At 65.5% G+C, this 94,440-nt stretch carries 87 protein-coding genes, 3 tRNA genes and 2 pseudogenes (1 of these 92 running past the window's edge); 53 read left to right on the forward strand and 39 right to left on the reverse strand.

The window, feature by feature from the left end:
- The 15 genes from MF610_RS07815 to MF610_RS07885 all read left to right on the forward strand — a co-directional run.
- On the forward strand, positions 1-454 hold the 3' portion of the coding sequence (locus MF610_RS07815; protein ID WP_242194593.1) for an EF-hand domain-containing protein. 11 nt of this gene lie to the left of the window's left edge; the window shows 454 of its 465 coding nt (coding positions 12-465); the start codon falls outside the window, past its left edge; the stop codon is at positions 452-454.
- A 71-nt stretch (positions 455-525) separates the two neighbouring features.
- Complete coding sequence (locus tag MF610_RS07820) at positions 526-1,245, forward strand: response regulator (protein WP_242194595.1); 720 nt, start codon at positions 526-528, stop codon at positions 1,243-1,245.
- Positions 1,242-2,600 (forward strand): sensor histidine kinase, encoded by a 1,359-nt coding sequence (locus tag MF610_RS07825; protein WP_242194597.1) that lies wholly within the window; start codon positions 1,242-1,244, stop codon positions 2,598-2,600. The genes MF610_RS07820 and MF610_RS07825 overlap by 4 nt, the downstream gene beginning before the upstream one ends.
- 54 nt (positions 2,601-2,654) lie before the next feature.
- Positions 2,655-3,350 (forward strand): endonuclease/exonuclease/phosphatase family protein, encoded by a 696-nt coding sequence (locus MF610_RS07830; RefSeq protein WP_242194599.1) that lies wholly within the window; start codon positions 2,655-2,657, stop codon positions 3,348-3,350.
- Complete coding sequence (locus tag MF610_RS07835) at positions 3,347-5,638, forward strand: patatin-like protein (RefSeq protein WP_242194600.1); 2,292 nt, start codon at positions 3,347-3,349, stop codon at positions 5,636-5,638. Before MF610_RS07830 ends, MF610_RS07835 begins: the two co-directional genes overlap by 4 nt.
- 72 nt (positions 5,639-5,710) lie before the next feature.
- On the forward strand, positions 5,711-6,034 hold the full coding sequence (locus MF610_RS07840) for a LapA family protein (protein WP_242194602.1): 324 nt from the start codon (positions 5,711-5,713) through the stop codon (positions 6,032-6,034).
- The gene (gene pyrF, locus MF610_RS07845) at positions 6,031-6,708 is read left to right on the forward strand and encodes an orotidine-5'-phosphate decarboxylase (RefSeq protein ID WP_242194604.1); all 678 of its coding nucleotides are present in this window, start codon (positions 6,031-6,033) and stop codon (positions 6,706-6,708) included. Before MF610_RS07840 ends, pyrF begins: the two co-directional genes overlap by 4 nt.
- Positions 6,709-7,230: 522 nt before the next feature.
- The gene (locus MF610_RS07850; RefSeq protein WP_242194606.1) at positions 7,231-7,998 is read left to right on the forward strand and encodes an SDR family oxidoreductase; all 768 of its coding nucleotides are present in this window, start codon (positions 7,231-7,233) and stop codon (positions 7,996-7,998) included.
- Positions 7,995-8,951 (forward strand): glycoside hydrolase family protein, encoded by a 957-nt coding sequence (locus tag MF610_RS07855; RefSeq protein WP_242194609.1) that lies wholly within the window; start codon positions 7,995-7,997, stop codon positions 8,949-8,951. Before MF610_RS07850 ends, MF610_RS07855 begins: the two co-directional genes overlap by 4 nt.
- A 158-nt stretch (positions 8,952-9,109) precedes the next feature.
- A complete protein-coding gene (locus MF610_RS07860) occupies positions 9,110-9,745 on the forward strand; it encodes a phosphoribosylanthranilate isomerase (protein ID WP_242194611.1) in 636 nt (211 codons plus the stop codon).
- A gap of 41 nt (positions 9,746-9,786) precedes the next feature.
- Positions 9,787-11,016: a tryptophan synthase subunit beta gene (trpB, locus tag MF610_RS07865; protein WP_242194612.1), complete on the forward strand. Its 1,230-nt coding sequence runs from the start codon at positions 9,787-9,789 to the stop codon at positions 11,014-11,016.
- Positions 11,017-11,079: 63 nt separating this feature from the next.
- Positions 11,080-11,445: an endonuclease domain-containing protein gene (locus tag MF610_RS07870; RefSeq protein WP_242194615.1), complete on the forward strand. Its 366-nt coding sequence runs from the start codon at positions 11,080-11,082 to the stop codon at positions 11,443-11,445.
- Positions 11,442-12,242, forward strand: a complete 801-nt coding sequence (trpA, locus tag MF610_RS07875) for a tryptophan synthase subunit alpha (protein WP_242194617.1) — start codon at positions 11,442-11,444, stop codon at positions 12,240-12,242. The genes MF610_RS07870 and trpA overlap by 4 nt, the downstream gene beginning before the upstream one ends.
- Positions 12,239-13,090 (forward strand): acetyl-CoA carboxylase, carboxyltransferase subunit beta, encoded by an 852-nt coding sequence (gene accD, locus MF610_RS07880; protein ID WP_242194619.1) that lies wholly within the window; start codon positions 12,239-12,241, stop codon positions 13,088-13,090. Before trpA ends, accD begins: the two co-directional genes overlap by 4 nt.
- Positions 13,091-13,236: 146 nt before the next feature.
- The gene (locus MF610_RS07885; protein WP_242194621.1) at positions 13,237-14,541 is read left to right on the forward strand and encodes a bifunctional folylpolyglutamate synthase/dihydrofolate synthase; all 1,305 of its coding nucleotides are present in this window, start codon (positions 13,237-13,239) and stop codon (positions 14,539-14,541) included.
- 181 nt (positions 14,542-14,722) lie between these two features.
- Here MF610_RS07885 and MF610_RS07890 read toward each other — a convergent pair whose 3' ends face one another.
- Positions 14,723-16,366, reverse strand: a complete 1,644-nt coding sequence (locus tag MF610_RS07890) for an AmpG family muropeptide MFS transporter (protein WP_242194623.1) — start codon at positions 16,364-16,366, stop codon at positions 14,723-14,725.
- 363 nt (positions 16,367-16,729) lie between these two features.
- Positions 16,730-17,164, reverse strand: a complete 435-nt coding sequence (locus MF610_RS07895; protein WP_242194625.1) for a response regulator — start codon at positions 17,162-17,164, stop codon at positions 16,730-16,732.
- A 185-nt stretch (positions 17,165-17,349) separates the two neighbouring features.
- On the opposite strand from MF610_RS07895, the gene MF610_RS07900 reads away from it, so the two are divergent.
- The 3 genes from MF610_RS07900 to MF610_RS07910 are packed head-to-tail and all read left to right on the forward strand — an operon-like array spanning position 17,350 to position 20,640.
- On the forward strand, positions 17,350-18,843 hold the full coding sequence (locus MF610_RS07900) for a pseudouridine synthase (protein WP_242194626.1): 1,494 nt from the start codon (positions 17,350-17,352) through the stop codon (positions 18,841-18,843).
- Complete coding sequence (rsmD, locus tag MF610_RS07905; protein ID WP_242194627.1) at positions 18,843-19,397, forward strand: 16S rRNA (guanine(966)-N(2))-methyltransferase RsmD; 555 nt, start codon at positions 18,843-18,845, stop codon at positions 19,395-19,397. The genes MF610_RS07900 and rsmD overlap by 1 nt, the downstream gene beginning before the upstream one ends.
- Positions 19,398-19,455: 58 nt before the next feature.
- The gene (locus MF610_RS07910; RefSeq protein ID WP_242194628.1) at positions 19,456-20,640 is read left to right on the forward strand and encodes a GGDEF domain-containing protein; all 1,185 of its coding nucleotides are present in this window, start codon (positions 19,456-19,458) and stop codon (positions 20,638-20,640) included.
- Here the strand turns inward: MF610_RS07910 and MF610_RS07915 are convergent, their stop codons facing one another.
- The gene (locus MF610_RS07915; protein ID WP_242194629.1) at positions 20,641-21,888 is read right to left on the reverse strand and encodes an MFS transporter; all 1,248 of its coding nucleotides are present in this window, start codon (positions 21,886-21,888) and stop codon (positions 20,641-20,643) included. It abuts the gene before it with no gap.
- 210 nt (positions 21,889-22,098) lie between these two features.
- Entirely contained in the window at positions 22,099-22,401 is a 303-nt protein-coding gene (locus MF610_RS07920) for a UrcA family protein (RefSeq protein WP_242194631.1), read from the reverse strand.
- A gap of 186 nt (positions 22,402-22,587) precedes the next feature.
- On the opposite strand from MF610_RS07920, the gene MF610_RS07925 reads away from it, so the two are divergent.
- The 6 genes from MF610_RS07925 to MF610_RS07950 all read left to right on the forward strand — a co-directional run bounded on the left by MF610_RS07925 (position 22,588) and on the right by MF610_RS07950 (position 29,947).
- Positions 22,588-24,876 carry an ATP-dependent helicase gene (locus tag MF610_RS07925; protein WP_242194633.1) on the forward strand — a complete coding sequence of 763 codons (2,289 nt, stop codon included), beginning with the start codon at positions 22,588-22,590 and terminating at the stop codon, positions 24,874-24,876.
- A gap of 101 nt (positions 24,877-24,977) precedes the next feature.
- On the forward strand, positions 24,978-25,166 hold the full coding sequence (locus MF610_RS07930; protein WP_242194635.1) for a hypothetical protein: 189 nt from the start codon (positions 24,978-24,980) through the stop codon (positions 25,164-25,166).
- A gap of 75 nt (positions 25,167-25,241) precedes the next feature.
- Complete coding sequence (locus MF610_RS07935) at positions 25,242-26,066, forward strand: alpha/beta fold hydrolase (protein ID WP_242194636.1); 825 nt, start codon at positions 25,242-25,244, stop codon at positions 26,064-26,066.
- A gap of 191 nt (positions 26,067-26,257) precedes the next feature.
- Positions 26,258-27,586, forward strand: a complete 1,329-nt coding sequence (locus MF610_RS07940) for an MFS transporter (protein WP_242194639.1) — start codon at positions 26,258-26,260, stop codon at positions 27,584-27,586.
- Positions 27,583-28,503 (forward strand): cysteine synthase A, encoded by a 921-nt coding sequence (gene cysK / locus MF610_RS07945; RefSeq protein ID WP_242194642.1) that lies wholly within the window; start codon positions 27,583-27,585, stop codon positions 28,501-28,503. Before MF610_RS07940 ends, cysK begins: the two co-directional genes overlap by 4 nt.
- Positions 28,504-28,651: 148 nt before the next feature.
- A complete protein-coding gene (locus MF610_RS07950) occupies positions 28,652-29,947 on the forward strand; it encodes a cell wall hydrolase (protein ID WP_242194645.1) in 1,296 nt (431 codons plus the stop codon).
- Here the strand turns inward: MF610_RS07950 and MF610_RS07955 are convergent.
- Together MF610_RS07955 and MF610_RS07960 are read right to left on the reverse strand one after the other, a co-directional pair.
- Positions 29,930-31,363 (reverse strand): PH domain-containing protein, encoded by a 1,434-nt coding sequence (locus MF610_RS07955; RefSeq protein WP_242194647.1) that lies wholly within the window; start codon positions 31,361-31,363, stop codon positions 29,930-29,932. The two genes, MF610_RS07950 and MF610_RS07955, sit on opposite strands and share 18 nt — an antisense overlap.
- Entirely contained in the window at positions 31,357-31,833 is a 477-nt protein-coding gene (locus MF610_RS07960) for a PH domain-containing protein (RefSeq protein ID WP_242194649.1), read from the reverse strand. Before MF610_RS07960 ends, MF610_RS07955 begins: the two co-directional genes overlap by 7 nt.
- Before the next feature lie 119 nt (positions 31,834-31,952).
- Between MF610_RS07960 and purS the strand changes: the two genes are divergently transcribed.
- On the forward strand, positions 31,953-32,183 hold the full coding sequence (gene purS, locus MF610_RS07965; protein WP_242194651.1) for a phosphoribosylformylglycinamidine synthase subunit PurS: 231 nt from the start codon (positions 31,953-31,955) through the stop codon (positions 32,181-32,183).
- Positions 32,180-32,848 (forward strand): phosphoribosylformylglycinamidine synthase subunit PurQ, encoded by a 669-nt coding sequence (purQ, locus tag MF610_RS07970; protein ID WP_242194653.1) that lies wholly within the window; start codon positions 32,180-32,182, stop codon positions 32,846-32,848. Before purS ends, purQ begins: the two co-directional genes overlap by 4 nt.
- Before the next feature lies 1 nt (position 32,849).
- Here purQ and MF610_RS07975 read toward each other — a convergent pair whose 3' ends face one another.
- On the reverse strand, positions 32,850-33,599 hold the full coding sequence (locus tag MF610_RS07975; RefSeq protein ID WP_242194655.1) for a queuosine precursor transporter: 750 nt from the start codon (positions 33,597-33,599) through the stop codon (positions 32,850-32,852).
- Positions 33,600-33,655: 56 nt separating this feature from the next.
- Between MF610_RS07975 and MF610_RS07980 the strand changes: the two genes are divergently transcribed.
- Positions 33,656-33,732: transfer RNA gene (locus MF610_RS07980), tRNA-Arg, on the forward strand.
- A 282-nt stretch (positions 33,733-34,014) separates the two neighbouring features.
- Here MF610_RS07980 and MF610_RS07985 read toward each other — a convergent pair.
- The 3 genes from MF610_RS07985 to MF610_RS07995 form a co-directional block, all read right to left on the reverse strand.
- Entirely contained in the window at positions 34,015-34,659 is a 645-nt protein-coding gene (locus MF610_RS07985) for a glutathione S-transferase family protein (RefSeq protein WP_242194657.1), read from the reverse strand.
- A gap of 229 nt (positions 34,660-34,888) precedes the next feature.
- Positions 34,889-35,983, reverse strand: a complete 1,095-nt coding sequence (recA, locus tag MF610_RS07990; protein ID WP_277923941.1) for a recombinase RecA — start codon at positions 35,981-35,983, stop codon at positions 34,889-34,891.
- Between the two features lie 106 nt (positions 35,984-36,089).
- Positions 36,090-37,229: a tetratricopeptide repeat protein gene (locus MF610_RS07995; protein WP_242194659.1), complete on the reverse strand. Its 1,140-nt coding sequence runs from the start codon at positions 37,227-37,229 to the stop codon at positions 36,090-36,092.
- A gap of 332 nt (positions 37,230-37,561) precedes the next feature.
- On the opposite strand from MF610_RS07995, the gene MF610_RS08000 reads away from it, so the two are divergent.
- Complete coding sequence (locus MF610_RS08000; protein ID WP_242194661.1) at positions 37,562-38,071, forward strand: hypothetical protein; 510 nt, start codon at positions 37,562-37,564, stop codon at positions 38,069-38,071.
- 16 nt (positions 38,072-38,087) lie between these two features.
- On the opposite strand, the gene MF610_RS08005 is transcribed toward MF610_RS08000, so the two are convergent.
- From MF610_RS08005 to dapA, 7 genes are all read right to left on the reverse strand, one after another.
- Complete coding sequence (locus tag MF610_RS08005; protein WP_242194663.1) at positions 38,088-38,441, reverse strand: response regulator; 354 nt, start codon at positions 38,439-38,441, stop codon at positions 38,088-38,090.
- A 57-nt stretch (positions 38,442-38,498) separates the two neighbouring features.
- Positions 38,499-40,886, reverse strand: a complete 2,388-nt coding sequence (locus MF610_RS08010; protein ID WP_242194666.1) for a hybrid sensor histidine kinase/response regulator — start codon at positions 40,884-40,886, stop codon at positions 38,499-38,501.
- Between the two features lie 401 nt (positions 40,887-41,287).
- On the reverse strand, positions 41,288-43,357 hold the full coding sequence (locus MF610_RS08015) for a M13 family metallopeptidase (protein WP_242194668.1): 2,070 nt from the start codon (positions 43,355-43,357) through the stop codon (positions 41,288-41,290).
- A gap of 248 nt (positions 43,358-43,605) precedes the next feature.
- The gene (locus MF610_RS08020; protein ID WP_242195324.1) at positions 43,606-44,103 is read right to left on the reverse strand and encodes a DUF2062 domain-containing protein; all 498 of its coding nucleotides are present in this window, start codon (positions 44,101-44,103) and stop codon (positions 43,606-43,608) included.
- 76 nt (positions 44,104-44,179) lie between these two features.
- Entirely contained in the window at positions 44,180-44,662 is a 483-nt protein-coding gene (gene smpB / locus MF610_RS08025; protein WP_055759935.1) for an SsrA-binding protein SmpB, read from the reverse strand.
- A 183-nt stretch (positions 44,663-44,845) separates the two neighbouring features.
- Entirely contained in the window at positions 44,846-47,458 is a 2,613-nt protein-coding gene (locus MF610_RS08030) for an ATP-binding protein (protein WP_242194671.1), read from the reverse strand.
- Positions 47,459-47,513: 55 nt separating this feature from the next.
- On the reverse strand, positions 47,514-48,398 hold the full coding sequence (gene dapA / locus MF610_RS08035) for a 4-hydroxy-tetrahydrodipicolinate synthase (protein WP_242194673.1): 885 nt from the start codon (positions 48,396-48,398) through the stop codon (positions 47,514-47,516).
- Positions 48,399-48,476: 78 nt separating this feature from the next.
- Here dapA and MF610_RS08040 point away from each other — a divergent pair, with 78 nt between their 5' ends.
- The 6 genes from MF610_RS08040 to MF610_RS08065 all read left to right on the forward strand — a co-directional run bounded on the left by MF610_RS08040 (position 48,477) and on the right by MF610_RS08065 (position 54,396).
- A complete protein-coding gene (locus MF610_RS08040) occupies positions 48,477-50,516 on the forward strand; it encodes a lytic transglycosylase domain-containing protein (protein WP_380870967.1) in 2,040 nt (679 codons plus the stop codon).
- Positions 50,513-50,995 carry a transcription elongation factor GreB gene (gene greB / locus MF610_RS08045; RefSeq protein ID WP_242194676.1) on the forward strand — a complete coding sequence of 161 codons (483 nt, stop codon included), beginning with the start codon at positions 50,513-50,515 and terminating at the stop codon, positions 50,993-50,995. The genes MF610_RS08040 and greB overlap by 4 nt, the downstream gene beginning before the upstream one ends.
- Positions 50,996-51,015: 20 nt before the next feature.
- Positions 51,016-51,363: a hypothetical protein gene (locus MF610_RS08050; protein WP_242194678.1), complete on the forward strand. Its 348-nt coding sequence runs from the start codon at positions 51,016-51,018 to the stop codon at positions 51,361-51,363.
- Positions 51,364-51,467: 104 nt separating this feature from the next.
- On the forward strand, positions 51,468-53,114 hold the full coding sequence (locus MF610_RS08055) for a cation:proton antiporter domain-containing protein (RefSeq protein ID WP_242194680.1): 1,647 nt from the start codon (positions 51,468-51,470) through the stop codon (positions 53,112-53,114).
- Positions 53,115-53,200: 86 nt separating this feature from the next.
- A complete protein-coding gene (locus tag MF610_RS08060; protein ID WP_242194682.1) occupies positions 53,201-53,581 on the forward strand; it encodes a DoxX family protein in 381 nt (126 codons plus the stop codon).
- Positions 53,582-53,625: 44 nt separating this feature from the next.
- Positions 53,626-54,396, forward strand: coding sequence for an NYN domain-containing protein (locus tag MF610_RS08065; RefSeq protein ID WP_242194684.1), 771 nt, complete (start codon positions 53,626-53,628; stop codon positions 54,394-54,396).
- Between the two features lie 428 nt (positions 54,397-54,824).
- On the opposite strand, the gene MF610_RS08070 is transcribed toward MF610_RS08065, so the two are convergent.
- The 3 genes from MF610_RS08070 to MF610_RS08080 all read right to left on the reverse strand — a co-directional run bounded on the left by MF610_RS08070 (position 54,825) and on the right by MF610_RS08080 (position 58,129).
- A complete protein-coding gene (locus MF610_RS08070) occupies positions 54,825-56,006 on the reverse strand; it encodes a sensor histidine kinase (RefSeq protein ID WP_242194685.1) in 1,182 nt (393 codons plus the stop codon).
- 4 nt (positions 56,007-56,010) lie between these two features.
- Positions 56,011-57,690 (reverse strand): energy-dependent translational throttle protein EttA, encoded by a 1,680-nt coding sequence (gene ettA, locus MF610_RS08075; RefSeq protein WP_242194687.1) that lies wholly within the window; start codon positions 57,688-57,690, stop codon positions 56,011-56,013.
- Positions 57,691-57,871: 181 nt separating this feature from the next.
- A complete protein-coding gene (locus MF610_RS08080) occupies positions 57,872-58,129 on the reverse strand; it encodes a hypothetical protein (RefSeq protein ID WP_242194689.1) in 258 nt (85 codons plus the stop codon).
- Here MF610_RS08080 and MF610_RS08085 point away from each other — a divergent pair.
- From MF610_RS08085 to MF610_RS08105, 6 genes are all read left to right on the forward strand, one after another.
- Positions 58,116-58,361 (forward strand): putative periplasmic lipoprotein, encoded by a 246-nt coding sequence (locus tag MF610_RS08085; RefSeq protein WP_242194691.1) that lies wholly within the window; start codon positions 58,116-58,118, stop codon positions 58,359-58,361. The genes MF610_RS08080 and MF610_RS08085 overlap by 14 nt on opposite strands.
- Before the next feature lie 563 nt (positions 58,362-58,924).
- Positions 58,925-59,050 carry a hypothetical protein gene (locus MF610_RS19055; RefSeq protein ID WP_277923942.1) on the forward strand — a complete coding sequence of 42 codons (126 nt, stop codon included), beginning with the start codon at positions 58,925-58,927 and terminating at the stop codon, positions 59,048-59,050.
- Positions 59,051-59,109: 59 nt separating this feature from the next.
- Entirely contained in the window at positions 59,110-60,234 is a 1,125-nt protein-coding gene (locus MF610_RS08090; RefSeq protein ID WP_242194693.1) for a metallophosphoesterase, read from the forward strand.
- A gap of 57 nt (positions 60,235-60,291) precedes the next feature.
- Positions 60,292-61,464 carry a winged helix-turn-helix domain-containing protein gene (locus tag MF610_RS08095; protein WP_242194694.1) on the forward strand — a complete coding sequence of 391 codons (1,173 nt, stop codon included), beginning with the start codon at positions 60,292-60,294 and terminating at the stop codon, positions 61,462-61,464.
- 231 nt (positions 61,465-61,695) lie between these two features.
- Entirely contained in the window at positions 61,696-63,456 is a 1,761-nt protein-coding gene (locus MF610_RS08100) for a site-specific integrase (protein WP_242194696.1), read from the forward strand.
- A gap of 486 nt (positions 63,457-63,942) precedes the next feature.
- Positions 63,943-65,280: a hypothetical protein gene (locus MF610_RS08105; protein WP_242194698.1), complete on the forward strand. Its 1,338-nt coding sequence runs from the start codon at positions 63,943-63,945 to the stop codon at positions 65,278-65,280.
- Positions 65,281-65,411: 131 nt separating this feature from the next.
- Here MF610_RS08105 and MF610_RS08110 read toward each other — a convergent pair whose 3' ends face one another.
- The 3 genes from MF610_RS08110 to MF610_RS08120 all read right to left on the reverse strand — a co-directional run bounded on the left by MF610_RS08110 (position 65,412) and on the right by MF610_RS08120 (position 67,248).
- Positions 65,412-65,957: a thermonuclease family protein gene (locus tag MF610_RS08110; protein WP_242194700.1), complete on the reverse strand. Its 546-nt coding sequence runs from the start codon at positions 65,955-65,957 to the stop codon at positions 65,412-65,414.
- Between the two features lie 68 nt (positions 65,958-66,025).
- On the reverse strand, positions 66,026-66,445 hold the full coding sequence (locus MF610_RS08115) for a hypothetical protein (RefSeq protein WP_242194702.1): 420 nt from the start codon (positions 66,443-66,445) through the stop codon (positions 66,026-66,028).
- 614 nt (positions 66,446-67,059) lie between these two features.
- Complete coding sequence (locus tag MF610_RS08120; protein WP_242194704.1) at positions 67,060-67,248, reverse strand: DUF6771 family protein; 189 nt, start codon at positions 67,246-67,248, stop codon at positions 67,060-67,062.
- Between the two features lie 125 nt (positions 67,249-67,373).
- Between MF610_RS08120 and MF610_RS08125 the strand changes: the two genes are divergently transcribed.
- On the forward strand, positions 67,374-67,820 hold the full coding sequence (locus MF610_RS08125) for a hypothetical protein (protein ID WP_242194706.1): 447 nt from the start codon (positions 67,374-67,376) through the stop codon (positions 67,818-67,820).
- A 66-nt stretch (positions 67,821-67,886) separates the two neighbouring features.
- On the opposite strand, the gene MF610_RS08130 is transcribed toward MF610_RS08125, so the two are convergent.
- The 7 genes from MF610_RS08130 to MF610_RS08160 all read right to left on the reverse strand — a co-directional run bounded on the left by MF610_RS08130 (position 67,887) and on the right by MF610_RS08160 (position 73,511).
- The gene (locus MF610_RS08130) at positions 67,887-68,300 is read right to left on the reverse strand and encodes a hypothetical protein (protein WP_242194708.1); all 414 of its coding nucleotides are present in this window, start codon (positions 68,298-68,300) and stop codon (positions 67,887-67,889) included.
- A 5-nt stretch (positions 68,301-68,305) separates the two neighbouring features.
- Positions 68,306-68,815 carry a T6SS effector amidase Tae4 family protein gene (locus MF610_RS08135; RefSeq protein WP_242194710.1) on the reverse strand — a complete coding sequence of 170 codons (510 nt, stop codon included), beginning with the start codon at positions 68,813-68,815 and terminating at the stop codon, positions 68,306-68,308.
- Between the two features lie 157 nt (positions 68,816-68,972).
- Positions 68,973-69,572 carry an SOS response-associated peptidase gene (locus tag MF610_RS08140; RefSeq protein WP_242194712.1) on the reverse strand — a complete coding sequence of 200 codons (600 nt, stop codon included), beginning with the start codon at positions 69,570-69,572 and terminating at the stop codon, positions 68,973-68,975.
- A gap of 435 nt (positions 69,573-70,007) precedes the next feature.
- Positions 70,008-70,550, reverse strand: coding sequence for a recombinase family protein (locus MF610_RS08145; protein ID WP_242194714.1), 543 nt, complete (start codon positions 70,548-70,550; stop codon positions 70,008-70,010).
- A gap of 173 nt (positions 70,551-70,723) precedes the next feature.
- The gene (locus MF610_RS08150) at positions 70,724-72,517 is read right to left on the reverse strand and encodes an AAA family ATPase (RefSeq protein WP_242194716.1); all 1,794 of its coding nucleotides are present in this window, start codon (positions 72,515-72,517) and stop codon (positions 70,724-70,726) included.
- A complete protein-coding gene (locus tag MF610_RS08155; protein ID WP_242194719.1) occupies positions 72,517-73,275 on the reverse strand; it encodes an HNH endonuclease in 759 nt (252 codons plus the stop codon). Before MF610_RS08155 ends, MF610_RS08150 begins: the two co-directional genes overlap by 1 nt.
- A 159-nt stretch (positions 73,276-73,434) precedes the next feature.
- Positions 73,435-73,511: transfer RNA gene (locus tag MF610_RS08160), tRNA-Pro, on the reverse strand.
- 291 nt (positions 73,512-73,802) lie between these two features.
- Here MF610_RS08160 and MF610_RS08165 point away from each other — a divergent pair.
- Positions 73,803-74,075, forward strand: a complete 273-nt coding sequence (locus tag MF610_RS08165; protein ID WP_242194721.1) for a hypothetical protein — start codon at positions 73,803-73,805, stop codon at positions 74,073-74,075.
- Between the two features lie 82 nt (positions 74,076-74,157).
- Here MF610_RS08165 and MF610_RS08170 read toward each other — a convergent pair.
- Together MF610_RS08170 and MF610_RS08175 are read right to left on the reverse strand one after the other, a co-directional pair.
- Positions 74,158-74,233 (reverse strand) — tRNA-Ile (locus tag MF610_RS08170).
- An 80-nt stretch (positions 74,234-74,313) separates the two neighbouring features.
- A complete protein-coding gene (locus tag MF610_RS08175) occupies positions 74,314-75,342 on the reverse strand; it encodes a LacI family DNA-binding transcriptional regulator (RefSeq protein WP_242194724.1) in 1,029 nt (342 codons plus the stop codon).
- Between the two features lie 168 nt (positions 75,343-75,510).
- On the opposite strand from MF610_RS08175, the gene MF610_RS08180 reads away from it, so the two are divergent.
- Positions 75,511-76,392, forward strand: a complete 882-nt coding sequence (locus MF610_RS08180; RefSeq protein WP_242194727.1) for an ROK family protein — start codon at positions 75,511-75,513, stop codon at positions 76,390-76,392.
- A gap of 41 nt (positions 76,393-76,433) precedes the next feature.
- Entirely contained in the window at positions 76,434-77,225 is a 792-nt protein-coding gene (locus MF610_RS08185; protein ID WP_242194730.1) for an IclR family transcriptional regulator, read from the forward strand.
- Here MF610_RS08185 and MF610_RS08190 read toward each other — a convergent pair.
- On the reverse strand, positions 77,189-77,428 hold the full coding sequence (locus MF610_RS08190; RefSeq protein WP_242194732.1) for a hypothetical protein: 240 nt from the start codon (positions 77,426-77,428) through the stop codon (positions 77,189-77,191). The two genes, MF610_RS08185 and MF610_RS08190, sit on opposite strands and share 37 nt — an antisense overlap.
- A gap of 181 nt (positions 77,429-77,609) precedes the next feature.
- On the reverse strand, positions 77,610-79,895 hold the full coding sequence (locus MF610_RS08195; RefSeq protein ID WP_242194734.1) for a glycoside hydrolase family 3 N-terminal domain-containing protein: 2,286 nt from the start codon (positions 79,893-79,895) through the stop codon (positions 77,610-77,612).
- 171 nt (positions 79,896-80,066) lie between these two features.
- Here MF610_RS08195 and MF610_RS08200 point away from each other — a divergent pair, with 171 nt between their 5' ends.
- The 9 genes from MF610_RS08200 (at position 80,067) to aat (ending at position 92,181) form a co-directional block, all read left to right on the forward strand.
- On the forward strand, positions 80,067-81,095 hold the full coding sequence (locus tag MF610_RS08200) for a LacI family DNA-binding transcriptional regulator (protein WP_242194735.1): 1,029 nt from the start codon (positions 80,067-80,069) through the stop codon (positions 81,093-81,095).
- The gene (locus tag MF610_RS08205; protein WP_242194737.1) at positions 81,092-84,160 is read left to right on the forward strand and encodes a TonB-dependent receptor domain-containing protein; all 3,069 of its coding nucleotides are present in this window, start codon (positions 81,092-81,094) and stop codon (positions 84,158-84,160) included. Before MF610_RS08200 ends, MF610_RS08205 begins: the two co-directional genes overlap by 4 nt.
- Positions 84,161-84,236: 76 nt before the next feature.
- Positions 84,237-85,646 (forward strand): glucoamylase family protein, encoded by a 1,410-nt coding sequence (locus MF610_RS08210; RefSeq protein ID WP_242194739.1) that lies wholly within the window; start codon positions 84,237-84,239, stop codon positions 85,644-85,646.
- Positions 85,647-85,752: 106 nt separating this feature from the next.
- A complete protein-coding gene (coxB, locus tag MF610_RS08215) occupies positions 85,753-86,727 on the forward strand; it encodes a cytochrome c oxidase subunit II (protein ID WP_242194741.1) in 975 nt (324 codons plus the stop codon).
- Positions 86,724-89,249: a cbb3-type cytochrome c oxidase subunit I gene (locus tag MF610_RS08220; protein WP_242194743.1), complete on the forward strand. Its 2,526-nt coding sequence runs from the start codon at positions 86,724-86,726 to the stop codon at positions 89,247-89,249. Before coxB ends, MF610_RS08220 begins: the two co-directional genes overlap by 4 nt.
- On the forward strand, positions 89,246-89,626 hold the full coding sequence (locus MF610_RS08225; RefSeq protein ID WP_242194745.1) for a hypothetical protein: 381 nt from the start codon (positions 89,246-89,248) through the stop codon (positions 89,624-89,626). The genes MF610_RS08220 and MF610_RS08225 overlap by 4 nt, the downstream gene beginning before the upstream one ends.
- A complete protein-coding gene (locus MF610_RS08230; RefSeq protein WP_242194746.1) occupies positions 89,623-90,216 on the forward strand; it encodes a cytochrome c oxidase assembly protein in 594 nt (197 codons plus the stop codon). The genes MF610_RS08225 and MF610_RS08230 overlap by 4 nt, the downstream gene beginning before the upstream one ends.
- Positions 90,213-91,262, forward strand: coding sequence for a c-type cytochrome (locus tag MF610_RS08235; protein ID WP_242194749.1), 1,050 nt, complete (start codon positions 90,213-90,215; stop codon positions 91,260-91,262). Before MF610_RS08230 ends, MF610_RS08235 begins: the two co-directional genes overlap by 4 nt.
- A gap of 172 nt (positions 91,263-91,434) precedes the next feature.
- A complete protein-coding gene (aat, locus tag MF610_RS08240) occupies positions 91,435-92,181 on the forward strand; it encodes a leucyl/phenylalanyl-tRNA--protein transferase (RefSeq protein ID WP_380870897.1) in 747 nt (248 codons plus the stop codon).
- A 35-nt stretch (positions 92,182-92,216) separates the two neighbouring features.
- On the opposite strand, the pseudogene MF610_RS08245 reads toward aat, so the two are convergent.
- From MF610_RS08245 to MF610_RS08265, 5 genes and pseudogenes are all read right to left on the reverse strand, one after another.
- Positions 92,217-92,450 (reverse strand): annotated as a pseudogene (locus MF610_RS08245) (DUF2155 domain-containing protein); the annotation flags it as partial.
- A 215-nt stretch (positions 92,451-92,665) separates the two neighbouring features.
- Positions 92,666-93,058: an NADH:ubiquinone oxidoreductase subunit NDUFA12 gene (locus MF610_RS08250; RefSeq protein ID WP_242194755.1), complete on the reverse strand. Its 393-nt coding sequence runs from the start codon at positions 93,056-93,058 to the stop codon at positions 92,666-92,668.
- Between the two features lie 45 nt (positions 93,059-93,103).
- Positions 93,104-93,595: a DUF192 domain-containing protein gene (locus tag MF610_RS08255; protein WP_242194756.1), complete on the reverse strand. Its 492-nt coding sequence runs from the start codon at positions 93,593-93,595 to the stop codon at positions 93,104-93,106.
- Between the two features lie 4 nt (positions 93,596-93,599).
- Positions 93,600-94,148: a cold-shock protein gene (locus tag MF610_RS08260; protein WP_242194758.1), complete on the reverse strand. Its 549-nt coding sequence runs from the start codon at positions 94,146-94,148 to the stop codon at positions 93,600-93,602.
- 103 nt (positions 94,149-94,251) lie between these two features.
- Positions 94,252-94,440 (reverse strand): annotated as a pseudogene (locus tag MF610_RS08265) (hypothetical protein); the annotation flags it as partial.

Consider the following 94,440-nt stretch of genomic DNA (forward strand, 5'->3'; position numbering starts at 1 on the left):
GATCGCCGCCGCCTCGCTTGCCGGTATCGCCCTGCCCGGCGTCGTTTCCGCTCAGACCCAGGCGCCTGCGCCCAAGCCGATGGCCGACGGCGTGCTGACCCGCGAAGAGGCGCTGGCCCGCGCCGACAAGCGCTTCGACAAGCTTGACACCGATCGCGACGGCAAGATCAGCGCGGCCGAGCGCAGCGCGATGACCGCGCGTCCGCCGCAGGGTGACGACGACGCGATGCCCGGCCGGGGTGGTCGCGGTGGCCGTGGTGGCGGCGGCGGGCGGATGCTGGAGCGTGCCGATACGAACAGGGACGGCGTCGTCACCCGCGATGAGTATCGCGCGGTCGCGAGCGCCATGTTCGACCGGCAGGACGCGAACAAGGACGGCCGGATCGACGCCGCCGAACGCCAGCAGTGGCGCGAGCAGCGCATGAACCGTCGCGGTCAGCAACAGGCCGACTGACCGCTTGGCGGAGGGTGTCCGCCACCCTCCGGCATTGCCCTTATCCCATGGGTCCGCCTAGCATGTCCGACATGGCCGATATCCCCCATTTGCTGCTGGTCGACGACGAACGATCGATCCGCGAACCGCTTGCCCAATATCTGACCCGTCAGGGGTTCCGCGTGACGCAGGCGGGCGATGCGGAAGGGGCGCGGGCGCGGCTGAACGCCTATGCGATCGACCTTGCCATCCTCGACATCATGATGCCGGGCGAGGACGGGCTGTCGCTGTGCCGCCATATCCGCGAGACGAGCGAGACGCCGGTCATCCTGCTGACCGCGCGGACCGAGGAAACCGATCGCATCGTCGGGCTGGAGATGGGTGCCGACGATTACGTCGTGAAGCCGTTCTCACCGCGCGAACTGGCGGCGCGGGTCAAGGTCGTGCTGCGCCGAACCGCGGGCGGCGCGGTACGGCAGCATGCGCCCGAGGCCGGGTCGTTCGCCTTTTCCGGATGGGTGCTCAGGACCGGCGAGCGCGCGCTGGTCGACCGCGAGGGCGTATCGGTGCCGCTGTCGACCGGCGAATACAACCTGCTCCACGCGCTGGTGACGCGGCCGCGACAGGTGCTGACGCGCGACCAGTTGCTCGACCTGACGCAGGGGCGCGAGGCGGCGGCATTCGACCGGGCGATCGACAATCAGGTCAGCCGGCTGCGCAAGAAGATCGAGACCGACGTGCGCAACCCGGAGATCATCAAGACGGTGTGGGGCGGCGGCTATACGCTGGCGACGGAAGTCACCCGCCTGTGAGGCGGCTATGGCCGACCAGCCTGCCGGGACAGATCGCGCTGCTGGTGGCGGTGGCGCTGTTCGTGGCGCAGGCGCTGAATTTCGGGCTGCTGCTGCGCGAGCGTCGCGCGTTCCGCTTCGCCGAGATCACCTTGCCCGCAGTCACCCGGCTGATCGATGCCGCCGAGCGCCGGGTCCCGCGCGCCGGGCAACCGGGCGTGCCCCTACGCGATCGGATGCGTGGCGTCCGGCTGGTGACCGACCGCGTGCCGACGATGCGCGGTGACCCCGAAACCGATGTCGAGAGCGCGATCCGATCTGGCTTTGCCGAGGCGGGCATCCCGGTCGGGCGGATCGCGGCGCATATCCGGCCGATCGACGAAGAGGAAATCCGCGCGCGCGGAGTCGGTGGGCGGCGGGCCGAACGACTGCGGCGGATGGGCGCGGTGCTGGACAGCGCGGTCGAGCTGCCGGGGCGCGGCTGGCTGGTGTCGCACACGCCGTGGCCGATGGCCGAACGCGGGCTGTTGTGGCAGTCGCTGGCGCAGACCTTCATCCTCTATGTCATCGTGCTGCTGCCGGTGCTGTGGATCGGGCGGCGGATCGCCAAGCCGCTAAGGCGGCTGGCCGGCGCGGCACGGGCATTCCACCCGGCGCGCCCCCTGCCCGCGATCGAGCCGCAGGGGCCACAGGACGTACGGCTGCTGATCGCCGCGTTCACCGACCTGGGGCAGCGGGTGAATGCGATGGTCGATGAGAAGGACCGGATGCTGGGCGCGATCGGCCACGACCTGCGCACGCCGCTGGCGGCGCTCCGCGTGCGGATCGAGTCGGTCGAGGACGATACCGACCGCGCGCGCATGGCCGAGACGATCGACGAGATGAACGCGACGCTGGACGATATTTTGTCGCTGGCACGACTGGGGCGGCCGAGCGAGCCGGCGACCGATGTCGACGTGGCGGCGCTGGTCGATGCGGTGGTCGAGGATTTCCGCGACCTCGGCCATGACGTCGATTTCGTCGAGGCGGCCCGGGTGCCGTTGCACCTGCGGCAGAATTTGATGCGACGGGCGGTGCGCAACCTGATCGAGAATGCGATCAAATATGGCGGCGGCAGCGCCGAAGTACGGATCGAGACGGGGCTGCAGGCGGTGGCGATCACCGTCGCCGATCGCGGCCCCGGCATTCCGCCCGACCGGATGGAATTGGTATTCGATCCGTTCACCCGGCTGGAAACGTCGCGGAACCGGGGTACCGGGGGGATCGGGCTGGGCCTCGCGCTGGCGCGCGCGATCGTGCGCGATGCCGGGGGCGAAATCCTGCTGGCGAACCGCGACGGCGGCGGGCTGAACGCGACGATCCGGTTGTTGCGTTGACGCCGGAGCCGCCAGCGAAACGAAACCGCGCTGCCCGGCGTTGAGCGACGAGCGATGATCAAGGTAGCCAGCTACAATATGCGCAAAGCGATCGGGACCGATCGCCGCCGCATGCCCGAACGCACGCTGGAGGTGCTGCGCGAGGTCGATGCCGATATCGTCGCGTTGCAGGAATGCGACCGCCGGCTGGGTGAGCGCGCGGGGGTGATTCCGCTGCACATGCTGGACGAACACAGCCCGTGGATGGCGGTGCCGGTCGCGATCCGGGCGCAGTCGATGGGGTGGCATGGCAACGCACTGCTGGTGCGCAAGGACGCGGTGGTCAGCGCCGAACGGCGGATCGAGATACCCGCGCTGGAGCCGCGCGGCGCGGTGCGTGCCGATATCGCGGTGAAGGGCGTGACGCTGCGGGTGGTCGGCATGCACCTTGACCTGTCCGGGCTGTGGCGGCGCAAGCAGGCGCATGCGATCCTGCACGAGGTCGATGGCTGTACCCCCGCGCTGCCGAGCGTGTTGATGGGCGATCTGAACGAATGGACGCCGCGGTCGGGATGCCTGCGCGACTTCGCACGGACGCACAGCTTTGCCGAGACGGGGCCGAGCTTCCATGCGCGGCATCCGGTCGGGCGGCTCGACCGGATCATGGTGTCTGGCGGGCTGCGCATCGTCGATGCCGGCACCCACCACAGCGCGGCGGCGCGCAAGGCGTCGGACCACCTGCCGATCTGGGCGACGATCGAGCCGGCATGAGCGAGACGCCGCTGCACGAACGCGAACTGCGCCTCGCCCTTGTCTGCTACGGCGGGATCAGCCTCGCGGTCTATATGCACGGGCTGGTCAAGGAAGTGTGGCACATCGCCCGCGCCAGCCGGGCGGTGCAGGACGAAGGGCGGCCGTTGACGGGCAGCGCCGGCGTGTATCAGGCGATGCTGGCCGATCTGTCCGACCTGACCGGTATCCGGTTGCGCGTGCTGGTCGATATCGTCGCGGGGGCGAGCGCGGGCGGGATCAACGGCGTGTTCCTGGGCCATGCCGTCGCGACCGGCCAGTCGCTGGACCCGCTGACCGAATTGTGGCTGAAGGGCGCGGATATCGAGGCGCTGATCGATCCGGCACAGGCGCCGGCCAGCGCGCTGTCGCGCCCCTGGGCGCGGCCGATCGCGTGGATGGCGCTGGGCCGCGAGGGCGAGGATGCGTCGAGCGTCGATATCGCCGCGCGTGACGAGCTGCGCGCCAAGCTCGACCGGTTCGTGCGGGCGCGGTGGTTCGAGCCGCCGTTCGGCGGGCGGGCGATGGTCGACATGCTGCTGAACGCGTTCGAGGCGATGGCGGCGGGGCCGGTAGGGCCGCGGCTGTTGCCGCCGGGACAGCCGCTCGACCTGTTCGTCACCGTTACCGACTTTGCCGGCCATCCCGAGCTGCTGCGGCTCAATTCGCCCAAGGAGGTGGTCGAGACCGAACATCGCATCGTCATCGGCTTTTCCGACCATGGCGACGGGCCGCTGGCCGATCCGGCCGAACTGGTATTCGCAGCGCGGGCGACCTCGAGCTTTCCCGGCGCGTTTCCGCCGTTCCGCGTGGGCGAGCTGGATGCGGCGCTAAAGGATCGCGGGACCGAGTGGCCGGGGCGCGAGGCGTTCCTGCGGCGGGTGCTGCCGCGACAGGCGGCGGTGGGGATGGTGGAGCAAGCGGCGCTGATCGACGGATCGGTGCTGGCCAACGCCCCGTTCCGCCCGGCGATCGATGCGCTCCGCGAACGCCCGGCGCGGCGGCAGATCGACCGGCGCTTCGTCTATCTCGATCCCGCGCCCAACCATAAATTCGGCATCGGCACCGCCGCCGACGGGCCACCGAGCTTTTTCCAGACGATCCTCGGCGCGCTGTCCGAACTGCCGCGCAAGCAGCCGATCCGCGACAATCTCGACGCGATCCAGCGGCGATCGGAGCGAATCGAGCGGATGCTGGCGATCGTCGAGAAGCTGCGCGCCGGGGTGGAGGCCGAGGTCGAGCAGCTGTTCGGCTATACGCTGTTCCTCGACTGGCCCACGCCCGCGCGACTGGCCGGGTGGCGGCGGCGGGCGCAGGTGCAGGCGGCGAAGCGCGCGGGCTATGGCCACGCCGCGTACGGGCTGCTGAAGGTCGATCAGGTGCTCGATCGGCTGGCGGAGCGGGTCGCGTCGTTGGCCGATGACCCCTCCCCCGACCGGCGGCGGCGGTTGCGTGCGGGGTTCGCGGCAATCGTGGTCGAACGGGGCGCCGACCGGTTCGACGGCGACGGCGCGTCGGACGCGGCGATCGACTTCCTGCGCACCCACGATCTCACCTTTCGCATCCGGCGGCTGCGGTTGCTGGTGCGGACGGTGTCGGCGATGGAGCCCGAACAGGATGCGGCGACGCTGGCCCCGGTGCGCGAGGCGATCTTCGCCAGCCTGACCCCCTATCTGGCGTGTGAGCGGGCCGACCGGTTCGGCGCGGTGCGGGTGCTGGCGGACGACAAGCGCGCCGATCCGGACGCACTGCTGGCAGCGATGGGGCAGGCGATGGACCTGACGCGGCTGGATGGCGAGACCGACGAGCGGCTGTCGGCGGCGCTGGCGGCGGCCCCGCGCGACGTCCGGCGGCCGGTGCTGCTCGCCTATCTCGGCTTTCCGTTCTTCGACATCGCAACGCTGCCGCTGCTGGGCGGCGAAGGGCTGGACGAGTTCGATCCGGTGCGGGTCGACCGGATCGCGCCCGACGACGCGCCGTCGATCCGGTCGGGGGGTGCCGAGGCGACGTTGAAGGGCATCCGCTTCAACAATTTCGGGGCGTTCTTCAGCCGGTCGTACCGCGAGAATGACTATCTGTGGGGGCGACTGCACGGGGCGGAGCGGATGATCGACATCGCGGTGTCGACGCTGCCCCCGGAGGTGCGCCTGCCGCCCGGATGGATCACCAGGCACAAGCGGGCGGCGTTCCGCGCGATCCTCGATGAGGAGCAGGACCGGCTGACGACGATCCAGCCGTTGTTCGCGGAGTTGCGTGGCGAGATCGGGTAGGTCGCCGCTATTGGAAATTTCCAACCGACCGGCGTAAGGATGGGCTGAGAACCACGACGAAGGCGCGACCCCATGCAGTTCCTGAAAACCCTGTTCTGGGCCTTGCTGGTCGGGGTCATGGTCGCCTTCGCGCTGAACAACATGACGATGGTGCCGCTGAAGCTGTGGGGGTCGCTCTATGCCGATGTGAACCTGCCGCTGCTGCTGGTCGTCACCTTCCTTGCCGGATTCCTGCCGACGTTCGTCGCGCTGCACCTGACGCGCTGGCGGTTGCGGCAGCGGATCGCGGCGACCGACCGGACATTGGCCGACCTGCACCGCGCCGACCCGCCGATCAGCCTGCCCGCCGACCCCGCGCCGATCCCGGCGCAGGCGGTACCGGGAGCGGTGCTATGAGCCGGTCGCCGATCTATGTTGCGATCGATACCCCCGATCTGGAGCGGGCCAAGGCGCTGGCGCAGGCGGTGCGCGGGCATGTCGGCGGACTGAAGCTGGGCCTTGAGTTCTTCATGGCCAATGGCCGGGCGGGCGTTCGGACGATGGCCGATCTGGGGCTGCCGATCTTCCTCGACCTGAAATTCCACGACATCCCCAATACGGTGGCGAAGGCGATCCAGGCGCTGGGTCCGCTCGATCCCGCGATCCTGACGGTCCATGCCGCCGGGGGCCGGGCGATGCTGGAGGATGCCAAGGCGGCGGCACCGGTGGGGACGAAAGTCGTTGCGGTGACGATGCTGACGAGCCTCGACGCGCACGACCTGTCGTCGATCGGCCTGACCCCCGACCCGCACGAACAGGTGGTGCGACTGACCGAACTGGCCAAGAGCGCCGGGATCGACGGCGTGGTGTGTTCGGGCGCAGAGGTCGCGGCGGCCAAGAAGGCGTGGCCGCAGGGGTATTTCGTGGTGCCCGGCGTGCGGCCGGCGGACGGGGTGGCGGGCGACCAGAAGCGGGTGGTGACGCCGCGCGCCGCGCTGGATGCCGGGGCGTCGGTGCTGGTGATCGGGCGGCCGATCACGCAGGCGGAGGATCCGGATCAGGCGGCTAGGGCGATTGAGGCTACTTTATAGAAGCGCCGGGGACGCGCCGGGCAAGGTCGAGCGAAGCTCGACCGAGCCGCACTAGGCGCGTCCGGCCGGCGGCGCGCAAAGCGCCGACCGACGACGCGGGCTTTGCCCGTGGCGGGGCCTGCTCGCGAGGCATAACTATCCTGCTCGCCTGAGTAGCCGCTGAGCTTGTCGAAGCGGCGTATCGAAGGACCGCCAAGGGTCCTTCGATACGAGCCTTCGACAAGCTCAGTGTCTACTCGGCACGAAAGGTTTGGTTTTGGTCAGGATCGCCCGTTATAACCAAACTATTGTAATAAAGTGGTCTTTTGCCGCGCCACGTTCAAAGTTCACTAAGTTCACACTCGCCACGTTTTCGCGCACACGCCGCAGCGCTCCTGCCCGCAACCCTGTCAAAGACCCTGCCGCCCGGACGCACGACCATCGCGGCCACCCTGCCCGAACGTCCGTTTGTAGGAAAGTCGTTCCACCCCTGAACCAACGCTTCCGCCCGACGTTGCTGGAACGATCAGCCATGGAGGGATGATGGACAGGCGGACAGTGTTCGTGACCGGCGGTGAATCGGGCATCGGTGCGGCGTGCGCGGCGGCGTTCGGGGCGATCGGCGACCGGGTGGCGATCGGCCATCATTCGGATACGGCGGCGGCCGACGCCAGCGCGGCGGCGGTGCGTAGCGCCGGTGGCGAGGCGATGACGGTGCAAGCCGATGTCGCCGACGAAGCGTCGGTCGAGGCCGCCTTTGCCGCGGTCGAACAGGCATGGGGACCGGCGAGCGTGCTGGTCAATTCGGCGGGGCTGAACATGTCGGGCGTGAGCGTGCGCGACATGACGCTGGACCAGTGGCGGCGGCTGATCGACACCGACCTGACCGGCGCGTTCCTGACGTCGCGGCGGTTCCTGACCGGGCGCGGCACGGCGGCGGCCGACGCGGCGATCCTGCATATCTCGTCGATCCACGCCTATGCCGTGCGCGCGGGCGGTGCCGATTATTGCGCGGCGAAGGGCGGGCTGTCGAATCTGGTCGAGACGCTGGCGATCGAGGAAGCGCCGCGCCGGATTCGGGTGAATGCGATCGAACCCGGCATGATCCTGACGCCGATGAATGCGAAGGCGAGCGCCGATCCGACCTATCGCGCCACGCTGGAGCGCAATATTCCGCTGGGGCGTGCGGGCGAGGCGGCGGAGGTCGCCGACCTCGCGGTGTTCCTCGCGTCGGACAAGGCGCGGTATATCACCGGGGCGCGGATCGTGATCGATGGCGGGCTGTCGCTGATGCAGGCGCTGGGCGCATGATCGACGCTGCATCGCCGATCGCCGATCCGCATCGCAAGGACGCGGTGGCCGACAACCCGATCGCGCTGGATTTCAACGTCAAGCGGATCGAGCGGGTGACGATCGAGGGGCCGCCTGCCCTCATGGCCCGCGACCTGATGAGTCCGTATGTGTGGCGGGAGCCGGACGGACGGTACGCGATAATGGTGCGCGCGGTCTTGCCGCCGGGGCAGGAACTGACCGATACCGGCGTGATCTGGGCCGGGTGGAGCGACGACGGACGGCATTTCCGGATGCTGGATGCGCCGTCGATCGTGCCGGGGCCGGGCGATCACGATGCGGGCGGAGTCGAGGACCCGACGGTGGTCCGGACCGACGAGGGCTATGTCGTCTATTATTCGGGCGTGCTGGCGGATCATTCGCATGGCGAGCTGTCCTATGCGTCCGGGCCGTCGCTCGACCGGCTGGAGAAGAGCGGGGTCGCGCTGGCGTCGTCCAAGTCGGAGGGCAATACCAAGGAGGCGACGGTCGATCGCACTCCCGATGGCGGGTGGCGGCTGTTCTACGAATATGCCGCCGACGAGGCGTCGCGGATCGGGCTGGCGGTCGGAGCGGACGTGGCGGGGCCATGGCACGAGCAGCCGACGCCGCTCGCCCCGCGCGAGGACAGCTGGGACGACTGGCATCTGTCGACCGGGCCGCTGCTGACCGACGATCCGGCGCGGCCGGTGATGTTCTACAACGGCGCGACGCGCGATGCGCGGTGGCGGATCGGGTGGGTCGCGTTCGATGCCGATTATACCCGGGTCGTCGCGCGTGGGATCGAACCGCTGGTGACGCCGCCGCCGGTCGATGACCGGAGTGCTACCGATATTGCGTTTGCGGCGTCGGTGGTCGTCGTCGATGGGGCGATCTGGTTGTACTATTCGCTGGAGGACCGGCGGTTGGCGCGGGCGTTGATCCGGCGGAGTTGACGTTCCCTTCGTCACTCCCGCGCAGGCGGGAGTCCATATACGCCGGTGTAGCGGATCGAGCCGTGACGTTGGCGTGTATGGATTCCCGCCTGCGCGGGAATGACGAATGTGGCGAGCGTCCGGTTCTCATCACACCCGCAACCCTCTACAGCCCGCCCATGACCCTCATCAAGATTTGTGGCCTGTCGACCCCCGAAACGCTCGCGGCCGCGCTGGCGGCGGGGGCGAGTCATGTCGGGTTCGTGTTCTTTGCCCCCTCCCCGCGCAACGTCGGGTTCGATGTCGCGGCGGGGCTGGCGCAGATGGTGCCGGACGGCCGGGCGAAGGTCGGGGTGTTCGTCGATCCCGACGATGCGCTGCTGGATGCGGCGATGGCGGCGGCGCGGCTGGACGTGGTGCAGTTGCACAAGACCGCGCCCGAACGGGTGGCGGCGATCCGCGCGCGGACGGGGCGGGAGACGTGGGGCGCGGTCGCGGTGAAGACGCGGGCCGACCTCGATGGCGCACGGGCATTGGCGGGCGCGGCGGACCGGGTGCTGTACGATGCGAAGACCCCATCGGGGGCGGCGCTGCCCGGGGGCATGGGGCTGCGGTTCGACTGGGGGCTGCTCGACGGGTTTCGCCATCCCCTCCCCTGGGCGCTGTCGGGCGGGCTGGATGCGGGGAACGTCGCGGAGGCGATACGGGTGACGCGCGCGCCACTGGTCGACATATCTTCGGGGGTCGAGAGCACGCCGGGTGTGAAGGACGTCGCGAAGATCGCCGCCTTCTGTGCGGCGGTACGGAGCGCCTGACGCCTCGACACGGGCGCGCGTGCGCCGTAACGAGCGACCCTATGAACGCCCCCAACAGCTATCGCGCCCAGCCCGACGACCGCGGGCATTTCGGCGATTTCGGCGGCCGCTATGTCGCGGAAACGCTGATGCCGCTGATCCTCGACCTCGACCGCGAATATAAGGCGGCGAAGGCCGACCCGGCGTTCGCGGCGCAGTTCGACGATCTGATGACGCATTATGTCGGACGGCCGAGCCCGCTCTATCATGCCGAGCGGCTGTCGGAGATGCTGCGCGCGTCGGCCGAACCCGGCATGGGCGCGCAGGTATGGTTCAAGCGCGACGAACTGAACCATACCGGGGCGCACAAGATCAACAACTGCATCGGCCAGATCCTGCTGGCGATCCGCATGGGCAAGACGCGGATCATCGCCGAGACGGGCGCGGGGCAGCATGGCGTGGCGACGGCCGCGGTGTGCGCGCGCTTCGGCCTGCCCTGCGTCATCTATATGGGTGCCAAGGACGTCGAGCGGCAGCAGCCCAACGTGTTTCGCATGAAGCTGCTGGGTGCCGAAGTGCGGCCGGTGACGAGCGGCGCGGCGACGCTGTCGGACGCGATGAACGAGGGGCTGCGCGACTGGGTCGCGAACGTGCACGACACCTTCTACATCATCGGTACGGCGGCAGGCCCGCATCCGTACCCGGAGCTGGTGCGCGATTTCCAGAGCATCATCGGCCGCGAGGCGCGCGCGCAGATGCTGGAGCGCACCGGCCGCCTGCCCGACCTGCTGGTCGCGGCGATCGGCGGGGGATCGAACGCGATCGGGCTGTTCCACCCGTTCCTCGACGATGCGGACGTCGCGATGCTGGGCGTCGAGGCGGCCGGGCACGGGCTGGACAAGGACCATGCCGCGTCGCTGGCGGGTGGCTTCCCCGGTATCCTGCACGGCAACAAGACGTACCTGCTGCAGGACGAGGACGGGCAGATCGCCGAAGGGCATTCGATCTCGGCCGGGCTGGACTATCCGGGGATCGGGCCGGAACATGCGTGGCTGCGCGATATCGGGCGGGTCGAATATGACAGCGCGACCGATACCGATGCGCTGGATGCGTTCCAGCTGTTGTGCCGGAGCGAGGGGATTATCCCCGCGCTGGAGCCGGCGCATGCGATTGCCGCCGTGGCGCGGCGGGCGAAGACGATGCGGTCCGATCAGATCATTCTGGCGAACCTTTGCGGGCGTGGGGACAAGGATATCTTCACCGTGGCCAGCGCGCTGGGGGTTTCGATTTAAGGCCAAAAAGTCCTCTCCCCTTCAGGGGAGGGAGTTGGGAGAGGGGCAGTGCGAGACGCTGGTTTGACCGAGCGAGCCAAGGCAGCGCGCAAGGCACCTACTCCGGCGGAACAGCGGCTGTGGCTCGCGCTCCGGGCCGAGCGGTTCGCTGGCGTGAAGTTTCGGCGGCAGAAGGTGATCGGGCGCTATATGGCGGACGTTGCGTCGAATGCGCCGAAGCTGGTGATCGAAGTGGATGGGCATCTGCACGGGACTACCGCCGAGTATGATGCCGCACGCACCGCCTATTTGACCATGCAGGGCTATCGGGTAGTGCGGTTCACGAACGCTGACGTAATGCATAATTTGGAAGGCGTGTTGCGCTTGTTGGACGGTTTTGTGACTCATCCCCTCTCCCAACCCTCTCCCCTGAAGGGGAGAGGGCTTTGACTCGGCTTGCTGCTGCGTTCGGCAAGGGCCGCCCCGCGCTCGTTTGTTTCGTGACGGCCGGTGATCCGACCCCTGACGCTACGCCCGCCATTCTCGACGCGCTGGTCGCGGGCGGGGCGGATGTGATCGAACTGGGGATGCCGTTCACCGATCCGATGGCGGACGGCCCGGCGATACAGTCGGCGAATATCCGTTCGCTCGCCGCCGGGACGCGTACCGCCGATGTGCTGCGCATCGCCACCGAGTTTCGCGCGCGCCACCCGAACGTGCCGCTGGTGCTGATGGGCTATGCCAACCCGATGGTGCGGCGCGGAGCCGAATGGTTCGCGCAAGGCTGTGCGGCGGCCGGGGTCGACGGCGTGATCTGCGTCGACATTCCGCCCGAGGAGGACGACGCGCTCGGCGTGCAGCTGCGCGAACAGGGGATCGCCGCGATCCGGCTGGCGACGCCGACGACCGATGCGGCGCGTCTGCCGACCGTGCTCGAAGGGGCCGGCGGGTTCCTCTACTACGTCTCGGTCGCGGGAATCACCGGCAAGCAGCAGGCGGTGCAGGCGTCGATCGACGAGGCCGTCGCGCGGTTGAAGGCGGCGACCGCCCTGCCGATCGCGGTCGGTTTCGGCGTACGCACGCCCGAGCAGGCGGCGAACATCGCCCGCGTGGCGGACGGCGTCGTCGTGGGCTCTGCGATCGTCGAGATCGTCGCGCAGTATGGCGCGGCTGCGGCCGAACCGGTCAGAACCTATATCGAAAGCCTTGCCGCAGCGATCGCCGCGGCGCCAAAGGAACCCGCATGAGCTGGCTCAACCGCGTCCGTAACGCCCTCCCCTTCGTCGCGCGCAAGGAAACGCCCGACCATCTCTGGCACAAGTGCAAGGGGTGCGGGCAGATGATCTTCACCAGGGAATGGGAAGAGAACCTCCACGTCTGCCCGAAATGCGACCATCACGGGCGCATCGGGCCGAAGGAGCGGTTCCAGCAGCTGTTCGACGCGGGCAGCGTCGACATCCTGCCCAACCCGAAGGTCGCCGAAGACCCGCTGAAATTCCGCGACAGCAAGAAATATGTCGACCGGTTGAAGGCGGCGCGGACCGATACCGGTGAGCAGGACGCGTATCAGAACGCCTATGGCACGATCGACGGGCGCGGCTGCGTCGTCGGCGTGCAGAATTTCGCGTTCATGGGCGGGTCGATGGGCCAGTTCGTGGGCGAGGCGTTCATCGCAGGCGTCGAGGCGGCGATCGCGCGCGGCGTGCCGTACATCGTCTTCACCGCCAGCGGCGGCGCGCGTATGCAAGAGGGTATCCTCAGCCTGATGCAGATGCCGCGCACCACCGTCGCGATCGAGATGCTGCACGATGCCGGGCTACCCTATCTGGTGGTGCTGACCGACCCGACGTCGGGCGGGGTGATGGCGGCCTATGCGATGCTGGGCGACGTGCAGATCGCCGAGCCGAAGGCGACGCTGGCGTTTACCGGGCGGCGCGTGATCGAGAGCACGATCCGTGAGAAGCTGCCCGACGATTTCCAGACGTCGGAATATTACCGCGACCACGGGTTGATCGACCGCGTGACGCATCGCCGCGATCTGCCGGGTGAGCTGGCGCAGCTGATCGAGTTTCTGGGGCGCAAGGAAGCGGCTTGAGCGCCTAGGTCCTCCCTATATCATGGGGGACGGGGACCAGCCGCAGGCTGGTGGAGGGGGATCGCCGCAAGCGGAGCGTCTGGGGCATCGCCCCTCCACCACCGCTTCGCGACGGTCCCCCTCCCCATGCAATGGGGAGGATTTGCGTGCCTGATTTCGCTGTTTCGACCGATCCTGCCGTGCAGGCGCAACTCGACCGGCTGGTGACGTTGTCGCCCGGCGCCGACGTGCTGGGACTCGACCGGATCACGCGGCTGCTGTCGCGGCTGGGCGATCCGCAGCTGCGCCTGCCACCGGTGTTCCATGTCGCGGGCACCAACGGCAAGGGGTCGACCTGTGCCTATCTGCGCGCGGCGCTGGAGACGGCGGGCCTGCGGGTGCATGTCTATGCCAGCCCGCATCTGGTGCGGTTCAACGAACGTATCCGGCTGGCGGGAACACTGATCGACGATACCGCGCTTGCCGGTCTGCTGGCCGAAGTGCTGGACGTCGCCGAGGGGATCGGGGCGAGCTTTTTCGAGATCACGACGGCGGCGGCGTTCCTGGCGTTCGCGCGGACGCCGGCCGATGCGTGCGTGGTCGAGGTGGGACTTGGCGGGCGGCTGGATGCGACCAACGTGTTGCCGGCGCCGGTAGCGTGCGGGATCGCGGCGCTGGGGTTCGATCACGAGGCGTTTCTGGGGTCGTCGCTGATCGGGATCGCCGCCGAGAAAGCGGGAATCGCCAAGCCGGGCGTGCCGATCGCCACCCTCGCCTACCCGTCCGAAATTGCCGACCGGGTAGCGGAAACGGTGGCGGCGGCGGGCGGTGTGGCGGTTGCGCGCGGGGCAGCTTGGGAGATGGTCGACGGGCAATACCGCGATGCGCGGGGGGCCATCGACCTGCCCGCACCGGCGCTTGCGGGTGAGCATCAGCGCGACAATCTGGCGTTGGCCACCGCGATGCTGCGGCACCAGTCGGCGGTGACGGTGCCCGACGCGGCGATCGTCGCCGGGGCGCGGACGGCGCAGTGGCCGGCGCGGATGCAGCGGCTGCGCAGCGGCGGGCCGCTGACCGGGCGGGTCGATCCGCGCCACGGGGTGTGGCTGGACGGTGCGCATAACGAGTCGGCAGCGATCGAGGTCGCGAAGGGCTGGCCGCCGATCAGCCGGGGCGAACGATCGGCGCTGGTGCTGGGGATGCTGGCGAACAAGGATGCCGGCGCGGTGCTGTCGCATCTGGCGCAGGTGGTCGACCATCTCGTCGCGGTGCCGGTGCCGGGGCATGCGCATCATGCGCCGGGGGAACTGGCGAGGGTGGCGCGGGGGTTGGGGTTGACCGCCGATGTGGCGACCGATCCGGCGGCGGCGCTCGACCTGCTGGCACGGTCGGAGCCGGAAGCGGTGTTGATTGCTGGGTCGTTGTATCTCGCCGGGACGGTGCTGGCGGCGAATGAAGAGGTGCCGGTTTAGTTTTGATTCACGCAAAGACGCGGAGATGTTGTGGAGCGGGCAAGCGCCACTTGTCCGGCGAAGCCTTTTCTTCGGGTCGGCCGCGATAGGAGGGCCGCTATCGCGGCAAGCGCACCATCTCTGCGCCTCCGCGTCTCTGTGCGAACCAATTCCTTCCTTTTCCTTCGCGCCTTCGCGTGAATCAATCTTCCTTCACCGCCCGCGCCAGTTCGCGCTTCCACCGCACCCATTCGAGCAACACGAACACCACCGCGACCAAGCCCAACGCCGCGGTGAAGCGGAATACCGGGGCATAGCCCATCTGCTCCACCGCTTCGCCAAGCCCGGCGCGGCCGAGCGAGCCGACGAGCAGCGTCAGCGACGACAGCAGGGCATATTGGACCGCGCTATATTCCTTGCTGGCGATCGAGGAGAGATAGGCGACGAACGCCGCGCCGGCCAAGCCGCCGGCGATGTTCTCGCCCGAGATCGCGACCATCAGCCGCACCATCCGTGCATCGACGCCCAGACCGTGCAGCCCGAGCGTGCCCGCCACCGCGTCGATCACCGGCGCCCCGGCGGCCAGGTCGGCGTAGAGCAGGTTGCTGGCCGCAGCGACGATCGCACCGATCAGCAGCGTCGGCATCCGCCCGAGTGTCGCGAACGAGATGCCGCCGAGCGACACGCCGAGGATCGTCATGCCGACGCCGAAGATCTTCGACGCGAATGCGACCTCGTCATTGGTGTACTTCAGTTCTTCGAGATAAAAGGGATAGGCGAACGGCCCCCAGATCGAATCGCACAGGCGGTAGCTGAGGATCAGCCCCAGCACGATCACCACGCCAAACCCCAGCCGCCCGACCAGTTCGGCCATCGGCAGGATCAGCGCGCGATAGCCATGTTCGATGAAGCCCGGCGCACGGTCGGCTTCGGGCGCGTCCCAGCCATAATATTGTGCGTCGAGCGTGCGGCGATTGAGCCATGCCGCGACCAGTGCGGGCACGACGACGGTCGCAATTACGATCCACGGGCCGGTCAGCCGGGTGAAGTCGCCGACGCTGGGCGGCGTCTCGCCCACCGGCGTGCCCAGCACCCGCGCCATGAACGCGGCGATGGTCAGGATCGCCCAGCCCCAGCACAGCCCGACGATGATCAGGCCGGTGCGCTTGTCGCGGGTGCTGGGTCCGGGGATGGCGACGTCGCTTTGCTGGACGGCGGGGCGCGGCGTATCGGGGGCGAGCAGCGTGACCAGCAGCAGCAGCGCCATCGCGGCGCCCATGATCGCATAGACCGTCTGCCACCCGATCCGCGCCGCCAACACCAGCGCCAGCGCGCCGCCGATCAGCGTCGCGATGCGATAGCCCAGCTGATAGATCGACGAGAGGATGCCGAGGGTCGCGCGATCGTCGGCGACGTCGATCCGCCACGCGTCGATCACCACGTCCTGCGTCGCGGCGGCGAACGCGCCGATGACGGCGACCAGCGCGAACCAGCCGATCGCGACCGCCGGGTCGCTGATCGCCAGCAGCAGGAACGTGGCAGCCAGCACCGCTTGGCACAGCAGCAGCCACGACCGGCGGCGGCCGAAGCGTTCGAGCAGCGGCAGGCGCATGCGGTCGACCAAGGGCGACCACAGGAACTTGAAGGCATAGACCAAGCCGATCCACGACAGCAGGCCGATGGTGGCAAGGTTGATCTTCGCTTCGCCGAGCCACGCGTTCAGCGTGCCGAGCAGCAAGGTGAAGGGCAGCCCCGCCGCCAGACCGAAGGCGAGCATCGCGCCGGTCTTGCGATTGTTCAGCCCCATGCGGATCAGCGCCAGCCCCTTGGGCGCGGCTTCGGTCATTCAAGTCCTCCCGGAAGGGGCGCGACCGTAGAAGGGGTTGGCGGTGGCGGCAAGGTGGGGTCGGTTTTGGCCTCACGGCCCTCCCCGTTGGGTTCGAGCAGCTTCGAGCCTGTCGAGAAGCGTCCGTCGAGAACGTTGGGTCGTTGGAAGGAGGAAGATTCGTTCTCACGCGGAGGCGCGACGGACGAGGGTTTATTCGTGCAGAGGCGCAAAGGCCGCAAAGAGGTTGCGCGCCGGGCCGGCGTTACCTGTCCGGCGTGAAAACGACTCTTCTTTCCCACCACAGACGGCGCGTTCTCGACGGGCGCTTCTCGACAGGCTCGAAGCTGCTCGAACCAACGGGTGGGTTAGGAGGGTTGACCCTTACGCCGCCGTGCGGAACAGGTTGAAGCCGCTCGGCAACCTGCGCGGCAGTTTCGCGCCGCCGATCACCGCGCCGATCGCGTCGATCGCGCTTAGCAGGTCCTTTTGCGGATAGGGCTTGGTCAGGCACCCGGCGGCAAAGATCTGCGCGTCCTGCGGACAGCTGCCGGTGACCAGCAGCACCGGCACGCCGCGTTCGTGTGCGCAGCGGGCGACGTCGAGGCCACTGCCGTCCGACAGGTTGATGTCGACCAGCACGAGGTCGAGCTCCATGCCGCCCTCCAGCGTCGCGCAGGCCCCGGCGACGGTGTCGACGGTCGCCGCGATCTCGAACCCGGCGGTGCCGAGGAAATGTTCGGTGTCGAACGCGACCAGCGGCTCGTCCTCGACGACCAGGATTCGGTTGATGTGTCGCTTCTTGCGCCCGAACAACATGACCCCACTCGCTTTCCACCGGGATGCAACCAGCTTATACGAAGCCTCAAACTCGCGAAGGCGATGAAGGAACCGCTTCGGCTGAAACTTTAATCGCGTCGCCGCAAACGGATACGCACATCATCGTTACTCCTCCCGAATCACCCGACGAATCCCCCCGCGAAGGCCAGCGCATCGCCAAGCTGATGGCGCGCGCCGGGGTAGCGTCGCGCCGCGATGTCGAACGCATGATCACCGCCGGCCGGGTCGCGCTGAACGGTGTCGTCCTCGAAACGCCCGCGACGATCCTGCCGAACCTGAAGGGCGTGACCGTCGACGGCGCGCCCGTCGCCGCGCCCGAACCGACGCGCTTGTTCCGGTTCCACAAGCCGGCCGGCACGCTGACCGCCGAGCGCGACGGCGCCGGGCGGCCGACGATCTACGACCGGTTGCCCACGGATCTGCCGCGGCTGATTCCGGTCGGGCGGCTCGACCTGAATACCGAGGGGTTGTTGCTGATGACCACCGACGGCGAGTTCAAGCGCCGTCTGGAACTGCCCGCGACCGGGGTCGAGCGGACCTATCGCGCGCGTGCTTACGGCGAGATCAGCCAGCAACAGCTCGAAGACCTGATGCTGGGCATCGAGATCGAGGGCGTGCGCTATGGCCCAATCAATGCCAACCTCGAACGGCGCACGGGAACCAATACCTGGATCGAGATGACGTTGACCGAAGGCAAGAACCGCGAGGTTCGCCGGGTACTCGAACATCTGGGGCTGAAGGTCTCGCGCCTGATCCGCACGCGCTATGGCCCGTTCAACCTGCTCGACCTGCCCGAGGGCGAGGTGGAGGAAATCCGGCAGCACGAACTGGTCGCGTTCCGCAAGACGCTGACCAACAAGCCGACCAGCAAGGCGGCGCCCGAGGGGGCCGATCCGGCGGCGCTGAAGGCGTGGCGGCGCGCGACGCCGCTGCCGCGGCCCGAACCGGTGGCGAACGAAGGCCGCTTCGGCGACGAACGCCGCCCGCGGACCGAGCGGGACGGCCAGCGTTCGGGGTTCAGCGGACGCCGCCCCGATCGCGACGCGCCGCAGGGTGGCGAACATCGTAGCTTCGGTGCGCGACCGCAGGGTGCGACGGAGCGCGGCGGCTTCGGTGCGCGGCCGCAGGGGTCGGGCGAACGCAGCGGGTTCGGCGCGCGACCACAGGGCGATGCGCGCCGCGTCGGACCGCGCACCCATGCGACCGAGCGGCCGGTCGAACGGCGCGAGGGGTTCGATCCGCTGGTGCAGGCGGGGCAGACGCCGGCCGAACGTCGCCAGCCCGGGCTGGGCGACCGCCGCGCCTATGGCGATCGTCCGGCGACCGGCGACAATCCGCGTGCGCGCCGGGCAGCGGCGCATGCCGAGCGGCCGGGCTATGACGGCGTCGCGCGCGTGCCCCGCAAGCCACGCGAGGCTGCACCACAGGACGGCCGTCCCGACGGACGCCGCCCCCGCACCGCCGAACCGCAACCGGCCCGGCCGCCACGCGGGCCGGTCGATCGCCGCATGACGCAGGAGGAGGCCGCCGACGCCGACCGGGCGAGCTTCGTCGAACGGCCCAAGCGCAAGCCCGCCGGCTGGGCAAAGGCCGCCCCCTCCCCCCGTCCGACCAAGGGCAAGCCCAAGGGCGGACGTCCGGGCGGAGGCAAGCGCTGATGCGGGTGATTTCGGGCCAGTGGCGCGGACGGCCGATCGTCGCGCCGAAGGGTGATGCGACCCGCCCCACCGCCGATCGCACGCGCGAGGCGCTGTTTTCGATGCTGGCCAGCCGGGTCGGCAGCTTCGACGGACTGGCCGTCGCCGATCTGTTCGCCGGATCGGGTGCGCTGGGGATCCAGGCATTGTCGCGCGGCGCGGCGACATGCCTGTTCGTCGAGCAGGATCGCGCCGCGCTGGACGCATTGCGTGCCAATCTGGCCAAGCTCAACGCGGCGGGCGGCGACGTGCGCGCGACGTCGGTACTGGCATTGGGCCCAGCGCCGAAGCCGCTCGACCTGGTGATGATGGACCCGCCTTATGGCAGCGGCGCCGGGGCAGTCGCGGCGGACAAGCTGGCGCGGCTGGGCTGGATCGGTCCGGCGACGTGGGTCAGCATCGAAACCGCGAAGGCGGAGGCACTCGACCTGCCGCAGTTCACGGTCGATGCCGAGCGCGTCTATGGCAAGGCGAAGGTCACGTTGCTGCGACTGGCCGAATCTGCCGACCGTTAACGGTTTTCCGCGCAAAGGCTGCTACGACGATCGCAGAACTGCGTAGCGGAACCCGAGGATGGATAGCGCGGTATATGCCCTGATCGTCAACGCCTGCGTCGCCGGGCTGTTCGCGGTCACGTTCGCGATCATTCGCCTGTCCTATCCGGGCCAGGGCGCGGCGACGTGTCTGGCCACCGCCTATCTGGTCGGTGCGATCACGCCGCTCAGCGAACTGGGCATCCTGCTGACCCCGTTCACCACGGCGTGCATGATCCTGAGCTATGCGTCGTTGCTGACGTGCATCGCCTTGCTGGCGCTGGGACTGCGGCCCCTGTCCGGATTGCCGCGACCGTGGCGGCCGGTGATCGCGCTGCTCGTGGCCGGCGCGGTGTTGCGCGCCGCGATCTGGTACGGACCGCGCAACGCGCTGTGGTACGAACTGCTCTATCAGCTGCCGTTCGTCGCCGGGTCGGCGATGGCGACGTTCTTCGCGATCGACGCGGTGCGGCGGCGGCGTGGCCCGTTGTGGCTGGCGTTGGCGGTCGCGCTGGGGCTGACGACGGCGCATTTCGTGGTGAAGCCGTTCTTCGCCGCGACCTTCGGATCGGGCAGTTCGGCGCAGACCTATGCCGCCAGCAGCTATGCGCTGTTTTCGCAGGCGACCGGCGGCGTGCTGATGGTGATGACCGGGTTGCTGATCCTGTTGCTGGTCGTGCAGTCGGCGATGGGCCGCACGATCGCCGAATCCGAAACCGATCCGCTGACCCGCGTCGCCAACCGTCGCGGGTTCGAACGTCGGGCAATGCCGATGGTGCGACAGGCGTTCACCGAACGCGAGCCGCTGGCCGCGATCCTGTTCGACCTCGACCATTTCAAGCGGGTCAACGACAATTACGGCCATGCGACCGGCGATGCGGTGCTGCGCGCCTTTGCGATGCTGCTGGTCGACCGGTTGCCACCATCGGCCGTGATCGCAAGGCTGGGCGGCGAGGAGTTCGTGGCGCTGCTCGACCGCACCACGTTGCGGGGCGCATGGCTGGCGGCGCAATCGGTACGGGCGACCTTGCCGACGATGGGCAGCCACCTGCCGCCGATCACGGTCAGCGCCGGGCTGGCCGCGCTGGTGCCGGGCGACACGCTGATCGACCTGATCGACCGGGCCGACCAGTGCGCCTATGACGCCAAGCGGCAAGGGCGCAACCGCATCTGCCCGGTGCCCGACCCGCTGATGGCCGACCAGCCGCTCGTCCGCGCGGGGTGATCAGTCGCGCCGCGGCACCAGCAGCAGTCCGACGATGCTCGCAACCCCCGCCGCGCCCAGCACGCCGCCGACCGCGGCAAGGCCATGCGACACCGACAATGCCTGCGCGATGCTGGGGGTCAGCCCGCCACCGATCACGCCGCCGATGTTGAACCCCATCGACGCGCCGGTATAGCGCACCCGCGCGGGGAACAGCGCGGGCAACCATGCGCCGAGCGGTCCGTAGACGAACCCCATCATCAGCAGCGCGAACGACAGCCACGCACCAATCACGAACAGGCTGCCCGCCCCGACCATCGGCCCGAGCAGCACACCGGCCAGCACGACGCCGACGCACCCGCCGGACAGCACCCGTGCCGGGGTCGAGCGGTCCGACAGCCAGCCGGCGAGCGCGATGCCCAGCGCCATGAACAGGATCGCCACCAGCTGCGTCTGGAGGAACGCGCTGCGACTATAGCCGAGCGTGGTGGTGCCGTAGCCGAGGACGAAGGTGGTCGCGATATAATAGAGCGCGAAACAGGCGACGACGCCGAACGTCCCCGCCAGCGTTGCGCGCAAATGACCGCGCGCGAGTTCGGCCAGCGGCACCGCCGCCGGTGCCTCACGCTCCAGCGCCGCGGCAAACGCCGGCGTCTCGTGCAGCTTTACCCGCACCCAGAGGCCCAAACCGACTAGCACCACGCTGAACAGGAACGGCAGGCGCCAGCCCCATGCGACGAAGTCCGCTTCGGACAGCGTCAGGCCGAGCAGCAGGAACAGCCCGTTGGCGGCGATGAAGCCGACCGGCGCGCCCAGCTGCGGCACCATGCCGAACCGTCCACGCCAGCCCGGCGGGGCATTCTCGACCGCCAGCAACGCCGCCCCGCCCCATTCGCCGCCCAGCCCCAGCCCCTGCGCGAACCGCAGCACGCACAGCAGCAGCGGCGCGAACCAGCCGATCTGGGCATAGGTCGGCAGGAATGCGATCAGCAACGTCGATCCGCCCATCAGCATCAGCGAGGCGACCAGCGTCGACTTGCGCCCCAGCCGGTCGCCGAAATGCCCGAACACTGCCGCGCCCAGCGGCCGGGCGATGAAGGCGAGACCGATCGAGAGATAGCTCGCCATCAGCTGCGCCGATGCGCTGCCCGACGGAAAGAACAGCGGCCCGAAGACGAGGGTCGCGGCAGTTGCATAGATATAGAAGTCGTAGAATTCGACCGACGTGCCGATCAGACTGGCGATCAGGATACGGCGATGCGCGCGCATGGGATGGGGGGTGTGCATATTGCCCCGACTAGCGTCGTGACGGTCTGGGGCAAGAAGCTTTCACGCTGAGCGGGCGTGGCGCAACTATTGCGTGGACAGCCGCCATCGTCATTCCCGCGGAGGCGGGAATCCATATGCGCTGACGTCTCGATTGATCCGCAGCGTCGGCGCATATGGACTCCCGCCTTCGCGGGAGTGATGAAGCTTGGTTCAACGCGCGCTGGCGACCGCCACCGGGGTCAGCTGCGCCATGCGCACCTGCGCGTCGCTGCGCATTTCATTGCGGCAGCGGCGTTCGTCGTTCAGGCGACGCAGACCCATAATGCGCGACTGGCAGGCGTGGAGCGCGGCGCGGTCGATGCGCGCGTCGAGAATGCGGCGGCCCTCGACCGAGGCAAGGTTCAGCCCGGCATAAGACACGCGCACCGATACGGGCTCGCGCTCCTCGGCATGGGCAACGGACGACAGGCAAGCGGCGGCGGACGCCGCGAGGGCGATGAAACGGATGGTCATGGGTGCTCCTGCGAATACGGTGCCCGTCGCGGCAGCGGTCGCCCAAGGTGGCGCCGCCGTCCACCGGCAGCCGCGCGATAGCCCGGCTATGTTGCATCGCAACGAAGGTAGAGTGGCAAATTGATGACGGTTGAGAAACGAAATCCTTGCTTGTCGCTGTACGGTTCGTTCCCTACCTGTTCGACGATGTCCTCGATTACGCCGCCCGCCCCGACCCCCGCCGACCCGCCCTATCTTCGCGGCCTGAACGAGCCGCAACGCGATGCGGTGCTGACGACCGACGGTCCGGTGCTGGTGCTGGCGGGGGCGGGTACCGGCAAGACCGCCGCACTGACCGCGCGGCTGGCGCACCTGCTCTACACGCGCAAGGCCTATCCGTCCGAGATCCTGTCGGTGACCTTCACCAACAAGGCGGCGAGGGAAATGCGCGAGCGGGTCGGGCGGCTGGTCGGCGATCTGGTCGAAGGGATGCCGTGGCTCGGCACGTTCCACGCGATCGGCGCCAAGATGCTGCGACGGCATGCCGAGCTGGTCGGGTTGCAGTCGAACTTTACCATTCTCGACACCGACGATCAGTTGCGGCTGCTCAAGCAGCTGATCGTCGCTGCCGACTTGGACGAAAAGCGCTGGCCGGCGCGCAGCCTGGCGGGGCTGATCGACGGGTGGAAGAACAAGGGCATGGTCCCGGCCGATGTCGATGCCGGCGAGAGCGAGCGTTTCGCCAACGGGCGCGGCGGCGAACTGTACCAGCAATATCAGGACCGGTTGAAGGCGGTGAACGCCTGCGACTTCGGCGATCTGCTGTTGCACGTCCTGACGATCCTGCGCACCGACCGCGACGTGCTGGCGCAATATCAGCAGCGCTTCCGCTACATCATGGTCGACGAATATCAGGACACCAACAGCGTCCAGTATCTGTGGCTGCGGCTGCTGGCGCAGGAGCGGCGCAACCTGTGCTGCGTCGGCGACGACGACCAGTCGATCTATTCGTGGCGCGGCGCGCAGGTCGAAAATATCCTGCGGTTCGAGCGTGATTTTCCGGGTGCGAAGATCATCAAGCTCGAACAGAATTACCGGTCGACGCCGCACATCCTCGGCGCGGCGTCGGGTGTCATCGCGCATAATGGCGGGCGGCTGGGCAAGACGCTGTGGACCGAAACCGATGTCGGCGAGAAGGTCCGCGTCATCGGCGTGTGGGACGGCCCCGAAGAAGCGCGCCGCGTCGGCGAGACGATCGAACGCGGGCAGCGTGACGGCAAGAATCTCGACAATTTCGCCATCCTGGTGCGCGCGCAGCATCAGACGCGCGAGTTCGAGGAACGCTTCATCGGCATCGGCATGCCGTATCGCATCGTCGGCGGCTTCCGCTTCTATGAACGTGCCGAAATCCGCGATGCGCTGGCCTATCTGCGCGTCGTCAACCAGCCGGCCGACGATCTGGCGTTCGAACGGATCGTCAACGTACCGAAGCGGGGCCTGGGCGACAAGGCGGTGCAGACCGTCCACCGCTTCGCGCGGGCGACCGGCAGTTCGCTGATGACCGCCGCCGCGCGTATCCTTGACACCGATGAGCTGACCGGGGCGGCGCGCAAGTCGCTGGGGCGGCTGGTCGGCGATTTCGCACGGTGGCGCGACATGGCGCAGAGCTTGCCGCACGCCGAGCTGGCGCGGCAGCTGCTCGACGAGAGCGGCTATACCGCGATGTATCAGGCGGAAAAGACCGCCGAAGCCGCGGGCCGGCTGGAGAATCTGACCGAACTCGTCCGCGCGATGGAAGAATATGAGTCGCTCGGCGCGTTCCTCGAACACGTCAGCCTTGTGATGGACAACGAGGCGTCGGCGGAGGAGCCCAAGGTCACGATCATGACCATCCACGCCGCCAAGGGGCTGGAATTCGACACGGTGTTCTGCGTCGGATGGGAGGAAGGGTTGTTCCCGTCGCAGCGGTCGCTCGACGAGGGCGGCACCGCGTCGCTGGAGGAGGAGCGCCGCCTCGCCTATGTCGCAATCACGCGGGCGCGGCGGATGGCGGTGGTACTCCATGCCGCGAACCGGCGCATCTATGGCCAGTGGAATTCGTCGCTGCCCTCGCGCTTCGTCGGCGAATTGCCGGACGAGCATATCGAGAGCGAGACGACGATGTCGGGCGGCGAAAGCCTGTGGCGCGCAAACTGGAGCGAGCGCGCTGACCCGTTCGCCGACGTCGCGCGCGGCACCGGGCGCGGACCGGGCTGGCAGCGGGCGGCATCGCAAGGATCGGGCTTCACCCCCACCCCGTCGCGCGTGGTCGAGGCGCGGACGAGCGCGATCAGCCTGGGCAACAAGGGACGCAGCGACCTGTCGAAGGGGCAGCGGGTGTTCCACCAGAAGTTCGGATACGGCACGATCGAGACGATCGAAGGCAACAAGCTGGAAGTATCGTTCGAAACCGCCGGGCAGAAACGGGTGCTCGATAGTTTCGTGACGCCGGGATGATGGATGAAGCCATCCTGAACGACCGTTAATCTGGATCAAAGACGCCCATACTTCAGTACGTTATTCTTGGTCCGCCGGGTACAGACGTACAGGGAGGCCATATGTCGACTACCGACAATATCGATTATTACCGCCGTCGTCTGAACGAGGCGGAGCAGCGCGCCGAACAGGCCGAACTGCCCGAAGTGCGTCGGGTGCATCGCGAAATGGCGGAACGCTATACCGCGATCCTGCGCGACGTCGAACGCGGGGCGGGCCGGCCGGTGCTGGGAATCGTGCCGCGCAACTGACGGTGCGGTGTACGACAGGCAACCGCGCCGCGCCTCACTCGTTTGGGCCAAGCATTTCCAGACGAGGATTCCGCAATGCCCTATGTAAAGACCCGTGACGGCACCAGCCTGTTCGTGAAGGATTGGGGACAGGGTCGCCCGGTGATCCTGATCCATGGCTGGCCGCTGTCGGCCGACAGCTGGGACCCGCAGGCGATGGCGCTGGCCGACGCCGGCTATCGCGTGATCGCCTATGATCGGCGCGGCTTCGGGCGGTCGGACCAGCCGTGGTCGGGCTATGATTACAACACGCTGTCGGACGATCTGGCCGATGTGATGCAGGAAACCGGCGTCACCGACGATGCCGCGCTGATCGGCTTCTCGATGGGTGGCGGCGAAGTCGCCCGCTACATGTCGCGCCATGGCGGCAAGGGCGTGACCCGCGCGGGCTTCATCGGATCGGTCGTGCCGTACATGCTCCAGACCGACGACAATCCCGATGGCGTGCCGCAGGACCAGCTTCAGGAGATCGCCGATAACATCAAGGCGGATCGCCCGAAATTCTTCCGCACCTTCTTCGACCAGTTCTACGGCGTCGGCTTCATCACCAGCCCGGTGAGCGAGGAAGTGTTGGACCTGTCGTGGAACACCGCGATGATGGCGGGGCTCAAGCCAACACTGGCGTGCGCGGAATCGTTCGGGACGACCGATTTCCGTCCCGACCTGCCGTCGATCACCGTACCCACGCTGATCATCCACGGCACGTCGGACCAGACCGTGCCGATCGACGCGACCGGCCGCGCGCTGGCCAAGGCGCTGCCGAATGCAACCTTCATCGAATATGACGGCGCGCCCCACGGGTTGTTCGCGACGGAAAGCGACCGGTTGACCGAGGACCTGCTGACGTTCCTCGGCCGGTAGGCATCGCCCGTTCCTCCGTCATTCCCGCGCAGGGGGGAATCCATAGGCGCCACGGTCGTGATCGACCGGAACGTCGGCGTATATGGACCCCCGCCTGCGCGGGGGTGACAAGGGGTGGGACAAGCCTCGACCCAATACCCCCAAAGCCGATCTGCATTGCTCCGGCCAGCCAGCGGACCTAAAGCCAGCCCATGTCCGCGTCCCCCCATCCGCTATCGATCCCCGCGTTCCGCGCCTATTTCCTTGCTCGCCTGTCGAACACGCTGGCGCAGATCGCGATGGTCGTGGTCATCGGGTGGCAGGTGTACGACATCGCGCGCGAGACGATGACGATCAAGCAATCGGCATTCCAGCTGGGGCTGATCGGCGTCGCGCAGTTCCTGCCGTTGCTAATCCTCTCGCTGGTTGCCGGTTGGGTCGCCGACCGGGTCGACCGGCGCTGGATCGCGCGCGGATCGGTCGCATTGGAGGGCGGGTGCGCGTTGCTGCTCGTCTGGCTGACCTATAGCGGGGCGATCACCCTGCCCTGGCTGTTCTTCGTCGCCGCGCTGCTGGGCGTGGCGCGCGCCTTTGCCGGGCCGGCATTGCAGGCGTTGGCACCCAACCTCGTCCCCGCCGCCGTGCTTCCGACCGCGATCGCGATGAGTTCGATCGCATGGCAGGGCGGGTCGGTGCTGGGCCCGGCGATGGGCGGCTATCTCTACGCCTATGGCCATTTCATGCCCTATGCGGTGTCGGCCGGACTGTTCCTGTTCGGCCTGATCATGCTGTTCCTGATCCCGCCGATCCCGCGCGCGGCGATCACCGGCAACATGAACCCATGGCGGCAGATGCTCGACGGCCTCGCCTATGTCCGGCGCAACCGGTTGGTGTTCGGCGCGATCTCGCTCGACCTGTTTGCGGTGCTGCTGGGCGGGGCGACGGCGATGCTGCCAATCTATGCCCGCGACATCCTGCAGATCGGTGCCGATGGCCTCGGCCATCTGCGCGCCGCCCCCGCACTGGGCGCGGTGGTCGTTGCCGGCGTCTTCGCGATCAAGCCGTTGTCGAAGGATGTCGGTGCCAAGATGCTGTTGTCGGTGATGGGCTTCGGCGCCGCGACCGCGCTGTTCGGCCTGTCGGCGCCACTGCTGATCCCGGTATTCGGGCAGGCGGCGATCGGCAGCGACTTCGCACCCGCCGCGATCCTGGCGCTCGTGTCGCTGTTCGTCGTCGGTGCGACCGACATGGTGTCGGTCTATGTCCGCCAGTCGCTGATCCAGCTGCACACGCCCGATGCGATGCGCGGACGGGTCGGCGCGGTGTCGACGCTGTTCGTGTCGGGATCGAACGAGCTGGGCGAGGCACGGTCCGGCTTCCTTGCGGCGCTGGTCGGCCCGGTCATCGCGGTGGCGGGCGGCGGGGTGATCGCGATCGGCGTTACGATGCTGTGGTCGCGCCTGTTCCCCGAATTGCGCGCCGCGCGGAGCTTTACCCCGCCCAAAGATTTGGAAGTCACGCCTAAGGAGACACAGCCATGAAGGCCGATACCATCCTGCAAACGATCGGGAATACGCCGCACGTCCGCGTCCGCCGGCTGTTCGGCGATGCCGAGGTGTGGATCAAGTCCGAACGCTCCAACCCCGGCGGGTCGATCAAGGACCGCATTGCCCTCGCCATGATCGAGGCGGCCGAGGCGTCAGGCGAGCTGAAGCCCGGCGGGACGATCATCGAACCGACCAGCGGCAATACCGGCGTCGGGCTGGCGATGGTCGCGGCGGTCAAGGGCTACAAGCTGGTGCTGGTCATGCCCGAAAGCATGAGCATCGAGCGCCGCCGGCTGATGCTGGCGTACGGCGCGACCTTCGACCTGACTCCGCGCGAAAAGGGCATGAAGGGCGCGATCGAGCGCGCGCACGAACTGGCCGCCGAGACGACCGATGCATGGATTCCGCAGCAGTTCGAAAATCCGGCGAACATCGACGTCCATGTGCGCACCACCGCGCAGGAAATCCTGCGTGATTTCGCCGACAGCCCGATCGACGTCATCATCACCGGCGTCGGCACCGGCGGGCACATCACCGGCGTTGCCGAGGCGCTGAAGGAAAAGTGGCCGAACCTGAAGGTCTTTGCGGTCGAGCCCGAATTGTCGCCGGTCATTTCGGGCGGACAGCCGGGGCCGCACCCGATCCAGGGGATCGGCGCGGGCTTCGTACCTGCCAACCTCCACACCCGCGCGATCGATGGCGTCATCAAGGTCGACGCGGCGGTGGCGAAGGACATGGCGCGCCGGTCGGCGAGCGAAGAGGGTATGCTCGTCGGGATTTCGTCGGGTGCGACGCTGGCGGCGATCCTGCAGAAGCTGCCCGACCTGCCCGATGGCGTGCGGGTGCTGGGGTTCAACTACGACACCGGTGAGCGGTATCTGTCGGTGCCGGACTTCCTGCCCGAGCAGTAAGGCTTTCCATCTCCCACAAAAACTCCGTTCGCTTTGAGCGGAGGATCGAGCTTGTCGAGATCCGCAGTCGAGAAGGCGCTCCACGCACCGAATTCTCGACGGACGTTTCTCGACAAGCTCGAAACTGCTCGAACCGAACGGATTCTTCTTGGCAGACACGTCCTTGATCGTCGCACCGCCCCGACACGGCATCCGCAGCGGATCGGCCGCGATCGATGGCGTGCTGGTAGCGCTGTCGCTTGCCGCCATCGCAATACCGGCGGTGATCGTAGAGCACGCGCCGCCGATCCGGATCGAGCCTCGCATGGCAGCCAGCCAGCGAGGCGCCGCCGGTCCCGCGACCGTCCCGGCCATTCCCCCGCCCCCGGTCGAACCGGCCGAGTTCCGCAACCTGCCGCCCGAAGAAGCCCGCGCGTTCAACGCGACCGTGCCGTTCGTCACCGGTCCGAACCCCGCCGCGCGACCGTTCCGCTTCGTCGGCGATGCCGATAACCGGGCACGCGCGACCGACTGTCTCGCCGCGGCGGTGCTGTACGAGGCGGGCGACGATGCGAAGGGGCAGCGCGCGGTCGCGCAGGTCGTGCTCAACCGCGTGCGCCACCCGGCCTTTCCCGGCACGGTGTGCGGCGTGGTGTTCCAGGGATCGGAACGGCGCACCGGCTGCCAGTTCACCTTCACCTGCGACGGCGCCCTCGCTCGCGCCTATCCCGAGCCGTTCTGGGAACGCGCGCGAAAGATCGCGGCGGCCACGTTGGCCGGCAGCGTCTATGCACCGGTCGGCTACGCCACCCATTACCATACCGACTGGGTCGTGCCCTATTGGCAGTCGAGCCTGTCCAAGATCGCGGCGGTCGACACGCATCTGTTCTTCCGCTGGGCGGGATGGTGGGGCACGCCCGGCGCGTTCCGGCAGGGTAGCGGGGCGCCGGAGCCGCGCATCCTGCAACTCGCGCCCTATTCGCCCGCGCACAAGCTGCCCGAGGTGCTGGCGGTCGAGCAGGAGGCCGGCATGCTGACCGGACGGTTCGCGCCGGCATCGTTGCCGCGCGCCAGCAACGACGATCCCGACACCTTCCTCGTCGCCCTCGACGCGGCAACTTCGCCCGACAGCTGGGCGGCGCTGGCCGGGGCGACCTGCGGCGATCGGGTGCGGTGCAAGTTCTTAGGGTGGCGCGACCGGGCGGCGGTGCCGGTGCGGGCTGCGGCCGCGTCGGACCCGGCGGCGCTCGCGACCATGTCGTTCAGCTATCTGCGCGACCGCACCCAGCCGATCGAGCGGCTGCTTTGGAATTGCCAGCAGGTCCCGCGCCCTGCGGTCGATTGCATGCGGCGGACGGTCGCTCCCCCGTCCCCGCCCGCGGCCGAACCCGCCGCTGCGGCACCGCTGGCCGGGGTTCGGCGGCGCGGCGATCCGACGCCGGTGGCCTCACCGCTCCCGCAATAGCGCGCGGGCCAGCGGTTCGGCATCCTCGACCGCCAGATCGGCAATGTCGGGGCGACCGATCCCCTTGGCCCCCGCCGTATCGACGCGGACCGTGGCGATGCCCAGCAGGCGCTGGAGCGGCGAACGGGTGACCGATACGCTCTGGATACGCGCCAGCGGCACGATCCATGCCCGCTTGGCCAGCACCCCGCGCATGACGTGCAGATGCTGCCCCAGAATCGCATAGCGATGCCGCCGCCGCGCCAGCAGCGCCGCGGCGACCGGGATCGGCACGACGACCAGCGCGAACGCCGCGAAGGGCACGAACAGGCTGACGATGCCGATCACGACCAACGGGCCGAACCCGCGCAGGATCGCCGCGCGCACGACATGGCCGAACGCGACGGGACGCAGCGGCAGCGGATCGAACGCCGGATACTGTGCCGCCGCCAGCACCCGCGCCACTTCGTCGTCGCGCGCGAAGGGGGCGACATGCTGCCGCCCGCCGACATCGTCGCTGCCGCCCAATGTCTGGAACCTCAGCCCCGACCAGCCGAGCCGCCCGCTGACCATGCCGCGCTCGATCAGCGCCAGCTGGATACGTCGCAAGCTGACCACCACTTCGGTCCGGGTGGTCAGGCCGCGCACGCGGCGCAACCGGTCGCCCTCCTGCTCCAGCCGAAAGCCGTGTTCGACGAAGAAGGTGCGCGCCACCCCGCTGATCGCGCCGATCGCCAGCGCTAAAATCGCAGCCAGCGCGGCGAACAGCGGGGTGGCGAGCGCGATCGCCTCCTGCCGCGCAAAACCGGCCCAATCGCGCCAGCCGTGCCAGTCGATCCCGATCAGGTCACCCAGCTGGTTGATACCGGCGAACAAGACGCCGACCCACACTAGCGAGAACCCGAACAGCCCCATGGTCAGCACGCGCCGCGTATTCATCGCGAAGATCGTCGTGCGTGCCGGCGGCGACGCATCGGGTTCGGCCGACGACACACCCCCGCCGCGCAGCACCGCGCGCAGTCGTCCGGCCTCGGCCAGCGATACGCTGTCGAGCGTCGCCTCGTCCGCTTCGCCGCCGCCGGTTTCGATCCGCACCCGCGCCAGCCCGAACACCCGCGCGAGCAGCTTCTGATCGATCGACACGTCTTGGATTCGCTCGAACGGGATCGAGCGGCGGTTGCGGTGGAGGATGCCGTCGGCGATCACCAGCTCACCCGCGGCGATGCGATAGGTGAACGACCGCCACCGCGCCCAGGTGAAGACCGCCGCTGCGACCAGCGCCAGCGCGCCGACGCCCAGCATGACCCGCAACCCGCCCTGCGACGCCGCCGCGCCCAGCGCGACGATGCCGGCGACGTTCTGCGGCGCCTTGACCACGATCCTGAGCGCGATCGTGCCGGGATGCAACCGCCGCGCCCCGTCGGGCGTGCTCACCATGGCGAGGTTTCGATCGCGGCGCGGATGCGGTCGCGCACCGCCTCCGCCTGTACCTTTGCCAGACCGGGGACCGCGACCCGGCTATGGTCGGTGCCGGCGGTATGCAGCACCAGCGTCGCGACGCCGCAGCCGCGCTCGACCGGCGCCTGGCGCAGATCGATATGCTGAACCCGCCCGACCGGCACGATGGTATGCACCCGCGTCAGCCAGCCATGCGCGACATGCAGCTCGCGCCCGTCGAACGCGAACCCCCAATGCGCGAAGCGTCGCGGCGGCGACACGATCGTCAGCCACAGGCCGAGCGCGATCGCCACCGCCAGCGCGATACCGTTGGGCAACCCCTCCCCGTACAGTATGACCTCCGCCAGCGCGGCGACGACGATCAGCACGACCGACTGGATCGCCCCGCGCCAGCGCAGCACGCGCAGGAAACCGGGATCGAGCGGGCTGAGCGGCGGCATGTCGTCCATGGCCAGTGTGATAGGCAGGCAATACGCCGAGCTCAAGCGAAACCACCCTCTTGTCTATGCCCGACGGGGGGGGCATAGCGCCCGCGACACCCTCCGCAATCGGATTTGAGGCAGCTCCCATGAAACTCCGCATCGTCGTAACGCTCAAGAACGGCGTGCTCGATCCGCAGGGCAAGGCGATCGAACATGCGCTCGGTTCGCTCGGCTTTGCCGGGGTGGGCGAGGCGCGGGTCGGCAAGCTGATCGAACTGGACGTCGCCGACGGGACCGACGACGAGACGATCGACGCGATGTGCCGCAAGCTGCTGGCCAATACGGTCATCGAAAACTATCGGGTCGAACGCGCATGAAGACCGCCGTCATCGTCTTTCCGGGGTCGAACTGCGACCGCGATATCGCGGTGGCGCTGGAATCGGTCACCGGCACCGCGCCGACCATGGTGTGGCACCGCGACAGCGACCTGCCCGACGACATCGGCCTGGTCGCGGTGCCCGGCGGCTTTTCCTACGGCGACTATCTCCGGTCGGGCGCGATCGCCGCACGGTCGCCGGTGATGCGTGCGGTGGTCAAGGCGGCGGGCAAGGGCCTGCCGGTGCTCGGCATCTGCAACGGCTTTCAGATCCTGACCGAAGCGGGGCTGTTGCCGGGCGCGCTGATGCGCAATCGCGGGCTGGCGTTCGTCTGTCGCGACGTGGCGCTGCGCGTGGGCGAGACGCGTTCCGCCTTCACCGGCGGCTATCGTGCGGGCGATACGATCCGCGTGCCGGTGGCGCATCACGACGGCAACTACGTCGCCGACGACGCGACTCTCGACCGGCTGGAGGACCAAGGGCAAGTCGCATTCCGCTACGCCGAACCCGTCAACGGCTCCGCCCGCGACATCGCCGGCCTCGTCAACGCCAGCGGCAATGTGCTGGGCATGATGCCGCATCCCGAACGCCGCATCGAAGCCGCGCATGGCGGCCGCGATGGCCGCGCGCTGTTCGAAGGGTTGCTGGCAAAGATCGGCGCCTGATCTATCGCGACCGACGCTCGCCGGCGAACGGTGAGAAGTCGGTCGCGGTGTCGAACACGTCGACGCCTTCGCGCCGCTTGAGCCAGCCGACCACGGCATAGGTGACCGGCGTCAGCACGACTTCCCACGCGACTTTCATCGCCCAGTTGGTGACCATCACGGTCAGCACCTGCTGCGTCGGCCACAAGTACAGGAAAGCGAGCGGATAGAAGATCGCGCTGTCGACCGCCTGCCCGACCACCGTCGACCCGATCGTCCGGCTCCACAGCGCGCGCCCGCCGGTCCACAGCTTCATACGGGCGAGGACATAGGCATTGACGAACTCGCCGGCCCAGAAGGCGGCGATCGACGCGAAGACGATGCGCGGCACCTGTCCGAACACTGCTTCGTACGCCCCCTGCCCGGTCCATGTCGCGGCGGGCGGCATGGCGACGACCGCCCATGCCATGAACGCCATGAACAACAGCGCCGCGAACCCGACCCAGATGCACCGCCGGGCGCGCGCATAGCCATAGACTTCGGTCAGCACGTCGCCCAGCACATAGGATACCGGAAAGAACAGGATACCCGCGCCGAACACGAACGGCGCGCCCGCGACGTCGATCGCCGCGACCTTTCCCGCACCGATGATATTCGACAGCAACAGGATCGTGACGAACGCCGCCATGACCAGATCGAAATGCCGGAACCCGCGCGCGGGAACGGTGGCGGCGTCGATACGGTGCAGCGCGGGTTCGGTCGGATCGTCCATGGCGGCGTTATGATAGCGGTTCCGCTTTGCCGCAATGCACGCTAACGAAGCTGTGGGCACCCGTAGCTCAGCTGGATAGAGCAAGGAGCTTCTACCTCCTTGGTCGGGGGTTCGAATCCCTCCGGGTGCGCCATTCCTTCTTTGGATTTTTGCGGCTTGTCGCATCGAACGATGGTGTGCCGGGCGGCGGGCGCTCGTCCGCGATGGCGAGCTGGCCGTGCCCGGAGAACAACTCGGCCGCTGGTCGTCCGAGTACGGAAGGAGAGTCACTTGCCGTCGGATCACGATCGTTCGGGCTGGACCGATAGTCGCATGCCATCGTCGTCCCTCAGTTGATCCGGGGTCCCGCTTTTTTTTCGATCAGAACGATGACGAGCGGTCCGGTTCCGCCAATCAGGCGATCATCGGCTGGTCGTCACGCATAGGCATAGGCGCCGCCGGCCGCGAGGGCGGCGCGATAGGCCGGGCGGGCGTGGATGCGGTCGAGCCAGGCGATGGTGTGCGGGCGCGATGCGTCTAGGCCGGCGCGGCTGCGCGCCGCCTCCAGCGGGAAGCTCATCATGATATCGGCGGCGGTCATCGCGTCACCCGCGAACCAGTCATGTGCCGTCAAATGCGCTTCGACATAGTCGAGATGGACGTCGATCATCGGCTGGATCTTCTTCTGCGCGGTCTTGCCGAGCAGCGGTACGCGGCCGAGGACGAGCTTCACCAGCAGCGGCGGCATCAGCGAGCCTTCGGCATAGTGCAGGAAATGGCGGTAGTGCAGCGCGTTGCGACGATGCGCGGGCATGCCCAGCCGGCCATCGGCCTTTTCGACCAGATATTCGACGATCGCCCCGGTTTCGGCGACCACCAGCGCGCCGCCGCTGCTGCCGGCGCTATCATCCTCGATCACCGGTGACTTGCCGAGCGGATGGACCCGGCGCAGTTCGGGCGGCGCCAACATCGTCGCCTTGTTCCGTTCGTACCGCTTCACCGCATAGGGCAGCCCGAGTTCCTCGAGGAGCCAGAGCACGCGCTGCGACCGCGAGTTTTCGAGGTGGTGGACGACGATCATCGGCGGTTTTCCCTCCAGCAGGCGCGACAGTCCCGATGCAATGCGACAACGTGCGATCGGTTGCACGCCATTCGACCGAACGCCCCGCCGATGCCGCGGAAGTTGGCGAAGGTTGCACGACGCTACTGTGCCTAGCGGTTCGCCGTCCGAACCAAAATTCAACGATTACAACGTATTCCAAGGAACCGAACAACGATCGGGCGGCACCATGGCCGCCCGATGTTGATCCTTACATCTCGTCGTCGCCATCCTCGGCATCGGGACCGGTCATCATCTCCTCGGCGACCTTTTCGGTACGCGCACGGATTGCGGCTTCGAGCTTGTCGCGCAGTTCGGGATGTTCGGTCAGGAAATTCTTGGCGTTCTCACGCCCCTGCCCGATCCGCACGCTGTCGTAGCTGAACCACGCGCCCGATTTCTCAACCAGCCCGGCCTTCACGCCCAGGTCGAGAATCTCGCCGATCTTCGAAATGCCCTGTCCGTACATGATGTCGAATTCGACCTGCTTGAACGGCGGCGCGACCTTGTTCTTCACCACCTTTACGCGGGTGGTGTTGCCAATGATCTCGTCGCGGTCCTTGATCTGGCCGGTGCGACGGATGTCCAGACGGACCGAGGCGTAGAATTTCAGCGCGTTGCCGCCGGTCGTCGTTTCCGGATTGCCGTACATCACGCCGATCTTCATGCGCAGCTGGTTGATAAAGATCACCATGCAGCGCGAGCGGCTGATCGAACCGGTCAGCTTGCGCAAGCTCTGCGACATCAGGCGTGCCTGCAGGCCGACATGGCTGTCGCCCATTTCGCCCTCGATTTCCGCCCGCGGCACCAGCGCCGCGACCGAATCGACCACCAGCACGTCGATCGCGTTCGAGCGGACCAGCGTGTCGACGATCTCCAGCGCCTGTTCGCCGGTATCGGGCTGCGACACGATCAGTTCGTCGATGTTGACGCCCAGCTTCTTCGCATAGACCGGATCGAGCGCGTGTTCGGCATCGACGAAGGCGACGGTGCCGCCGCCCTTCTGCGCCTCTGCCAGCACATGCAGCGCCAGCGTGGTTTTGCCCGAGCTTTCCGGGCCGTACACTTCGATCACGCGGCCGCGCGGCAGGCCGCCGACGCCGAGCGCGATGTCGAGGCCGAGCGAACCGGTCGAGATCGCCTCGACCTGCATCGCTTCCTTCTGGCCCAGCTTCATCGCCGAACCCTTGCCGAATGCACGGTCGATCTGCGCCAGCGCGGCGTCGAGCGCCTTTTGCCGTTCGCCCGCCGCCTTGTCGTTTGCCGCCGCCATCTTGCTATCGACCGCCTTCAAAGTTGCCGCCATGTCCAGCCTTTCGCGTAGAGCAACCGCGTCGAGGGTTCAACGCGCCTTTGTTGGATTTCCATGTATTCGTTTTGTTCCCGTCGCGCAAGGGCTGATGTCGCGGCGTTCAAGTCCCGGTCGCGCCGGCCAGAGCATCCTCAGCGCGCCGTTTCTGGGCATCCCGCATCGCGTCCGTCTCGGTCAGGTCAATGACGTGGGCGGTCGGCGGTCCACCGCGTTTTGCAGGCCGGACGGCAATGATAGGCGACCGGATCGTGACGCGGTCGATACGATACACACCCGGATGGCCAGCGTTGACGTTCAGCGGCGCGTATCGGCGTTGCGCGATATTTTTGAGGATCGGCGTGGCAAAGGTACTGAGCCTTCTTGAACGCAGCGCCGATATATCGGGCGTTCGGCCGTCGGGCCGAATCCAGTAACCGACATCGACGAAGCTTATCCCGCCATCGCCAACACTTTCCGATCTGGTGAACGAACCGAGGGTCGGCATCGGTTCCGAGAACAATAGGAGTGGGCGTTGTTCGGCGGACCGTGACAACCGTGCCGCCATGGCATCGACGGCGCCCTGATCACCACGCAGGATCGCCACGCGCGCCCGTACGATCTCCCGAAGCTCGATCATGGATCGGCTATCGGAACCGGCTGTCTCCACCGCATCGTCGACCAGACGTTCAGCCTTTTTCAACTGCCGCTGCGCCAAGGCAAGCCAGGCAAGCCGATACATCGCTCCTGCGGCGATCTCAGGATGCCCGCCGGTCCGGGCAAGTCGTTGTACATTCCCATAAGTCCGCTCGGCGGACTTATATTCCCGCTTTGCAGCCAACGTGTCGGCATAGCTCAACCATTCGATCAAGGTCGCCGGATCGCCGACCCCACGCTCCCGGCGCAATACCCGCATGCTGTTGCGGGAGGAATCCTGCCAAAGTGCCGGCTTGCCCTCATGTTCCGCTACGGTCGCCAAGGTGGCGTACAAGCTGGAAAAGGCTTCGGGAAATCGTTTTGAATATCGATCGTTGCGGACGATCGACTTTTGTAGTGTTCGACGTGCAGCGACATATTGGCCGACCGTGAATTGTTCGACCGATGCCTGCAACGAAGCCTCGATATCTTCCGCAGGCGGGCAATTGCGAGCGAGGCATTCCGCCAACGCATCCACGGCGCGATGTCCGGTAACGACGATTTCATCCGGGGGCGTGGCCGCCGAAACGCCGGGTTGCGAGAGCAGTAACAGCCACGTTCCGATCATATGCAGAGCATCCGTTAGCAGGTTGTTGCTGTCAATATCATCAGGGCAGCTGCATGCTGCATATGATCCTCAAATCACAACAATATTGGAAGATCGATATATTTTAAACCATGCGATCACATCGAAATGTTGCTGAAGAACGTACGAAAGAACGCCTATAAGCGCCGATGCGATGAGGGGTTTTACAATCCGGTTCCGGGACACAGGCTATTCGACGCCGGCAACCGACGTGTCGTATGACCAGCAAGAGCTACGAGGCTGCGCCGCGCTCAATCCCTCGGGCCAGCAAGAGGTGACGGGCGATGCACAGCTTACTCACGGGCGTAACAGATTTGGCCGTTGGCGTCTGGGCGGCGATCGCGTTCTGGGCCGGCCCTGCGGTGGCAATATGGTCCGAACCGCTTGATCCGATCGCACCCTCGACGATCACAACGGAGCCCGATACCGCGCTGTGCATGCCAGCGGAAACACCGCTGTTTACCTGCACGCTGGGCACTCGCCGTGCTTCGGTCTGCCAGGCGGGGGGCAAGGCTATCTATCGCTACGGGCGCCCGGGGCGGATCGAATTGTCGTCGCAGCGGCTGACGCTGGCGAGCCGCGGCTTTTCCGGCGGTGGCGAAACCCAGATCACCGCGGCCAACAACGGCTATTCCTACACGATGTTCGATCGCACGGTGCGTACCGGGTTCGGAGCAGACGGCCGCAACGATCCGCAATCGGAAACCGGACTGGTCGTTCGACAGGGCAGCAAGCAATTATCGTCGCGCCGCTGCGACAACGATACGCCGATTTCATCGCGGTCGCGGGAGGTGATACCCGGCGGATCGTTCGTCCCGCACTGACGGCGGAAAGGCTGCCTCACCCCAGGTCGTTCAGCGCCTTCTCGACCGCGTCCATCGTGAACGGTTTCGACAGGACCGGGCGGTCGCGGTGGGTGTCTTCGATCATGTCGCCCGATCCGCCGGTGGCCAGCACGAACGGGATGCCCGCCGCGGCCAGCTTGTCCGCGACCGGCCAGCTCTTTTCCCCGCCGCGCAGATGGACGTCGAGGATCGCCGCGTCGATGCCGCCCTGTTCGATCAGCGCGATCGCAGCGGCGACGCTGTCGGCAGTGCCCGCGACGGTACGGCCGAGCATGTCGAGGAAATCCTCGAGCATCATGGCGATCAGGGGTTCGTCCTCAACGACGAGGATACGCGCAGGCGAAGTCATACGGCGCCGTCCTTAGCGGTCAAAGCAGGAACGCCGCAACCGATTTCGTCAAACGGTTCAGGTCTTTGCCAGCGCATCGCGCGCCGCGGTCGCCAGTTGCTGTACCGAAAACGGCTTTGGCAGGAACGATACTTGATCCAGATCAATCGACCGGCGCAACTGTTCCTCCGCATAGCCCGACATGAACAGGATCGGCAACGTCGGATAAACTTTGCGTACGTGGCCGACCATCGTCGGACCATCCATCGTCGGCATGACGACGTCGGAGATCAGCAGGTCGATATGCGGCCGGTCGGCGAGCAGTTCCAGCGCTGCCTCGCCATTCTCCGCCGTCATCACGCTATAGCCCTGCCGCGTCAGCGCGCGTTCGGCGATGGCGCGGACCATGTCCTCGTCCTCGACCAGCAGGATCGTGCCGGTGCCCCAGGCGGGCTCGGCCGGTTCGGCCTTCAGCTTGGGATTGGTGCCGACGCGCGGCGGTTCGGCGGCGGCGGCGTGGACCGGCAGGTGGATGACGAAGGTCGACCCCTGCCCGCTGCGCGATTCGGCAAAGATATAGCCGCCCGACTGCTTGATGATGCCGTACACGGTCGACAGGCCGAGGCCGGTGCCCTTGCCCACCTCCTTGGTGGTGAAGAACGGCTCGAAAATCTTGGGCAGCACGTCGGCGGGGATGCCGGTGCCGGTGTCGGACACCTTTAGCGTCACATAGTCGCCCACGGGCAAGACATCGTCGTCCATCGCGCGGACTTCCTGCGCGCTGGTCGCCAGCGTTTCGATCGTCAGCACATTGCGGTTGCCGCCCTGTGCCAGCATCGCGTCGCGGGCATTGACCGCGAGGTTGACGACGACCTGTTCGAGCTGCCCCGGATCGGCGCGGACCGAACCGAGGCCGCGGCCATGGTTGACGACCAGCTGCACCGTTTCGCCGAGCAGGCGCTTGAGCAGGTTCGACACTTCGGAAATGACGTCGGGCAGCTGCAGCACCTGGGGGCGCAACGTCTGCTGGCGCGAAAAGGCGAGCAGCTGGCGCGTCAGGCTGGCGGCGCGGTTGGAATTGGCGCGGATCTGCTGGATATCGTCATAATCACTGTCGCCGGGCGAATGGCGCATCAGCATCAGGTCGCAATGCCCGATGATCGCGGTCAGGATGTTGTTGAAATCATGCGCGACGCCGCCGGCGAGCTGGCCGACGGCCTGCATTTTGGTTGCCTGCGCCACCTGCCGCTTCAGCTTGCCCTCCTCGCCCGTATCGCGCAGCGAGAGGACGACGGCGGCCTCGCCCAGCCCCCGCGCGCCGGCGATCGACAGCGCGATCGGTTCCTCGGCGCGGTCGTTCAGGCGAACGGCCATGTCGGCGCTGTGCTGCGCGCCCCCGGCGAAGCGGCGGACGGCATCGGCCAGCGCCGCCTTGTCCTCACGCACCACGAGGTCGCCGGGATAGAGCGGCGGCGCGACCGGGTTGACGCCGGTTGCGCGGACGAAGGCGTCGTTCATGTGCAGGAAGCGACCGTCGCGATCGACCAGCGCCATGCCGACCGGCAGCAGCGAGACTAGCGCGCGGACCTGCGCCGCAGAGCCCGGCGACGCGATCGGCATCAGCCCGACCGGCGCCTCTTCCTCGTCCAGCATCGCCACCAGCATCGGGCCGTCGGGATCGTCAACGAACGGCACCTGCACGATGCGCAACGGGTCGCCGCCCAGCCCTTCGCGTTCGAAGCGCACCCGCCCGCGATTGTCGGTGACGAGGAAGCGGGCGAAGTCGCGCCCTTCGATCGTGGCGTCCTCGTTGCCGACGGCGCGGGCGCGGAACACGCGGTTGGCGGCGCGGATGCGGCCATCGGCGCTGAGCAGCGCGACCATCACGCCCGCCGTGCCCAGCCGCTCGCCCGCGTCGCCGGCGATCATTGCGCGCATTGTCACGGCTTCGGCAACAACTTGTCCGCCTTCGAAGCGCCAGACGAGCATCGAATCGCCGGCGCGCGCCAGCGTCGCGATCAGCGGGGCGTCGCCCTGTCGCACGGTGACTTTCGCATCGCCGTCACGCCATGCAGCGCGGGCGGCGCCGGCCAGCGCGCTGGCGTCGACGCCGTCGCCCAGCACGCCCGGCGGCGTCGGATAACCGCCGAACAGCGCGGCATAGCGGTCGTTGGCGCAGACCAGCCGCCCGGCGCGGTCGGTGACGGCCAGCGCGTGCGGACTGACCGCGGCGAGGGTTTGCGCCAGCGACCAGTCGACCTCCGGCTCGGCCGCTTCGGCCGTTCCGGTCCAGTGCCGGACGCCCAGCGCGACACCCGCCAGCACGATCGCCGCCGCGACGAAGCCGATCGCGACCGGCACGCTGCCCAGCGTCCACAACACGATCGCCGCCGCCGCCACGCCTGCGATCAGGGCAATGGCGAAGGGTAGCAATGGCGACGGGGCAGACGGAGATTTCGGCAACATGGGCCAAGCTGTTGGGGTGGTTCGGGGGGCGGCGTCAAGCGGCGGTTCGGGCAGTTTGTCGCAGGGGGCGGGCGTTCGGCGTTCCGGGGCTGGAACGGGAGTGCCCCTGTGCGGTGCGACGGTACCTGGCCCCTTGCCGTACCTTACCCCTGCGCAGGCGGAGGCCCAGGGTATGGCAAACTGCGGTCGGCATTCCGGGCTCTGGACCCCCGCCTGCGCGAGGGTACCGTTTATCCTCGGCAATGCCCTGCTCATCCGTACCCCGGCGGAGGCCGGGGTCCAGTTGGGTGACGGTTGTTAGAACCAATGCACGTCCCCCAACTGGGCCCCGGCCTTCGCCGGGGTACGGTAGGTAAATCAGGCAACCGCCCCCGCCCGGCATTGCGGACGGGGGCGTGGTCTTACCAGATCCGCACGCGCTTCTCGGGCGGCAGGAACAGATATTCGCCCATCGCCGGCTTGTAGCCCGAATACCACGGGTCGAGGTTGCGGACGACCCACGCCCGCTGTTCGGACGGCGAGTGCGGGTCGGTCAGCAGCCGCTGCCGCAGATTCGCCTCGCGGTAGCTGCGCCGCCATACCTGCGCCCAGCCGAGGTAGAAACGCTGTTCGGGCGTAAAGCCGTCGATCGCGTTCTGCTGCCCCGGATAGGCGTGGGTATAGGCGTCCCACGCCACCGTCAGGCCGGCGAGGTCGGCGATGTTTTCGCCGAGCGTCAGCTCGCCCTTCACATGCAGGCCCGGCAGCGGCTCATAGGCGTCATACTGCTTGACCAGCGCGGCGGTGCGTTCGTCGAAGCGCTTCACGTCCTCCGCGGTCCACCAGTCGGTCAGGCTGCCGTTGACGTCGTACTTGCGGCCCTGATCGTCGAAATGGTGGCTGATCTCGTGCCCGATCACCGCACCGATCGCGCCGTAATTGACCGCCGGATCGGCGTTCGGATCGAAGAAGGGCGGCTGCAGGATCGCGGCGGGGAACACGATCTCGTTCATCACCGGGTTCGCATAGGCGTTCACGGTCATGGGGGTCATGAACCATTCCCATTTCTGGATCGGCTTGCCCAGATGCTGCACGTTATAGCGCTGCTGCCACCGGTTCGCGCGCAGCATGTTGCCGAACGCATCCCCCGGCGTGATGGTCAGGTCGCTCATGTCGCGCCAGCGGTCGGGATAGCCGATCTTGGGTGTGAACGCGGCGAGCTTCGCCCGCGCCTTCACCTTCGTTTCGGGCGCCATCCAGTCGAGCGCGTCGAGGCGGCGGCCCATCGCCTCGGTCACGTTGCGGACCAGCGTGTCGGCCGCGGCCTTGGTCGCGGGCGGGAAGTATTTGGCGACATAGGCCTTGCTGACATCGTCGGCGACCGCGTCCGCAGTGAAGTCGACCGCGCGCTTCCAGCGTTCCTCCTGCTGCGGCGTGCCCGACAGGACGGTGCCGTAGAACGCGAAATTCTCCTGGTCGAACGCCTTGGGCAGCACGCTGGAGAAATTGTCGAGCGAGCGGACCATCAGCTGGTCCTTCAGCACGCCGATCGGCGCCGCGCCGATGACCTTCGCCATGCCGGTGAAGGCGGTCGGCTGTGCGACGATCACGTCGGGGGTGTTCGCGCCCAGGTCACGGAAATAGGTCGCGAAGTCGAAGCCCGGCGCACGACGCTGCAGGTCGGCGACGGTCATCTTGTTATAGGTCTTGTTGGCGTCGCGGCTTTCGATCCGCGTCCAGTGAGCGCGGGCGATCTGCGTTTCGAACGCGACGATCGCCGCGGCACGGGCCGCCGCATTCTGTTCGCCGGCCAGCGTCAGCACCTTGGCGAGGTGCGTTTCATACGCCTTGCGCTGTTCGACGAGCTTGGCGTCGGTCGACAGGTAATAATCGCGGTCGGGCATGCCCAGGCCACCCTGCGCGGTCTGCAGCGCATAGACGGTCGGCGCCTTGTCGTCGGGGCCGACATAGGCACCGAACGGACCGCCGACGCCCGACTGCGCCGCCTTGGCCGCCAGCGCGGCATAGCCGGCCTTGGACGACAGGGCCTTGATCTCGGTCAGCCACGGCTGGATCGGGGCCAGTCCCTTGCCCTCGATCGCGGCATCGTCGAGGAAGGTCGCATAGGCGACGCCGATCTTCGAATTGGGATCGCCCTTCGCCGCGTCGAGCAGTTCGCGGGTGCGGGTCTTCGACAGGTCGTCCAAGGCGGTGAACATGCCGTAGTTCGACTTGTCGGCCGGGATCGGGGTGATCTTTTCCCAGTTGCCGTTGGCGTATTTGTAGAAATTGTCGCCCGGCTTCACGCTGCGGTCCATGCCGGCGGCGTCGAAGCCGAAATCGCCGATCTGGGGCTTGGGCGCAGGGGTGGCGGTTTCGGTGGCGGATGCCGGCGCGGTGGCGGCGGTTTCGACCGGGCCGGTCGGCGCCGTGGTGCAGGCCGACAGGGCCGAAGCCGCGAGCAGGGTGGTCAGGACGAAACTACGCCGCATCGAATAAGCCTCTTCGTATCGGGTGATACGGTGATGCTGCACCCCGGCTTATCGATCGTCAATATCTGGCGTGAATCCGTATCCCATCGAGATGCAGGAAAGTCCTCCTCCGTTTGCTTCGAGCGCAGGTTCGAGCCTGTCGAGAACCGTAGTCGAAAAGGGCTGCCCCAAACGACCCAGTTCTCGACGGACGCTTCTCGACAAGCTCGAAGCTGCTCGAACCGAACGGGGTGGTTGGGGATATCGGGTTACCGGGGAATACGCCCGCCATGCCCGCGCCGCTTCCACTTGGCGCCGATCCACCACCGCCAGCCGAGCGCGGCGATGGCATAGCCGAGCACCGCGCCGACCACCGAACACACGACCATGCCGAGCGCAGTCGCCGGCCCGACCTCCGCTACCAACCATTCGAGCCAGCCAGGCGGGGCCGCGACCGCGTTGCCGATCGGGTCGCCCGGCACGACGCGGTCGATGTGGAGCAGCCACGCGCCGACCTTGTAGTACAGGATGAACAGCAGCGGCGTCGTGATCGGATTGGTGAAGAAGGTCGTGAGCGCGGCCGCCGGGACATTAGCGCGCAGCGGCAGCGCCAAGACTGCGGATGCGGGAATTTGGCCCAGCGGGATGAGGATGCCGGTGAACATGCCCAGCGCCACGCCGCGCGGGACCGAGCGGCGGGTAAAGCGCCACAATTCGGGCGCCAGCACGCGGTGCGCGACAGGGCGCAGGAAGCGGTTCGCCTCCATCGATTCGCGGGTCGGCAGGTTCGCGCGAACCCAGCGCAGCGCGCGCGCGCCCAGCCGCCGGTCGTCGTCTGGCACGTCAGCCACGGTCGCGGAGCAACCTTCCCTGTTCACGTTTCCAGTCCCGCTCTTTGATATGCTCGCGCTTGTCGTGGGTCTTGCGCCCCTTGGCCAATGCCAGTTCGACCTTCGCCCGCCCCTTGCCGTTGAAATAGACGGAGAGCGCGATCAGCGTCATGCCGTCGCGCGCCACCGCGCCGTGCATCTTGTTTATCTCGCGTTCGTGAAGCAGCAGTTTACGCGGGCGGCGCGGTTCGTGGTTGAAGCGGTTGCCGTGGCTGAATTCGGGCACGTTCGAATTGATCAGCCACACCTGCCCGTCGCGGACATCGGCATAGCTTTCGGCGATAGATCCCTCGCCGAAGCGCAGCGCCTTCACCTCGGTACCGGTCAGCGCGATGCCGGCCTCGTACACCGTGTCGATTTCGTAGTCGAACCGCGCACGGCGGTTTTCGGCGACGGTCTTCTTCTTGTCGAACAGCTGGGGACGCGGACGGCTCATGGGCGCCGACATAGGGTGTCGGGCGGCCGAGGGGAAGCACCACCAGGCTCCTCCCCATAACATGGGGAGGGGGACCGCCGCGCAGCGGTGGTGGAGGGGTCCGCCCCGAACGACACCGTCGCGTCTGCGGCATTGCCCCTCCACCAGCTTCGCTGGTCCCCCTCCCCACCCTGTGGGGAGGATTTAGGCGTCTAATGCCTCGCGGACCTTCCGTGCCAGTTCGTCGACCCCGAACGGTTTGGGCAGCAACCGCGTGCCCGGATCGAGCACGCCGTTATGCACCACCGCATTGCGGGTATAGCCCGTGGTATAGAGCACGCGCAGGTCGGGACGCATCGTCAGCGCACGGTCGGCCAGTTCGCGGCCGGTCATCCCCGGCATCACCACATCGGTGAACAACAGCGTCACGCGCACACCCTGCTCCAGCAGGTCCAGCGCCTCCGGCCCGTTCGACGCATGCAGCACGCCATAGCCGAGGTCGCGCAGCACCTCGACCGAGAAGCTGCGGACGCGCGGTTCGTCCTCGACCACCAGCACCATTTCGTCGGTCGACCCGCGCCGGATCGGCTCCAGCGTGGTGCGCGGGGCGGGCGTCGGCTGCTCGCCGTAGAAGCGCGGCAGATAGAGGCGGACGGTCGTGCCGACGCCTACCTCGGAATAGATGCGGACATGGCCGCGCGACTGGCGGACGAAACCGAATACCTGGCTGAGGCCCAGGCCCGTGCCGCGCCCGACCGGCTTGGTGGTGAAGAACGGGTCGAACGCCTTGGCCAGCACCTCCGGGTCCATGCCCGTGCCGGTATCGGTGACGGCGATCAGGACATATTGCCCGGCCGCCATGTCCGCCTCGCGCGCATAATCGTCGCCGACATGGGCGTTGGCGGTTTCGATGGTCAGCTTGCCGCCGCCCTCCATCGCGTCGCGGGCGTTGACCGCAAGATTGACGATCGCATTCTCCAGCTGTCCGCGATCCGCTTCCGCCCGCCACAGCCCGGCGCTCAGCACCGTTTCCACCGCGATGCGTTCGCCCAACGTGCGCGTCAGCAGGTCGGTCAGGTCGGTGACCAGCCGGTTGCCCTCGACCGGTTCGGGCGACAACGGCGACTGGCGCGAAAAGGCGAGCAGCCGCTGCGTCAGCGCCGCCGCGCGCGTGGCGCCCTCGCGCGCAGCCTCGACATAGCGGTCGACATCGTGGCGCCCGCTGGCGAGGCGGCGGTCGATCATGTCGAGCCCGCCGATGACCACCGCCAGCATGTTGTTGAAATCATGCGCGATGCCGCCGGTCAACTGGCCGACCGCCTCCATCTTCTGCAACTGGCGCACCTGCGTCTCGGCGGCGGCGCGGGCGCTGGCGGCGTTGTGCAGTTCGGTGGCGACGCGTTCGAGCTGCGCATCCTGCCGCCCGACCTTCGCCTCCAGGCGCAGCAGCGCGTCGGCGCGCTGGACCGTGACCCAGCTGATCTCGGCCACTTCCTGCACCAGCGCGATCTCGCCCGGCAGCCAGTGGCGCGCGGCGCCATGGCCGACGACCAGCAACCGGTCCAGCCGGCCGTTCTGGCGCAGCGGTACGCCCAGGCCCGAGACGGCGGAATAGGATGACGCCTCGCTCCCGACGAAATCGGGGTCGATCGCGAATTCGTCGGACACGATCGTCCGCCCGGCGCGCAGCAGTGCGGTATTGCTCTGCCCGAACCGGTCGAGCGAATGTTCGTCGATCAGCGGCGGCAGCGCCCCGTCGTTCCACCCGCCCATGTAGCGGACGCGATTGGCGGCGACGCGGGCAAAGGCGACGCGGTCGACATGCAGCCATTCGCCCAGCGCCCGGGCGGTGAAGCGCATGATCGCGTCCGGATCGGTCGCAGCCCGCTGCCGGGCGCTGAGCGACAGGACGAACTCGCGCTCCGCCTTTGCCGCCAGCGTCGCCAGTTCGGCCTGCTTGCGGTCGTCGATGTCATAGCTGACGCCGGGAAAACGCACCGGACGACCGGTGCCGTCAAAGGTGCAGCGGCCCTGCGCCGACACCCAGCGGCAATTGCCGTCATGGTCGAAGACGCGATATTCGGCGATGAACGTACCGTCGCCCGCCGGGTCCATCGCCCGTTCGATCGCCCGCTGCGTTTCGGGGAGGTCGTCGGGATGGATGCCCCGGAAGAAGGTGGCGATCGGCGCGCCCTCCTCCGCCGCCTTCGGATCGACGCCATAGAGCAGCGCGAAGCGGGTATCGGCCCGGATCACGTCGGCCTGCACGTCCCAGTCCCACGCGCCGATATTGCGGCCGGCCGACAGCGCCTGTTGCAGGCGTTCATCGGCGGCGGCACGCTCCCGCTCCGCCACGACGCGGGCGGTCGTCTCTCCGGTCACGCACAGCAGCCCGGCGATCCGGCCGGCATCGTCGAAGGCGGGGGAATAGGTGAAGGTCCACCAGCTTTCCTCGGGTTCACCGGTGCGTGCGAGGTCGAGCTTCATGTCGGTGGCGGTGATACTCCCGCCGGCCATGGTCTTGTCGACCAGGGGGATGAGTTCTTCCCAGATATTGGACCATACGATGTCGAACCGCTCGCCCAGCGCGCCTTGCATCCGCACGCCGAGGATCGGGCGATAGGCGTCGTTGTAGAAACAGCGCAGCTCCGGCCCCCATGCCAGGAACATCGGGGTGGGGCAGGACAACATCATCGCCAGCAGCGAGCGCAGCGAAACCGGCCATTCCTCGATGGCTCCCAACGGGTGCGTCGACCAATCGCGCGCGGCGATCTCCGCACCGATAATCGTCTGAATCGAAAGAGGTCCGTTTGGCATATTCCCTGCGTGGTACGCCGCAACCCCCGCTACGGCAATGGAACCGTCCCCTTCGTCAGCGCACCAGCCCGGCATGGGCAAGCGCCGCGTCGACCGCCGCGCGCGATGCTTCCGACGCGGGCGTCATCGGCAGGCGCAGGTCGGTCGGGAAGCCCGGACGAACGCGACCCAGCGCATACTTTACCGGCCCCGGCGACGCATCGCTGAACAGCGCGGCGTGCAGCGGGAACAGCCGGTCCTGCAACGTCAGCGCCCGGCCGTAATCGCCCGCGGTGCACGCGTCCTGAAACTCGGCGCACATCGCCGGCGCGACATTGGCGGTGACCGAAATCGCGCCAACCCCGCCCATCGCGTTGAAAGCGAGCGCCATGTCGTCATTGCCCGACAACTGGACAAAGGCCGGGCCGCAGCGCAGCCGGTGTTCGGACACCCGCGCCATCTGTCCGGTCGCGTCCTTGATGCCGACGACGACATCGGGAAACGCCTTCACGATCCGCTCGACCGTCTCGACCGCGATGTCGGTGACGGTGCGCGCCGGCACGTTGTACAGCATGATCGGCAGGCCACCTTGCGCCGCCAATACCTCGAAATGGCGGAACACGCCCTCCTGGTTGGGGCGGTTGTAATAGGGCGGGACCAGCAGCGCGGCGCTGGCGCCCGCCGCCTTAGCCGCATGAATGTGATGCAGCGCGACGGCGGTGTCGTTCGATCCGCAACCCGCGATCACCGGCACGCGGCCCTGCGCCTGATCGACGCAGACGCGCACGACATGGTCGTGTTCCTCGATCGTCATCGTCGCGGCTTCGCCGGTGGTGCCGCAGGGGACCAGCGCGTTCGACCCGCTTTCAATCTGCCAGTCGACGAGCGCGCGGAACGACACCTCGTCGAACTTGCCGTCGGCAAAGGGCGTGACGAGGGCCGGGATCGATCCGGAAAACATGGGAAACGCGCTCCGTAGACAGGGATTCGAGCCGAAAAGGTGGCGACAGATAGGGCGCGCTTCCATATCATGTCCAGTATGCTGACCACCGTGTTCAAGAGCGCGTTCCTGCTCACCGGCGTCGCGAGCGCCGCCATGGCCGCCGGGATGTTCCGTCCTGCCGCACAGATGCCCGTCCCAGCTCCGTCCGCGCCGATGGTGCAGCCGGTGTCCGCCCCTGCCCAACAGATGGTGCAGCAGGTCGCGCCCGCCCCGGCCTATGACCCGATCCAGCCGGTGCTGGCCGACTGGAAACGGTTGCAGCAATCGGACAATTATCCGTTCGGCGACTATGCCCGCTTCCTGCTGGCGCATCCGGGGTTTCCGGGCGAGACCAGCCGGCGTGCGGCGGCGGAAACGGTGCTGGCCGATGGCGGACAGGATGCGGCAACTGCGCTGCGTTTCTTCACCCGCTACCCGCCGATGACCTCTGCCGGCCGGCTGCGCTATGCCGAGGCATTGGCGGCGAGCGGGCGTATGGCGGAGGCGCAGGAGGCGGCACGCACCGCGTGGCGGCGCGGCGCGCTGCGCACCACCGACGAAACGAAGCTGCTGGGGCAATTCGCCTCCGCGCTCCGGCCCGAGGATCACGACGCGCGGATGGACCGGCTGTTGTGGCAGGGGGCGACCAGCGCCGCGGGGCGGCAGATCGGCTATGTCTCGGCGACGAGGCGCCCGACCTTCGACGCGCGGATCGCGTTCCGCACCAGCGCGACCGATGCCAGCGTGCGCGGCGAACAGCCGGGCGTCGACCGCACCGATCCGGGCTATATCGGCGACCGCGCGACGTGGTTGCGCGCGACCGGCCAGTCGGTGGCGGCGCGATCGTACCTCGCCCAGCCACGCCGGCTGTCGCGCACGCCCGGCGATGTCGAGGAATGGCTGGAGGTCCTGCTGACCAACGCCCGTGCGGCACAGGCGGACAGCCAGTACGACTTGGCCTATCGCATCGCGTCGCAGATCGACGACGCCTTTCCCGCCGGCACGGTCATCGCCGATGCGGCGTATGGCGAGCGCGACGACTATACCAGTTTGGCATGGCTGGCAGGCACGGCGGCATTGCAGCGGCTGAACCGTCCCGCCGATGCCGCGGGGATGTTCGCCCGCTATGCCAGCGGATCGCGTACCCCGACGGTGCGGACCAAAGGCTATTATTGGGCCGGACGCGCGGCGGAGGCCGCGGGCGACCGCGCCACCGCCGATCGCTGGTACGGTCAGGCCGCCGATCTGGGCGACCTGTTCTACGGACAGCTGGCCAGCGAGCGCATCGGGCGTCCGCTCCGCGCGCCGGGCAACACCGCCGATCCGGCGGCGATCCCCGCCGCCGTCCGCGCCGCCTATATGAACAGCGACGTGGTGAAGGCGACGCGCTATCTGGGCCGGACCGGGCAATATGGCGACCAGGGCCTGTTCATCCGCAAGATCGCCGAGGATGCGCGCAGCGACACCGACCATGCGCTCGCGGTCGAGCTGGCGCAGGCGATCGACCGCCCCGATTTGGCGGTGATGGTCGGGCGCAGCGCGCTGCTGAACGGGCATAGCGACTATACGCTGGCGGGCTATCCGTCGGTGCCGGTCGGCGGGCCGCAGCAGAACCAGTTCACGCTGATCCACGCCATCGCACGGCAGGAAAGCCAGTTCGACCGCACCGCCGTCAGCCGCGCGGGTGCGCGCGGGCTGATGCAGCTGATGCCGGGAACCGCGCGGGAGACGGCGGGCAAGCTGGGCCTGTCGTACAACCCGACGTCGCTCAACGACCCGGCGTTCAACATGGCGCTGGGATCGAGCTATATCCAGCGCATGCTCGACTATTACGGCGGCAGCTACCCGCTGGCGATCGCCGCCTACAATGCAGGCCCGGGCAACGTAAACAAATTCATTCGCGCCAACGGCGACCCCCGCACCCCCGGTGTCGACGTGGTCGATTGGATCGAGAAGATCCCGCTTTCGGAAACGCGCGGCTATGTGCAGCGCGTGCTGGAGAATGCGGTCGTCTACGACCTGATCCATGCGAACAAGGCGCGGTCGCGCGGGCCGAACAACCTCAGCTGGTATCTGGGCAAGAACCGACCGGGATGAACGAGCCACGTCCGAACTACATCACGCCGGCGGGCTATGCCGTGCTGAAGGCCGAATATGACCAGCTGCTGGGGCAGGAGCGCCCGAAGCTGGTCGACGTCATCGCCTGGGCCGCGGGCAATGGCGACCGGTCGGAGAATGGCGACTATATCTATGGTCGCAAGCGGCTGCGCGAGATCGACCGGCGGCTGGGCTTCCTCGCCAAGCGGATGAAGGCGGCGCGGGTCGTCGATCCAGCGGCGCAGACCGAACGCGGCCGCGCATGGTTCGGCGCGACCGTCACCATCGCCGACGAGGACGACAACCACCGCACGCTGGAACTGGTCGGTGACGACGAGGCCGATGCCGGCAAGGGGCGGATCGGGTGGAACTCGCCGATGGCACGCGCACTGCGGGGCAGCGCGGTCGGCGATGTGCGCACGGTCGCGCTGCCGGCGGGGGCGAAGGAAGTCGAGGTGATGGCAATCGCCTATCCGTGATCGGGTCGGGGAGGAAGCGCATGCGGGACGGTGCGATGATCGGGTTGCTGCTCCTGCTGACGGGATGCGGCGGTGGCACGGCGGACGAACCGACGATCCGGGTGGAGATCCACCGCACTGGCGCGGCCGCCAGCCCGACCACCGCCCCCTTGCCCGCCGATGTCATCGTCTTTCGCATGAAACGCGACGAATGCGACCATCTGCGCGGCGAGGAACCGACCGGCCCGGCCCGCGCCGCCTTCCTGCGCTATGGCATGGAGCGCACCTGTACCGGCACCGACGCAGCCCTGCGCGCATTGCGCCAGCGCCATGCGAACGACCCGGCGACGATCGCCGCGCTCGCCCGCCATGTGGACGCGATCGAATAGGGCAGCCCGCCCCGCGTGCGATCGGCAGGCAAATTCGGTACGGTGACGAACCCAGCCGCGCTGCCGACCGTTGGCTTGGGTAGAGCGACTGCCAAGGAGACCCGATGCCGCATTACACCCCGTTGGTCGGAACGATCGTCACCGCGCTGGTCGCGGCGTTCGTGCTGGGGGCGGCGGCGCACCGGCTGCGGGTGTCGCCGATCGCGGGCTATCTGTTGGCGGGCGTGCTGATCGGGCCGTTCACGCCGGGATTCGTCGCCCATTCGGGGATCGCGACCGAACTGGCCGAGATCGGCGTCATCCTGCTGATGTTCGGGGTGGGGCTGCATTTCTCGCTGAAGGACCTGTTGTCGGTGTGGCGCATCGCGGTGCCGGGCGCGGTCGTGCAGATCGCGGTGGCGACACTGCTGGGCTGGGGACTGGCGCAGTTGCTCGGCTGGCCGCTGATGGCCGGCATCGTCTTCGGCCTCGCGCTGTCGGTCGCCAGTACCGTGGTGCTGTTGCGCGCGCTGGAGGCACGAGCGCTGGTCCAGACCGAACGCGGGCGGATCGCGGTCGGGTGGCTGATCGTCGAGGATCTGGCGATGGTACTGGCGCTGGTCCTGCTGCCGGTAGTCGCCGCTGCGGTCGATCCGGCCAAGGCCGCCGCGCCGGGTGCGATCCTGACCGCGATTGCGATGACGCTGTTGAAGGTCACGGGCTTCGTCACGCTGATGCTGGTCGTGGGGCGGCGCTTCATTCCGTGGGCGCTGCACTGGGTGGTGCATACCGGGTCGCGCGAGCTGTTCCGGCTGGCGGTGCTGGCCATTGCCCTGGGCGTGGCGTTCGGCGCGGCGCTGGCGTTCGACGTTTCGTTTGCGCTGGGCGCGTTCTTCGCCGGCATGATCCTCGGCGAAACGCCGCTCAGCCGGCGGGCGGCGCAGGAGACGCTCCCCCTACGCGACGCGTTCGCCGTGCTGTTCTTCGTATCGGTCGGCATGTTGTTCGATCCCAAGGTGCTGAGCGAACAGCCCGGACCGTTGCTGGCGACGATCGCGATCATCGTGATCGGCAAATCGGCCGCCGCCTTCGCCATCGTCCGGCTGTTCGGCCACCCCAACCGAACGGCGGCGACCATCGCCGCCAGCCTGGCGCAGATCGGCGAATTCTCGTTCATCCTCGCCGGCCTCGGCAGCAATCTCGGCATCCTGCCCGACGAAGGGCGCGACCTGATCCTGGCGGGGGCGATCCTGTCGATCATGATCAACCCGTTCCTGTTCGGCGCGGTCGCCGGGCGCGGCGACGATCCCGGCCCGGCACAGGCCCGCGAGGCGGCACGCGAAGAGGCGCGCGAGGACCATGTCGTGCTGATCGGTGCCGGCCGGGTCGGACGGCTGATCGCCGAAGGATTGCGCGACGCCGGCCGCGCCTTCGTCGTGATCGAGGATCAGGCCGATACCGCGCGCACGGCCGAAGCGCATGGGTGGAGCGTGGTGCTGGGCAACGCGCTCGACCCCAACGTCCTGCGCGACGCCGGGGTGGCGGATGCGACCAAGCTGTTGATCGCCATCCCCGGCGGGTTCGAGGCGGGGGCGATCGTCCAGCATGCCCGCGGCATGAACGCCGACCTCTATATACTGTCGCGCGCCCATTCGGCGGAGGAGGTCACCTATCTCCAGCGGCACGGCGTCGACCAGGTCGTGCTGGGCGAGGAGGAACTGGCGCGCACCATGCTGCGTCGGGCCGGGGAGCAGCGCGAGGCCGCCGGATGAGGCAACGGATCGTTTCGATCATTGCGCTTGGGTAACGGCCCGATCGCTGCGAAAGAGAGGGCCGGTTCTTCGTGGAGACGCTCGTCATGCCCCTGCCCGCCACCCTTGCCCCGCGCCTGCTCGCCGCGATGCGGATCGTCTTCGGCCTCGTCTTTCTCAGCCATGGCGTGTCCAAGCTGTTCGGCCTGCCGCCGTTTCCGATGCCGATGAACGGAATGCTCTATGCGGCGGCGGCACTGGAGCTGGCCGGCGGCGCGCTGCTGATCGTCGGGCTGTTCGTCCGGCCGGTGGCGTTCGTGCTGTCGGGGATGATGGCGGTTGCCTATTTCATGGCGCATGCGCCGCAAGGGCCGTTCCCGATCGCGAATGGCGGCGAGGCGGCGGTGCTGTACTGCTTCGCCTTCCTCTACATGGCGGCGGCCGGTGGCGGTGCGTGGAGCATCGACGCCGCGCGGCACCGCAGCTGACGGTTTCGGTCGCGCCCGTCCCGCGCATGCGATAGACGGGCGCAATGGCCAATCATCACGCTCCCACCGGCAACGTCGCGTTGCTGATCGATGCCGACAATGCCGGCGCCGCCTATCTCGATTCCGTGCTGACGGTGCTGGCCGAGTTCGGCACGGTCAACGTCCGCCGCGCCTATGGCAATTGGGAAAAGCCGGGGCTGAAAAGCTGGAAGGCGCTGCTGATGCGCCACGGGATCGAACCGTTCCAGCAATTCGACATCACCAAGGGCAAGAACGCCACCGACATGCGCATGACCATCGACGCGATGGACCTGCTGTTGCGCGGGCGGATCACCGGTTTCGGCATCATGTCGTCGGACAGCGACTTCATGCCGCTGGCGCAGCGCATCCGGCAGGAAGGCGTGCCCGTCTATGGCTTCGGCACCGACCGCACGCCCGAGGGGTTCCGCGAGAGCTGCACCCGCTTCATCGACGTCGCGTCGCTGGACGTCGAGGATGTCGCGAACATGCCGCTGCCGCCCGCGATCAACGGCGGTGCGGTGGCGGTCCCCGCCGCCAAGCCGGCCCCTGCCCCCGCGCGCAAGAGTCAGAAGGTCGACGCGGCGCTCGTGAAGCTGCTGTCCGACGCCTATGACGCATCGAAGGTCGACAAGCGCGGCTTTGCGAGCCTGTCGGAAGTCGGGCAACGTGCGGCGAACCGGTCGAGCTTCGACACGCGCAACTATGGATTCAAGCGGCTGTCGGACCTGATCGAGAAGGTCAAGGCGTTCGAGGTCGAGCGGCGCGATACCGGGGTGTTTGTCAAGTTGGTGTGAGGGGGCTGCACGGTCCGACTACGCGGTCCAGCCACAAACCCAACCGTCGCGTTCCCTCCCTCCACCCTCCCCGCTTATTTCCCCTACCCCCCGTTTGCTTCGAGCAGGTTCGAGCTTGTCGAGAACCGACCGTCGAGAAGGGGTATCGATCGCGCGCAACCTGCCCCCAACTCCGTTCGTGCTGAGTAGGGGCTGAGCCCTTCGACTGCCTGCCTGCGGCAGGCGCTCAGGAGAGGCTTCGGTGCTGCGCACCGAAGTCGAAGACCCGTATCGAAGCACCCCATGTTACCGGTCCTTCGATACGCCCTTTCGACAAGCTCAACGGCTACTCAGGACAAACGGTGTGGGCATTGCGAGGCCTTCTCGACGGGCGGTTCTCGACAAGCTCGAACCTGCTCGAAGCGAACGGAGCGGGTGGCCGATAGGGATCAAACCCCTTCCGGCAACGGCATCGCGAACACCACCCGCGTTCCCGGCGCCGCATCCTCGAACGCCAGCGTACCGCCCAGCTGCCGCGTGAGGCTGGTGACCATCCGCATCCCCAGGCTGGTCGGCCGCGTCGCGTTCGGGTCGAGCCCGGCAGGCAGGCCGACGCCGCGATCCGCGACCACCAGCGACAGCGCGCCGTCGTCGCAGCGTGTCTCGATCCACACCGGCCCGCCGCCGTCGCCATAGGCGTATTTGATCGCGTTGGTGACCAGTTCGGTCAGCAACAGCCCCAGCGGGATCGCGGTGTCGCCGCTCACCACCAGCGGCGCGATGTCGCAGTCGATCGAATGGTCGGTCGCCTGTTCGCGCAGGCCGTCGACGATGCCGCACAGCAACCGTTCGAGCGCGACGACGCCAACACGGTCGCCCTGCCACAGCTGGTCATGCGCCTGCCCGATCGCGACGATCCGTGCCTGCGCATCGCCCAGCATCCGCTGTACGCGGGGATCGTCGTCCTCGCGCATCTGCAGGTTCAGCATCGCCGACACCATGGCGAGGCTGTTCTTGACCCGGTGCGACGCCTCGCGCGTCAGCAGTTCCTGATGCTCGATCGCGGCGCGCAGCGACGCTTCCGCGTCCAGCCGCTCGATCGCGACGCCGATCAGGTTGGCGAAGCCCTGCATGAAGGCGAGGTCGTCTTCCTCGAACCGGCCGTCCTTTCGGCTGTCGACCTCGAGCACGCCGAAACGCTTGCCGTTCGCCTCGACCAGCACGTTGATCGCGCGTTTCACGCCGTGATCGGCCATGAAGCCGGGCGTGCGGAAGCGCTTCTCGTCGCGCAGGTGGTTCGAGATCACCGCCTCGCCGGTGCGAAAGGCGAAGCCGGCGGGCGAGGCGAGGTCGTCGCCCATTTCCGCCTGGCCCACCACACCCTCGTTCCAGCCGATGCCGGCACGGACGATCAGCGTCCCGCCCTGATCGTCATGGTGCAGGAACTTGGCGAGCTTGGTCCGCATCCCGCGCGCCGCCAGTTCGACCGCGGCGCGAACGATCTCGTCGATATCGCGGCTGCGCAGCGCGATCCCGCCGAATTCGGCAAGGATGCGCTGCTGGTCGAGGCGATAGCGGATCGCATCGGCGGGATCGTCCGACCCCGCCCTGTTTTCCTCGACCACCGGCATGGGATCAGCGCGTCAGCTTCTTGTACGCCAGACGGGTCGGACGGTCGGCGGCGTCGCCCATGCGCCGGCGCTTGTCCTCTTCATAGGCTTCGAAATTGCCCTCGAACCATTCGACATGGCTGTCGCCTTCGAACGCGAGGATATGGGTGCACAGGCGATCGAGGAAGAAGCGATCGTGGCTGATGACCACCGCGCAACCCGCGAACGATTCCAGCGCCTCTTCGAGCGCGCGCAGCGTCTCGACGTCGAGGTCGTTGGTCGGTTCGTCGAGCAGCAGGACGTTGCCGCCCTCCTTCAGCATCTTGGCGATGTGGACGCGATTGCGTTCGCCGCCCGACAGCTGGCCGACCTTCTTCTGCTGGTCCTGCCCCTTGAAGTTGAACGCGCCGACATAGGCCCGCGTGCCCAGTTCCTGCTTGCCGAAACGGAACACGTCGAGGCCGTCCGACACCTCTTCCCAGACATTCTTGTTGGGGTCGAGGTCGTCGCGCGACTGGTCGACATAGCCGAGCTTCACCGTCTGCCCGACCTCGATCGAGCCGCCATCAGGCTGCTCCTGCCCGGTGATGAGCTTGAACAGCGTCGACTTGCCCGCGCCGTTCGGCCCGATCACGCCGACGATGCCGCCGGGCGGCAGGTTGAAGTCGAGGTTTTCGAACAGCAGCTTGTCCCCGTAAGCCTTGGTCAGGCCCTGCGCCTCGATGACCTTGCCGCCAAGGCGTTCGGGAATCTGGATCAGGATCTGCGCCTTGCCGACCGCGCGGTTTTCCTGGTTCTTGACCAGTTCGTCGAACGCACGGATGCGGGCCTTGGACTTGGTCTGGCGCGCCTTGGGCGTCTGCCGCATCCATGCCAGCTCGTCCTGGATCGCCTTGGCCTTGCCGGCTTCCTCGCGCTCTTCCTGTTCGAGGCGCTTGGCCTTCTTTTCGAGATAGCCCGAATAATTGGCTTCGTAGGTGTAATAGCGCCCGCGATCGAGCTCGAGCACCCAGTTGACGACGTTATCGAGGAAGTAGCGGTCGTGCGTCACGAGGATGACGTTGCCGGTATATTCCTTGAGATAATTTTCCAGCCAGCCCACGCTTTCGGCGTCGAGGTGGTTGGTCGGTTCGTCGAGCAGCAGGATTTGCGGCTTTTCGAGCAGCAGCTTGCACAGCGCGACGCGGCGCTTTTCACCGCCCGACAGGTTTTCGACCGATGCGTCGCCCGGCGGGCAGCGCAGGGCCTCCATCGCGATTTCGAGCTGGTTGTCGAGGCTCCAGCCGTCGACCGCGTCGATCTTCGCCTGAAGATCGCCCATTTCCTCGAGCAGCTTGTCGAAGTCGGTATCGTCCTGCGGATCGCCCATTTCGGCCGAAATGGCGTTGAAGCGATCGACGAGGTCGGCGACCGGCCGCACGCCGTCCTTGACGTTCTCCATCACCGTCTTGGCATTGTCGAGCTTCGGCTCCTGCGCCAGATAGCCGACCTTCACCCCCTCGGCGGCCCACGCCTCGCCGGTGAATTCGGTGTCCATCCCCGCCATGACCTTCATCAGGGTCGACTTGCCCGCGCCGTTCGGCCCGATGATCGCGATCTTCGCGTCGGGCAGGAATTGCAGGTGGATGTTGTTGAGCACCGGCTTGTTGGCACCGGGGAAGGTCTTGGTCAGGCCCTTCATCACATAGCTGTACTGCACGGCCATCGCCGAAGGCTCCGTTCGAATATCGGGGTGAAATGGTTCTGGCGCGATGTAGCGACGGGGCGGCGGATTGGCAACGCGCGGTCCGTGGACGGACGGGCCGGCACCACGCCCGGCCGATTCGGGATCGCTGGCACGTCCAGGCGGGGTTTTGCGACGAACCGACACGCCGCCGGACGATCGGTTACGATTTTGCAAACGCACCTTCGCATGCGCAGTAAAACGTAGCGGAACGGTAGGATTTCAGCCATGAAACGGGCAGTTGGAACGTTTCATCGCGTCCTTGCCACGCCCCACCATTGGTCGCAAAGCCGCATTCCTGCCACAATTGGAGATTGACGACGCCGCGCAAGGCGTTATTGCGGCAATCTCGCGACGGCGGTGACGCCGGGATATTCGCGAACTGGAATTTTCTGGGAGTAACCCGAATGAAGAAGATCATGCTCGTCGCCGCTGCCGCCGGCCTCCTCTCGGTCGCCGCTTGCAAGAACACCCCGACCGACAACGCTGCTGACGCCGCGTCGGACAACCTGGAAATGATCGCCGACAACCTCGAAGCGCAGGCTGAGAACACCTCGAACGAAGCCGTCGCTGCCGACCTGATGAACGCTTCGGAAAACGCCGAAGACGCTTCGGACGCGATCGAGAACGCCGCCGAGCACAACGGCATGTAATTCCCGGTCCCACGCTGCTCCGGCAGCGCGGGAAAGCGGAATGCGGAAGGGGCGCCCCGGCAACGGTGGCGCCCTTTTTCGTGCCCGCAGCGGATCGTTACGCGGGCAGCGCCACGATGGCGCGATTGGGGCATGATTGGGACGATCGGGTGAACCGGTGTTGCGCGTTGCGGTGCAGCACAGTCAAGTTTCGCGACGAGCGGGAATTGCCGGCCCGGTCGTTGGAGAGCGTCGCCGGACAGACGCTCGATGGGCAACCGGCTGATCGTTCAAGCCGATGCAAGATACCACGACGTGAACTGGGGGCGCCACGTAAACCATGGCCCCGACACGGCGAGCGGCATCGCGCATCGGGGCCGATATGCCGCTACTTCCCATCGCCACCCATGCGTTCGGCGCAACGCGCCACCGCTGCGGCCGCCGGGTTCGCGCTGTGTGCGGCAGGAATCCGGTGGAAGCTGGCGCTGCCTCGCCATTCGGGCTGACGTCGCCGGGTACGACGCCGGTGAGAGCTGGCATCGGCGAGGACGATAGCGGCGGTCGGTCCCATCGCCGCGCCGTTCATGCAGTATTGGCGCATCGCCGCGCATCTGCCGGACGGAACGACCGGGGGCTTTCGGCAGCACGCCACCTCTGCCCGGAAGGCGGCGAGCAACAAGGCGCCGACCGAACAGGCGGCGGGCAGTTGATAGCGCCCGGGTCCGCCCCCATGATCGTTTGCAACCTGTCTCTCGCTGCGCCTTGAAGGATGCCGACCATCTTCCTCGTCTTTCTAATACCGGCGATCTACGTCGCGTCCCGCACCCTTTGGCCGTTGACGCTGCCGCTCTGGAGCAAGGTCGTCATGGCGCTGCTCCTGCTCGTCGTGGCACAATATCACCTGTGGAGCCGGCTATCCTCGGGTTCGGTCTTCGCCCCCGAATTCCCGCGCCCGGTCGTCATCCTTTTCAACTGGGCGTTCGGCGCGCTGGTGCTGTTGTGGCTCTTTCAGGTCGTGCTCGATCTCGGCCTGCTGACGACGGCGCTCGTCCGGTGGCGAGGCGTCGGGATGCCGGATGCAGCGCGATATGGCGCGACCGCGCTGGCGGTGGTGGCCAGCGCGGTCGCAGTCGCCAATGCGGTGCGGGTCCCGCCGATCAAGGACGTCGAGGTGGAGATTGCGGGCCTGTCACCGCAGTTCGACGGATACCGCATCCTTCAGTTGACCGATCTCCACATCAGCAAGCTGTTTCCGGCCGCATGGGCAAGCGACGTCGTGGCGCGCGCCAATGCGGCGGGCAGCGACGTGATCGTCGTCACCGGCGATTTCATTGACGGCTCGGTCAATATGCGACGCAGGGACGTCGAGCCGCTTCGCGCGCTCCGGGCCCCTGACGGCGTCTGGGCGATCCCGGGCAACCACGAATATTTCTTCGACTATGGCGCATGGATGCGGCACCTGACCGCACTCGGTTTCCGGATGCTGCCGAATGCCCATACCGTCATCCGGCGCGGCGGCGCGGAGTTGGTCGTGGCCGGCGTGACCGACCTGTCCGCCCCAAGCGTCGGCGAGGCGGGCCCGGACCTGGCGCTGGCGCTGCACGGTGCACCGGCCGATGCGCCAATCGTGCTGCTTGATCATCAGCCGCGCCGGGCGCGGGACGCCGCCGCAAAGGGCGTGGCGCTCCAACTGTCCGGCCACACCCATGGCGGCATGATCGTCGGCCTCGATCGGCTCGTCGCTCGCGCGAACGCCGGGTTCGTCGCGGGCCGCTATCAGGTCGGCGACATGACCCTGTACGTCAGCAACGGCACCGGGCTGTGGCCGGGCTTCGCGCTGCGTCTCGGCGTGCCGTCGGAGATGACCCGCTTCACCCTGCGCGCGAAGCCGTAACGGGTCGACGCTGCCGCGACGGTTGACGGTAGCGCCCGAGCGCCACCATCATACCGCATGACCATATCGCTGGCCGACGCGCGACGCATGGCCCTCAAGGCACAGGGCTTCGGCCAACCGCTGCCCGTGCAGGCTAGCGCAGCGCACCTCCGCAAGGCTGCCGATCGCATCGGCTTGTTCCAGATCGACAGCGTCAACGTTCTCACCCGCGCGCATTACCTGCCGGCATTCTCCCGGCTCGGCGGTTATGATCGATCGCTGCTTGAACATGCCGCGTGGGGGCCGAAGCGGCAGCGCCGGTTCTTCGAATATTGGGCGCACGAGGCGTCGTTGTTGCCGCTCGACCTGCATCCGCTGCTGCGATGGCGGATGGCGCGCGCCGAACGAGGCGAGGTCGGCTATCACACGCTACGCCGCTTCGCGACCGAGCGCCGCGGCGAGGCGGACGCGGTGCTCGCCCGCATCGCCGCAGAAGGGCCGCTGACCGCCGCCGACTTCGAGAACGGTTCGAGCCGCAGCGGCTGGTGGGAATGGAGCGACGTCAAGCACGCGCTCGAATGGCTGTTCTGGTCGGGCCGGATCACGACCGCGACACGGCGGGGCAGCTTCGCGCGGGTATACGACCTCCCCGAACGCGTCCTGCCAACTGCCCTCCTCGCCATGCCGACGCCGACCGCTGCCGAGGCACAGCGTGCACTGATCGAACGCAGCGCGCGGGCGCTCGGCGTCGCGACCGCGGTCGATCTGCGCGACTATTACCGGCTGAAGCCCGACGAAGCGGATCGCGCTATCGCCGATCTGACGGAGGACGGTGTGCTGGTCCCCGTCCGCGTCGAAGGCTGGAGCCAGAAGGCGTGGCGGCATCGTGACGCTTCGCCGCCCCGGCGGATGCGCGGGGCGGCCTTGCTGGCGCCGTTCGATCCGCTGATCTGGGAACGCGGCCGCACGGAGCGGCTGTTCGGCTTCCGCTACCGGATCGAGATCTACGTGCCGCACGACCGGCGCACCCATGGCTATTACGTGCTGCCCTTCCTGCTGAACGAGGCGCTGGTCGCGCGGGTCGACCTCAAGGCGGACCGGCAGGCTGGCGTGCTGCTGGCGCATCGCATCACGCTCGAACCGGGGGCGCCCGGCGATACGCTACTGCGCTTGCAGATCGAGCTGGAGCGGATGGCGGCATGGCTCGGTCTGGCGGACGTTCGCGTCGGGGTGATCGCCCGCCCCGATTGATCCGTTCTTCCGTCGTGGGCGAGCGCGCATGCGATCACGGTTCCGCGATGTTACGGGACGCTGCCAACCGCCAAATGCTTGTTTTGTGGTCGGGGAGACAGGAAGGGGTTCCGCCTAGAGTTTGGTCAGTAGTAAGGTATTAAGATGCTTGGGACTAACGGTTTTCTGCCGTTTCGCCCCGTGTTACCGCTACGTCACTATGCTACGTAACGCCCCACGCGGGAGGGTCCATTGACCCCCCAACGCCACCTTTTCAAACGCCCTAACTCGCAAAACTGGCAGCTTCGCTTAATGGTGCCTAAGGCCGCCCGCGCGGCTCTCAAAAAGTCAGAATTTACGCAATCTTTGCGCACTACCGACAAGCGGTTGGCTGCCGACCGAAGCCATGCGTTTCTCGCAGATTGGAAGGCGCAGATCGATCGCGCTCTGACCCCAAACGTTGCCGAACAGGCGGTCGGTCGTACCGTTGTCGACACGGGATTGGTCAACGACCTTGCCGTCGCGGTCGGTTATGAAAACGCCTCACGCAATGCGCGCGAACTCATTGCCGATAAAGCTCGCCTTGGCCCCGAAGCCTTCGACTCGTTAGCATCAAAATTCGAACAGCGGCATCGAAGCGCGCTTCGACTTTTCCATGCCAATGACCATTCTGCTTGGACAGAGCGCGCAAAGCGTTTGATCGCAGATAACGGCTTGTCGCTGCCCGAAGGAAGCGACGAGTTCGAGCAGCTTACTCGAAGCCTTGCGGCGGCATCCATCGACACGTTTGCGATGGCGAAGTCACTGATGATACAAGGCGAAGGTGCATTCACCCCCTCGCCTTTCGTTGTCGACACTATCGAGAAACGGGCCGAGAAGGCACCGGCAGGTGAAACAATCCTCGTCCTTTTCGAACGCTATGCTGCGCAACGTTTAGCGGAAGGCCGCAAGCGAACAGATACGGTCAACCAAGATCGGAAGGTCGTCGAATTATTTGTATCGTTCGTGGGCGCTGACCGTAGCCTGTTATCGATTAAGCCGGCAGAAGTTCGGGAATGGCGCAACGCAATGGCTGCGATCCCACCCGGCTATCGACGCAAGAAAGAAAACCTTGGCCTTACGATTAGTGAGGCGGCGTCTAAGGCATCGGCAGCGGGCTTAAACGGACTGAACGCCAAAACCATCAACAAATATCTTAGTACGATATCACCACTGTACGATTGGTCAAAGAAAGAAGGATACTGCGCATCAAACCCCTGCGATGACCTTTTCTTCGATGTTCAAAAATTGAAGAAAAACGGTTCAGGAAGAAGACCTCCATTTTCCGATGAACAACTTAATATTATTTTTGGTTCACCGCTTTTTCAAGGGTTTGAACGCGATAGACGGGAATGGCAACCGGGCAACTGCATGGCTAATGACTGGCGCTATTGGATACCCCTCGTATGCCTGTTCACTGGCGCGCGCATTGGCGAAATAGCACAACTTTTCACCGATGATGTACGCAAAACAATATCAGGCATCGACTACATTGCCATCAGCCATAGTACGGACCGTGACCAAATGACCAAATCAGGGTATAGTCGAGCTATGCCTATACACCCGCAACTCAAACAACTTGGCTTTTTGGAGTACGTAAAATTCAGGCTACAATCGCTTAATGGCAATGGGAATGCTCGCTTATTTCCTGGATTTGAGGCGAGTTCGCGAGGTCAGATGGGTGGCAGGCCCTCAAGATTTTGGCGAAATTATCTAGAACGAATTGGAGTGAAAGACGGTGCTGATGGACTCGGCTCGCATTCCTTCCGACACGGCTTGACTGACCGCCTCCGCTTGGCGGGCTATCTGGATGATGAAATCGAAGTCGCACTAGGCCATAATCAAACCTCTGTGACAGCTGGATATGGGATCGTCAGGCAAGGCACTGTCGAACGCGTTGCCGGAATGCTCGAAAAGGTTTCCATACCGATAGGATTGATCGCTCAACCTTCTAACGCGCCTAACCAAGATTAACATAGGAGCGCGCCTAGCTCTCGCTAGGATACGGCATCGACACGTAGGAAAGCCATAGAGGATTGCAGCGTAGTAAGGCGCTACACTATGCTTACTACTAACGGTTGCGCATTCCGTGACCCGTGCTACGCCTATGGGCACCCCACGGCTTGCGGTCGATGCCGCACCAAGCAAGACGCTTCCGTGAGGTTCACATTATTGCGCGGTAAATCGCTCCCGGTAGTCTTTTCTACCGGCTTTGCCGCGTAATTTCCCTTCGGGGTTGGAATTTGTATTTTCTGCGCCTGTTAAATTTAACGCTTCCGACGTGTTCGGAAGCGCTGAATAAACGCGCGTTTAACGCACGGCCTAAATATAACTAAACATTTCTAAACATCGTGATGTGTTAAGCTGTAACCATAGCTAAAACATTATGCCTATAGTTCCTTATAATCTTCTATCATCCTCTCTCTAATTTAATATATATAAGGTAATTTAATTACAATTATGGAATCAGTTACAGCTTTAGAATCAGTATCAAAGGAATCAAAGAAGCCAATCTTTATGAGTTTGAATGGAAAGGCTCATTCAGAGGAAGCAAAGAATCTACAGAACGATTTAGTTGGAATCGTTCACAGGAAGTTGGCTAAGAAGTACAAGCCTACCAAGAAGCTAACTAATGCTGTTGGGGCGATGTTAGCCGACCTATTACGAGCGGAAGCCATGGACCCGCCAAGGCGCTGTTTCCGAACAAAGGATGCAGTTACCTTCAACAGGCAGGGGGATGAAGTGCCCGGTTTTCCAACCATCGGCTACCATCCATTCATTGATGCCTTCAATGGACTGCTTGCTACCGGTTATATCGATATCATTCCCGGTGAACGACCAAGCGCCAAAGAAGGCACCACAGCGCCAGCAACAGAATTATGGGCAACACCTAAGCTGATTGACCTAGCGGCGCTGTATGGTGTGTTTCTGGCCGATTATGAGCGCCATTTCATATCCAAGCCCCGTCCATCCCAGGTTGCACGACCGGTTATCTTGAAAGCTGGTTCAAAGCGGAAGGGTTGGGACAAGGTATCGGGGGCTTCGATGCGGCTCGATAAGGCCGATCTGCGTGTCATGGCGCTGTCGGCGCAGGTGCAGCGGCTCAATGCCTACTTTGCCACCGTTAATATCGGCAACGCCAAGCATGAAGGCTTTGCTCGTATCTTTAACCTTGGCGACACAACCGGGGCGGGGTTGGATAAGGGCGGTAGGCTCTATTCCATCGGTGGCGGTTATCAGTCGATGGACAAGAAGAAGCGACCGTTCATCACCCTAAACGGTAGCCGTACCGTCGAAATAGATATTTCCGGTAGTCATTTAACAATTTTACATGCCTTGGCCGGTAAGCCGTTGCCGGTAGGTGATCCCTACGCAGGTGTTGGCTTCAACCGCGACGTTATAAAAATTTGGGTGGCTCAAACCTTAGGGCACGACAAGTTTCATAGAGGCTGGTCACCTGACAACAATAAGCGGTACAGAAAGGATGATTCTAGCCGATCTTTAGGGAAAGATTATCCCATAAAAGCGGTTCACGAAGCAGTTTGCGCAGCGTTCCCCCTTATCGTAGGATGGGAAGATAGCAAAATTCGATGGGGTGAGCTTCAATACATTGAAAGCGAAGCCTTGTTGGACACGCTTACCAAGCTTGCATTTGAGTACAACATACCGGCTTTACCCGTTCATGATTCGATCATCGTTGCTGTGGAGCATCATGAAATTGCCAAGAGGGTGTTTTCAGAATGCTTCGAATCAAAGATTGGCTGTCTGCCAACGCTAAAAAGCAAACAATTACAATGACTGAGGTGATGATAGTCCTTTTTTTTGGGCGTTGGCTGTGAATCGATTGGTAAGGGGGGTGGGGGGTCTATTTTCCTAGGACTTCGCTCCTTCGCGCTTGCCCCTTCACCGAACGCCGATTGCAAACCTACTCAACGTGTCCGTACCTGATCGGGGCAGGTGCGGGCTATCCGTTCCTCGTTATCCCAACGCGCAACATACACGGCATTCCGGTTGCGAAGCTGCATACAGGATAGATCGCCATCGTTGTTCGATAGGGCAGCAATGGTCCGCCCATAGTGATCGGTGCCAAGCCTCTCGATATAGACACTACCGGCAATGGCTTTCCGTAAGCTGGTAGTGGCGGCATAGGGATTGCCGGGCGTACAATGACGCCCTTCGCGGCAATGTCCCGGTATTTCGGGGGCATCGATCCCCACCAGCCGGATTCGCTCATTACCGCAGCGGATCGTGTCGCCATCGGTAGCGGTGCAACCTGATACCCGGTCGCCATAGGTAGGTCCGCCGATAGACGGCAACGCCACCGAACCTGCACCAACCAAACCCCCTACGACGCCAGCGCCAGCCAGTAGCCCTACAGCGGCCAATAGGGACCGCCTACGCGCCTCTCGTTGCTTGGAGCGGTAGTATGGCCCCACCTTGATCGGAACCGCCTTAAAGGGCTTACGGAAGCTCATAAGCCCTTCTCGGCTGTCGATATGAAGGTTTGGTTCTTTTGCCGCGTTATGAGCCGTAACGCAGGTTGCTACTTATCCAGGTACTTACACACACCTGCACCGCCGCCTACGCCAAGGAAGCCCTTGGAAGGGCCGAAGAGGCCGAAATTTGGACCATCCAACACCTGAACCACACCCTCGCCGACGAACAGGACGGTATGGGTTTCGAAGCCGGTGTAACCACCGAAGGCGTTCTTGCCGTTGATTTCGATGGTAGCGGCCCACCCCTGCCAACCGTTGTTGCGTTTGGCCCATCCTGCTTTGCACTTCGCGGGATGAAGCCCAAGGAAGCGGTATTCTGCGCTGTCGGGATCGCGCAAGGTGCCGGCCATTGCCTTCTTGGTAGCGCCAACCGGGTCCTCGGGTGGTGGTCCTACGTCAACATAATCGGCGCGCAGTTGATACGTAGCTTGGGCAGCAAGCATTAAGCCCGCAAAAAGCAGGTTCATTGGAGTTTCCCCGTGTTTACCGCGCCGGACCCGACAAACCGGGTCGGTTGAACGACGCGAACACAGGAACACGCCTCCCGCGTATTCCCCGAAGGTCTTATATTCCGCAGGCCGACCCGGCGTAGCCGAGAGCCTGTGTTCGCCGCCGTTTGCGGGCATCCCCTCCCGTTCAAAGTCGGAAATGCGAAACCTGATTATGATGGGTCGATGGTTGTGTCTACGCCTTACGTGTAACGACGCATTCAGCCGCGCACCCGCCGAACAATCCTGCGCCGCTCCCTATCGTCCTTGGCCCTATCCCACTCACTTTGATCGATACCCGCTGGTTTCCAATGCTGTGACGCCTTTGGACGCGCGAACCGTGGTCGGGGTGGTGGCGGGTCGTCATCCGGTGGTGGCGCGCTTGGCGACCAAGTTACCTTCGGCCCCCGCGCACCACATTGGCATCGCAGTCGTTCGGCAAACTCCGGCCAGTCAGTGCGCCAACCCTTTCGCCGCCAATGGGTCTGCAACTCAAAGGGGGAAAAGAGCGCAACCCTACCACAGGTGCGACATTCAGCCTGAACCGAACCGTCTTTCAGGTCTTCCAAATAACGTATTGGCTGGACCATCGCTCACAACGGCAATGGCAGTTGGTTGCGATCCAGCATTGGCAGTGGTTCGCCCGCATACTCGCAAAGGTGCGCAGCAAGAGTCGTTGCTGCCTCAACGCGAAGCCGAGAGTCGGGGGCAGTAAGGCCTACTCTGGCCCAACCGGGTGCCGACAGCAGCGCGGCGGCGATCATTTCCTGTGAATCCAGCATGACGTTTCCTCCGCTTCCATGGTTAGAACATAAAGGGAACGATTCGCAAGGCGGATTAGGCTCGCGCTGCAACGGGCATCGGCGTTATAAGCGTTACTGACGATCTGTTCGGTCAGGAGAATCGCTTGTCCAAAATGCCGCTTCTTGCATTCGCTGCGATCTGCATGACCGCTGCGCCGAACGCCTCCGCAACCGTCTGCGATCGTTCCAAAATCCAAGCGCTTTCCGTGACAGACGCTGCCAAGACAATTTTAGCTAACAGCGATGTGGTCGGAGTAGGTTCGGCGAATGAGGAACGAAGCGACCCGAACGTTCCACGCCAAAAGATCGTTTTTACTGACGTTGTGAAGGGTAAGGAACACGTCGTGTCCCTTTCACCCTACCGGTCGGCAGGCGTGGGTATCCACGACGGTTGGGTTAGGCAGTTCCAAGAGCCACGCATCGGTGGAAGGCTATTCGCGCTAACAATGCACAGCGATGGCTACGTCGCAGGGAAATGCATCCTCGCGATGTTGGCGACCTTCCCGCAGGAACAAATGCTTACCGCTTTGAACAGTGCGGCCAAAAAGTAAGAGCGCCCTTTTGACGTCCGGCGTCAACGCGACACCCCGCGCGCGGTGAGCGCATGGTTGGCTTGGTCAGCCGTTACCCTTTTCGTTCCGGTAATCATCTATCAACGCATTCGCCGCAGCGTCGATTGACCGGCTAACGGTAGGCTTCGTAGCAATCTGCCCGCACGTCATGACCGGCAACGGAACAGTTGGAGATTGCGGCCCTTCACCCTGCCCTTGCGCCACACCCGTACGAGCAAGCTCGGCCTTGACCGCATCGGCAACCGGCGTCCATTTCTCGACGGGACCGCGCGCATTCTGCATGACCGCGCCAGCCCAACGTTCCCCCTGGTCCTTGAGATAGCCGTTCTGCTGGAAGGCGAGGCAACTGGCAGTCGCATACTGAACAAGATCGTCGCGGGCGGCAGGTTTCGTTTCAGCCTTCACCGTTTGGGACTGACCGCTACAACCGGCCAACAGAGCGGAGAGCATAATAGCCATGCGCATCACCCCAACTCCCAGAATTCGCCGCGCGACGTTTTGACGGTACCGCTTGAGTAAGTTGAGTAGTTATCGGAAGGTTCGCGGTAACGGACGCCATCCCAAAGCGCGATATGCCCGCTGGCATCTGCCCAATTCACAGTGAAGGCAACGATTCCGCGCTTGCCCCGGAATGCGCTGTCATAGGGGCTGGCATTGTCCACCAGCGGTTTGCCCAACAGCCGAATGAGATAGTTTCGGAATTCGGTTACCCGGAAAATGATACGCGACCCGTCAGCGGTTCCTAAGGTTTGCGCACCGGCAGCGCGGGCAGTTACGGCGTTGATAGGCGATCCGCCTTTGTTGAACGCGACGCTCAATCGGCTTGCGCAGGTGTTCCCCTTTGGACCAAAGCCCGGAGCCTTAATGTTGCGTTCCGCCGCACCGCCCAAGTGGGTGTAGAGGTCATGTAGCGACGGGTATTTCGCGTGATCGGGAAACGCCGCCCAAATCTTCGAGAGGTTGGGTTTTGCCATTTGCGAAGGCATCCTTACTCTGTCAGCAATACCGAAGGGTACCACAGAGCCGCTGGACGACAACACGGCCCGGTAGCGTTCTACCTCGCTTAGGAAACGGCAGACCTTCCGCATTCGCGGCAACGCCGCCAACCTATGACAGCAATCGAGTAACGATTCATTCGACCTGCATAAGCTGCGAAGGGAATGGTGCCGCCAGTTCCAACGCCTCTAACATGGGCGCAGTTAGCCACCGCTCTTCGTCTTCGGGATGCAACAAAACCGGCATTGCCTTGGGATGGATAGGGGCAACCACGGCGTTGGGATCGGTCGTAAGGAATGCGAACACCGGTCCCTCTTCGGTTGGTCGCCATATGCCGGCAAAGCTGGTTATCGGCCGCGATGGCACGTTGAACCAATGCAGCGGCAATTTGCCATCATCGCCGCGAACCTGACCGTATTCGGAAAACCTGGTAAAGGGCACAAGGCAACGCTGTGATGGGTTTGCCAAGGCCGAACGCCAAAAGGGGGAGGTTAGGTTTCTAACGTTTGTAACGTCCTTGCGAATGTCCTTACCGCTCTTGCCTTTTGTCATCATAGGGAAGCCCCAAGCCATAACGTCGAGAACGCGAACGCCATCGGCCTCGCGGACCACATAAGCCGGTTTGCGGGGGAACAGTTCGGGGGCTGGCGCTGCTACCGGGTTAGTCGGTTGAGTAGCGTTGTATCGTGGGAACAGCGACGACGCAGGAACCGAAAGGGCATAGCGGTTACACATATCAACCCACCATCTTTAACGGGGCAGCGCGGGGATTTTGGCGTCTGTAGTTAACTTGATACGCCACGGCCGCTGTAAGACGCTAGGATACAAAACGAAATAATGCCTACCTCGCTTATCCACAAAGAGTTTTCTGCATATCTCGCGGGGAATTACAGTGCAAAAAAGATCGTCTTTTATGAGCCAGCGCCCCATATCCCGGATATGCGGGCCGAAACGCTCGAAGCTTCCATCCCTACGGAATAAGTAAAACTCGAATGCTCCCGGAATGCCGTACTCTACTCGGGAATCAGGCATTACCCTTTCCAACTCCGGGCCTTTGATTTGACGCATGGCAGATAGGGGCGGATTTGGCTCGACTGTACCGGCTTGTGCTAGAAGCATTATCGCAGCGATCATTCTGCCCCTCCAAGACGCACCAGCTTAGACCCGAAATTATGCTGCCAAGGCTCGATAAACGCTAGCTCGACCAACACCCAACCGCTTGGCAATTTCGGTTGGTCCTACGCCCTCTGCATGAAGGGCTTTGATCCCTACCGGATTAACCGACCGCTTGCGCCCCTTGTAGACGCCCTTCGCCTTCGCGATGGCGATGCCTTCCATCTGCCGTTCGCGCCGTATGGCAGTTTCAAACTGCGCGAAGACTCCAAGCATTTGTAGGAAGGCAACACCCGCAGGGGTTGAGGTATCAATCGGCTGCTCGGTCGCGCGAAGGAATGCCCCTTTCTCCTTCAAGGTTGCAACGATCTTCTCTAGGTCGGCAACCGACCGTGCGAGGCGGTCAATCCGGGTGACCATAAGCGTATCGCCTTCGCGGATGAACGACAGAACGGTTTCGAGTTCGCCACGTCCTTGCGTTGTGGTCCCGCTCTTCTTCTCGGTCCGAACTACCGAACAACCGACTGCCTCCAACGCGGCAACCTGAACGCTGCAATCCTGGTCTTCACTCGAAACGCGGGCATAGCCGATCATCGTCATGGGACAGCCTTTGTACCAATAGGGTCTACACCTGTCGATATGAATGTCTCACAGCGCCGAGTCAAACCCTATTGAGACGATTTCTGCGTCTCATGGCAACGCCTCGCATGGGTATACCGAGTGATACGACTTCCTAATTGAGTCGCCAGCCAAATTTGCATTTTCTTCGGTGGCTACTTTATCATTCTATTTGCGATAAAATCTTCCACTATTTCCAATACTGGCGCAAACGCACCAAAGTATTCTGCATCATTAATCTTACACGCTTCCTCACAAAGTGCTGCCTTGCGCAGGGTTTTTGTCGAAACTACATCGCCGTTTGGCTTGTAACTAGTCTTTACCTGATAGTGATCCTCGGATATGAGCTTTTCATTCAAAAGATTCTCTATTCCAGCTTTTATTTTAGTGTTGGATGGATTGATTGGCAGTTTTCTAACCCATAGATCGCCAATAGTATCATCGGGCATTTTTGAGTCGTTATCATTAAGAAGTAATATTCTGCGGTTTGAAAGATTGGGATTTGCCTTTAAAACTGATAAAGTATGGCGAAGCGCATCGGCGCCAGTATGAAAACCCTGGCCGCGTGAGTCTTTGGCGCCAATCCACTCTATTTCACACAAAGATAATAGATTGGACTTGCCAAGGATTCTCGCAGCGTGCTTGATGTACGGCGCATCAGTTTCGCCCTCGACATACACTACCGGAGTTATTCCGGCCTTAGCTTCGGCTACCACCCGCTCGGTAAACGAGTGCGATGCTGACATAGCGTCAAGGGCCTTTCCGAATTCACTATAGCTTTCCGCACCTACCGGTATGCCTAAGGGCATATCGATAACTTGGATTTTCTCCGGCCCAAACTTTCTTTCCATTCCCAAAACGAATATCGGCGAATGACTACTCACAATGAACTGAACATTCGGAAACAAACTAATCAATCGCGGCAAGACACTGTTTTGCACTTCAATATGAATGTGGGCATCGATTTCATCAATTATACAGATACCCTTAATCATACTTAGGTCGGGCGATAGTCCAGCCTGCGACATGTCCGCATACTTAAGCAGGGTACCAAACATACCTAATAGGATCGCCTGACCTGTAGATAGCGCATCTAGATTGCAGAAAATAAAGGCTTTGTTGGATACTATTGCCACTTTTTGGGCGGACTTCCTGCCTAGCCAATAGAATGACAAAGTTGGATCGCAGCAAATTTCTTGAATGAGTAGATTGCATAATTGTAGAAGATTGGAAGATTTTTGCGCATCCTCCGCACTTCCAATATACATCCAACTACCATCATCTTTAGACTGCACTAATTCTACCCGAGAATCTGCCAATAATGACATGAGCCATTGTTTAAAAGACTCGAGTGCCTGCTCAACATAAATCGGCTTCGTTAATCTCTTCTGTATTGCTGGCGCATCATCAAATTGGGTAGGGGCGATAGCCTCTCGATTCAACCAGTGCGGTTTTTCCGAACGACTAGACGGAAAATATGCGTAAACACCATTCTCAAATATCTGCTGTGATCGCTGGTTATCCAGCTGAAACTCCTTGAATGAGCCATCAGCAGACCACGTTACGTCAGCAACAAATCCCGCAGGAACTCGTATCCGGGCCTGTTCCGGGTCGATGTTTCCCGCTTTTTCCTTGTACGATCTAATTGTACCATTATCATTGAATTTGAGAATACTAAAGGAGCCTGCCGCTCCGGAGGATATAGTACCTCCTCCTACGACTCTGAACCAAGCTCTGCCCAAACCTTTGGCGGGCAATACCTCATCATAGTGAACGGATACGGCTTCAAATAGGGCGTCAACAATTAGCGATAAAAAGTTTGTCTTTCCGCTTCCGTTCCCACCCACAAGTATAATTGGCTTTGGATTTCCATCCTTAGAAAATCCTGCGGTGATGTTAAGCCATCGTAACGGTCCATTATTTTCGATAACGGCTTCGCTAAAATACATTATCCACTCCAAGCAGGTTTGCCTACTAATGTATTGCGCATATTAATGAGCAACGAAAGTTCGTTAAGAGTTCTAGTGCGATGCACCATACGGTGACAATTCGCACACAGCAGCGCCAAATCTGACAGCTTAACTTTGGAACCAGGTTTGAGCGTATGAACCGGCTTCACATGATGAACCTCGATATAACCCGCCCCTAGCTTCCCGTAGGCAGCCTCGAAGTCGAAAGCGCAAACCTCGCATACCAATGGCCCTTCTGCCTTGGCTGCTTTGAGCTTCTCCCGGACCAATTTTCGATCGCGTTCGTAGTGTTTGTGCATGGCGAGTATCACACCCCCCTCTTCGCCTTCGTAGGGCGGTTCTAAGGGGTGCTGTGATAGTGCCGCATCATCGGCGGCTAGGATGGTAGCGCGGATCGCCTGCGCGTCTGTAGCAAGCTTTACGGGGTCACCAGCGTATTCCCGCCAAATGACTCCTTCCAACTTGTTACCCCGCTCCATACCGACCTTGCCTTGGTCTAAGTAGTGCGGGTCGGACGAACGGAAGTTCATCACCTTGAGGTACACACCGTTGCGGTTGCGCAGCGTCTCGCCCGTAGCGTTACCCATGATCCGGTGCATTTTGTTCAGGATCGCCGATACCTCATCGACTGCCTCGAAATCCTCCCCGGTCGGGTTGCCCCTGGTACGGACATACAGGTCGAGGGCGAGAATCAATTCATCGCGCGACCATACCGGGTTCCGGGGCTTCGTCTCCATGCGTCGAACGTACCGCAGCGTATGCAGTTCACAACCCAAGGATTCGTTCGACCAGCCGTCGAGCAAAAAAATTTGGCACGGCGGGTGCTACGTTATTATGCACCGTTTCGGCAAACGCATTTGGTCCTAAAGTGTTGATTCAACACGTTTTTAGGCGGCTGGTCGGGGAGACAGGATTCGAACCTGCGACATCCTGCTCCCAAAGCAGGCGCGCTACCAGACTGCGCCACTCCCCGACGCGGACTGCGGCCCTAGTCGCATTCCGCGCATCGTACAAGCGTTCCTGACGGATCCATGACGCGATGCCGACCCATCATACTCGCGCAATCTGGCCACGAAAATGCACGCAACAGCTCTGTCGACCCGACAAGCGATTGATCTGCTTCCACTTTGTCATAGACTTTACGCATGTCGCCTTATGCCAGCCCGGGGAGCCGCATTGCCGGCGCGTCTGGCTGCACCGGTGGCAGACGACCCTAGAGCGGTGGCAAACCGCCTTATCCAACGATCCTGTTCGGAGAGGAACCATGAAGAAACTGATGACAATCGGCAGTTGCCTCACACTGGCGCTGGCCACTGCAGTCGTACCGGCCGTGCCCGTCGTGGCGCAGGAGGGTGGCGACGTGATGTACGAACGCTATTACTACGATGATCCCGATATGACGTTGCAGGTCGGCTATGAGCGCGACACCTGCACCCGCTACGGCGTCGGCGGCGGTCGGACCGAAGGCCGCTATGGCCCCTATGTTTATTCCAACCCGATCGCGATGTGTGTGAACGGGCAGCTACAGCCCTATTGATCCGGTAATGGCATGACGACTGGCCGTCGGACGGATGTAACACGCCCGGCGGCCATTTCGACCATCATCGCAAACGAAACGCTGGTGGGCCCGGCAGGACTCGAACCCGCAACCTAGCCGTTATGAGCGGCCAGCTCTAACCATTGAGCTACAGGCCCCACGCGCTGCGCCCGGAGCGATAGCGTCGGGCGCTATCCGGACGCAAGCCCGTTGATAGGCCCCCGCCCCGTCCCGACGATCAGGCGGAATCGCGCTCCACCAGGATCGGGGGCATCACCACCGATGGCGCGTCCTCGCCCGCGATACGGCGGAACAGGGCGGAGACCATTTCGTTGGCACCGCGCGCGATATCCTGTCGTACGGTCGTGATCCGCGGTACGGCGCTGACCGCGATCGGCAGGTCGTCATAGCCGACGACGGGCATGTCGTGCGGCACGCGGATGCCACGGTCGGCGAGGACGCGTAGCGTGGTCACCGCGATCACGTCGGACGCCGCGGCGATGCCGTCGATATCGCCCCCGACCCGCTCGAGATGCGCGGCGATCTCCTGCTCCATCACGTCGGACGCCAGATGGGTGTCGAGCTGGATCGGCGGATGCGCGATGCCAGCGGTGGCCAGCGCCTGCGCGACGCCTTCGCAGCGTTGGCGGATTTCGGGCGCGCGCAATTCGCCAAGGAACGCGATCCGCCGTGCGCCCCGGGCTATCAGCCGCTCCCCCGCCAGCCGCCCGCCGGCGATATTGTCGGTGCCAATCGCGCAATGCACCTGCCCCGGCAGGTTGCTGCTGCCCCATGCCACCAGCGGGCGATAACGGCGCGCAACGCGTTCGATGCTGTGGAACTGATCGGACTGGCCGATCAGCAGCACCCCGTCCATCATGCCCGAATCGACGATACGTTCCAGCCAGTCGGTCGCGTCGGGAATGACGCGCGACAGCATCAGGTCATAGCCATCCTCGGTCAGCCGATCGGCGAGGAAGCCGAGCATCGTCATGAAGAACGGGTCGGACAGATGCTGGCGCCGTTCGTGGCCCAGCGGTACGACGACGCCGACCACCCCGGTCCGCTGCGTGCGCAGCCGGCTGGCCATCTGGTTCGGGCGGAAGCTGTGTTCGGTCGCCAGCGCCTGAATACGGTCGCGGGTTTCGGCGTTGACCAACGACTTGCCGGCCAGCGCGCGCGATACCGTTCCCGGCGACACTCCGGCCAGCCGTGCAAGATCGGCGATCGTCCGCACCCGCGGGATTGGATGAGCTTGTTCGTCCATGGCACTGCTTGTACGAACATATTCCTTCGCTCTACCAGCGGAATATGCAACCGAAACGATTTATTGCAATCGATTGCTGATGCCGGTAGCGTCGATCCGGACAAGCCAGCCTTGCCGCGCGGCCCGATGCTGCGCCATGAGCAGGTCGTAACGGCGAGAGGATGCGGGATGGTTTCGGAAGCGATGGTGGCCGGCGTCGAGTTGGGCGGGACCAAGTCGATCGCGGTGGTCGGGCGCGGGCGCGACATCATCGATCGGTTCCGCGTGCCGACCACGACGCCTGCCGAAACGCTGGGCGTGCTGTCCGACAAGCTGGCCGAATGGCGGCGAGAGCATCGACTGGCGGCGATCGGCATCGCCAGCTTCGGGCCGATCGCGGTCGCGGAAGGGCACATGCTGCCGACGCCCAAGCCGCACTGGGCCGGTGCCGATATCGTCGGCCCGCTGGGCCAAGGATTCGACCGGGTGGCGTTCCATACCGATGTGACCGGCGCTGCGCTGGGCGAGGGGCGCTATGGGGCTGCCACCGGCCTGTCCGACTTCCTCTATGTCACGGTCGGGACCGGCGTCGGCATGGGAATCATCGCCGGCGGGCGACCGGTGACGGGCATGATGCATCCCGAAGCGGGGCATATCCGGGTCCGCCGCCGCAGCGATGACGGCTTTGTCGGCGCGTGCCCGTTCCATGGCGACTGCCTAGAAGGGCTGGTCAGCGGACCGGCGATCGCGGCGCGGGCGGGCAAGCCGGCGCACCTGCTCACCGCCGAGGACCCGGCGTGGCGCGACGTTGCCGATGCGCTGGGCGAGGCGTTCGCGACGCTGTTCCTGACGCTCTCCCCTGCCCGGATCATCGTCGGCGGCGGAGTCGGGCTGGGCCAGCCGCAGCTGTTGCCGATGGTGCGCGAGCGGGTCGTCGCCGCGCTGGGTGGTTATCTGGGGTTCGTCGATGCGCAGTCGATCGACGAACGGATCGTGCCTGCCGGACTTGGCGAGGAAGCCGGGCCGCTGGGTACGCTGGTGATGGCAGAGGACCTGCTGGGCGACGCGTGACGCGGACTGGCGCTGCGGATTGCCGCTGATATGGTGCCGCGATGAACGAACCGATCGCAGACCCCGGCGGCGCATCGCGCGGTACGCAGACCCTGATGCGCGGGCTCGATCTGGTCGAGGCGTTGCGCGACGAGCCGTTGCGCGTCGCCGAACTGGCGCGGCGGCTGGGGCTGGCGCGCACCACGACGCACCGGCTGGCGGCGGCGCTGGTCGAGCGCGGCTATGTCGCGGCGGCCGAACGCGGGTTGCTGACGCTGGGGCCAATGCTGTTGCAGCTGGGGTTCACAGCGCATCGCCGGATCGATCTGGTCCGCACCGCCCGCGCGCGGATGGAGGCGCTGTCGGCCGATACCGGGCTGGACGTGTTCCTCGGGCGGCGCGACGGCGACCATTCGTTGCACCTCGACCGGGCGGCGGGGCGGCGGCGGCTGGAGGTGTCGACCCGGCCGGGCGACCGGCGTCCGGTGGCGCAGACCGGGCTGGGCAAGGCGTTGCTGTTCGACGAGGATGACGGCGCGCTGGCCCGGTTGTACCGCGCGACCGGTGCCACCGATGCGGCGCTCACGGCGCAATGGGTGGCGGCAATGCGCGGCAATATCGCCCGCGGTCATGTGATGCATGACAGCGTCGGCAATGACGGCATCCGCTCGATCGCCGCGCCGGTACGCGACGTGTCGGGCGGGATCGTCGCGGCAGTCGGCATCGCGACCGCCGCGCAATATCTGACCGACGACACGGTCGAGACGATCGGCCCCCAGGTCGCGGCGACCGCGCAGGCGATCAGCCGCGATCTGGGTTATTCGGACTCCGACCCGCCGGTGCCGGCTGCCTGATTGCCCGCGCCGCCGGGGCCTCCATGATAGTCTTTCAGGCTCTGGCCGCCTTCAAAATACCCTTCGCCGTTGCCGTCATGCGGGTTGGGATAGGCATCGCCGCCGGATTCCCCTCCGCTCGGCGCGTTGTTCACGCCATCGGGCTTGGCAGCACCGGGCGTGCCGCCCATCGCCTGGTTCGGTTGCTTTCCATCCTCGGTCATCACGCATTTCTCCTTCGCAGCTAGGAGGTTAACGCGCGGCGGGCGATGTCGGGGGCGTGATGCTATGGCCCTCTCCCCTTCAAGGGAGAGGGTTGGGAGAGAGGCCGTCGCGGACGCTATTGCGTGGCCTTCCCCTCTCCCCGACCCTCTCCCCTGAAGGGGAGAGGGAGCCAGTCGTCGATTACGCCAGCACGAAGCTGCCGCTAACCCCCTCCGCCTCGGCCGAGGGCGCGACCCAGATGCGGAAGCTGCCGGGTTCGACGGTCGGGCGGTTCTGCGTGCCGATGAAGCGCAGGTCGTCGGCGCGCAGCGTGAATTCGACCGTCTTCGATTCCCCCGGCGCCAGCGTGACGCGCTGGAACGCCTTCATTTCGCGCACCGGGCGGGTGATGCTGGCGGTGACGTCATGGATGTAGAGCTGCACCACTTCGGTCGCGGCGCGCGTGCCGCTGTTGGTGATCCGCGCGCGGACCTTCAGCGCGCCGTCGGTGTTCAGCCGCCCGCCGCGGAGATCGAGGTTGCTATAGGCGATGCGGCCATAGGTCAGCCCATGCCCGAAGGCGAAGCGCGCCGCATTCGGCCCCTCGCGATAGCGCGCCTTGTATTCGGCCAGCGGTCCCGGCGGGTTGGGACGGCCGGTGGTCTTGTGCGCGTAATAATAGGGCTGCTGCCCGGTCGAATAGGGAAAGCTGACCGGCAGGCGCGCCGACGGCGACATGTCGCCGAACAGGATATCGGCGGTCGCCGGACCACTCTGCGAGCCCAGGAACCACGTGACGAGGATCGCCCGCGCGTCGAGCACCGGCTTGTCGAGCACCATCGCCCGGCCGTTGCGCAGCAGGATGACGGTCGGCTTCCCGGTGGCGAGTACGGCTTCGGCCAGATCGAGCTGCGCCTGCGGGATGCCGATATCGACGCGCGACTGCGCCTCGCCCGACATCTTCTGCGACTCCCCGATCGCCAGCAGCACGACGTCCGCCTGCGACGCGGCGATCACCGCTGCCTCGATCCCGCCGGGGATCGGATCGGTGATGCCCGACCCGTCGACCGCGGTGATCAGCGACGGATCAGTGACGGCAGCACGCACGCCGGTCAGCAGGTCGACCGCTTCGGCATCCGAACCATAGACGTTCCACGTGCCGATCAACTCGCGCTGCCCCTGCACGAACGGACCGATCAACGCGATCTTCTTGCCCGACTTGGGCAGCGGCAACAGGTCGCCGTCATTCTTGAGCATCACGATCGAGCGCGCGCCGGCCTCGCGCGACAGCTTGAGGTGTTGCGGCGTCCGCACGCGCTGCTTCTCGCGACGCACGTCGATGCGGCGGAACGGATCGTCGAACAGACCGAGCTGGGCCTTGAGCGCCAGCACGCGCCGCACCGCTTGGTCCAGCCGCGCCATCGGCACCTCGCCCTTGGCGACCAGATCGGGCAGATGCTTGATGTAGAAGCCCGACTGCATCGACATGTCGACCCCGGCGAGGAAGGCGAGCTTCGTCGCCTCGCGCGCATCGGCGGCGAAACCGTGGGCGATCAGTTCCTCGTCGCCGGTATAGTCGGACACGACCAGCCCGCCGAAACCCCATTCCTTGCGCAGGATCGTGTCGAGCAGCCACGGGTTCGCGGTCGCCGGCACGCCCGACAATTCGTTGAACGACGCCATCGTCGTCGGCGCACCGGCGGCAAAGGCGGTCTGGAACGGCGGAAAATAGGTTTCGCGCAGCGTGCGTTCGGAAATGTCGACGGTGTTGTAGTCCAGCCCCGCTTCCGCCGCGCCATAGGCGGCGAAATGCTTGGCACAGGCGGCGACGGCATCGTCGGCGGTCAGGCCGCGACGTCCCTGAAACCCGCGGACGCGCGCGTCGGCCATCGTCTTGCCGAGCAACAGGTCCTCGCCCGCCCCTTCGATCCCACGGCCCCAGCGCTGGTCGCGGGCGATGTCGACCATCGGCGCGAAGGTCCAGTCGATGCCGGCCGCCGACGCCTCGACCGCAGCCGCCCGCGCGGTGCGTTCGGCCAGGTCGGCGTCGAAGCTGCCCGCTTCGGCCAGCGGCATCGGGAAGACGGTGCGGAAACCGTGGATGATGTCGGCGGCGAACAGGAGCGGGATCTTCAACCGTTGCTCGCGCATCGCGACCAGCTGCATCCGCCGTGCCATTTCGGCGCCATTGCCGTTGAACACGCCGGTCAGCTTGCCGGCGCGCACCTGCGCCAGCTGTTCGTCGAATGTCGCGGTCGCGCTGATCGGGTTGAGCGCATTCGCTGCGCCCCCGGCCCACGCCGCCGCCATCAGCGTCAGCTGCCCCGCCTTTTCCTCGACCGTCATCTGGCCGAGCAGTGCTTCGGCCGCCGCCGGCAGACGATCGCCCGCCTGCACCAGCAGCGCGCGCGCCGGCGACGCGCTCCATGCGGCGACGGCGCCCGCGCCCATCACCAGCGCCCGTCGCGAAATGCGAATGTCTTCCATGCGATCCCCTCTGTGTCGGTTGCGCAACGATCGAGCTGCACATGTGTTTCGAATCTGTAGTTGAAGCGCGTTGTAGATTCTTGTAACCGGTTACATCAAGAGCGATCGGCATGGCAGCCGACGGATTCGCCGCGATGGTCGCGGGCGAGGCAGGGAGTGGACGACAGGGGCATGGCGAACGCCACCATCCGCGATGTGGCTCGTGCGGCGGACGTGTCCGTCGCATCGGTGTCGCGCGTGCTCAACCGCCACGAGAATGTCCGCCCGGCGCTGCGCGAGAAGGTGGAGGCCGCCGCCGCCAAGCTCGGCTACGTCCCCCATGCCGGGGCGCGCTCGCTGAGCCTTGCGCGTTCGAACGCGATCGGCGTGGTCCTGCCCGAACTCCATGGCGAGTTCTTCTCCGAACTGCTGCGCGGCATGGACCGCGAGGCGTCGGAACGCGGGCTGCAGTTGCTGCTGTCGAACATGCATGCCGATTCCGCGCGCGGCGTGGAAGCGCTGCACACGATGCGCGGCCGCGTCGACGGTCTGGTGGTGATGGCGCCGCATATCGATCCCGACCAGCTGCTCAGCCACCTGCCGGTCGGCGTACCCGCGGTGATGGTCAATTGCGCGCCGCACCACCAACCGCGACCCGAACTGCGCATCGACAACGTCGCCGGGGCGCGGATGATGGTCGAGCATCTCGTCGCGACCGGACGCCGCCGGATCGTCCATCTCGCCGGCCCGGCGGGCAACATCGACGCCGAAGAGCGGCTCGGCGGGTACGAAGCGGCCATGGCTGATGCCGGCCTGCCGTCGATCGTCGAACGTGGAACCTTTCTGGAGGACTCCGGCGTTTCGGCGGCGGAACGATGGGTCGAACGGGGGGACGACGTCGATGCGGTGTTCGCCGCCAACGACATGATGGCGATCGGCGTGCTGATGGCGTTCCGCCGTGCCGGCATCGCCGTGCCCGACCAGATCGCGGTCGCCGGGTTCGATGACATTCCGCTCGCCCGTCTTATCTCGCCATCGCTTACCACGCTGCGCATCGACATCGCGCTGCTGGGCGAACGCGCGGTCGCCCGCCTGATCGAACAGATCGACGGCGCGGACGACCGCAGCATCGAACTGCGCGCACCGACTCTGGTCGTGCGCGACACCACTTCACCAAGGGAAGACCCGGAAAACCGGGGCATAAGGGGAAACAACGCATGAGGAATAGCATGATCCGCGCGGCACTCGCCGCCGCGACGACGCTGGCGACGGGCGCGATGCTCGCACCGGTGGCAGCATACGCCCAGGTCGGCCAGGCATCGCTGCGCGGCACGATCACGTCGCCTGCGGGCAACCAGGCGACGCAAGTGACCGCGGTCGAGGTCGCGACCGGCATCCGCCGTACCGCCACCATCGGTGCCGATGGCACCTACAACTTCGCCTCGCTGCGCGCCGGCACCTATCGGCTGGAAATCCAGCTGACCAACGGCACGCGCAATTCGGACGAATTCACGCTGCGCGTCGGGCAGAATGCCGGTCTGGATATCGACCTGACCACGGCGCCCGCCGCCCCCGCCGCACCGACGGGTGAGACGACGCAGACCGAACCGGGCAGCGTCGAGGGCAGCGATCAGGAGATCATCGTCACCGGCAGCCGCATCCGCACCCTGTCGGGCGGCCAGGTCGGCATCAACATCACCCAGCGGCTGATCGAACAGTTGCCGCAGAACAACCGCAACTTCCTCGCCTTCGCCGATCTGGCGCCGGGCGTCCGGTTCGTCGAGGAAGGCGCGAACGGCCAGGCCCGCCTGCAGGGCGGTGCGCAGCGGTCGAACTCGGTCAACGTGTTCATCGACGGCGTCAGCCAGAAGGATTACGTCCTGAAGAACGGCGTGACCGGTCAGGATTCGTCGCCCGGCAACCCGTTCCCGCAGCTCGCCATCGGCGAATATCAGGTGCTGTCGTCGAACTATAAGGCGGAGTTCGACCAGGTCAGCTCGGTCGCGATCGTCGCCGGCACCAAGTCGGGCACGAACGAGTTCCATGGCGAAGGGTTCGTCGATTTCACCAACCAGAACCTGCGCGACCGTCGTCCGACCGAACTGTTCCCGACCCGTGTCGACAAGGTCGATACCAAGGATATCCAGTACGGCGTCGCGCTGGGCGGTCCGATCATCAAGGATATCGCGCACTTCTTCGTCAGCTACGAAGGCAAGCGGCAGGAACGCCCGGTCGACGTGCTGCCGGGCAACGGCGTCGACATCAGCGTCATTCCCGCCGATCTGCGCTCGCGCTTCGGCAACTTCACCAACACGTTCAACGAAGACCTGATCTTCGGCAAGATCGATATTTCGCCGACCGCAGAAGACCTGTTCGAATTCTCGGGCAAGTATCGCAAGGAAAGCGGCGACGACCTCGGCAGCGGTATCAACGCCTTCTCCACCCGGACCAACAATTCGGTCAAGGACGTCCGCGGCCTCGCCCGGTGGCAGCATACCGCCGACAGCTGGATCAACGATTTCCGCGTGTCGTACGAGGACGTCCTGTGGTCGCCGCGCCCGGTCGAACAGGATATCAACCAGTTCTTCCAGCGCACCGAAATCACCGCAACCGGTTCGCGACGCATCGACCTGCTGCGTATCGGCGGCGGCACCAATTTCCAGGAAAAGGGCCAGAAGGGCTGGACCGTCCAGAACGACTTCACCTTTACCGGCCTCGAAGGGCACACCTTCAAGACCGGCGTGAAAGCGAAGTGGGTCAACCTCACCACGCTCGAACAGAATAACATCAACGGTTCCTATACCTATGATGTGAACCTCAACAGCCAGACCGGCTTTCAGACCGATGTCCCCTACCGTCTCGTCTTCGGTGCCCCCAGCGGCTTCGGCAGCTCGACCATCGAGTCAAAGAACTTCCAGTTCGGCATCTATCTTCAGGATGACTGGGACGTCACCGATCGTCTGACGCTGAATCTCGGCGTACGCTGGGATTACGAACGCACCCCGGCGTTCCTCGACTTCGTCACGCCACAGTCGAACCTGACCGCAATCTCGGCTGCGCAGTATCCGAACCTGCAGAACGCCGATTACAACATCAACGACTACATCTCGACCGGCAACAACCGGAAGGCGTTCATGGGCGCCATCCAGCCGCGTGTCGGCTTTACCTATCGCATCGACGAGGAAGGCCGCTTCACCGTGTTCGGCGGCTTCGGCCGGTCGTACGATCGCAACCAGTTCGACTTCCTCCAGCAGGAATTGTCGGTTGGCGCCTTCCAGCAGCGGACCTTCCTGTTCCAAGGCGCGGACCAGTTGAACCCGTGTACGCCGTCGGCGACCTGTATCGCGTGGAACCCGATCTACCTGACCGCGGAAGGCCGGGCGCAGCTGGCATCGAGCAGCACCGGCGGCGGACGCGAACTGCGCTTCATCAAGAACGATCTGAAGATGCCGTATTCGGACCAGTTCTCGCTGGGCTTCCGTTCGCGCTTCAACCCAATCGAACTCGAAGTCGGCTATCAGCATATCTCGAGCCGCGACGGCTTCGTGTACCTGCTGGGCAATCGTCGTCCTGATGGATCGTTCTTCGCGCCGGCGCCGACCGCACAGAACCCGACGCCGCAGTCGCCGTTCGGCTTCACGCCCCCCGGCTTCGGTTCGATCATCATCGGCGACAACGGGCTCAAGACCGATGCGGATTCGGCCTATATCAAGCTGACCAAGCCCTATTCGCCGACGTCGCCGTGGAGCCTCGACGCGACCTATACCTTCACCGAAGCGTCGGAAAACCGGCAGTTCGGCGAGACGTTCAGCCTCGATTTCCCGTCGATCGACGATTACCCGACACTCCGGTCAGCCGGCGTGCCGCGCCATCGTTTCGTCATGGCGGGCAGTGTCGACACGCCGATCGGGCTGTCGTTGTCGAGCAAGTTCTCGATCGAATCGCCGATGTTTATGGTGACCTCGTTCGATAGCTCGGACCCATATCAGCGCAACTTCGTGGGCCGGTTCCGCGACAGCCTGGGCGATCAATGGGGTCGTCGTCAGCTCGACGTCGCCGCCACGAAGTATGTGCCGATCCGCTTCGTCAACGATACCGCGCGGATCCGCTTCCGCGTCGACATCATCAACCTGATGAACGATCGCAACTATATCGACTTCAACAACTCGCCACTCGACAACAGCCGGACCGACGGCACGCAGTCGGTCTATGGCGAACGGTCGTCGTTCAGCATCGGCGGTAACCAGCCGCGCACGATCAAGCTGTCGGCGGGCTTCAACTTCTAACCCTTCCCTCCCCTGTCGGGACAGGCTCCCCCGCCTGTCCCGGCATTTTTTTGATTTCTTTCCAAGGGGCTTGCCCGTGATCGATCGCCGTTTCTTCCTTGCCGCCAGCACCGCCGCGCTTGTCGGGGCCTGCGCGCCACGGACCGGGATCGGCCCGCGCACCACGGCTGCGCCCGCGACCGACCTGCTGTCGGATATTCAGGAGCGCGCGTTCCGTTTCTTCTGGGACACTGCCGATCCCGATACCGGGCTGGCGATGGACCGCTGGCCGACGCCCAGCTTCGCATCGATCGCCGCCTGCGGCTTTGCGCTGACTGCCTATGCGGTGGGCGAAAAACATGGCTGGATCACCCGCGAGCAGCATGCGACCCGCACCCTCGCGCTGCTCGAGTTCTTCGCAAAGGCGCCGCAAGGCGACGGCGAGACCGGGTTCAGCGGCTATAAGGGCTTCTTCTACCATTTCCTCGGCGTGACCAAGGGACAGCGCTTTGCCCGATGCGAGCTGTCGACGATCGACACCGCGCTGCTGCTGGGCGGCGTGCTGTTCGCGCAAAGCTGGTTCGATCGCGCCGACCCGGTGGAAGCCCGCATCCGCGACCTTGCCGAGCAACTCTATCGTGCGGTCGAATGGGACTGGATCGTGCCGCGTCCGCCGTTCGTGTCGATGGGCTGGCATCCCGAAAGCGGCTTCATCTCCTCCGACTGGAACATCTATAACGAGGGCATGATCCTGTACGTGCTGGCGCTGGCCAGCCCGACGCATCCGTTGCCGCCCGCGACCTGGACCGCGCTGACGCAGAAGTTCGAGGCGAGCTGGGGCAATCGCTGGGGTGAGCCGCATCTGCAGTTCGCACCGATGTTCGGCCACCAGTACAGCCATGTCTGGATCGATTTCCGCGGTATCCGCGATCCGTATATCGCGTCGAAGGGCATCGATTATTTCGAGAACAGCCGCCGCGCGACCTATGCCCAGCGCGCCTATGCCAACGAAAATCCTGGCGGCAAGCTCGGCTATGGCAACGACTGCTGGGGCCTGACCGCGTGCGACGGGCCAGGCGACTTCGCGGTCACCATCGATGGGCGCCAGCGCGAGTTCTTCAGCTATTCGGCCCGCGGTCCGGGTGAGCGCGACGACGGCACGCTGGCGCCGACCGCGGCGCTCGGATCGATCGCGTTCGCACCCGAAATCGTCGAGCCGATGATTGGCAAGATGCACGCCCGCTATGGTGCCGGCATTTACGATAAATATGGCTTCTTCGACAGCTTCAACCCGACGCTGACGCGGACTGACCGCCCGCTTCAGCATGGGAAGATCGTGCCCGGCGTGGGCTGGGTCGATGGCGACTATCTGGGGATCGATCAGGGGCCGATCGTGCTGATGATCGAAAACCAGCGTTCGGGGATGATCTGGGAAGTGATGCGGCGCAATCCGCATATTCGCCGCGGGCTTACCCGGGCGGGGTTCACCGGCGGCTGGCTGGCATAGCCTCCCCCGGTTCGCGGCGGACCAAATACCAAGGCCGTGGAACGCAAAAGCTGACATCTCGTTTCGATACCGTGCCGTATACGCCGGCACGGGGCGAAGGGGGAACATGCGCCGGATCAGGTCCAGTGTCGGGGCGGCAGCGTTGCTGTCGCTGGGGGCGTGCAATCGGCACCAGTCGGCGCTGAGCGTCTTTGGCGAAGAGGCGGCGACCGTCCGCCATCTGACCATCGTCATGCTGATCGGGGCGGTCATCATCGCCGCCGGCGTCGCCGGACTGATGATTGCCGCCGTGCGTGCACCCGAAGGACGGCTGACGCTGTCAGGCGGGATGCGCATGGTCGGTTGGCTCGGCGGGGTGTTGCCGGTGGTCGTGCTGCTCGCCCTGCTGCTTTACAGCCTGCCGTCGATGCGCCCGCTGCCGGTCGGGGCGAACGATCTGCGCATCGCGGTGCAGGGGGAGCAATTCTGGTGGCGCGTCCGCTATCAGCCGCCGGGCAGCCCGCCGCTCCTGACCGCCAATGAAATTCGCATTCCCGTCGGACGCACCGTGCAGTTCGACCTGACCGCCGGCGACGTGATCCACAGCTTCTGGATTCCCGGCCTCGCCGGCAAGATGGACATGATCCCCGGCCGGACCAACCGGCTGGTCGTCCGCGCGACGAAGGTGGGCGTTTTCCGTGGCGTCTGTACCGAATTCTGCGGCCTCAGCCATGCGCTGATGGCGTTCGACGTCGTCGCGATGGAGCCAGCGGCGTTCGACGCATGGCTGGCCAACGAGCGCCGTCCCGCCGCGCCGGCCGCCGGCACTGCTCCGGGGGCGCAGGCGTTCGCCGCGAATGGGTGTGCCGGGTGCCACGCGATCGCCGGCACGCCCGCCGCCGGGCTGATCGGCCCCGACCTGACCCATATCGGCAGCCGCGCCTCGCTGGGCGCCGGCACCACGCGGATGACCCGCGAGGCGCTGGTCCGTTTCATCAAGGACGCGCCGTCGGTGAAACCCGGCGCGCGGATGCCCGCCTATCCGCAACTGTCGCGCGAGGACGCGCAGGCGATCGCCGCCTATCTGGAAAGCCTGAAATGAGCCTCCACGCGCAAGACGATCCCGCGCTCCGCGCCGCGCAGGAAGAACGGCTGCGTGCCGTGTGGAAGGCACCGCAGGGCATCTTCCTGCGCTGGACCGACTGCAACAACAACCGTGTCGGCGCGTGGTACACGCTGACCGCGTTCGGCTTCATGCTGTTCGCGGGTGTGCTGGCGCTGATCATGCGCACCCAGCTGGCGGTGCCCGACAACGACCTCGTGTCCGCAAACAGCTTCAACCAGCTGTTCACGCTGCACGGGTCGATGATGATGTTCCTGTTCGCCGTCCCGATGTTCGAGGCGGTATCGATCATCCTGTTGCCGCAGCTGCTAGGCGCGCGCGACCTGCCCTTTCCGCGCCTGTCGGCGTTCGGATATTGGTCGTTCCTGATCGGTGGCATTTTCGTCGGCGGGTCGATCTTCTTCAACGCCGCGCCCGATGGCGGGTGGTTTATGTATCCGCCGCTCACCACCCGCACCGACCTGTCGGGGCTGGGTGCCGACATCTGGATGCTGGGGCTGAGCTTCATCGAGGTGTCGTCGGTGGCAGCGGCGGTCGAACTGATCGTCGGCGTGCTGAAGTGTCGGCCGCCGGGGATGCGGCTGAACCTGATGCCGCTCTATGCGTGGTACATCCTCGTCGTCGCGGTGATGATCCTGTTCGCCTTCCCGCCGCTGATCGCCGGCGACATCCTTTTCGAAATGGAGCGGCTGCTCAACTGGCCGTTCTTCGACGTGACGCGCGGCGGCGATCCGTTGTTGTGGCAGCACCTGTTCTGGATCTTCGGCCACCCGGAAGTCTATATCGTCTTCCTGCCCTCCATCGCGCTGTTCGCGATGATGATCCCGACCTTCGCCCAGCGACACCTGCTCGGCTATCCGTGGATCGTGCTGGCGGCGGTCGGTACTGCGTTCCTGTCGTTCGGGCTGTGGGTCCACCACATGTTCGCGACCGGCTTGCCCAAGATCAGTCTCGCCTTTTTCTCCGCCGCGTCGGAAGCGGTGGCGATCCCGACCGGGATCCAGATTTTCGCGTTCATCGCGACGCTGTGGGCCGGCAAGGTGAAGTGGTCGACACCGTTACTGTACGCCAGCGGCAGCCTCGCGATCTTCGTCATCGGCGGCCTGACCGGGGTGATGGTGGCGATCGCGCCGTTCGACTGGCAGGCGCACGATACCTATTTCGTCGTCGCGCACCTGCATTACGTGCTGATCGGCGGCACGCTGCTGCCGCTGTTCGGCGGGCTTTATTACTATTGGCCGCTGATCACGGGGAAGAAGCTGTCCGACAAGCTAGGCCGCACCGCGTTCTGGATGCTGTTCGTCGGCGCGAACTTGACCTTCTTCCCGATGCATTTCAGCGGCCTGTACGGCATGCCGCGTCGGGTGTTCACCTATCCCAGCGAACTCGGCATCGACTATCTGAACCTTGCCTCGACGATGGGTGCCTATCTCTTTGCGCTGGGCACTCTGGTCGTCTGCATCGACCTCGCACGTTCACCGTGGCGGCCGAAGGCGGTGCGCAATCCGTGGCACGCCGGCACGCTCGAATGGCTGGCGCATCCCGATGACGAGGATTGGGGCATTCGTTCGGTGCCGCTGATCGAGAGCCGCTACCCGATCTGGGACCAGAAGGATTTCGTGAAGAAGGTCGACGAGGGCCGCTTCTTCCTGCCCGATGCCGAGGAAGGCCGGCGCGAGACCATCGTGACCACCGTGCTCGATGCGCGCCCCCTCTATGTCGTGCGGTTGGGCACGCCCAGCTGGGTGCCGATGCTGACCGCGATTGCATTGGGCAGCGTGTTCATCCTCACCACCTATCACCTCTATTGGTGGTCGCTGGCCGGTGCGGTCGCGACGTTGGGTTTCGTCCTCTACTGGCTGTGGACCGGTACGGCCGAAATTCCGGAAAAGCCGTCCAAGCCGATCGGCCACGGCATCGAACTGCCGCTATATGTCTCGGGGTCGGCCGCGCCGGGCTGGTGGGCGATGTTCATCACGATGATGGCCGACGCCACCGCCTTTTCGGGCCTCGTCTTCGGCTATTATTTCTTCTGGACGGTGCATCCCGAATTTCCGCCGTCGGGCCCCGGCATGGACGGTCCCGGCACCTTCTGGCCGATGGTGTCGCTGGGCGTCGCGTTGCTCAGCTGGGGCGCGACGGTCGGCGCGCGGGGCACGAACCGGCGCGGTGGCGTGGGCGTCGCACGGGCATTGCTGGTGGTCGGCATCGTCGCCAGCCTCGCCGGCATCTGGACCGGGTTGCAGGGGCCGCTGACCACCGGGCTCGACCCCGAACTGCACAGCTATCCCGCGATCGTATGGACGCTGGTGATCTGGACCACGGCGCATGCCGGGGTCGGCGCGATCATGCAGGCGTACGCGTTGGCACGCAGCATCGCCGGGCGGATGACGCCGACCCACGACGCCGACATTCGCAACATCACCGTCTACCAGCACTTCATGGCGCTGACCGCCATCGTCACCTATGCGACGATCGGCCTGTTCCCGGGGGTCGCATGAAGCGCGGGTTTCACGGCATGGTGGCCCGGCTGAAGGTCACGCTCTGGTCGCTGATCGTCCCGCCGACCGTCTGGGCGGTGCATTTCCTGTTCTCGTACCTGTGGGCCGCGATCCACTGCGCGAAGGTCGGCGGGTTTCCGCGTCTGCCGATCCTCTACGCGGTCGGCACGGTCGCGGCGCTGGCGATCATCCTAGCCGCCGGGATCGTCGCGCACCTCCAGTCGCGCGTGCCGGGCGACCCGGCCCCGCACGAGGAAAGCACCGACAGCGACCGCATCCGCTTCCTCGCATTTTCAACCGTACTGCTGGCGGCATTGAGCTTCGTCGGGGTGGTGTTTACTGCTGCCCCCGTGCTGTTCCTGACGGATTGCCGATGAGGCGCTGGAGCCTGATCGCCGGGCTGGTGCTGCTGCCCGGCGGGTGGCTGGCGGCTGGGCAGGCGGGGATGGTCGGGCATATGGCCGGGCACATGATCGCGGTCGCGGTCGCCGCGCCGCTGCTCGCCTTCGCCCTGACCGATACCCGCTTCGACCCGGCGCGCCGCTGGCCGCTGGTCGTGACCCCGCTCGCCATGTCGCTGGTCGAGCTGGCGACGGTATGGGGCTGGCACCTGCCGGCGCTACGGATACTGGCCGACCGCCATGTCGGGGCGATGATCGTCGAACAGGCAATGTTCCTGGCCGCGGGGTGGCTGCTCTGGGCGGCAGTGCTGGGCACCGGACCCGACCGGCGCGCGGCGGGGGTCGGTGCGCTGCTGCTGACGTCGATGCACATGACCCTGCTCGGCGCACTGATCGGCCTTGCGCCGCGGCCGCTCTATCCGGCGATGGCGCATGGGATGCACGATGCACTGGCCGATCAGCAGCTCGGCGGGGTCGTCATGCTGATGGTCGGTGCCGCCAGCTATTTCCTCGGCGGCCTCGCGCTGCTCGCCACCCTCCTCAGGCAACCGGAGCCGACGCCATGACCATCCGCCTTACGTGGAAGCGCGTGGTCGTGACCCTGATCGGCATCTTTGCGCTGGGCATGGCCTATGCGTGGTCGGGGCTGTTCAACGTCGCTGCATCGTCGGGGCATTGGGCGATCACCGACTGGTTCCTGCACTGGGTGATGCGCAATTCGGTGCAGACGCGCGCCGCCTTCACGACGCCGAAGGAAGCCAGCGACGATAGCGGGCTGGTCAGCGCGGCGGGCTATTACGCGTCGTCCTGCGCATCGTGCCACGGCGCGCCGGGCGTGCGCCCGCTGCCGCTGATGCAGGCGGCGACGCCCCCTGCCCCCGACCTGTCTAAGAACGCGAAAGAGTGGACCGACCGCCAGCTCTACTGGATTCTCGAACATGGCGTGAAGTTCAGCGGCATGCCCGCCTGGGGCGCGAAGGACCGACCCGACGAAGTGAAGCGGATGGTCGCCTTCGTTCGCCGTCTGCCGACGATGAGCCCCCAGGAATATCGCGTGCTGGCGGGCAGCAACGCGCTGGGTGTCGGCGCGGCCAACGGGCGGTTCGACAGCTGTGCCGGCTGTCACGGTACCGATGGATTGGGCCGCGGACAGGGCGACATCCCGATCCTCGCCGGGCAAAACCCCGCCTACCTCGCCGCCGCGCTCGAAGCCTATGCGACCGGCAAGCGCCAGAGCGCGGTGATGGGCAACGCCGCCGCGCAGTTGACGGCACAGGAGCGCGTCGCACTGGCGCAGCGTTTCGCCGCGATGCCCGGCATCGCACCGGGCCGGGGCGGCGCGGGCGATGCCGCCGCGCGGCAGATCGTCGAGCGCGGCCTGCCGGACAAGGAACTTCCCGCCTGCCGCAGCTGCCACGATGCTGCCGGGGCGAAGCGTTTTCCGGTGATCGACGGCCAGCGCGCGGTCTATATCGCCGAGCGGCTGCGCCATTGGCGCGGCGAGAAGGAAGTGGTCGACGCGCGCAAGGATCAGGCGACGATGCCGGTCATCGCCCGCCGCATCCCGGAGGACATGATCGAGCCGGTCGCCCGCTATCTGGCGGGGGAGTGAGCGGCGATTAGTTGGCCTGATCGGTTTTTTTGATTCGGGACCACTCTTCGTCACCCCGGGTCAAGCCCGGGGTGACGAAATAGGTTATCGGTCCGAGCACTTCAGTAAGGCCCGAACCGGTAGTGCGCGGGAACGACGACGATGGTTCAGTCCGACCGGAAACCGCTCTAGGATGCGTCCGATGGCTGCCGATTTCGACCTCGACCCGCAGACGCTGCTACAGGCCTATGCCAGCGGCATCTTTCCGATGGCCGACGACCGCGACGCACCCGGCGTCTACTGGGTCGAACCCAAGCTGCGCGGGGTGCTGCCGCTGGACGGGTTCCATCTGTCGCGATCGCTGCGCAAGCTGGTCGCCTCCGATCGCTACCGCGTGACCGCCGACTTCGCGTTCGAGGATATCATCGCGCTGTGCGCCGAAAGCGCGACCGACCGGCCGGACACATGGATCAACGCCACGATCGAACGCGCCTTCCTGCGCCTGTACGAAATGGGGTTCGCGCACTCGGTAGAGGTGTGGGACGGCGACCGGCTTGCCGGTGGCCTCTACGGCCTTGCGCTCGGGCAGGCGTTCTTCGGCGAATCGATGGTCAGCCGCGCGCCCAGCGCATCGAAGGTCGCGTTGGCATGGCTGGTTGCACGGTTGCGGCTCGGCGGGTTCCAGCTGCTCGATTGTCAGTTCCAGACCGACCATCTGGCGTCGATGGGCGCGGTGGAAATCCCGCGCAAGGCCTATTCGGCGCTGTTGTCTGGGGCGCTGGGGCTCGATTCGGCGGCGGCCGGGCTGGCCTCGGCCGATTTCGGTGCGCTCGACCGCCGGGTTCCGCTGGCCGCCGGTGCCGCGCCTGCCCCGGCCGATACCGTGTCCGGCCCGGTGTCGGGGAAGGACATCGTGCAGCTCTTGGGCCAGACGTCGTAGATCGGGTGCAGCACGACGTTCAGCGCCGGGCGTTCCTTGAACAACCAGCCTGAAAAGGCGCGGCGCCATTTGCTGTCGGTGCCGCGTACGTCCATCTGCACGAACGCACCGGTATATTGCTCCTGCTCCCACGGCGCGGTGCGTTCGCACGCACGCAGGCGCACGATCACGTCGCCGACGCGGGTCGCCTGTCCGGGCTTCAGCGTCAGGTCGCGGGTTTCGCCGTTGCGCTTGTTCAGCAGGCCGACGACCGCGACCCGCTCGGCCATCGGCGTGGCGCCGGCGAGCAACCGGCTGTCGAGCCCGGCATCGACGCTGACGACCTCAGGACCACCGGCACGCGGACGCGCCGATTCGGGTACCGCGATTTCCGCGCGCGGGCTGGCCGGCGCCGCCTGTCGCGACTGCCAGCTGCTCCAGCCGAACCAGCCGCCGACCGCCAGCAGGACCGCGATCGCCAGCCCGGCCAGCCAGCGGCGCGGGTTCACGCGTCGGGGCTCCACGCCTCGTAATCGCCGGTGGCGCGTACGCGGGCGCCGCCCTTGTCGAGCACGCCCGGCGGGCGATAGGCGAGCGCGGTGCCGGTCTGGTTCGCGATCGGCGGCTGCTGCCACTGACGCACGGGCGGCAGCGACTGGTCGGGCGTGCCCTCGATCTGGTGGTGCAGCCAGCTGAACCATTCGGGCGGTACGCGGCTGGCGTCGTTCGACCCGGCATAGATCACCCAGCGGCGCGGGTTGCCCGCGGTGTCGCGACCGCCCTGATAATAGGCGTTGCCGAGGTCGTCGGTGCCGACCTGCGTCTTGCCGCGCAAGCCGAGCCAGGTGCCGAAGGTGGCACCGTTCCACCAGGTGAAGACGTTCGCGAGGATACCCATGCGCGTTCGCTTAGCGTCCCCGTGCGCCTGCGACAATGGGGCGGATCATTTCCACGTCACCTTGTCGCCCGCCGCGATGCCGAGTTCCGCGGAGCGCCCCCCGGCCAGTTCGAGCACGGCGGCGATCGGTTCGCCCGAATCCACCTTCGCTTCGGAAAACGGCACGGCATTTTCGCCGATCGTCGCGATCGTGCCGTCCTGACGGATGAAGATGATATCGAGCGAATTGGGCGTGTTGCGCATCCAGAAGCTGGCCGCGCGCGGCGGACCGCCATCGGGGGGATAGGGTGCGAACAACATGCCGGCGTCGGGGTTGAGCGGCGGGCGGTACATCAGCCCCTGCTGCTGCTGCGCCTCGGTCGCGGCGACCTCCGCCTTGAACACATGCGACTGGCCGGCGGCAGTCGTCACGGTCACCGGTTTCACCTGCATGCCATGTTCCGACAGCGATTCGTTGCCACCCGCTTCGCCCTTGCACGCTCCAAGCGCCGCCAGCAGCGCGATCGCCGCCAGCCCTGAACATCGCCCTATCTTCACGCGTCTACTCGCCCGTTTCGACCAGGATGGCCAACGGCCCCTTCTGCCCCTCGACGATGCGCGCGACAAGCCGTTGCTCGGGATCGACGTCCTCGATCCCCCCGCGGCGCAGCGTTTCCATATGGACGAACACGTCGCCCGGCTGGCTGTCACGAACCAGAAAGCCGTATCCTTTCAGGCGGTTGAACCATTTGACCGATACCGGTTCGAACGGCCCTGCCTGATCCGCCAATGCCAGACGGTCGGGCCGGTCGGCGACGCGGCGGACCGGTTCGATCGCATTCGACAGGTCGATCTCGGTGATCTCCACCGCCTGATGCCCGCGCGTCCGGCGGGCGACGTTGCAATGGATGACGGCACCTTCGGGCAAGGTTCGGCGGCCATGCGCCTCAAGTACCGAAAAATGCACCAGAACATCGCCGATGCTGTCATCGTCGGTCACCGCGAAGCCAAAGCCGCGGGTGACGTCGAACCATTTGATGACGCCGCGTACCGCGGGCTTTACCTGTTCTCCCGCCGACGACAGATCATGCCCCGCCAGCGGCGTGTCCACGCAATCATCGGCAATCGTTCGCGCTTCCAGACGCATTGTTGCGTGCTCCCCCTGGGGCACACTCTAACACGATGTTTCGCGAACGCGACGATTTCTTTACGGATCACTCGGCCAGTATCAGGTCGTCCGGCTCGCCGGGATCCAGCGACAGGATGCGCCGTGCCAGCGACGGGGCGTGACCGGCGCGCACCATCGCCGCGATCTGCTTCTCGCGCCGTTCGCGCTCGACCGGTTCGGAGGCGAGACGGCGGAAATGCCGCCCCCACCGCTGCCGGCGGTGCGGCGCTCGCCG

It is taken from the genome of Sphingomonas hankookensis (genome assembly GCF_022664465.1).
GTDB classification, from domain to species: Bacteria; Pseudomonadota; Alphaproteobacteria; order Sphingomonadales; family Sphingomonadaceae; genus Sphingomonas; species Sphingomonas hankookensis.

Bases quoted from the DNA above. Each gene is read 5' to 3' on its own strand.
- MF610_RS07820 (WP_242194595.1), top strand. From the start codon at position 526: ATGGCCGATATCCCCCATTTGCTGCTGGTCGACGACGAACGATCGATC.
- MF610_RS07830 (WP_242194599.1), top strand. From the start codon at position 2,655: ATGATCAAGGTAGCCAGCTACAATATGCGCAAAGCGATCGGGACCGAT.
- MF610_RS07835 (WP_242194600.1), top strand. From the start codon at position 3,347: ATGAGCGAGACGCCGCTGCACGAACGCGAACTGCGCCTCGCCCTTGTC.
- MF610_RS07840 (WP_242194602.1), top strand. From the start codon at position 5,711: ATGCAGTTCCTGAAAACCCTGTTCTGGGCCTTGCTGGTCGGGGTCATG.
- pyrF (WP_242194604.1), top strand. From the start codon at position 6,031: ATGAGCCGGTCGCCGATCTATGTTGCGATCGATACCCCCGATCTGGAG.
- MF610_RS07850 (WP_242194606.1), top strand. From the start codon at position 7,231: ATGGACAGGCGGACAGTGTTCGTGACCGGCGGTGAATCGGGCATCGGT.
- MF610_RS07855 (WP_242194609.1), top strand. From the start codon at position 7,995: ATGATCGACGCTGCATCGCCGATCGCCGATCCGCATCGCAAGGACGCG.
- MF610_RS07860 (WP_242194611.1), top strand. From the start codon at position 9,110: ATGACCCTCATCAAGATTTGTGGCCTGTCGACCCCCGAAACGCTCGCG.
- trpB (WP_242194612.1), top strand. From the start codon at position 9,787: ATGAACGCCCCCAACAGCTATCGCGCCCAGCCCGACGACCGCGGGCAT.
- accD (WP_242194619.1), top strand. From the start codon at position 12,239: ATGAGCTGGCTCAACCGCGTCCGTAACGCCCTCCCCTTCGTCGCGCGC.
- MF610_RS07890 (WP_242194623.1), bottom strand. From the start codon at position 16,366: ATGACCGAAGCCGCGCCCAAGGGGCTGGCGCTGATCCGCATGGGGCTG.
- MF610_RS07895 (WP_242194625.1), bottom strand. From the start codon at position 17,164: ATGTTGTTCGGGCGCAAGAAGCGACACATCAACCGAATCCTGGTCGTC.
- MF610_RS07900 (WP_242194626.1), top strand. From the start codon at position 17,350: ATGGCGCGCGCCGGGGTAGCGTCGCGCCGCGATGTCGAACGCATGATC.
- rsmD (WP_242194627.1), top strand. From the start codon at position 18,843: ATGCGGGTGATTTCGGGCCAGTGGCGCGGACGGCCGATCGTCGCGCCG.
- MF610_RS07910 (WP_242194628.1), top strand. From the start codon at position 19,456: ATGGATAGCGCGGTATATGCCCTGATCGTCAACGCCTGCGTCGCCGGG.
- MF610_RS07915 (WP_242194629.1), bottom strand. From the start codon at position 21,888: ATGCGCGCGCATCGCCGTATCCTGATCGCCAGTCTGATCGGCACGTCG.
- MF610_RS07920 (WP_242194631.1), bottom strand. From the start codon at position 22,401: ATGACCATCCGTTTCATCGCCCTCGCGGCGTCCGCCGCCGCTTGCCTG.
- MF610_RS07925 (WP_242194633.1), top strand. From the start codon at position 22,588: ATGTCCTCGATTACGCCGCCCGCCCCGACCCCCGCCGACCCGCCCTAT.
- MF610_RS07930 (WP_242194635.1), top strand. From the start codon at position 24,978: ATGTCGACTACCGACAATATCGATTATTACCGCCGTCGTCTGAACGAG.
- MF610_RS07935 (WP_242194636.1), top strand. From the start codon at position 25,242: ATGCCCTATGTAAAGACCCGTGACGGCACCAGCCTGTTCGTGAAGGAT.
- MF610_RS07940 (WP_242194639.1), top strand. From the start codon at position 26,258: ATGTCCGCGTCCCCCCATCCGCTATCGATCCCCGCGTTCCGCGCCTAT.
- cysK (WP_242194642.1), top strand. From the start codon at position 27,583: ATGAAGGCCGATACCATCCTGCAAACGATCGGGAATACGCCGCACGTC.
- MF610_RS07955 (WP_242194647.1), bottom strand. From the start codon at position 31,363: ATGGTGAGCACGCCCGACGGGGCGCGGCGGTTGCATCCCGGCACGATC.
- MF610_RS07960 (WP_242194649.1), bottom strand. From the start codon at position 31,833: ATGGACGACATGCCGCCGCTCAGCCCGCTCGATCCCGGTTTCCTGCGC.
- purS (WP_242194651.1), top strand. From the start codon at position 31,953: ATGAAACTCCGCATCGTCGTAACGCTCAAGAACGGCGTGCTCGATCCG.
- purQ (WP_242194653.1), top strand. From the start codon at position 32,180: ATGAAGACCGCCGTCATCGTCTTTCCGGGGTCGAACTGCGACCGCGAT.
- MF610_RS07975 (WP_242194655.1), bottom strand. From the start codon at position 33,599: ATGGACGATCCGACCGAACCCGCGCTGCACCGTATCGACGCCGCCACC.
- MF610_RS07985 (WP_242194657.1), bottom strand. From the start codon at position 34,659: ATGATCGTCGTCCACCACCTCGAAAACTCGCGGTCGCAGCGCGTGCTC.
- recA (WP_277923941.1), bottom strand. From the start codon at position 35,983: ATGGCGGCAACTTTGAAGGCGGTCGATAGCAAGATGGCGGCGGCAAAC.
- MF610_RS07995 (WP_242194659.1), bottom strand. From the start codon at position 37,229: ATGATCGGAACGTGGCTGTTACTGCTCTCGCAACCCGGCGTTTCGGCG.
- MF610_RS08005 (WP_242194663.1), bottom strand. From the start codon at position 38,441: ATGACTTCGCCTGCGCGTATCCTCGTCGTTGAGGACGAACCCCTGATC.
- MF610_RS08010 (WP_242194666.1), bottom strand. From the start codon at position 40,886: ATGTTGCCGAAATCTCCGTCTGCCCCGTCGCCATTGCTACCCTTCGCC.
- MF610_RS08015 (WP_242194668.1), bottom strand. From the start codon at position 43,357: ATGCGGCGTAGTTTCGTCCTGACCACCCTGCTCGCGGCTTCGGCCCTG.
- MF610_RS08020 (WP_242195324.1), bottom strand. From the start codon at position 44,103: ATGGAGGCGAACCGCTTCCTGCGCCCTGTCGCGCACCGCGTGCTGGCG.
- smpB (WP_055759935.1), bottom strand. From the start codon at position 44,662: ATGAGCCGTCCGCGTCCCCAGCTGTTCGACAAGAAGAAGACCGTCGCC.
- MF610_RS08030 (WP_242194671.1), bottom strand. From the start codon at position 47,458: ATGCCAAACGGACCTCTTTCGATTCAGACGATTATCGGTGCGGAGATC.
- dapA (WP_242194673.1), bottom strand. From the start codon at position 48,398: ATGTTTTCCGGATCGATCCCGGCCCTCGTCACGCCCTTTGCCGACGGC.
- MF610_RS08040 (WP_380870967.1), top strand. From the start codon at position 48,477: ATGCTGACCACCGTGTTCAAGAGCGCGTTCCTGCTCACCGGCGTCGCG.
- greB (WP_242194676.1), top strand. From the start codon at position 50,513: ATGAACGAGCCACGTCCGAACTACATCACGCCGGCGGGCTATGCCGTG.
- MF610_RS08050 (WP_242194678.1), top strand. From the start codon at position 51,016: ATGCGGGACGGTGCGATGATCGGGTTGCTGCTCCTGCTGACGGGATGC.
- MF610_RS08055 (WP_242194680.1), top strand. From the start codon at position 51,468: ATGCCGCATTACACCCCGTTGGTCGGAACGATCGTCACCGCGCTGGTC.
- MF610_RS08060 (WP_242194682.1), top strand. From the start codon at position 53,201: ATGCCCCTGCCCGCCACCCTTGCCCCGCGCCTGCTCGCCGCGATGCGG.
- MF610_RS08065 (WP_242194684.1), top strand. From the start codon at position 53,626: ATGGCCAATCATCACGCTCCCACCGGCAACGTCGCGTTGCTGATCGAT.
- MF610_RS08070 (WP_242194685.1), bottom strand. From the start codon at position 56,006: ATGCCGGTGGTCGAGGAAAACAGGGCGGGGTCGGACGATCCCGCCGAT.
- ettA (WP_242194687.1), bottom strand. From the start codon at position 57,690: ATGGCCGTGCAGTACAGCTATGTGATGAAGGGCCTGACCAAGACCTTC.
- MF610_RS08085 (WP_242194691.1), top strand. From the start codon at position 58,116: ATGAAGAAGATCATGCTCGTCGCCGCTGCCGCCGGCCTCCTCTCGGTC.
- MF610_RS08080 (WP_242194689.1), bottom strand. From the start codon at position 58,129: ATGATCTTCTTCATTCGGGTTACTCCCAGAAAATTCCAGTTCGCGAAT.
- MF610_RS19055 (WP_277923942.1), top strand. From the start codon at position 58,925: ATGCAGTATTGGCGCATCGCCGCGCATCTGCCGGACGGAACGACCGGG.
- MF610_RS08090 (WP_242194693.1), top strand. From the start codon at position 59,110: ATGCCGACCATCTTCCTCGTCTTTCTAATACCGGCGATCTACGTCGCG.
- MF610_RS08095 (WP_242194694.1), top strand. From the start codon at position 60,292: ATGACCATATCGCTGGCCGACGCGCGACGCATGGCCCTCAAGGCACAG.
- MF610_RS08105 (WP_242194698.1), top strand. From the start codon at position 63,943: ATGGAATCAGTTACAGCTTTAGAATCAGTATCAAAGGAATCAAAGAAG.
- MF610_RS08110 (WP_242194700.1), bottom strand. From the start codon at position 65,957: ATGAGCTTCCGTAAGCCCTTTAAGGCGGTTCCGATCAAGGTGGGGCCA.
- MF610_RS08115 (WP_242194702.1), bottom strand. From the start codon at position 66,445: ATGAACCTGCTTTTTGCGGGCTTAATGCTTGCTGCCCAAGCTACGTAT.
- MF610_RS08120 (WP_242194704.1), bottom strand. From the start codon at position 67,248: ATGCTGGATTCACAGGAAATGATCGCCGCCGCGCTGCTGTCGGCACCC.
- MF610_RS08130 (WP_242194708.1), bottom strand. From the start codon at position 68,300: ATGGCTATTATGCTCTCCGCTCTGTTGGCCGGTTGTAGCGGTCAGTCC.
- MF610_RS08135 (WP_242194710.1), bottom strand. From the start codon at position 68,815: ATGGCAAAACCCAACCTCTCGAAGATTTGGGCGGCGTTTCCCGATCAC.
- MF610_RS08140 (WP_242194712.1), bottom strand. From the start codon at position 69,572: ATGTGTAACCGCTATGCCCTTTCGGTTCCTGCGTCGTCGCTGTTCCCA.
- MF610_RS08145 (WP_242194714.1), bottom strand. From the start codon at position 70,550: ATGACGATGATCGGCTATGCCCGCGTTTCGAGTGAAGACCAGGATTGC.
- MF610_RS08150 (WP_242194716.1), bottom strand. From the start codon at position 72,517: ATGTATTTTAGCGAAGCCGTTATCGAAAATAATGGACCGTTACGATGG.
- MF610_RS08155 (WP_242194719.1), bottom strand. From the start codon at position 73,275: ATGGAGACGAAGCCCCGGAACCCGGTATGGTCGCGCGATGAATTGATT.
- MF610_RS08165 (WP_242194721.1), top strand. From the start codon at position 73,803: ATGAAGAAACTGATGACAATCGGCAGTTGCCTCACACTGGCGCTGGCC.
- MF610_RS08175 (WP_242194724.1), bottom strand. From the start codon at position 75,342: ATGGACGAACAAGCTCATCCAATCCCGCGGGTGCGGACGATCGCCGAT.
- MF610_RS08180 (WP_242194727.1), top strand. From the start codon at position 75,511: ATGGTTTCGGAAGCGATGGTGGCCGGCGTCGAGTTGGGCGGGACCAAG.
- MF610_RS08185 (WP_242194730.1), top strand. From the start codon at position 76,434: ATGAACGAACCGATCGCAGACCCCGGCGGCGCATCGCGCGGTACGCAG.
- MF610_RS08190 (WP_242194732.1), bottom strand. From the start codon at position 77,428: ATGACCGAGGATGGAAAGCAACCGAACCAGGCGATGGGCGGCACGCCC.
- MF610_RS08195 (WP_242194734.1), bottom strand. From the start codon at position 79,895: ATGGAAGACATTCGCATTTCGCGACGGGCGCTGGTGATGGGCGCGGGC.
- MF610_RS08200 (WP_242194735.1), top strand. From the start codon at position 80,067: ATGGCGAACGCCACCATCCGCGATGTGGCTCGTGCGGCGGACGTGTCC.
- MF610_RS08205 (WP_242194737.1), top strand. From the start codon at position 81,092: ATGAGGAATAGCATGATCCGCGCGGCACTCGCCGCCGCGACGACGCTG.
- coxB (WP_242194741.1), top strand. From the start codon at position 85,753: ATGCGCCGGATCAGGTCCAGTGTCGGGGCGGCAGCGTTGCTGTCGCTG.
- MF610_RS08220 (WP_242194743.1), top strand. From the start codon at position 86,724: ATGAGCCTCCACGCGCAAGACGATCCCGCGCTCCGCGCCGCGCAGGAA.
- MF610_RS08225 (WP_242194745.1), top strand. From the start codon at position 89,246: ATGAAGCGCGGGTTTCACGGCATGGTGGCCCGGCTGAAGGTCACGCTC.
- MF610_RS08230 (WP_242194746.1), top strand. From the start codon at position 89,623: ATGAGGCGCTGGAGCCTGATCGCCGGGCTGGTGCTGCTGCCCGGCGGG.
- MF610_RS08235 (WP_242194749.1), top strand. From the start codon at position 90,213: ATGACCATCCGCCTTACGTGGAAGCGCGTGGTCGTGACCCTGATCGGC.
- aat (WP_380870897.1), top strand. From the start codon at position 91,435: ATGCGTCCGATGGCTGCCGATTTCGACCTCGACCCGCAGACGCTGCTA.
- MF610_RS08250 (WP_242194755.1), bottom strand. From the start codon at position 93,058: ATGGGTATCCTCGCGAACGTCTTCACCTGGTGGAACGGTGCCACCTTC.